Origin of the sequence: Filimonas effusa (assembly GCF_004118675.1) — a bacterium.
GTDB classification, from domain to species: domain Bacteria; phylum Bacteroidota; class Bacteroidia; order Chitinophagales; family Chitinophagaceae; genus Filimonas; species Filimonas effusa.
In genome coordinates, this window is record NZ_SDHZ01000006.1 from 1 (window position 1) to 100,232 (window position 100,232).

The window sequence follows — 100,232 nt, forward strand, 5'->3', positions numbered from 1 at the left end:
CTGGTAGTAATTATGTGGCTAATGGGAGCAAGCCCAAGGCTTACCTGAACTATGTGTTATTCGATGAACAATTCAACATTGTATGGACGGGGGATAGTTATAACAGCGGTTTTAGCCAGGTGGGGGAGGATGGGGTTTTTACGTCTCATGAAGTAGTGGGAAGGGAGATGAGGAAGTCTGGTTATTTGTATATTTATGTATCGAATGAGACGCCTAATATAGATGTGTTCTTTGACAACGTACAGGTGAGTCATGAGCGGGGGGCGTTGCTGGAGGAGACGCATTATTATCCGTTTGGGTTGGAGATGAAGGGGATAAGTTCGAGGGCGGCTGGGAAGTTGGAGAATAGGTTGAAGTATAATGGGAAGGAGTTGCAGGGGGAGGAGTTTAGTGATGGAAGTGGGTTAGAATTGTACGATTACGGAGCCAGGATGCAGGATCCACAGTTGGGAAGATGGGCAGTTATTGATAATAAAGCAGATAAATACACTGAACATTCTCCGTATAGTTATACACTTAATAATCCGGCAAGTTGTATTGATCCCGATGGGCAAATGGTAATATTTGTCAATGGTCATTGGAATAGGTTCGCACATAGACTTGGCTTAAGTCCTGGAGGTCCTAAAGAAGAATACTGGAACTTCTTTAGTACTAAATTTATACAGGCTGCCCGGAACTTCTTTAAAGCAGCCGGCGATGAAGCAAACCATTTTGTTGATGGTTCAAGTTTGTTTGGTGGAGATCAAAGTGGTGCAGATAGATTTGAACTGGGTGTGCAATATGCAAAAGAACACTACGCTGAATTGATTGCCGGCATGAAAGACAATGAAACCGTGAAAATTGTAGGGCATAGTGAAGGTGCCGCTTTTGCAGCCGGTATTGCTTCATATCTCTCAAAGAAGTTTGGAATGAACGGAAGCGCTAATAATCCCGTGCAGGCTATTTTATACTTATCACCTGATGAAGCTGATGAATTTAGTTCTCCCAAGGATATAACTGCTTATCAAATACATGCGTCTAATGATCCGGTCTCGCCTGCTATGCAGGTGAAAGGCGTTGATTATTTTTCAGTTTTGAGAAACCGAAAATTTATGGATGCTCATGGAGCTACTGTATCTAAAGCTGCTATAGATAATTTTTTTAGCGTATTAACTAAATTTGCAGAACAACCTGGAATCTCTTTTATAGAGACCGCAGATTCTTATACTTTTAAAATTACAGAATGAATTCCTTAAAATTGATAGTTTGGATCGTAGCGTATCTTCTGTATGTATTTCTGACAGGTCTATTTCTTTGCTTCCTTTTTTTTATTTGCATAGGAATTAATGCCAGCCCATCTGCTATACAGCAAGATGTTGAAAGGAATCTTACTGTTTTTGTTAGTAAAAAGATTGTTATAGTTCTTGTTTTTGCATTTGTTTTTTCTGTATTGGATGCTCTATTCTTTTTTCTTTTGAAATCGGTCTTAAAACATCGATTCTCTTTTAGGCGGCTGCTATTACGTCACTGTCTATTTTTTGGAGTATTTGCCTTGTTTTACTTGATTTATTTTTTTTACTCGTTATTAACATAGGCCATGGATTTAGTAATTCTAAAGAGCAATATTTTATAATCTACTTTGGAATAACAATAAATTTATTTTTTTGACGCTTTTATATTAGATGCGTCTATTTAAAAAAGGCGGTATTTTAAAACTGGAGAGCTTGTCATACCTTAGGTATGATCGCTTAGGCGTTTTTTTTGTTATTGTGGGAGTAGAAGGTATGATGTAAAAAAGGAACGGGCTAAAAAGACAAATCTTTTCTAATGAACAAACTGCTAAGAATGGTACGGATATTTTTAATCATGGCTTATATTTTCCTGTTTTCTTGTAAAGGGATAAAGCAAAAAGAAGAAGGTACGCCCAATGAGTTCTATGATGCGCAGATTGGTAGGTGGCATAGTGTTGATCTGTTAGCCGAAAAGTGTTATTCATTCAGTCCTTATGTTTATGCTATTAATGATCCTGTTTTGCTTCTTGATTTTGATGGCCGGGATTTTGATCTAAGTAAGTATAAGGGAAAGGAGGAAATGAAAGCTTTGCAAGCGTTTTTGTCAACAAAAGAGGGTTATCAGTTTTTTGCACAATTTGCCAAAAAGGGAACAAGTATTATTGTTAATGGTCAGAAATTTTCATTCACGAAGGATGGCGAACGTTCTAAAGATATCTTAAAGCTGCAGGTTAAGGATATGTATGTCAATGGTTCGACGAATACTTACGAAAAAAATGAAGATGGATCAAAAGGGAAGCATTTGCAAGATGCGGATAAGGCATCAGATGTGTCAAAAGGTGTTATTCATGTGATTGCCTCTTATAAAGAGTTGTCGGAGGATGGCGCTTTATTGAACTTAGCGCATGAAGCGCTCGTTCACGTAAATGAGGATGTTAAACGTCTAAAAGAAATGGATAAGGCTGTTAATGATGGGAAATTAAAGCCAGGGTCTAAGGAATATATTCATAATGTTACAGGAGGCGGGGTTAAGCTCTGTTGTCGATCATAATAGATTAGCTTCAGGTAGAGCTACCGAACTGAAGAATGTCGCGGCTCAGCCAGATAAACTTAAAAATACAAAAATTTATACAAATCTGTATGAGGAAAATGTACGGGACCATCAGCCATCTTCTTCAAAATAGGATATGGGTTTTTTATGTAATTTTTATTGGTTCATGCCAGAATAGGATACAAGAGCCTAGGTTGCAATTAAGTAAAGAAGTTTACCAGAATGGTTATGTTCAATCTAAAGGTGCTTTGATTAATGGAAAAAGAAATGGACTTTGGACCTTTTATAATGAAGATGGTAATGTAAGGTCTGAGTGTCTATATTATAACGATAGTTTATGTGGTCAGAGTATCGCTTATTTTAAAGCAAGCGGGGATACTTTGAGTATAGGGAGTTATATAAATGGTTCAGAGGATGGGGAATGGAGAAGCTTTTATGGAAATAATATATTAGCTAGAAAAGCCTACTACAACAAGGGAGAAAAAATTGGCATTTGGGAATATTATGCTGAAGATGGAAGAGTTGTTAGAAGAGTTCTTCATGAAGGGGGAAGGGAACAGGTTCTTTTTGAGAAGGAGTGATATATATAAATGTGGTGATTAGCTAGTGTTAAATGAGTTGGCTTAGCTTGAAAAGAAATAGGTAATAGGTTAATAAGTAGATTGCATGACGATAATGATTCGGGCATTAGTGTTAATGATGGTTGCATTTTGGATAATGTCCTGCTCTGCAACTGAAAATAAGGAAGGCAAGAATGCGGGAGAGAATGCTTTGATTCTTTTTATATAGCATTTCATACGGATACTTTTTCAGAAAAAGAGAATTCTATTTCCTCTTATTGGTCGCTCCTACGACTTGCCTGTAACTACTAACGATAGCTCTTTTGTTCGGTTATAAAAGGAAAGGAGCGTAAGTTTTATGTTAATACGTTGTGGGATAGCGCTAGTTGGGGTATCCACCATTTGCTGACAGATGCCGATCGATTTAAATGAGAAAATGTTAGTGACTCAAGTTTTGTATTTGAGCGCATTTTTGTGCCTGATTCTGATTTTCAAATTGAACGAGTATTCAAGTGTAATGGGAATAAATGGTATCTGTTTTATTATGCCGATAATGTTTATTGATTAAAGGAAGGTGTTGTAGGAGGGGGACTCTTGCAAGAGATCGTAGTTGTTACTTAGTAGGAAATTTGATGTTAGTGCCGGGCTAGCTGCAGGGATATTTCTTGTTAATACGGTAACTGAGACCAGTATAAAAGGTATCTCATGAAATGTAATGCATTTAGGGCTTGTGGGTGTCAGCAGTGGCAGTCATGCTGCGGCACAGTTGCAGGGCAATGGTAATCTTTCTTCGGGTGTGGGCAGGTTTTTGGCGGAGTCTGGTAGTAATTATGTGGCTAATGGGAGCAAGCCCAAGGCTTACCTGAACTATGTGTTATTTGATGAACAATTCAACATTGTATGGACGGGGGATAGTTATAACAGCGGTTTTAGCCAGGTGGGGGATGACGGGGTTTTTACATCTCATGAAGTAGTGGGAAGGGAGATGAGGAAGTCTGGTTATTTGTATATTTATGTATCGAATGAGACGCCTAATATCGATGTGTTCTTTGACAACGTACAGGTGAGTCATGAGCGGGGGGCGTTGCTGGAGGAGACGCATTATTATCCGTTTGGGTTGGAGATGAAGGGGATAAGTTCGAGGCGGCGGGGAAGTTGGAGAATAGGTTGAAGTATAATGGGAAGGAGTTGCAGGGGGAGGAGTTTAGTGATGGTAGCGGATTAGAGTTGTATGATTTTGGGGCGAGGACACAAGATCCGCAATTGGGCAGATGGTGGGGGATTGATCCTTTAGCGGATCAAATGAGGCGCCATTCTCCCTATAATTTTGCTTTTGATAATCCCTTAAGGTTTATAGATAAAGATGGTATGGCTTTCTTCGACTGGAAGAAGGATAAAGATGGGAATTTTATCTATGATAAATATTTAATTGCGGCAAATGCCTCAACAGAACTAGGTAAAGGAGATAGTTATGTAGGAGCTGCTGCAACAGTAACATCTGGTAGCAGAGGTGCGGATGGTTCTATAAATCCAGAAACTGTTCATAGCTTAAATGCTGATGGTAGTGTCACCGATATGAAATCCGGGACTACCTTCACAGAAGGTGAATCTAAAAAGACCGCAAAGGGTAGCTCCATCACTTCATATAAGTCTGAACAATGGGGCTTTTTATTCCAGAGCTTACAGCCGATATTACGGCATCGGCTGGAGCGGCTTTGGAAGTGAAAGGAGCCTTTAATTTACAAGGTGGGAAAGGTGTAACAGCTATAGGGGTAGAAGATAACAAAATTAAATTACTTGGCCGAGATGTATTTAACTGGAACCAAGGGGCTTCTCAAAAAGTCTGGGGAGAAGTAGGGATGGATTTTGCTCCCAATGCTTCTACTGGGTTTAAAAATACTTCTGGAGCTGAAAATACGCAGTCTTCTAAAACTGTTGTATTCGGATTTATAACAGATGAACACTCAAAAAACTTAAGCAATGGCCGAATTTCCTCGCAAATTAACATTGAATTTGGCGGAGCTATAGGGCTCGGCCTAATTGCGGAATGGGGGATTAAAATACCAATTTGGAAATCTGATAATTAAATCATGACAATAGTATTAGGATATATTTGGTTCTTTTCTTTAATAGTAAAGATTGCTTTACACATACATCTGGATTTAAAGCACAATAGATATCAAGGAATTGGTTCGGCCGGAATGAATCCCTTTGAACTCTTTTTTCCTTACAGCCGTTCGGTAAAACCTTCTTTTGTAAAAGAAAAAAAAATATGCAATGTATTATACAGGGCAGCAATTATAACAATCGTTTTGTTTTTTGTATATGCATACTTTTCTGGTACAAAAATTACCAAATGGTAACTTTCACGATCATTTTAAAATAACTTAGTCTATCTAAAGTATGGATTGTGAAGGATATTTCGTTATTGTTTACGTCATTATGTGTTTTAAATAGTTGAATGAGCCAATGCTAGTAGCTACGATTTCGGGTGTATATCTGAAGGTTCATGATGGTCTGGCGTATGTGATGTCTAATAGAATATTGGCAAAGCTGGTGTTGTTGAACGAGGATATACAGATGCAAACGGCAATGTTCAACCCTATCTATTAAATGCTGATGGGTTTGACCTGTATAAGGATACATTATATCTTATAAATAAGGTGAAGTTGGTTGTTGTTGACACAAAAAGCGGAAGTGTTACAATTGATGTGAAAGTTAATTTGTTTCTTGGGAAACAGTTGAAGTTGAATAAGTATGCGAGAGCAATAGCTGCTTATGATAATGGTTATTATATAAGTTTTCTTAATGAAATTTATACTGTATCGATACTGGTTATTATTTTGTTGATAATATTAAGGTTTTGAATAGTAATAGGTCCCTGATTGCCTCAAGAGGTTCTGTTAAGGTGATTACACTGAAAGGGAAAGTGTTATCTTTTCTGCCATTTGAATTTGCCGGAACAGGTTATGTACAGGCATTCAAGGTGATTAGCTATTCAGCAGTTCCGGAAGATAGTGTTTATGAATTTGGTTTGAGTAAAGGTTCGTTCATTAGCCTTAAGAGATTTGCTCCTGCTGCATTAACCAAAGTAATGAATGAGCCAATCATATCCTGTTCCAATGATGACTATTTTGTTGCCTTTGAATATTCAAAAAGAAATACTATATACGTATTGAAGGGAGTTCTTAAATCGTGCAGTAATGCAAGAAGAAAATTATTCCATGAATAGTCTGTTTCTTATGATATTCAGTTCGCTTTAAATAATTGAATTCGGGAGTGTTACAGTAAGTGTGTAAAGTTTCAATCGGGGTTTAATCTGCTATAGTGTAACCCTGTTCTGAAAAATAGTTAAAAACTGATTCGGGATCATGCCCCAAAAATTATGGATGCTCATGAAGCAACTGTTGTGATACATCGATTGTGGAAAAATGGAGAAATGAAAAGTATTTTGCAAATTAGTGATTTGATTTGCTAAGTAGTTATGTAGCTTTAATAAATAACTAAACCCCATATGCCTAAGTTTTTCATTATCTTAATCATTTTCCTGAACTCCGCTATTCTTGTTAAAGCACAGGATAAAGGAGGTGTTCAATTTGTTCAGGGGCTTAGCTGGGCCCAGATAAAGGAGAAAGCGAGGTTGGAAAATAAATATATTTTCCTGGACGGATTTACGACGTGGTGCGCTCCCTGCCGGATGATGGAGAAGAATGTACTTTCACAACAAATAACCGGCGATTTTTTTAATGCACGTTTTGTGAATGTTAAAGTACAGTTTGATGTTACCCAAGCCGATAATGATGAGGTGAAAAGCTGGTATAAGGATGCCCAGGATATTAGAAAGGAATATTCAATAGACTCGTATCCTACTTATCTTTTTTTTAATCCGAATGGTGAACTCGTGTACAGAATAGCTGGTGCCTCTTCTACGCCTGAAGCGTTTGTTGTGAAGGCTAAGGATGCGTTAAATCCAGGTAGTCAATATTACATGCTGAAAAAGCAATACGAATCTGGGGTAAAACGGGACCCTGAATTTCTTACATCGCTGATTAAAGCTGCTGAAATAGCAAACGAAAATGCTGCTATTCCTGAAATCGTCAATGCGTATTTACTTACACAAACTGATCCATTGACGGAAGGTAACCTCAGGATTATAAGTGCCGGCACATCTAAAAGTTCTGACCGGGGATTTGATATTTTAAGAAATAACCGGGCTACAGCAGATGCTGTGTTGGGACAGGGTAAAAGCGGTGATATCATCAGAGGAATTCTGATAAACGAAATTGTAATTCCATTTCTCAGAAATGGCGGACATGTTGAAAGACATGGCCCTATGCTGATCTATACCGGTGAAATAAATGATAATCCAGACTGGCAGGAACTTAGAGAAAAGCTGGATAAGCAATGCCCGGAATTTTCGGACGAAGTGATAATGGCGGCCAGGCCACTGTATTGTGAATGGAAAAATGACTGGCCCCGGTATGCACAACATGCAGCTTCTTTTATAAACAAGTATGGAAGCCGGTTATCCGGGGACGCTTTAAACGCTTATGCCTGGGCCATCCTCATCAACAGCAATGATGAAAGATGTTTGGAAGCTGCAACTGCGTGGTCGAAATCTTCGTTATCAGGAACGAATGTAAAGCATCCGGGGTTCCTGTTTACCTACGCAAACCTATTATATAAATCCGGGAAAAAAGAGGAGGCTATAGCCGTTCAGAAAGATATAGTGAAGCTTTCAAATGAAGATGAAGTGTATATGCAGGTACTTAACAAAATGGAGAAAGGTGAAAAAGTGTTTTGAAGAAGGGCTGATTCCGGTGGTGTGTTGGTCAATTACCTGTGCGCATCTGGAAAAGCGGGATTTTGAATAAAGGAAAGCAAAATGAATAAGTTGAAAAGCCCTTTCTTATTGTTGGCTATAGATTTTATTTTGCTATGGCTATATTGGTATTATCAGCCATTATGTGAACCCTGTTTAGATAGGCAGGATTGTTCTTCTTGTATGTCTAAAGAACAATACTTTATAATTTATTTTGGAGTAATAATAAATTTGTCTTGGGTGTTATATTGTTTTTACAAGAGTAGAAAGGTAAAACCATAAGATATATTGAACCTGCACGCGTTATGATTCCTCAGCAGGGTAAGTAGGGGGATATTCCGATAACCAGGGTAACCTGATTGTTGTGTTCTCCCGGGGGGAGCCCGGATGTGATTACCCGGTTTGATTTCTATTTGAGCCGATTTAAAAGTGTTAATCGGCTCAAAATTACGAAAAAAATGAGCCGATTAGAGGGCGTAATTGGCTCATCTTTTCTCAAATATGATATAGGTCTGTTGTTATATGTTGAATATCAATAAGTTATTTATTTCCTGGTTTGATAGATGCTAAATGGAGCATTAATGGTTTGAGGACCTGCAGGAAGGGGCAATAAGCTATTGAAGGTGGTGGCATGAAATTTTGAGATAATGGTGTATTGTTCATCTTAAATTATATAGCTATGCCGAACAGAAAAACAGATAGCCAGGGGTTTGCAACGGAAAATCCGGATGTGGAAAGGGATCTTAGTTCTAAGGGAGACCCGGTGACGGGTTTGGGGAATCCTTCTAATAAACATGGCGTTTCTTCCCCGTATAATGCGGATCTGCAGACGCAGATCACTGCCAAAAATTCTGCGAAAAAGGTAAGGGAGGAAAAAGAACGGAAAGAGAATGAAGAGTAGATGTTTGTGTTTTTGTTCCCGTGAATAGTGTTTAATTGCTTCAGCATGGTTTCGTGCTGTTGAATCTGTGCGCGACATTGTGTTGCGCACAGATTTTTTTTGCCTATATCCCTGGTTTTAAACGGTGTTTTTAGCCGTATTGCTATGAGAGGTTGGAAATTCAGCAGTTTTTAGGCGGCTTTAAGACGGCTTATAGACGGCTATATAAAGCGTTCTTTTTCGTGCAGGGAGGGCGAGAACTGCCTGCTTGACCTGGTTGTTTGGTGTTGCAGGGGGAAGAAAGGTGCCGGGCTTCGAAAGTATTCCTTTCCTGCTTGTGTATTGTGCGAACTTGGGTAGCCTTCTTCGGCGTTTATAGCGGGCTGTTTTGGGAGGTGAGAGGCGTTTGGTACGTCTTTGGTAGACGTATTTATTTACACCTATGTGATAACGTTTTAAATGACAACTTATGAGTAACCAAAGAGATATTAAGGATTCTGAGAAGGATCAAAAGAAAATGGAACCTGAGATGAGTTATCTTGATCTGCCGGAGGTGAAAGATATTCCGGGGCAGGAAAACGTGAGGCCGGCGCCTTTGGGTGGCATTGGGGATATGACGGCTTCTTCGGCAGACGAGGAAGGTAAACGGGTGCTGGACAGGGAAGAAGATGAGCTTGATGAAACGGATGTTACGGAAGAGGAAAGGGAGCTGCTGAGAGAGACTGCGGAGAGTGGTGCGGGATCGGAAGACCTGGATGTGCGCCGGGCGCGGTTGGATAATACCGATGATGATGGTGATCCGTTGAATGAGAGTGAAGGGCATCCGTTGTCGGGGCGGGATCTTGATGTGCCGGGGAGCGATGATGACGATGATATGGAGGATATAGGTGAGGAAGATGAGGAGAACAATGCCTACAGCATTAGTGGGAACGATGGTAATGATTAACAAAAAATAGGGAGTTTAACGTTGAAAATGAGTATATTAGAACTCTAAATCGATTTCTCTGATGAAAACACAATTAGTCTTAGGTGCTGCTGTCGTTACTTTATTTGCTTCGAATTTACTGACAGGTTGTAAGAGTGGGGAAGATGAAAAGAAGAAAGGGGCTGATTCTACCCAGGTTGCGGAAAAGAAGGCTGGTCCTGGTGACCCTATCAAGTATGATAGTTCGAAGCGTTATATTTTTTTAACGTGGGACGATGCGCCTCAGCCGCCGGGGACGAATGTGTGTAAGCAGGTGTTCCAGGAACAAGGGGTGAAGGCTACCTTCTTTATGGTGGGGATGCACCAGTTGGATCATCGCCGGAAATTGATTGTTGACTCGCTGCGTAATGCTTATCCGCAATTCCTGATAGCCAACCATAGTTATACGCATGGTTTCCGTAACAATTACCGTAGTTTTTATGCGCATGCGGATAGTGCCGTGAATGATTTCCTGAAAGCGCAGGAGGAATTGAAGATCCCTGTTAAGATCATAAGACTGCCTGGTAATAACAACTGGGTATCGAAGGGGGAGATACGCGGACCTAAAACGCCACGTGAGGTGTGCAAGCGCCTGGATTCACTTGGGTTTAAAGTGGTGGGCTGGGACCTGGAATGGCGTTTCAAAGGAAACTCTACGCCGATACAGAGTGCTGACGAAATGGTAGCCGAGGTGAACAACAAGTTTGATAATTTCACGAGTTATGAGCCCAATGCGGTTGTGATATTAGCGCATGACCGGATGTTTGCGGGCAAGCAATATGCTGATTCTTTAAGGAAATTTATTTCGGTATTAAAGCAGGATCCAAGGAATGTGTTTGAGACGATAGACCATTATCCTATGGTGCAGAAATAGATCGATGACTATATCTTATACAGTTTCTATTATAGTAGTATTAGCGGCGCTGATTGCATATCTCAATCAGCGCTTTTTACGTTTGCCCAATGCGATAGGGGTGATGGTGATTTCCATTTCGATGTCGGTGGTGCTGATGCTTAGCAGTGGTTTGTTCCCGGAGTTTTTTCATGATACCATTGCTTTAATAGACTCTGTGGATTTTGACAAGGTGGTGATTGGTACGATGCTGAACTTCCTGTTGTTTGCGGGCACGATACAGATACGTATTGCGGATCTGCGGACGCAGCAGCTGGCGGTGCTATTGTTTTCAACGGTGAGTGTGGCTTTGTCTACGGCAATTGTTGGTTTCCTGTTGTATGGTGTGGTGTGGTTGTTGAAGATGCCGGTTACGTTGCTGGAGTGTTGTTTGTTCGGGGCGTTGATATCGCCTACTGACCCGGTGTCGGTATTGGGGATCATCAAGGAGGCGAAGGTCTCGAAATCGCTGGAGATGAAGATTGCGGGTGAGTCGCTCTTCAATGACGGGGTGGCGCTGGTGATCTTTTTTAGCATACTGCATGCGATCCGGAATCCGCAGGTGGCGGTTACTTTCAGTGGTGTGGCCAAGGTGTTTGCCTGGGAGGCGCTGGGGGGGCTGGCCCTGGGGTTATTGCTGGGTTTTATAGGATTGAGGGCGTTAAAGGGAATAGACCATTATAAAGTGGAGGTAATGATTTCGCTGGCTATAGTGGTGGGCGGGTATTCACTGGCAAGGAGCATAGGGATCTCGGGGCCGCTGACGATGGTGGCTGCGGGGATATTCATAGGGAATTATGGGAAGTCGTATGCCATGTCGGATGTGTCGCGTGATTACCTGGATAAGTTCTGGGAGCTTGTGGAGGAGATACTGAACATTGTATTGTTTGTATTGATAGGATTTGAATTGTTGCTGATAAAACGTTATGATCATTATGTGCTGGTGGGGTGTGCGGCGGTGGTAATAGTGCTGGCGGCGCGGTTTATATCGCTTGCCATTCCGGCGTTATTTATCCGTTTCTGGGAGAAGATGAGCGGGCGGACTTTGTTATTTCTTACGTGGGGAGGGTTGCGTGGCGGGGTATCGATTGCGCTGGCGCTTACTTTAACGCGGGGATTACATCGGGATCTGTTTGTATTTGTGACCTATTTCGTGGTAGTTTTTTCTGTGATCGTGCAGGGATTGAGCATTGAGCGGCTGACGAGCAGGGAGAAGCGGCGGATGCTGGAGCAGAATAGGTAGGGAGGGGGTAAAAAAATGCACGCCGGGAAACCGGCGCGCGTATCATTTTAAAAACAATAAATAAAACCTTTCTTTCATATGGCTTAGACCGAAGTCAGCAATCTTTTGGCAAGCAATTTAAATGGCAATAAATTCTGTTAGAGGTTTGACACTTTAGCAATTCGCTGGATCAAAATAAAGGAATTCCTTTCAAACTAACAAATATTAGTGACAGTATTTTTAGAAATTTTTGAAACTTCAGGTTGAATAATAATTGGTGTTTGTGGGTTGTAATGTAAAATTTTTTTTGTTTTATTAGTAATTACTACCTTTGCCGCCTTATGGATTTTGGAAAATTGTATTCCGTTCACACATCTTTCTTACATTTCAACAGGTACCTGGCAAGGTAAAATATACCTTAATAAGCTGCTATTCAGTTTATTAGGGCATTGATTTGTGATGAAATGAGATAGGAGAAATGGGGGTATAGTGTTCCGTCATCTGTTTTAAAAATTGCAATTTTTACATATGGCCATTAAAAAAGACAATCGTCCCAAAGCATCATTTTCTAAAATAACCATCGGTTTGGCATCGCCGGACAGTATTTTAGAACGCAGCTTTGGTGAAGTATTGAAGCCTGAAACCATCAATTACCGTACGTACAAGCCCGAGCGGGATGGTCTGTTTTGTGAAAGAATTTTCGGTCCTGTAAAAGATTATGAATGTGCCTGTGGCAAATACAAGCGTATCCGTTATAAGGGTATTGTTTGTGACCGTTGCGGGGTTGAGGTAACAGAGAAGAAGGTGCGTCGTGAGCGCATGGGCCACATTAAGCTGGTGGTGCCTGTGGTGCATATCTGGTATTTCAAAAGCTTACCTAACAAGATTGGTTACCTGTTGGGTATGAGTTCCAAGAAATTGGAGACGATTGTTTATTATGAAAGGTATGCGGTTATACAGCCGGGTATCCGTGAAGATAAAGGTTTACAAAGCGGTGATCTTTTGACTGAAGAAGAGTACCTGGAGATCATGGATAATCTTCCAAAAGATAACCAGTACCTGCCTGATGAAGATCCTAATAAATTCATTGCCAAGATGGGTGCTGAGGCTGTGCATGATCTGCTGGCCCGCATTGAGCTTGACTCTTTAAGTTTCACCCTGCGTAATGCAGCTGCGAACGAGACTTCACAACAGCGTAAGGCGGATGCCCTGAAGCGTTTGAGTGTGGTGGAATCGTTCCGTGAGGCTTCTACCCGTATCACTAACCGTCCTGAGTGGATGGTGATGCAGTATGTGCCTGTTATTCCTCCTGAATTACGTCCGTTGGTTCCATTGGATGGCGGTCGTTTTGCGTCTTCTGACCTGAACGATCTTTATCGTCGTGTGATCATCCGTAATAACCGTTTAAAGCGTTTGCTGGAGATCAAAGCTCCCGAGGTGATCTTGCGTAACGAGAAGCGTATGTTGCAGGAAGCGGTTGATTCGTTGTTTGACAACAGCCGTAAGTCGAATGCTGTAAAGGCAGAAGGCGGACGTGCGCTGAAATCGCTGAGTGATGTGCTGAAAGGTAAACAAGGCCGTTTCCGTCAGAACCTGTTGGGTAAACGTGTTGACTACTCTGGCCGTTCTGTAATTGTGGTAGGCCCTGAGCTGAAAATGCATGAGTGTGGTTTACCTAAAGACATGGCTGCGGAGCTGTTCAAGCCGTTTGTTATCCGTAAATTAATAGAAAGGGGTATTGTGAAAACAGTTAAATCGGCCAAGAAGCTGGTTGACCGCAAGGAAGCTGTGATCTGGGATATCCTTGAAAATATACTGAAAGGCCACCCTGTGATGTTAAACCGTGCCCCTACGCTGCACCGTTTATCTATCCAGGCTTTCCAGCCCCGTTTGGTGGAAGGAAAGGCGATTCAGTTACACCCGCTGGTAACAGCATCATTCAACGCCGACTTCGACGGTGACCAGATGGCGGTTCACGTGCCTTTGAGCAGTGCAGCTGTACTGGAAGCCCAGTTGCTGATGTTATCTTCTCACAACATTCTCAACCCTCAGAACGGTACGCCTATCACCCTGCCTTCACAGGACATGGTTCTTGGTTTGTACTACATCACCAAGGGTAAGAAATCGACCGACACTGAAAAAGTGAAGGGTGAGGGTATGGCCTTCTACAACATGGATGAGGTGCTGATCGCGTATAATGAGAACCGTGTAGAATTACACGCCAACATTAAAGTAAAAACCAATGTACGTGAGAACGGCACACTGGTTAAAAAATTAATAGAAACTACTGTAGGCCGCGTACTGTTCAACCAGCACGTACCTAAAGAAGTAGGTTTCGTTAACGCCTTACTTACCAAGAAGAGCCTGAGGGAGATCATTGGTGATATCATCAAGATCACCAACGTTCCCAAGACTGCGAAATTCCTCGATGATATCAAGCAGTTAGGATTCCGTATGGCCTTCCGTGGTGGTTTGTCGTTCAACGTAAACGATCTTATCATTCCTGAAATGAGGAATGAGCTGCTCGAGCAGGCTAAGAACGAAGTTGAGGAAGTGTGGGAGAACTATAACATGGGTCTTATCACCAACAACGAACGTTACAACCAGGTAATCGATATCTGGAGCCGTGTGGATACCCGTATTACTGAAACGCTGATCCGTGAGATGCAGACAGACAAGCAGGGCTTCAACTCTGTTTACATGATGCTTGATTCCGGTGCGCGTGGTAGTAAGCAACAGGTTAAGCAGTTGGCAGGTATCAGGGGTCTGATGGCGAAACCAAGGAAATCCGGTTCTTCCGGTTCCGAGATCATTGAGAACCCGATCCTTTCGAACTTCAAGGGTGGTTTGAACGTATTGGATTACTTCATCTCTACGCACGGTGCGCGTAAAGGTCTTGCGGATACGGCTCTTAAAACGGCGGATGCGGGTTACCTGACCCGTCGTCTTGTAGACGTTGCGCAGGATGTGGTGATCACTGAAGAGGATTGCGGAACATTAAGGGGTATTGCGACTTCAGCGTTGAAAGACAACGAAGACATCGTAGAACCGTTAACAGACCGTATCATGGGACGTACTTCGTTACATGATGTATTCCATCCTCAGACTGATGAGCTGATAGCGAAGGCAGGTGAGGAAATCACTTCTGAAGTAGCGAAAGCTATCGAGGATGCTGGTATCGAAACTGTTGAGATCCGTTCTGTACTTACCTGCGAAAGCAAGCGCGGTGTGTGCGTGAAGTGTTATGGTAAAAACCTGGCAACCGGTTATATGGCTCAGAATGGTGATGCTGTTGGTATCATCGCTGCACAGTCGATCGGTGAACCTGGTACACAGCTGACACTGCGTACGTTCCACGTGGGTGGTATTGCCGGTTCTTCTTCTATCGAATCATCACTGAACGCCAAGTTTGACGGTACTATCCAGTTCGATGGTTTACGTACTGTACTTACTGAAAATGCGGAAGGCGACAAAGAAACCATCGTTATTGGCCGTACCGGTGAGGTAAGGATCATGGATGTGAAGAATGATCGTCTGATGATCACCAATAACGTTCCTTATGGTGCTACGCTGCTGGTGAAAGATGGTCAGCAGGTGAAGAAAGGGGAGCCTATCTGTAAGTGGGATCCGTTCAACAACGTTATCGTTGCTGAGATTGCGGGTGAGATCCGTTTCGAGAATGTAATTGAAGGTGTTACTTTCCGTGAAGAAGCAGATGAGCAAACCGGTCACCGTGATAAAGTGGTTATTGAAACTAAAGATAAGACCAAGATTCCTGGTATCGTGCTGGAAGGCAAGGAGATCAAGAACTACAACTTACCTGTAGGTTCCCGTCTGGTAACGGAAGAAGGTGACAAGGTAAGGGCTGGTCAGGTTATTGTGAAGATCCCGAGGACCCTGCGTAAGTCAGGTGACATCACGGGTGGTTTGCCTCGTGTAACTGAATTGTTCGAGGCAAGGAACCCTGGTAACCCTGCGGTAGTTTGCGAGATCGATGGTGTAGTAGCTTTCGGTAACGTAAAACGTGGTAACCGTGAGATCATTGTAGAAGCGAAAGATGGTATCACCAAGAAATACCTGGTACCGTTGACACGTCAGATCCTGGTACAGGATGGTGACTTCGTGAAAGCTGGTACGCCTTTATCTGATGGTCAGGTAGCGCCTGCGGATATTCTTTCTATCAAAGGACCTTATGCTGTACAAGAGTATGTGGTGAATGAGATCCAGGAAGTTTACCGTTTACAGGGTGTGAAGATCAATGATAAGCACGTAGAGGTTATCGTTCGTCAGATGATGAAGAAAGTAGAGATCGTTGATGCCGGTGATACCAAGTTCCTTGAAGAAGACCTGGAAGACAGGTTTGAATTCAACGAAGAGAATGACCGCATTTTTGATAAGAAAGTTGTAACTGAAGCTGGTGAGAGCAGCAGGCTGAGAGCTGGTCAGATCATTACTTTACGTGAGTTGAGGGAAGAAAACTCCATTTTACGTCGTAGTGATAAGAAACTGGTGGAGGTGCGTGATGCACAGCCAGCCACAGCAACGCCGGTACTGTTGGGTATCACCAAAGCGTCACTGGGTGTACAAAGCTGGATCTCTGCAGCTTCGTTCCAGGAGACAACTAAAGTACTGAGCTCTGCCGCTATCCAGGGTAAAACAGATGATATGATCGGCTTGAAAGAGAACGTGATCACAGGTCACCTGATACCTGCGGGTACTGGTCAGAAGTTATTTGAAAATATGATCGTAGGTAGTAAAGAAGAGTATGAGCTCTTGTCTACGGCCCGCGAGGCAATGAACTTCGATGATGAAGAATAGGAAAAAGCGCCGCAAGGCGCTTTTTTTTTGATGCTATGTGAGGGCTTGATTTATTCCTCTATAAAACTGTTAAATCGGCATTAACATTCAGGTATGTTAGGCTGGGATGCCTATCTTCAGGCATCGAAATATTATTGCATGAAGAATTTTTCCATTGTATTGAATCTTGTGTTGTTGGTGGCAGTGGGGGTATTGTTTTATTTTCAGTTTAAGTCGCCCAAGACGGCAGGGCAAGTGCAACGTGTAGTTTCGGATACAGCTTCACCCGGGAGTTTTAAGATCGTGTATTTTGAAATGGACTCACTGGATGTTAAATATGAATATCTGAAAGAAGTAAGAGAGGTGCTCAGGCGCAAAGAAGCGCAAATGGGCAATGAAATGAAGCAGATGGAAATTCGTTTAACCAATAAGTATAAGGAGTATCAGCAAAGGGCTGCTTCTATGTCTCAGGCAGAACAAATGGCATTACAGCAGGAGCTGAGTCAAATGCAACAGGATGCTCAGGCGGCGGGGCAGGAGAAGAGCCAGGAATTAAATGGTGAATCGATGCGCCGTTTACAGGAGGTTAAGCTGAAGATCCAGGATTTTCTGAAAGCATACAGTGCCCAGCATGGTTATGTATTTGTATATGCTGCTGACAGGTCGGACAATATTTATTACAAAGATCCCAGTCGTGATATCACTGCCGAGGTGATAAGACTGCTGAATGAGCAGTACCACGCTGAGAAGAAAAAGAAATAAAAGTGTGATTAAATCCGCTTAACTTTAAGAATCCCGTGTAACCAGCGGGATTTTTTTATGTATGGACCGTACCGGATTTAAACCCACGTTAAGCTTGCTTGACGGAACTATGATTGTTGCCGGAAGCATGATAGGCTCCGGGATCTTTATTGTAAGCGCCGAAATGCTGCGTCATGTAGGCTCCAGTGGCTGGCTTATGGTTGTATGGCTTATAACCGGCTTTATGACGGTGGCAGCGGCTGTAAGTTATGGCGAATTGAGCGCTATGTTTCCTAAGGCCGGCGGGCAGTATGTTTATTTGAAGGAGTCGTATAATCCGCTGGTTGGTTTCCTTTATGGCTGGAGTTTTTTTGCTGTGATACAAACGGGTACTATTGCTGCTGTAGGTGTTGCGTTTTCCAAATTCACTGCGTACCTGTTACCGGCGGTGAGTGAAGACAAGGTGCTGCTATCGGCGGGTAATTTTCATATATCACCGGCGCAGGTGTTATCTATTGCCACCATTATTTTACTTACCTACATCAATACCAGGGGCCTTAAAAGCGGGAAGTTGATTCAAACGAGCTTTACGATCATAAAGCTGGTGAGTTTGTTTGGGCTTGTAATACTGGGGCTGCTGGCAGCGAAAGGTGAAGTGTGGGATGCCAACTGGGCGAATGCCTGGGACCTGCATGCCTTAAACAAGGATGGCAGTACCGGTAGCTATACTATGGGGGCTGCATTGGGCGCTATTGCTGCGGCAATGGTGGGCAGTATTTTCAGCAGCGTGGCCTGGGAAGGAGTTACTTTCATTGGTGGCGAGATCAAGAATCCCAAACGTAACCTGGGACTGAGTTTATTCCTGGGGACTTTTGTTGTAACGATCGTATATCTGGCAGCCAATATCATGTATACGGCGGTACTGCCTTTACAGGAGATAGCGTCGGCAGAGAAAGACCGGGTGGCCGTAGCTGCTTCCAATGCCATCTTTGGCAATATAGGTACTTATGTTATTGCTGTGATGATCATGATCTCAACCTTTGGCTGTAACAATGGTCTGGTATTGGCAGGGGCCAGGGTCTATTATACGATGGCCAAAGATGGATTGTTTTTCAAAAAGACGGGTGAGCTTAACAGGTTTGCGGTACCTGAGTTTGCTTTATGGATACAATGCCTGGTGGCCTGCCTGTTGTGTTTGAGCGGCAGGTATGGCGACCTGCTGGACATGGTCTCTTTTGTTGTCGTTATTTTTTATGTATTAACTATATTGGGTGTTTTTATACTCAGGAAGAAGCGGCCTGACGCGGAACGCCCGTATAAAGCTTTTGCTTATCCTGTGCTACCGGCAATATTTATATTAATGGGGCTGGCTTTTTGCGTGTTGCTGATCATGTACAAGCCGGGATTTACGTGGCCGGGACTGATTATTGTATTGATTGGCATACCTATTTATTATCTTGCAGTGGCAAATAAACACAAGACCGGCTCATGAATTTTGATGTATTGTTCGATGACTTCAGGAAGTTGCGTATTGCAGTTGTTGGAGATGTAATGCTTGACACTTACTGGTGGGGCAAGGTGGATCGTATTTCGCCTGAAGCGCCGGTGCCGGTAATTGCACTTGACCACAAAGAATACAGGATTGGCGGGGCGGGGAATGTTGCATTGAACACGGTATCGCTGGGGGCGGAAACCACTTTATTCTCTGTAGTCGGAGACGACGACGATGCGGATATGCTGCTGGGGCTGTTACAGGATCAGCATGTTGATACGAAGTATATTATCAAAAGCAGGAGCAGGATCACCACCAATAAAATAAGGGTGGTGAGTAAGAGCCAGCAGATGTTGCGGGTTGATTCGGAAGTTACACATGATATAGTCAGTGAAGATGAAGAGGTGTTGTTAAGCAGTTTTACTTCTTATGTAAAACGTTATCAGCCGGCGGTAGTGATCTTTGAAGATTATGATAAGGGTATTCTCACTCCTACATTGATCAAGGGTATTATTGCTGTTTGCAAGGAGCATGGTGTTGTAACTACAGTAGATCCGAAGCGGGCGCATTTCTTTGCTTATGAGGGGGTAGATATTTTCAAGCCCAATCTTAAAGAGGTTCGGGAGGCGTTACATATTACGGCGGCTGAGATAAATGAAGCAACCTTAAGGGAAATACATGCTGAATTACACAAAGTATTACAGCATAAGGTTTCGCTGATCACGTTGTCGGAAAAAGGGGTATTTTTTCAGAAGGGAAGCCAGTCGCGGATATTGCCTGCTCACCTGCGTAATATTGCTGATGTGAGCGGTGCCGGTGACACGGTGATAGCTGTGGCTTCGATGGTATATGCGCAAACTAAAGATATCCGTTTGATGGCAGGCATGGCCAATATTGCCGGCGGATTGGTATGTGAAGCGGTGGGAACAGCTGCCATCAGCCGCGAAATGCTGGAAAAAGAATGCCATCGTTTGCTGGGTGGCAATGAATAGTAATTAGAAAAAATCTAACATGGGCAATAAGTTTATGCCTCATTATTGACAAAATTCAATAGTGAGGCATTTTTATTGTGTTTCATCTATGGTTTGTGCTTTAATATTCAAAACTGTGCGTTTCTAAATAAAGTAATTTCGGCATCAAAAAAAGTAAGGAAACAGTTGTTTATGAGCGCGTACACTATTGTTATTCATGGCGGTGCCGGCACCATTCTGAAAGGTGATATGACCCCTGAGCTGGAAGCAGCCTATATGGAAGGTTTGGATGCGGCGATATGGGCTGGTTACAGCGTACTGGAAAAAGGCGGTTCGGCAGTTAATGCTATCAAGGCCGCTATTGTTATGCTGGAAGATAATGTGTTGTTCAATGCCGGCAAGGGTTCTGTTTTTACGAAAAAAGGCGTTCAGGAAATGGACGCTGCCATTATGGATGGCAGCACGCTTGCTGCCGGCGCCGTAGCAGGCGTGAGGAACGTAAGAAATCCGATAGAACTGGCTACTGAGGTGATGCGCAATAGTAATCATGTGTTCCTGAGTGGCAAAGGTGCCAATGACTTCGCCATCAAGCAGGGGGTAAAGCTGGAGCCGGATGAATACTTTTTCTCCCAGTTCCGGTACGATCAGTGGAAGGCTATTCGGGATTCTGATAATTATTCGCTGGATCATACCCATCAGCGTTTGGAAGAACTGATGAAAGACAAGAAGTTTGGTACTGTAGGTGCGGTTGCCCTGGATATGGATGGTAATATTGCCGCAGCAACGTCTACAGGTGGTATGACAAACAAGAAATACGGAAGGATAGGGGATAGCCCGGTTATTGGTGCGGGAACCTATGCCAATAATAATACCTGTGGCATCAGTTGTACAGGACATGGTGAGTTATTCATCCGTTCTGTGGCGGCGTATGATGTGAGCTGCCTGATGGAATACAAAGGAATGAGCTTAAAAGACGCCATGGAGGAAGTGGTGAACGATAAACTCGTGAAAATGGGCGGCGAAGGGGGGATGATTGGGGTTGATAATCAAGGCAATGTTTCTATGGTGTTGAATAGTGCAGGTATGTACCGCGCAGCCCGCAGCAGCAGCGGCTTTTCTGAAACCGCTATCTACAAATAAGTAAAAAATACCTGGTTATAAGTAGTTTTGTGACTGATTATAACCAGGCGAAAAAATATTTTGACAGCTTTTAAACCCCGGGGTCTATAAGCTGTCTATAAGAGCGTAAGAGAGAACCGCAAGGTTTTAGTTTGCACAGGCGTTTCCGACGGGGGTTAGGGAACGCCTTTTTATTTTAGATCTTTTGCAATGCCAGCTCTATTCTGTCGAGCGCTTCGGCCAGAATAGCTTGCGAGGTGGAAAAACAAATCCTGATATGGCCCGCCGCTCCGGGGCCAAACCATTGTTCTGCCCCTGGTACCACTGCTACTTTTGCTTCGTGCAGGAGATAATCGGATAGGGCGGTGCTGCTGAATCCTGTCGCTTTTATATCGGGGAAAGCGAGGTAACAACCCTGTGGCAGATGGCATTGGATTCCTTTCATCTGGTTCAATCGTTCCACCGTATAATTACGCATTGCGGTAAGGTGGCTCACGAAATCTTCGACCCAGTACCAGCATTTTTCATATGCAGCCTGCCCTGCTATCTGTGAAAGGGTAGAAACGCCATAGGCTGTTGTTCTCACCATAGAAGTTTCTACAATGCCTTCATAGGCAAAAGCGGAGGGGGCAACAATGAAACCGATGCGTAATCCGGCGAGGCCAAATGATTTACTTAATCCGTATACGGTAAAAGTTCTTGCTGCCAGTTCAGTTGAGAGGGCGGCGATGCTATGATACAAGGATCCGGGGAAAACGATATCGCTCCATATTTCATCGCTCATAATCCAGAGGTCGTGGTCTATGGCAACCTGGCCCAATGCCAGCAACTCTTCGCGGGTAAACACTTTGCCGGACGGGTTGTGCGGGTTACAAAGACAAAGCATTTTTGTACGGGGAGTGATAAGCGTGCGCAGGTGCGCAATATCGAATGCTCCGGTAGTTACATTTATAGGGAAATAAACTGCGGTGCCTCCGGCGGCTTCTACCGATTTCTTAAACAGGAAATCCACCGGATCAAAGATGATGGCTTCATCGCCGGGCTGCAGGCAGTAGCGTGCCACCACGAACATACCCTGCGCGGCGGTGTCGATAGGCAGAATAAGAGCGGGATCGGTGTTGATGTTCCTTCTGTCTTTCATAGCCGCAGCGATTGCCGATTTAAAGCCCGGCAGTCCTTCGCCGGGTCCATAGGAGAATACCCGTTCACCTGCGTAGGCGGTAATGGCTTCTGCTATTTCCGGTGCACACTGAAAGTCGGGATCTGCGGCAGTAAGCGGAATAACACCTTCGGGCAGGGTAGCCCATCTGAGGTTATAAGCACGTGAACGCAGGGCGTTCATATTTATATTGTCGTTTGAGAAGTTATGCATAGTGATACTTGGATGTAGTGAGCGTCATTATTTTGCCAGCGGCACTTGCGCTTCGTCGTGCAGGTGCAGTTCGGGATGAAGGAACCAGTCTTCCTGTTTCCTGCCGAATTCCAGATATTTCTGTAAATCGTTTTTTCGTTGCTGATAGTATTGTGCGAATACGCCGCCGAAATCATCGGGTGACTGAATCTGCTGCAGTAATTCGCTTAATAACATGGCATCGGTAAGGGCGCTGTTGGTGCCCTGGCTGGTGAAAGGCAGCGCCAGATGCGCAGCGTCGCCAATGAGTACAATGTTCTGGCGATGGAAACTATTCAGTAGATCCATATCCCTGGTAAGCCAGAGGAATACTTTATTAAAATCGGTTTGCCGGATAACCTGTTGTACAGGTGGTGGCCATCCTGCCAGCGTTTGAGTAGCAAAATCCTTTTTAATATCGTTTGATAATCCCTGCATGGCGTAAGCGGTACTGTCAAATTGCATGTACCAGATCACCTGCTGACTATTACAGGGAACCAGGCCCATAGAAAGAGGTTTATCGTGGCATTGTGTTTTAAGCATATGCCCGTCCAGTTCCAGGGCAAGCGCTTCATCATCTATGATGCCTACCAGTTCCTGGATAGGCGACTGCCTTGCTTCATGAAGCGGGAATAGTTTCTTCCTGATAACAGAGTTGGCGCCATCTGCAGCGATAAAGAGATCGCCGGTTTCTTTTTCGCCGGTAGTAGATACGGCGGCTACTGCTTTTCCTTCCTTGTTAAATTCAAAATGGGAGAATTCAAAACCTGTGTGAATAGCAGGCTCACGTACCAGCATGCGCAGTGCATCGATACAGGTTGACCGCTTGATAGCCAGGCAATCGGACAGGGGCGCTGTTTTAAAAACTACACCATCGGGGTGGCGCATAATGGCTCCTTTCAACATTTGTCCATGGCTGCGGGCATATACACCGCAGCCCATTTTATCGAGGGCCGATAATCCATTAGGCATGATAATGAAACCGAGGCCTACTTCACGAAAACGGGCTGTCTTTTCTTTTACTGTTACGTCCCAGCCTATCTTCTGCAAACTGATAGCTGCTCCGAGGCCTGCGATGCCGCCGCCGATGATAACCGCCTTCATGATGTATGTATGTTTGGTCTTTCAATTGATCCGGCAAAATACTTAAAGGAAGTTAATGCGGCTCCGGCTTAAAGGATTTTAAGGATAAATAAAACGATGTAATTACATTGATCCGTAACTTATTTAAGCAGGCCTTTGATCTCGTTTAATTTCATTAATGCTTCAACAGGTGTAAGCCGGTTGATATCGATCGTTTCGAGTAGTTTCCTGATTTCATCGAATGTTTCGCTATGTGCATCGAAAATGGATAATTGCATTTTGGGAGCGCTTATTTTCTGCATATTATGCTGCATAGATGTAACAGCAGGACCATTTTCGGTTGTGATGGTTTCATCTACATGTTTCTCTTCCAGCTGTTTCAATATTTCGTTAGCCCTGTCGATGAGCGATGGAGGCATGCCGGCCATTTTAGCCACATGAATACCAAAGCTGTGTGTGCTGCCGCCCGGAGCGAGTTTACGAAGGAAGATGATCTTATTGCCTACTTCCTTATTGGTGACATGAAAATTCCTGATACGTGCCAGTTTGTTTTCCAGCTCATTTAATTCGTGGTAGTGTGTGGCAAATAATGTTTTGGGAGCGGCTGCAGAGTGATGCAGGAACTCTACTATGCTCCATGCAATGGAGATGCCGTCGTAAGTAGAAGTACCCCGGCCAATTTCATCAAGCAGGATAAGGCTGCGTGCCGAAACGTTGTTGATGATGCTGGCGGTTTCATTCATTTCCACCATGAAGGTACTTTCACCTCCGCTGAGGTTATCGCTGGCACCCACACGCGTAAAGATCTTGTCGGTGACAGGGATCTGGGCCGATGCGGCTGCCACAAAGCTGCCCATATGCGCCATAAGCGTGTTCAGCGCCGTTTGACGAAGGATGGCGCTTTTACCACTCATGTTGGGACCTGTAAGAATGATGATCTGCTGCGATGTTGGATCGAGCGTGATATCATTGGCTACATAGGATTCTCCCGGAGGAAGGTTCCTTTCTATAACAGGATGGCGGCTTTCCTTTAATTCCAGTGAGGCGCCATCATGTAATACAGGCTTTTTATAATTATAATGAAGTGCATTATCGGAGAAACAAATAAGACAATCAAGTACGGCTAATACATGACCATTCACCTGTATAGGCGCTATGTATTGCTGCAGGTCGGTGATCAGCTGATCGTAGAGCTGTGCTTCTATGGCTGCGATCTTATCTTCCGCCCCGGTGATCTTTTCTTCGTATTCTTTCAGTTCAGGTGTAATATATCTTTCGGCATTGGCAAGTGTTTGCTTGCGGAGCCAGTCTGCCGGCACTTTCGACTTATGTGAATTGGTGACTTCAAGATAGTAACCAAACACATTGTTGAAGCTGATCTTCAGGGAAGATATCCCCGTTTTTTCCGACTCACGCTGTTGTATTTCTACCAGGTATTCTTTACCACCGCTGGCTATACGCCTTAGGTCGTCGAGCTCTTTATGGATACCTTCGGCAATGAGGTTGCCTTTATTTACCGCTACCGGAGGATTTTCGTGCAGTGTTGCGGTGATTTTGTCGGCTATTGAAATACAGGGATCGAGTAACCCCGAAAGCTGCTGCAGGTAGGGGTTGGTTGCGGATGCGGTTGTTTGTTTTATTTGGTTGGTTTGGTAAAGCCCTTTCGCCAGCTGCGCTATTTCACGTGGATTTATTTTCCTTACCGGTATTTTACTAACCAGCCGCTCAATATCACCGCATTGCTGGATGAGTTGCTGCACCTGCTTGCGCAGGTCTGTGTTTTTAATAAAGTATTCAACGAGGTCGAGGCGCTCGTTGATTTTGGCAGCATCACAGAGCGGTAACAACAGCCAGCGTTTCAGCAGGCGGGCGCCCATGGGGCTTACTGTGTTGTCAAGCACTTTCAGCAGGCTGTTCACCTGATCGGCCTGGTTACTGATGAGTTCCAGGTTACGGATGGTAAAACGGTCCATCCACAGGTAGTCGTTACGTTCAAGTCTTTGGATGGTGGTAATATGCTGAAGGTTGGGATGCTCCGTATCCTTCAGATAGTGCATAACGGCGCCGGCAGCGATAATACCCAGCGACATTTTTTCTATACCAAAGCCTTTAAGGGAATGTGTCTGGAAGTGTTTAAGCAGGCTTTCTGTGGCAAAGGCCTCTTCAAAGATCCAGCTTTCGAGGGTATAGGTATAGAATTTATTGCCAAAACTTTCTTTAAACTGTTTCTGGTAGCTGCGCTGAAACACCACTTCCGCGGGGCGGAAGCTTTGCAGAAGACGGTCGGCATATTCCTGGTTGCCTTCGGCAACAAAAAATTCACCCGTAGAGATATCGAGGAAGGCAACGCCTGCCTGGTCGCCTTGTATATGCATGCCTGCCAGGAAGTTATTGCTGCCCAGTTCAAGCAGTTTGTCGTTCATGGCAACGCCGGGAGTGACCATTTCGGTAACGCCTCTTTTTACGATGCCTTTGGCTTGTTTGGGATCTTCGAGCTGATCGCATACGGCTACCCTGTGGCCGGCTTTTACCAGCTTATGAAGATAAGTATCGAGTGAGTGATGCGGAAAACCGGCGAGTTCCGATGCGCCGGAAGCCGCGCCATTATTCCTTTTGGTAAGTGTAATGCCAAGCACTTGTGCTGTAACAATAGCATCTTCTCCGAATGTTTCATAGAAGTCGCCAACCCTGAAAAGAAGGATGGCGTCGGGGTATTTTTGCTTGATAGCACGGTGCTGTTGCATTAAAGGAGTATCTGAAGCTGCTTTTGCCATAGGCGGCAAATATAAAATATGCTGGTTAAACCCCTGGCTTACAAGGGGTCGAATGTGGACAAATGGGCCGTGACAGGGGAAAGTTATACCTTTGCGCGATGCGGAAACTAAGTATGGACGAACTGGGCCGCAAAACAGTGGCCGAATTTAAGCAGGCGGTGAAAACGCCTGTTGTTGTTGTATTGGATAATATCCGTAGTATGCACAACGTAGGCAGCGTTTTCCGTACCGCAGATGCTTTTCTTATCGAAGGCGTGTGTTTATGCGGTTATACGCCGCAGCCGCCACACCGCGATATCCATAAAACTGCCCTGGGCGCTACCGAATCTGTCGACTGGGTGTATACGGAAACAACACTGGAAGCCGTGCTGCAACTGAAGCAACAAGGCTATAAGGTGTTTGGTATTGAGCAAACGGAAGGCAGCCTGTCGTTGGAAACGATTGTCATTCCGGAAGGTGAAAAAATGGCGGTCGTGTTTGGCAACGAGGTGGAAGGGGTTGACCAGGAGGTGCTCCGGCATTGCGATGGTTGTATTGAAATCCCGCAGCTGGGCATGAAACACTCCCTGAATATTTCGGTAGCTGCCGGCATTGTATTGTGGAAGCTGGCGGAACAGCGTTTTATAAATGCAAAAGAAAGTGTATAATCAGATATATGAGTAAGTTTAAGAATTACCTGAGCCTTGTAAAATTTTCGCATACTATTTTTGCTTTGCCATTTGCGATGATAGGGTTTATGCTGGGATTGAAGGAGTGGAATGATATCACCGGGTATTTTTCCGGCGGATATCGTACTTTTTCTCCTGAATTTGTGGAGGTATACCAGATGCCCGTTACATTGGGTGAATTGGGTATAAGATTCGTACTGGTGCTGGTTTGTATGGTTACCGCGCGAAGCGCTGCCATGGCTTTTAACCGCTATCTCGACCGCAGCTTCGATGCAAAGAACCCCCGGACAGCGATCAGGGAAATTCCCAGGGGCATTATTTCGGCAGGCAGCGCCTTACGCTTTGTGATCCTTAATTGTATTCTTTTCATTGTGGCTACCTGGTTCATAAACAGGATCTGCTTTTATCTCTCCCCCGTAGCCTTATTTGTAATACTCTTTTACAGCTATACGAAACGTTTTACGCCTTTATGCCATCTGGTATTAGGTGTCGGGCTTTCACTGGCGCCAATAGGGGCTTTCCTGGCGGTAATGGGCATGTTTCAGCTGTTACCCATCCTGTTTTCTTTCGCAGTGGTGTTCTGGGTAAGTGGTTTTGACGTGATCTATGCATTACAGGATGTTGATTTCGACCAGTCGCAACAGCTTTATTCCATTCCTTCCGTATTGGGTAAGGCAAAGGCGTTACGGGTGTCTGAATTGCTGCACGTGCTGAGCGCAGGGTGTGTGATCGCGGCAGGGATATATGGCCACTTTCATTTTGTTTACTGGGTGGGAATAGCGGTATTTGCCGGCATGTTAATTTACCAGCATTCTATAGTAAAACCACATGATCTCAGCAAAGTGAATATCGCCTTTATGACGGCAAACGGCATTGCCAGCGTGGTATTTGGTGTATTGGTGATTGCCGACCTGCTTATTTTATAAATTATAACAATGGGGCGCATTCTTTGTATAGATTATGGCGGAAAAAGAACCGGAATAGCAGTGTCTGATCCGTTGCGTATCATCGCTACCAGTTTAACGACTGTGGAAACCAAACAGTTATTTCCATTCCTGAAGCAGTATTTTCAGCAGGAACAGGTAGACCTGGTGCTGGTTGGCGAACCCAAAAACTGGGATGAGTCCGATACGCATGCCACGCCGCTGGTGAATGCCTTTGTAAATAAGTTTAAAAAAGACTTCCCGGCAATGCCCGTGACCATGGTAGATGAACGGTATACCTCAAAAATGGCTTCGCAGGCAATGGTGGAAATGGGCATGAAAAAGAAAGACAGGCAGGTGAAAGGAAATGTAGATCAGATAGCTGCAACAATTATGTTGCAGGAGTATATGCGTAACTTGTAACAAAATAGATGTACTAAAGTTTTTTTGAAGAACGTTTAGTTAGTAACATTGAGATTCATTTTTTAGTTTATATGATTTTACCAATTGTAGCTTACGGAGCGCCCGTTTTGAGGAAAGCAGCCCGGGACATACCTTCAGACTATCCCGATTTACAGAAGTTGATCGCCGATATGTTTGAAACCATGTATGCCAGTAACGGTGTAGGGTTGGCGGCGCCTCAGATTAATCGTGATATCCGGTTATTTGTGATAGACAGTGCACAGATCTTTGAGCACCAGGAAGAAGATGAAAAAGGAACCTACCCCGATGAACCGGGTGTACGTAAGGCATTCATCAATGCCCGTATCGTATCGCTGGAAGGTGAAGAATGGAGTTATAATGAAGGTTGCCTGAGCATTCCCCGCATCAGGGAAGATGTAATGCGTCCGCAGTCGGTAACGCTGGAATATATGGATGAACAGTTCAATGTTCATGTAGAATCCTTCTCCGGTATCACTTCACGCATTATTCAGCATGAATATGATCATATCGAAGGAAAACTGTTCATCGATTACCTGAAGCCACTGAAACGTAAAATGCTGCAAGGTAAATTGAATGATATCAGTAAAGGAAAAGTTAGGGTAGACTATAAAATGACGTTGGCTAAATGAGACACTGTTGGCTGATAATATTGGTATTTCTGGTATGTGCCGAAAGTAGCGCCCAGGATACTACGGTTATCATAGACAAACAGACTATCACCCTGCCTGGGGTGGTAGTACGCAATAACATGGACTATAAAGGATTACTGGAGCGCATAAAAAAGGACACCACTTTTTACAAGGCATTCCGTAACCTGCGCGTAATTGAATTCACTGCACTTAACGATATCGTGATGCTGGATAAGGAAGACAAACCCAAAGCTTCCTTTTCCAGCAGAACGCGCCAGCACCGCGAGAACGGGTGCCGTACCATGGAGGTGCTGGAACAGAAGACCACCGGCGATTTCCTCGATAGCAAAGGCAACTTTAAATACACCACCGGTGAAATGTATGGCAGCCTGTTTTTCACCAAAGGCAAAGTGTGCGGAGAAGATAATATTGTAAAAGGCCACGAAATAAGTACGGAGGGGAAAAAGGGAATAGATAAACATAAAGAACAGCTCAAAATGTTGTTCTTTAATCCCGGCAAGAAAATCCCCGGTATCCCTTTCATTGGCAACAAGCTGGATCTCTACGACAGCAAAGCGCATAAACTATACGATTACCGCCTCGACTATACAGAATATCATGGCAAATACGCCTATATGTTTTCAGTGAAACCCAAAGAAAATCTGGGTATGTTCAAGGAAGATGATATAGTGGTCGACAACATGACCACCTGGTTTGACGCCACCACTATGGAAGTGATGGCGCGAACCTATTCGCTTAGCTATAAAGCAGGTGTATACGATTTCGATGTATCTATGGAGGTGGAAATGACCAAGGCCGGCGACCTGCTGGTTCCCGCCGTGTTGCGTTACAAAGGCAACTGGGACGTGGTTTTCAAGAAAAGAGAAAAGGCGCGTTTTACCGCCACCTTATTCGATTTCAAATTATAGGTCCAGCGTACCGTTGGGCGACTGCTTCAGCTTGGTTTGCACATATCCCCGCCATTTATCCATTACCTGCGACATATCGTTGGGCAGGGGCGATTCAAAGAACATTTCCTGTTTAGTGACCGGGTGAACAAAACCCAGCGTTTTCGCATGAAGGGCACAACGCGGACATAGATCGAAACAATTATCTACAAACTGTTTGTATTTGGTATATACAGTGCCTTTTAAAATTCTGTCGCCACCATATTCCCAGTCGTTGAAGAGGGTGTGTCCAATATGTTTCATATGAACACGTATCTGGTGCGTGCGTCCTGTTTCCAGTATACATTCTACCGCCGTAACATAATTCATGCGCTCCAGCACCCTGTAATGGGTAATGGCGTGTTTGCCGGTTTCGCCATCGGGGTAGGCGGCAAACATTTTCCTGAAACGCTGGTGGCGCGCAATATGGGCAACAATGGTGCCTTCATCCTGTTCTACATCGCCCCATACAAGCGCTACATATTTACGGGAAACGGTATGATTGAAGAATTGTTTCGCAAGGTGAGCAGCCGCATCAGGCGTTTTAGCCAGCACAATCAGGCCGGTAGTATTCTTATCGATACGATGTACCAGGCCATAACGGGGCAGGTCTTCCTCGGTAAGACCGGGATTTTGCTGCAGCAGGTGGTATAATACCCCATTGAGCAGGGTGCCGGAATAATTACCTACACCAGGATGAACTACCATGTTAGGCGGCTTGTTGATCACCAGTACCGCATCATCTTCATACACGATATGAAGCGGAATGGCTTCCGGTTTAATTTCCGTGTATTCCGGGTTTACAAGGCTCATCAGCACAATGTCGTCACCGGGCTTAACCTTGTAATTGCTCTTTTCCTGCTGGCCATTTACAGTTACAAATCCTGCTTCAATGGCCTTCTGAACCTTATTGCGGCTGGCGCCTTCCAGCCTCAGGTGAATCCATTTGTCTATACGCATGGGCTCCTGGCCTTTATCCACGTGGTAAAGTTTACGCTCGTAAAGGTCTTCCGAATTGTCTTCCTGCAAAATGTCCTGATCTTCCGTCATAGCGCAAAAATAAGCGTAAAAGCTTTATTCGTAAATTTGCTGCATGAACAAGGAGATCAGTTTCGAAGACCTGGGCATTCGTTCTTATAAAGAAGTATGGGATTACCAGGAATCGTTGCTAAAGGAAAATGTGGCCCGGAAAGGCGCCGGCACGCAGGAACCTACTTTAGACCGGTTGATTTTTGTGGAGCATCCTCCCGTATACACACTGGGAAAAAGCGGCAAGCCCGAACATGTGCTGCTGCCCGCTGAAAAGCTGAACGAACAGGGAATAGAATACTTTCACAGCAACAGGGGAGGAGATATTACTTTCCATGGCCCCGCCCAGCTGGTAGGCTACCCGATACTGGACCTCGAGCATTTTAAAACCGATCTTGGCTGGTATTTGCGCAGCCTGGAAGAAGTGATCATTCTTACATTGGCCGGTTATGGCCTGAAAGGCGATCGCAGCGCCGGGGAAACAGGCGTATGGCTCGATCCTTCGGTAAAAGGCCGCGAACGTAAAATATGCGCTATGGGTATCCGCTGCAGCCGCTGGATTACCATGCACGGTTTTGCCTTAAATGTGAATACCGACCTCGACTACTTCAACAACATAATACCCTGTGGCATCAGGGGCAAACAGGTTACTTCTTTACAGCGTGAACTGGGTGAGGCGGTTTCCTTCGATGCCGTTAAAGAACAGGTAAAAAGCAATTTTGAAAAGGTCTTCGGCGCTACCCTGGTAACGGCTTAAAATTCTTTCGGAATATAAAAACGGTTCTTTTCTTTCAGAATTCCATTCTCAAAAAGATCGAAAGAGAACCAGCCGGCATGTATAAAGTCGGCCTTATCCAGCAACAGGTGTGTTTCCTTTACATGCGAAAGATTGAATAATACCTGTCCATCGGTATCGTATATGATAACCTTATAGTGCTTTTGTTTGGCATCGGGCAGGTGCATGGTTACAAAGCCTTCTCTGTTGGTGAACAGGTAAATGCTGGGGCGCCAGGCCGGAGGTTGTGGTATAAAAGGTTTGATGATGATCTCTTCCTCGTTTACAGCAAAAAGGCTGTCTTTGGTATTGTAGATGATAGAATCCCTGAACTGTTTGTACCTGTAAAAAGGCAGCCTGGTAACAATACTGTCTCTTTTTCTGATTGTCACAAGCCTGTCGGAAGTTGAATCTATCAGGTCAATATTCTCATAACCTGCCGGGATCTGTTTGGCGCGGGAAAAAAAGTAAGCGCCTCCCTGGAGCACATAAAAGATCCGGTAATAAACCTTGGGATGAGGCGACTTGGCATCAACAAAACCATTTTGCGGCAGCTCCGGCGATGGTGTAGAAAAAATGGTTCTGAAATTACGAAGGCTGTCGAAAGAGCGTTGTATCACCAGCTGAATACAGTTTTCATAAGGATTTTGCCAGCTGATGGCAACCCGGTTTTTGCCCAGGTCCCTGATAGTAAAGTCGGGTAATGGATTTTGTGCCCTTGCTGTTAAACCTATAGTAATACAGAAAAGTATTACAACCAAAATTTTATGTAACATCCGGTAGCTGCTATTTGCGCAAAGATAGGTTTCCATGCGCGTTAAGAAAAAGGAATCGTACCGGCAGGCAGGGATAAATTACCCTGTAGTCCGCCGCTATGAATAAAAAGAACGTTACTGCCTGCAGGTATAGTATGCTGCCTTATCATTTGTTCGGTAGCAAAAAAGGCTTTGCCCGTATAAACAATATCCAGAGGCAACTGGTATTGATGCCAGCATGTATTGATATAATCGATCAGCTGCGGCGGATGTTTGGCATATCCTCCGAAATGATAATCCTGCTCGATATGAAACGTAGCTTTCTCTTCTCCGCTTAATAATTCACTTACCAGTTGTGGTAATTCGTTATTGCCTTTCATGATACTGATACCTGTTACATGCTGATGCGCACAGGCGCCTCTTATCAGACCCGCCAGCATAGTGCCGGTGCCCGTTGCTGCTACAATATGCGTATAAGAAGAAAGCGCTGTTGCATGTGATAATATAGTAGCAGCACCTTCTGCTCCTGTAATACCATACCCACCTTCGGGTATCCAATAGTATTCCGGGTGCTCAGGCATGAGCTCGTTCTTCCTACGATAATCACTGCGGCTAAGAAACTGTAGTTGCATACCATATGACATGGCATCTTTGAGTGTATGCGATAAATATTGCGGCGCTCCTCTGATATAGCCTACGCATGGCAGGCCCCATTGCTGGCAGGCAAAAGCAGTGGCTACGATATGATTGGAATAAGCGCCGCCGAATGTTGCAATGGTTTTGGCATTATTCTGGACAGCATCGGCCAGATAAAACTGCAGCTTGAACCATTTGTTACCGCTAACTACAGGATGAAGAAGGTCTAACCTCAATAGGGAAAGCCTGCTCTGTGAATCCAGTAACCAGGATGCAGAAATATTTTGAGTAATAATTGCCTCAAAATGTAGTAAGTTGTTAATACTCATTTAAATTTAATATTGGACGCTTAGAACGTTTCTATTAGTTTCGCAAAGATTAAAAAATATCGTATGCAACCAACCTTAGTAATTCTGGCTGCTGGAATGGCGAGCCGTTATGGAAGCCAGAAGCAAACTGAATCGTTTGGCCCTTCTGGGGAAACCATCATGGAATATTCCATTTATGATGCAATTCGCGCAGGCTTTAAGAAAGTAGTATTTATTATCAGGAAGGACTTTGCCGATAACTTCAAAGCTATTGTTGAACCCAAGCTGCAGGGCAAGGTCGAAATTGGCTATGTATATCAGCAATTGGATGCATACCTTGGCAACAGGCAGGTTCCTGCCGACAGAGTAAAACCCTGGGGAACAGGCCATGCTATTCTGTGTTGCCAGGATGTGGTAAAAGAACCCTTCGCTGTAATTAATGCCGATGATTTCTACGGCAGCGACGCCTTTGTTAAGGCTTATCAGTTTTTATTGGACGGCTGTGCCGACTCCAAGTACGCTGTTGTTGCCTACAAACTCAAAAACACACTTAGCGAAAACGGCAGCGTAAGCAGAGGCGTATTGTCGGTAAGTGACAAGGTTGAGATGTTAGGTGTTACAGAGCATACTAAGATCTATCCCGAGGCAGACAAAATTGTATTTGAAAAAGAAAACGGTGAAAAGGGTGAGCTTTCTTCTAATACCCTCGTAAGCATGAACTTCTTCTGCTTCGCCCCAAATTTCATCGATCTTTGCTCAGATCTGTTTGAACCTTTCCTCGAGAAGCACATGAACGAACCTAAGTCTGAATTCCTGATGCCTTACGTGGTCGACAGGTTTATTAAAGACGGTCATGGTGTAATGGAAGTAATTACAACCGATGCCAAATGGTTTGGTGTCACTTACAAGGAAGACGCCCCTTCTGTAAAAGCCAGCATTGAAGCCCAGGTGAACGCAGGAAATTATCCTACATCCCTGTGGAAATAAAGTTGAATGAAGTAAGTTAGTTGCAATAAAAAAGGTCTCATGATTATCATGAGACCTTTTTTATTATTGTATCTGTTTGTTCTTATTTTTTGTAAACATTCACCAGGAATACACAGTCTTCTATCTCTGCCAGCTGCTGCTGCCTGTCCACGCCCTTCAGGCTCGAACTTGCCGGAATCCGTATTTTACGCACAACTGTATCGATACGCCCTGTAGCAGTAGTGTCCGATTTCTTCAGCTCATCGATAAGCTTATAAATGCTTTTCGACTTGATGGCAAAAACTACTCCTTCAGATTGTTTCTCACGGGTGCTGATCACACCAATGATCTCACCATTCTTATTGAACACCGGACCACCCGAGTTCCCGGGATTAGCTGATAAAGACAGTTGGAAAGTTGCCGTATCACCCTCAAAACCTGTTCTGGCGCTCAAATACCCCATGTTATAGACAATGTCATTCCTGGGATAACCCATGGTAAACAATTCTTCGCCAAGGTCCGAGCTGCCTTTTTTAATACCATAAGGCAGTTTACCATACGATTTGAAATCCTTATCGTCTATCTTGAGAATAGCAAGATCCTTATCCTGGTCAGCATAAATAACTTTGGCGCTGTATTCTTTTTTCTGGTTAATTACCACAATCGCCTCTGCGTCTTTTAATACGTGGGCATTGGTCACCAGGAAACCCTTCGTGTCTATCAGGAAAGCAGACCCGCCTCCTTTTAAGACTACATCACCAGGTATTTTAGAGGCAACTTCCGATAATTTTGAACCCTGTACCTGTTGGTTCTGCTTGATTTGTTCTACTGCACGGCTTAACTCCTGCAGGCGGCTGTTGTTGACGCCGGGAGAAAAAGCATTCACCAGCCAGCTGATAAGCAAGGCAGTGATACAGGCTATAGAAGCAGCAATACCCGTTACACGGCGGTATTTATTCCAGAACTGAACCAGCTTGCCCTGAGGCCTTATTTCAAGACCTTCATTAATATCTCCCTTATTAAGCAAACGGGTATGGGCATCATGCAGCGCCAGCTTCAGGCTCCTGTGCGACTCATACTGATCCATTTGGTGAAGGAATAATTTATGTTCTACCACCATTTGATCTACTTCCGGTGTGTTCTTCCGGAGCAGCTCAAACTCCTCTCTTTCTGCGGGAGACATCTGCCCTCCGAGGTACTGTTCAATCGCCTCCAATAACATTACATCTTCCATTTTATTCTCCAATATTATACTGAGCAAAAAATAACTTCTTTAATCGCATCAGGCACTTGTATTTCTGATTCTTCGCATTATCAGAATTGGTATATCCAAATGCCGCTGCTATCTCATTCATGTCCTTTTTTTGCAGGTAGTACGACTCCAGAATGCTTTTGCAGGGTTCGCCAAGGCTGTTCAGCGCCCGGTCCATAATCGCGAATTCCGCATTTCTTTTCTCCTGAATGTCAAGATCTTCTTCTACAGGAACGGTTTCTGCCATCCCCTCTACCTGGGTAACATAGCGGCCGGCTTGCTGTAATCTCTTCAGCCAAAGACGGCGGCAAACGGAATAAACATAGGTCTTGATCTGACAGGTGAGCACAAACGACTCGCTCTTGGCTTTTTCATACAGGGTGATCATGGCTTCCTGGAAAATATCCCTGGCATCGTCATAAGACCCGTTGTTGTTTAATATAAAAGCCTGAACCATACTAAAATTGTCTTTATATATGGTGTCAATGGCTTTTGTATCATTGCTTGCCAATCCTTTCAGTAAAACTTGTTCGTTGCTTTCCGCTTTCACTTTGTCTGATTTTAATACCCGGAGGGGGCTAAAAGTAACCCAAAATAGCAGCAAAAATATTTTTTTCAAAAAACCTGCTTTCAGGGGTTACCTTTTTTAATTACAGGTATAAACTTCAAAATCAACTCATTTTAAAAACACATTACGATGAAGAAGTTATTATTCGTTCTTGCTCTGGGTGCTTTCGCAGCTTGCGGTTCTGGTGAAAACAAAGAAAATGCAGCAGACACAACTCCTAAAGTTGACTCTCCTGCTGTTGTAGCTCCTGACACTACTGCAGTTGTAGCTCCTGTAGATTCTACTGCAAAAGCTGACACAGCTGCTGCCGTTAAACCTTAATTCGATCCCGATAACTACCAAGTGTTAATTTTTGCAATGTCTGGCTTGCCGACTGGTGGTAGTTAGAAGATTTTCATATGGCAAGCAATCGTTAGAGGCCGTCCCTATTCCTGGGGATGGCTTTTTTTTGAAATAGAGAAAAAAAAGTAATTTCTGCGGGTTACCTTTGCGCCTTATTGGTATTAATCAATAATTACTCAAACACAAAAACATTGCAAAAATGAAAAAACTGTTATTCGTTTTAGCGCTTGGCGCTTTCGCAGCTTGCGGTTCTGGTGAAAATGCAGAAAACAAAACTGATTCTAATGCAGCAGTTATTGATTCTTCTGCTAACGCAGCTATCGATTCTACTAAAGCTCACGCTGACAGCACTGTAAAAGTTATCGACTCTACAGCTGCTGCTAAGAAAGATAGCGTTAAACACTAGTTTATAGCGAACTTTTTGACTAGAACCACCTTGCAAGAGGTGGTTTTTTTTATCTCCCTCACTTCCCCCATCTACGAAAAACTACGCTTTATATAGCCGTCTTAAAGCCGCTTAAAAGCCGCCTTGGAGGTCACGACGATTTCTTTTCCCTGACAATATACCGTAACGCCTGGTCCCTCGTAAAAAAAGCCCACGCCCAGTTCATCAGCGTTTTTACCCGGTTGCGGTAACGCGTGAGCGAAAAAAGATGCACCGCCAGCCACATCATATAGGCAATAAAACCCTTGAAATGTAATTTGGGAAGATCCGCAACAGCCTTGAAATTTCCGACGATAGCCATCGACCCCTTATCATTATAACGGAACTCCGCCCAGCTTTCCCCCTTCTTAAGCAGATTTTTGGCCAAAACACGTCCCTGCTGAATCGCTACCTGCGCCAGTTGGGGATGCCCGTTTACAAAAGCAGGATCGCCGCTTTGCAAACAATTGTCCCCTATGGCATATATATTCGCCGTACCCGCCACTTTATTGAAAATATCTACCAGCAGCCGCTTTCCCTTGCCAAAACAACTTTCCGGTAAGCCACGTAGCGGCGTAGCCGATACGCCCGCCGTCCAGATTAATGTCCTGGTATGTATTTTACTGCCATCGGCAAAGAGCACTTCCTCGTTAACGTAGTCTTTCACTTGCTTATTAAGGGTAACCTTCACGTTAAGTTGCTGAAGATAGGAGAGGGTGTCTGTCTGCGATGCCTTGCTCATAGGCGCCAGCACGGTCGGTAGCGCATCAACAAGATGAATGTCCATATCGTTGATATCCAGCTCGGGGTAATCCAGCCGGAAAATACGCTTCCGCATCTCGGCAAGCATGCCCGATATTTCTACCCCTGTAGGCCCCCCGCCCGCTACTACTATGGTCATAAGGCGTTTCCTTTCTTCCGGATCCTGTTCTATAGAAGCCCGCTCCAGCTGTAACAACAGGTAATTGCGCAGCGCCAGCGCATCACTCACGGTTTTCATAGGCACGGCCAGCCGCTTCACATTCTCCATACCAAAATAATTGGTTTCGGTACCCATCGCCAGTACCAGCATATCATAACCTATGATTCCGGTGCTCGTTTCTACCTGGTTCTGTTCCGGATGTAAGGCAATAAGTTCTGCCAAACGGAAATGTACATTCTTATGCTTGCGGAATAACTTGCGGAAGGGGTAACTGATGTTCGACATGGTCAGAAAACCAGTCGCAACCTGGTATAGCAGGGGCGGAAAGAAATTGTAATTATTCCTGTCTACCAATGTAATCTCAAACGCTTCGTTCCCGGCCAGCTGGCGAATGAAATTAACGCCCGCAAAGCCGCCGCCGATAACAACTATCCTGGTGGGTTTCATAGATCAATGTTTTAATACAATAGCCAATAATGACCACTATGCGTATCAAATGGTTTGCCAGAGCGGATTTGCCCGGAATATATAGTAGTAACAATTGTTTGTTTATTTTATCAAAAAGAAATTTGGTCGCAATTAGTTTATACGTACTTTTGAAACTGTAATGAATACAACACGCACATACAACTTTTTCTTTTTCTTTTATTTTTACTTTAGTCAAAGTAAACCGGGTTGTATTGCCTAAACAAGATTAAAAACAAGCAACATACAGTCCCGGTCTACAAGGCCGGGATTTTTTGTTTTATGACACAAAGAATCGCAATACAGGGCTATGAAGGCAGCTTCCATCAGGTAGCCGCAGAACAAATTTTCGGTACCGGCGTTCAAGTCATCCCCTGCGCCACTTTTAGGGAAGTGGTTAAAATAGCCGGCAGCAAAAAAGAAAGTGAAGGGGGTATTATGGCCATAGAAAACTCTATCGCCGGCAGTATTCTCCCCAACTATAACTTGTTGCAGAAGAGTAACTTGAGAATAACCGGGGAAGTCTATCTGCAAATCAAACAAAACCTGCTCGTAAACCCGGGCGTAAAGCTCGAAGATATCCGGGAAGTACATACCCATCCTATGGCCATCCTCCAGTGCCTGGCTTTTCTTGAAAAATATAACTGGAAGCTTGTCGAAACAGAAGATACAGCCCTTAGCGCCAAACTCATTCATCAGCATAAGAACAAATACGCAGCAGGCATAGCCAGTAAACGCGCCGCAGAACTGTTCAACCTCGACGTCCTCGCACCAAACATTCATACCATGAAGAACAACTACACACGCTTCCTGGTATTACAACGCGAAGAAGAAGCCCTGCCCATCGAAGATGCCAATAAAGCATCTGTAATATTCGAAACAGATCATTCCCGTGGCAGCCTCGCCAAAGTGCTAACGGCTATCGCAAACGGAGGGATCAACCTCTCAAAACTGCAAAGTGTGCCCATCCCCGGAAGCGACTGGAAATACAGCTTTCACGCCGATATGGAATTCGATACCTTGAAACAATTTGAAACGGTCATAGAAAAGATCAGGCCTTTGGCCGAAGAAGTTACCGTATACGGTATCTATAAAAAAGGCAAAACAATATAAAAAGCAGCAACCAAACTTCATTATATAAACAGTATATCATGGTGGCAACAGCAAACAGACTGGAAGGTATCGGAGAATATTATTTCTCTACAAAACTGAGAGAAATAGATGAACTGAATAAACAGGGCCGCAATATCATTAACCTGGGTATCGGAAGCCCCGACCTGCCGCCGCATCCTGCTGTAATTCAAACTTTACAGGAAGAGGCCGCCAAACCAAATGTACATGGATACCAGAACTATAAAGGAGCGCCCGCTTTGCGCAATGCCTTTAAAGACTGGTACCAGCAATGGTATGGCGTAACGCTGAATGCCGATACCGAAATACTGCCGCTCATGGGTAGCAAAGAAGGCATCATGCACATCTGCATGACCTATCTGGATGCGGGCGACCAGGTACTGGTCCCTAATCCCGGCTATCCTACCTATCGCAGCGCTGTAAAACTTGCCGGAGGTGTTTGTATCGACTATGGCTTAAAAGCTGAAAACAACTACGCGCCCGATTTCGAAGCGCTGGAAAATCTCGACCTGTCTAAAGTAAAGCTCATGTGGGTGAACTATCCGCATATGCCAACAGGACAACTGGCCACCGCTAACGTGTTTTCAAAGCTGGTTGCTTTTGCCCGTAAACATAATATTCTCATCTGTCACGATAACCCTTATAGTTTTATTTTAAACGATCATCCCGCCAGTATCTTCAGCGTCGAAGGCGCCAGGGACGTAGCAATAGAACTTAACTCTTTAAGTAAATCACATAATATGGCCGGCTGGCGTGTAGGCGTATTATGCGCCGCTAAAGAGCGGGTCGATGAAGTCTTACGCTTTAAAACCAATATGGATAGCGGCATGTTCCTGCCCCTGCAGCTCGCAGCAGCCAAAGCCCTGACCCTGGGCAGAGAATGGTACAACGAAGTAAATGCTATCTATGCCGAAAGAAGACAAAAGGTCTATGAAATGCTCGATATGCTGCAATGCACCTATTCCCGCGAACAGGTAGGTCTTTTCGTTTGGGCAAAGATCCCTGCCACCTATAAGAACGGTTACGAATTAAGCGATGCCGTATTATACGAAAGCAATGTATTCATCACCCCGGGAGGCATCTTTGGCGATGGAGGTGATGGCTTTATAAGAATAAGCCTTTGCGGATCATTGACAAGGTTTGAAGAAGCAATTGAAAGAATAAAAAAAACAATAATAGAAACCAGGGATGCTCAAACTGCATCCCGGTAACCGTTATCGATTTTCAACTTAAATACCATGGTAGTTACAGTAGCAGGTATAGGATTAATAGGTGGCTCAATGGCCCTGGCCTTGAAAGACAAGGGCTTTGCCACTGAATTGATAGGAGTGGACCTGAACGAAGAACATACGAAAAAAGCTTTGGAACTGGGGCTGGTAGATAAAATCGCCACACTCGAAGAAGCGGTAGCACAATCAGATCTTATCATCCTGGCGGTTCCGGTAAGCGCGGTGTTGCAGTTATTACCCAAAGTATTGAACCTGGTAAACGATAAACAGGTAATAATGGACGTAGGTTCTACAAAACTGGGCGTTGTTGAGCTGGCCGCGGCACACCCGCGCAAAGGTCGGGTGGTGGCAACACATCCCATGTGGGGTACAGAGTTTAGCGGCCCCGAAGCCGCTGTCCGGAACGCATTCGCAGGAAAAGCAACTGTTATCTGCAATAAAGAACAATGTGATGCCGATGCGTTTGAACTGGTGGAACAGCTCTACCATTTATTAGGTATGCGCCTGTTGTATATGAACGCAGAGGATCACGACGTACACGTAGCATATATAAGCCATATCTCTCATATAACATCCTTCGCCCTGGCCAATACCGTACTGGAGAAGGAAAAGGAAGAGGATGCTATTTTCGAATTGGCGAGCGGCGGCTTTGAAAGTACCGTCCGTTTGGCAAAAAGTAATGCCCAGATGTGGGTCCCCATCTTTAAACAGAACCGGGATAACGTGCTCGACGTGCTCAATGAGCACATCGCACAACTGCGGAAATTCAAAGCCTGCCTCGAAAAAGAGAACTACGAATACCTGCAGGAATTGATAGAAAATGCCAATAAGATAAGGAAAGTGCTGAATAGACCTTGAATGGGTTACCTTTGCGGCAAATATTAGAAATTCATGACAACATTTGAAGAACTGGGATTGGACGACAGACTGGTAAAGGCTACCGGTGAATTGGGGTTCGTCAATCCCACGGCGATACAGGAAAAGGCTATTCCTGTATTATTAGGGGGCACAAAAGATTTTATAGGGCTTGCACAAACAGGAACAGGAAAAACAGCGGCATTTGGCTTGCCGTTGCTGAATTTAATTGACGTTCAGGCTAGACACCCGCAGGCGTTGGTGGTTTGTCCAACCCGCGAACTGTGTCTGCAGATTGTAAAGGAAATAGAGCTCTTTAAAAAATATATGTCAGGGGTATTTGTAACAGCAGTGTACGGTGGTACGTCCATTGGCCTGCAAATACGCGACCTGAAAAGAGGGGTGCAAATCGTGGTGGCTACGCCCGGAAGGCTTATCGACCTGATTGAACGTAAAGCCATCAACCTGGAACAAATTCAGTACGTAGTACTCGACGAAGCCGATGAAATGCTGAATATGGGCTTCCAGGACGATATTGAATTCATCCTCAAAAACACGCCTCAGCGCGACAGCACATGGTTGTTCAGCGCTACCATGCCACCCGAAATCAAAAAGGTGAGCAAGCGTTATATGACCGAACCGGTCGAAGTGCAGGTGGGTAAAGTAAACACCGGCAACAAAAACATCGACCACCAGTTCTTTGTAGCACCGGCTCAATACCGTTACGAGGCCCTGAAAAGGCTGATCGACTTTAACCCGGGTATCTATGGTATCATCTTTACCCGCACAAAAGCCGACGCCCAGGAGATCTCCGAAAAACTGACGAGGGAAGGGTACGATATCGATGCCCTGCACGGCGATTTAACACAGGCCCAGCGCGATAAGGTAATGTCCCAGTTCCGCGATAAAACCCTGCAGCTACTAATTGCGACTGACGTAGCAGCAAGGGGGATCGACGTTCAGGGTATCACGCACGTCATCAATTTCGAATTACCCGATGATGTGGAAGTGTACACACACCGCAGCGGCCGTACCGGACGGGCAGGCAACACAGGTATCTGTATGAGTATCGTTCATAGCCGTGAACTGTTCAAACTCAAACAGATCGAACGTATCGTCCAGGCACCTTTTCATCGCCTGGAAATACCAACCGGTAAAGATGTATGCCGCAAACAGTTCTTCCATTTCATGGAAAAACTCCTGCAGGCCGATATCAGCCATGGCGACTATGAAACATACGTCCCCATGCTCGAAGAAAAGTTTGCAGACGTTAGCAAGGAAGAAGTGCTCAAACGCGTTGCCGCTATGGAGTTCGACCGCTTCCTCAAATACTACGAAAATGCTGCTGACCTCAATATGAGAACCGAGGACAGAAGAAATCGCAGAGACGGAAGAGAGAACATGCAGCATGGCGCACAAGGCCAGGATAGAAGAAGAAACGAAAGGGGAGAACAGGGCCGCAATTACAACAACAACGGCGACTTTGCCCGTTTGTTTGTAAACCTGGGCACGAAAGACGGCTTTTATAAAGCCTCCTTCCTGCAGTTCATCTTGGATATGAGCGACTTACGCAAAGATGTACTCGGAAGGATCGATATGAAGGAAATGAATACCTGGCTCGAAGTCGACAAACGCGCAGCAGGTCAGATGATCAAAGCTATCGATGGTAAAAACTATAAAGGAAGAAGAATAAGAATGAACGACGCCAACAGTCGTTAAATATAAAAGTGGTTGAATGGTTAGCTGTGTACACGGCAGGCCGGTTTCAAGAACTTTTATATGATAACTGTGCAGGCTGAGTATTTTAATTAACCATTCAACTTAAACTATATGCAAGCAACAAACGCGGCCACAGCAAAAGAAGTGGTACAGCAAAAATGGGGTAAACGCCCTCTGATAATAGCGGGGCCGTGCAGCGCCGAAACCGAAGAACAGGTAATGCAAACCGCTGTAGAATTACAAAAGACCGGTAAAGTAGATATCATGCGCGCAGGTATCTGGAAACCCCGCACCCGTCCCGGCAGCTTCGAAGGTATCGGTACCAAAGGTTTACCCTGGTTACAACAAGCGAAAAAGTTGACAGGTATCCCTGTTGCTATCGAAGTAGCTACCGCCAAACAGGTAGAAGATGCATTGCATTTTGATGTGGATGTGTTATGGATCGGAGCCCGCACTACCGTAAACCCCTTCAGTGTACAGGAAGTGGCCGATGCGCTTCGCGGCGTAGACGTACCGGTTTTAATCAAAAACCCCATCAACCCCGACCTGGAATTGTGGACAGGCGCAGTAGAACGTGTCGCTAAAGCAGGTATTAAGCAAATAGGCCTGATTCACCGCGGCTTCAGCTCCTACGGCAACACAGAGTACCGCAACGCGCCCATGTGGCACCTCGCCATCGAAATGAAGCGCCGGAACCCTGAATTGATGATCATCAACGACCCTTCTCATATCTGTGGTCGTCGCGATATCCTCCAGGACGTAGCCCAGAAAGCTATTGACCTCGACTTCGACGGACTGATCGTTGAAAGTCATGTCGATCCAGATAATGCCTGGAGCGATGCGAAACAACAGGTGACTCCGGCACGCCTGGGCGAAATGCTCGACGCCATCATCTGGAGAAGAGAAGATGTGGCATCCGAAGAATTCCACGCAGCCCTGGAAAAACTGCGCCAGCAGATCAACCAGCTCGACGACGAACTGATGCAGATCCTCGGTCAGCGTATGAAAGTGGCAGAAAAAATAGGCCAGTACAAAAAAGACAACAATATCACCATCCTGCAAACCAACCGCTGGAACGAGATCCTGGAAAGAGCTTTCGCAAGAGGCGATAAACAAGGCCTGAGCAAAGAATTCATCACCAAGTATTTCGATGCCGTGCATATGGAAAGTATCAACCACCAGAACCGCATTATGAACCAGTAATGAATGGTACCAGGGACTTCATATACATTCATGCCTTATGGGCAATAAAAGATGACCAGTCATTGCTTCCTTTGTCTATACGTAAAGTGCTTTTTACGTTTATTCAAAAGGAGGCAGTGGCCAATGGCATCCAGCTGCTGGCCATCAACGGCCCGGCCGATCATGTGCATTGCCTGTTTAAGCTCATGCCCTTCCAGCACGTGTCGGGCATTGTAAAACAGCTGAAAGAAACAACTGCGGAATGGCTCAACAACAATAAACTGCTGCAACATCCCTTCGAATGGGATGAAGCCTTTGCCGTTTACTCCGTAAGCCCAACCACGATCGATAAAGCCACTGATTATATTGTGAAACAGGAACAGTACCATGCCACCAAAACATTGGCGCAGGAACTGGAGGCGTTTGACAAAATGAATGCGCATTTATGACAACAAAGAAACTCAGCTTCTCTGCTCAAACTGTCAGTTACTATTTTGACGCTTCTTTTGATTACCTCGAAAAACTGGTGAAAACAGATAACGCCGTTATCATCACCGATGAGAATATCTTTTCCGCTAATAAAAAGAAGTTTGCGAACTGGCGTACCATCGTACTGCAGCCCGGCGAAGCTTTTAAGATCCAGGCTACCGTCGACAGCATCATTCAACAACTCATAGAACTGGGAGCCGATAGAAAAACAACACTCATCGGTGTTGGTGGCGGCGTGGTTACAGATATCACCGGTTACGTAGCCGGTATCTATATGCGCGGTCTCCAATTCGGTTTTGTTCCCACTACTATATTGGCCATGGTCGACGCTTCCATCGGGGGAAAGAACGGTATCGATGTAGGTATTTATAAGAATATGGTAGGAATGATAAAACAACCCTCATTCCTACTCTACGATTACAGCCTGCTCAAATCTCTCCCTAAAGCAGAATGGATCAACGGTTTCGCCGAGATCATTAAACACGCCAGCATCAAAGATGCAGCCATGTTTAAACTCCTGGAAGAACATAAACTAACTGCTTTCCGGAAAGATAAGCAACTGCTCGATCAGCTTATCCGCAGAAACGCACTATTGAAATCAAAAGTGGTGCAGGAAGATGAGTTCGAACAAGGCGACCGCAAACTGCTCAACTTCGGCCATACGCTCGGGCATGCTATTGAAAACAGCTACGATCTGTCCCATGGTCACGCCGTTGCCCTTGGAATGGTAGTGGCAGCAGGCATCTCCGCCGTTTACACAGGTTATGCCGAAACCAACCGCCTGGTAAAACTCATCAAACAGTATGGCTTACCCGCTTTCGCCGTTTTTGATGCAGAGAAGGCCATGCAGGTCATGCAGTCCGATAAAAAACGCGTGAAGGATCTTATCCATTATGTTTTATTGCAGAAAACAGGTAAGGCTGTGATCATGCCGCTTACAGCGGAACAGATTGCGCCTATTGTTAAAAAATTATCCGTCTAATTGTTATGCAAGTTACTGTACAACCTTCCGATATAGCTGGTGTTATCATTGCTCCCGCGTCAAAAAGCTCGATGCAGCGCGCCTGTGCCGCTGCACTGGTAAGAAAAGGGAAATCCATAATTGGCAATCCCGGTCATTCAAATGATGATAAAGCCGCGCTGGGCGTAATGCAGGCGCTGGGTGCAGTAATAACATCCCATACCGATACAGAGTTGACCATCGAAAGCAACGGCGTTAATGCCGTGAATCCCGAAGTGAATTGCGGTGAAAGCGGGCTCGGCATCAGGATGTTTGCTCCGCTGGTGGCATTGAACAAACAAGCGATGCGTATCGATGGGGAAGGCAGCTTACGTAACAGGCCCATGGATTTCTTCGATGATACTTTGCCAAAGCTGGGCGTGAACATCACATCCAACAACGGTAAATTACCCTTGGGCATCCAGGGACCACTGAAGCCTAAGAACATCGAAATCGATGGCTCTCTCAGCTCTCAGTTCCTCACAGGATTACTGATGGCCTATGCAGCAGCAGAAGCCAGTAATGTAACCATCGTTGTAAACGACCTGAAAAGTAAACCCTATATCGATCTTACCCTGAAAGTAATGGACGATTTCGGGTTACCGCTTCCAATAAATAACAACTACGAGTCTTTCTATTTCCCTGCGGAAGATGCAACCCAAACCAACGAACCGGTGATCTCTTATACCGTAGAAAGCGACTGGAGCGGCGGCGCATTCCTGCTGGTTGCAGGCGCGTTGGCAGGCAAAATAGTAGTAAAAGGTCTCGACCCGTTTTCAACCCAGGCCGATAAAGCGATCCTGCAGGCGCTCATGGATTCCGGCTGCAGCATGTCGGTAGAAGCAAACCAGATAGAAATAGGCCCAACAGCCAAAGGCATAGAAGGACTAAAAGCCTTCCAATTCGATGCCAATGACTGTCCCGACCTGTTTCCGCCACTGGTAGCACTGGCCGCCTATTGCCAGGGAACAACCGTGATCGAAGGCGTACATCGTCTTACACACAAAGAAAGCAACCGCGCACTTACCTTACAGGACGAGTTCGGTAAAATGGGACTGGAAATCGTATTGCAGGATAATCTCATGCTCGTAAAAGGCGGATTGGGTCTACAGGGTGCCAATGTTCACAGCCGTCATGATCACCGCATAGCAATGGCTTGCGCAGTAGCTGCCCTGCGCGCTTCTTCCGAAACCGTGATTGAAGAAGCAGACGCAATCAACAAATCGTATCCCGACTTTTACAGGCACTTGCAGCAACTCGGAGCTTCAGTGAATGTTTCGGAAGCTATGCCTTCTTAGAAACCGGCGGAAGAAACTTGCAATAAATCAGCCTGCAGAAAGTAAAAAGGAAAAAGACCAGTAATAAAACAATCGGTAATTGCTGCTGGTAAATAGGTCGCTGACCAACAAAACATCGATAAATCAGAAGATCATCAAATCTTAAATAAACTGCTATGAACGCATTTGGCCGCCTTTTCAGGGTAAATATTTTCGGAGAATCTCATGGTGAGTCCGTAGGCATCAATATCGATGGTATACCGGCAGGCCTGCCACTTAAGATAGAAGATTTTCTGGCCGATATTGAAAGAAGAAAAGGCGGAACCCAAAAAGGCACTACGCCACGCCAGGAATCAGACCTTCCGATCTTTAAAAGCGGCGTGTTCAACGATACCACTACAGGCGCCCCGCTAACCATCCTGTTCGAAAACAACAACACCCGCTCCGGCGATTACCAGAAACAACGCGCTGTCCCACGCCCCGGCCACGCCGATTTCGTCGCCGGCATAAAATTCGGCGGATTCGAAGATTTCCGTGGTGGCGGGCATTTCAGCGGCCGCCTTACCGTTTGCCTGGTCGCCGCCGGCGTCATAGCAAAAAAGATCCTCGGCAATAACATTTCCGTTAAAGCCTCCATCCTCGAAATAGGTGGCGAACAAGACCTCGATAAAGGCCTCCAAAAAGCAATAGACCAGAAAGATTCTATCGGCGGCATCGTAGAATGCCGCGTAACAGGCCTGCCAGCCGGCATCGGAGAGCCTTTCTTCGATAGCGTGGAATCACAGATAGCCCACGCCGCTTTTGCCATCCCTGCCGTACGCGGTATCGAATTTGGAACAGGTTTCCCGGCAGCACGCATGTTCGGTGCCGAACACAACGATGCTATTGAAGACGCCAGCGGCAAAACCCGTACAAACCATGCCGGCGGCGTAGTAGGAGGTATTACCAATGGAAATGAACTTGTTTTCCGCATCGCCATCAAACCCACAGCCTCTACTCCCAAAGAACAACAAACCTGGAACTGCGAAACCAACGCCATAGAATCTTTCTCCGTAAAAGGAAGACATGATCTCTGCATCGCACTGCGCGTTCCCGTTGTATTGGAAGCAATTACCGCTATGGTACTTACCGATCTGTTGTTATTGGAACAACGGGTTCCCAGGATTTATGTGAAAAACTAACACTCCCTGGCAAACAGGGTTAAAGTAACTTGGCAAAAGGAGCCCGGTATGGGCGGAAGTTCGTGGTGGGCCTGGCAAACAGGCCAAAACTGGCAAACAGACCAAAACTGGCAAACAGACCAAAACTGGCAAACAGACCAAAACTGGCAAACAGACCAAAATTAACTTCGCTAAAAGGCTATTTCAATGATTGATCAGCACGCCGCAGGAAAGCCTCAAACGGCAGGTTTAAAATACCAAAACGGGTAGCCGTATCCGTAGCAGCATTGCCGGTATAAGAATAATGCCACCATTCCGTCGACAAGGCCGTAAACCCATACGCCTGCATCACGGTTCGTAACAGCAATCGGTTGGCGATAACGGCGCTGTCCAGTTGCATATAATCATGATGCGCTTTTTCCGAAAAATCATCGAACCCCGTAGGCATGGCTAATTCCCGTCCGGTAGCCAGGTCGGCCAAGGTCACATCTACGGCAATGCCCCTGTTATGGCCACTTCCTTTGGCCGGGTTGGCTGCATAGCGCTCATCCGGAACAATCTTCCACATCTTCTCCGTTACGGAATAAGGCCGGTAGGCATCGTAAAAAAGCAGCGAAAAACCGCGCTGCCGCAAAGCTGCCTGCACCCTGGCAAGCGCCTTTGCAACCGGCAGTCTTACCAGTACCTCTGGGTTTTGATACAGCACCTGGCCCGTAAAATTCCCGGGCCTGGCATAATACCAGTTGGTAAGAACAGGACTGAAATAATCCTTTACCGCAACCATACGCTGGTTGCTATCCAGGGCTATGGTCGCGGCATAAGAGGCCTGGTTCGAAATAACCTTTAGCCCGTATTTATTTTCCGGCACAGCATTTGGGCGTTGTGCGAAAATGCTTGCCCCCGTAAATAAGAGGCTTGCACCTAGTATGTTTAAAATATGCCTATATTTCATGTCGAACCCGGAGCGGAAATAGCTGTCCGGCCCCTTAAAAATAAATATTTACGGATGAAAATATATACGACATTAATTCTATGCCTGTTGTTTTCTATCCCTGTATGGGCCCAGCTGCAAACAAAGGATACCAGTTCCGAAAAGGTGGCTTATGGCATCGCCAGCTTCTACAGTAAGAACCTCGACAGCACACGTACCGCCACAGGTGAAATCTTCCTCAACAGTAAAATGACAGCTGCCAGTAACCACTTTAAGCTAAATAGCTGGGTGCGCGTTACCAATCTGCGCAATGGCAAATCAGTGATCGTACGCATTAATGACCGCATGCATAAAAGAATGGTCCTGAGAGGCCGTGTGGTCGACCTCAGCAGGTCCGCAGCCGAAAAACTTAATTTTATCAGCTCCGGCCTCGTAAGGGTAAAAGTAGTCTTGGTCCCGCCCGGAACAACGGAATGACGAAACAACGGGTAATGCAATAAAGCGCAAAATCCAGATAACTTAACTTATTAAAAACCAAAGAGGGGCATCTGGTACATAAATGGCATTCAGATCGCCATTTCTAAGGCCACGGGCTATTTTTCGACAGTCTACACGATCTGTCTTCCGCTTACTCTCCTTATCACTACTTGGTACATCTGCGGCATGAATAATCTGGCAATCTATTCCCTTCTGCGTGAAAGAACGCTGTAGCCAATATCCAGAAAAGCCGGATTTATAGGCTACATGATAATTACCACCAGGGTAGTTATGCTGCAAATGTTTAACTAACTGATCTACATTGGGTTCCTGAGTGAAGGTTTTTAATTCAAATTCATCACTGTAGATACTTACTGCCCAGCTTTTGTGGTGAGTATCTATTCCTACGTACAGATTGTGCCCTGCAAAATCCGTAACTTTAATTGCGTTTGAAGTCATGGATTTGAGATTTGTACTTTAAAGCTACTTATTCCCGAAGCCATGATTTTTTATGCAAACATAGGAACTCATAAGTCCGGTACACCCTCTTTTTATTCATATCCCTGATGTACTCGGGTACCCATTTAAGCGATTGTCAGAGGCTATTTTTATTTAGGAGCCAACCTCTTTGTTTTTTGGAACCCTATACCAAAACGGTATGCCTGCATAAGCTATTGCAGGACTGCAACAAGTATTACCTGTTCTTCTTAGGCATCACCGCCTTAGGCCGCTCAGGCACAGTAGCAGGCGGCGCAGCCGGCTTGGGTTTGGCCGGAGCTGGCTTGCTGCTCGTTCCCGAAGGTGAAGTATTATCGTTGTTTTTGAAAGGCTGACTTTCCGGTCCAAGATCCTGTGGCTGCGCATCGGCAGGCGCTACATCGCCATAATCTGCCGAAGAACCGTTACCTACATCCTCTCCCTCTGCGCCCAGCTGCGTAGGCACACTGTTCATCCAGTCGCCGATCACGTCATTGCTCATCATATCAGGCTTCACAAAGCTGGAGCGGGTATCCAGTCCCAGTGATTTATCATTCGATGCCTTATCATAAAAATAGGCCCAGATAGGTAACGCAACAGAAGAACCCTGCCCTATACTGGTACTGTTGAAACGGATAAACCGGTCGTCGCAACCAGTCCATACACCGGCGATCAACTGGGGTGTGTAACCCATGAACCAGGCATCACTATTGTCATTCGTTGTCCCGGTTTTACCGGCAATATCTCCCTGAACATCATAACTCCACATCCTGCGGCCTGTACCATATTTCATGACCCCTTGCATCATGCTGATAACAGAATAAGCAGTGATATCGCTGATCACTTCTTTACGTTGTGGAATGAAAGTCTGAAGCACATTACCGTTGCGGTCTTCAATACGTGTAATATACATCGGTTTCACGTTAAAGCCACGTCCGGGAAACATACTATATGCCTGCATCATCTCAAACAAAGAGATCTCCGCACTACCCAGGGCAATAGAAGGATAAGGCTCTATATTGGTTTGTATGTTACATTCTTTGAGAAAATTCACAAATCGTTTGGCGCCTTCATTGCCCTGCGGTCCCAATTGCTTCATGATATAGGCGGTAGCGCAGTTGCGCGAAAGCGCCAGGGCTTTGGCCATAGGCATCGTTTCGCCGGAACAGGTGGTAGTGGTCGCCGGCACCACGCCAAAGCTGCCAAAATTCTGCTGCTCGTCAACCACCATGGTATTAGGAGTAAAGCCATTGTCTTCAATAGCCAGGCTATACAGCAAAGGCTTCATAGTACTACCTACCTGGCGCTTGGTATTAATGTTAACGTGATCGTATTTGAATGTTTTGAAATCAATACCGCCTACCCATGCTTTTATCTCGCCGCTTAAAGGATCCATAGCCATAAAGCCCGCCTGTAACATCTGCCGGTGGTATTTCAGAGAATCCATCGGCGTCATCACTGTATCGATGCTGCGTGCCGTATTCCAGGCAAACACCTGCATAGGTACCTTGGTGCTGAATGCCTTCTTCAGGTCTTCATCAGATAAACCATCACGCTTGCCGTTTTTCCAGCGGTCGCTTTGCTTCATGGCGGCATCCAGGATATTTTCATGCCCCTTCCATACACTGCCGTTCTTAATATTGCTCTGCGCCGCCAGCAGCTTTTGCATATAGCTGTAATGCTTGGCTACCGCCTCCTCAGCATACTGCTGCATAATAGGGTTGAGGGTGGTATATATCTTAAGACCATCACGGTAAAGATTATAACTCTCTCCGTCAGACTTCTTATGTTCCTTACACCACTTCTTCATGTCTTCGCCCAGTATCATACGGAAATAAGGAGCAATACCAGCGGTCTCATCCATCTTCTTATAGTTCAGCGGTATGGGCTTTTTCTTGTAAGCTTCCGCTTCTCCGGCAGTAAGGAATTTATTACGTACCATCTGGTTGATCACCGTATTACGCCTGTTAAGCGCCCTCGCCGGATTAACCCGTGGATTATAAGTATAAGCCGCTTTTAACATGCCAATGAGTACCGCAGCCTCATCAAGTGTCAAACGGTCTGGCTCTTTCTGAAAGAAAGTTTTCGCAGCATTACGGATCCCATAAACGTTGTCGCCGAAGGCTACCGTATTTAGATAAAGCGTAATGATCTCATCTTTCGTAAAGTTGCGCTCCAGCTTAACGGCAATGATACTTTCCTTGATCTTTTGCAGCGACCTCAGGAATATATTCTTCGTGCTCCAGTTTTGCGTGAACAGGTTTTTGGCCGTTTGCATGGTAATGGTACTGGCGCCACCTTCACTGCCTAACGAAAAAAACGCACGTGCCAGCGAACGCGGATCTATCCCCTTATGATCATAGAAACGCTCATCTTCCGTCGCCACCAGCGCATTGATAACATGTTTGCTGATATCCTTATAAGCAATATTTACACGGTCTTCCAGGTAATATTTACCCATCAAAGTCCCGTCTTCGGCATAAACCTGGCTCGCCTGTGAGGCAGTCGGATTTTCAAGGTCTGAAATCGAAGGCATCTTGCCAAATACACCCCAGTTGGCAAGTAAAAGAACAAGCACTATCAGTCCCAGCCCGATAAAGAATACTCGCCATAATATTTTGACTGATTTTTTCATTTATAGCTACAGTTTTATGCCGGTTTTATAAGGAATATGAATGTTAAGCCACGAATTTAGAACTTTCCCGGTAACGCCTGTTTTAAAAGTTCTTTATAGGCCTCCAGCTCGTTGTCCTGTTTTAACAGCGTAAGGTTCGAAGGACTGATAATACCATATTCATACTTCTCTGGTTTTAACCACGGCAGAATACGGCTGCGGCTGGCAGGACGCGCTTTATCGATATACCCCATTGCCAGAACCGCTTTAGGGAAAGGCCCCATAAGCAGCATTTGAGTGCTGTCGTTAAGCTTATGTACGCCTATATCTATCTTTTCGCTATAGAAATTTTCCCTGTTGAAACGCGAGAACGCATTACGCGCCTCATTCACATATACACCATCTACCTTGTTCAGGAACAGTACAACAAAATGTTCCTCCTCGGGATTGTAGGCAAACTTTTTAACAGTTACAACAGGAATGGTATCCCGCTTCACTTCTATGATGCGGGCAGGAGCAGCCGCAGTTGCCAGCGTATCTCTGATAACCAGCACAGGCTTATTCGGAATCACACTTAAAGCCGCAGCATCCGTTAACAGCGGAATATCCTCATCCGCCCTCGTCACCTGCAGGTTGGTAAGATATTCTTCTATCTCTTTCCGCCGCTTCAGCACATCTATCATAGTAGTCGCCTTTTCTGCAAGCGGCGTGCCGGCATGCGCTTGTTTAAGATCCGTCAAACGCTGAATGGCAGTACTGTCGTCACGCTGCTTGATGTAATAAACAGCTTCTATGTAAAGCAGTTGGGGCGACCAGTTATTCTTACCGCCATACAAACTGTCCGCAAGCTGCTTTTCCTGCTTCGCTTTTTCAAAATTGCCTTCCACGAAAAGATCATACACCCGCTCATAATGTTTGGTGGCGGCATCGGCTTCCTTGGGCGTTTGCTGGTCGCTTTTATTGACCAGTTGTGTCCACTTGCTGTTGGGGAAAGCCCGCTGCATGGCCGTTTTCACCGAATCCTGGCGACGGGTATCTCCCAGCCGGCGATAGCAGTAGTTAAGATTGAACAGCACTTCTTCCTGCATTTTTGTCTCCGGGTAACGGCGAAGCAGTTCGTTATAGGTTTCTATCGCCGTAGGATAATCCTGCAGCTCGCTCTGGAATACCTTGGCATTGGAAAATAGCGCTTGTATGATCTTTTCATCCGAAGCAGCCATCTTCTCCGGGCTTAACGGCAGCTTACCCATTAACGCGTCGAACGATAACGTATCAGTACCCGCAGCAGCAGCGCTGTCTTTTTGCGCTTTCGCGATCTCTTCTGCTACCTGCGCCTGGTTACGTGTCATAGGATCAATAGCCGAACTCCTGCGCCAGTTGTCAACATTCGGACGTTTACCCCAGCGTGTATTGAACTCGGCAACACCGCTCGACTTTAGCGAAGTATTGTTGAAATACCATTCGCTCGCCGAGGCGTTTGTTTCGCTGAACAACGTTGCAGGCGCTACATTACGTACCGCTGTATTTACAAAGTTTTTGTCTTCATCTTTCAAACCCTGCGAACGACGCAGCTTACGCGCTATCTTGCGAACTTCCTCCTCACGCGTTGCGGCCGGCAACGCAGCAAGATGCTGAAGGCTGTCCTGCCGTTGTACGGTCGTTACATTATTGGCAATAGTGGTGAGAGAAGGCTTGCGTTGCTCCACCCGGCTCTGATCTTCGGTCTTCTTAAGCTGACCGTTATCTATACTGTCATACGCGTTGTGTGCCGCTACATAATCTTTCGTGTCGTAGTTAATATCACCAAGCAGCAGGAACGATAAACTGCGCTGCGTTGGATTATTGGTAGCGCTGGCCACACTTTTCCATAAATAGCTTTGAGCATCTTTAGGCCGGTTCAGGTCCATTGCCACCTGGGCCGCAGCATAATAAACCACATCACGATATAGGATATATTTCTCACGCTTCGCAAGTTGTAACAGCTTCGCAAGCTTCTGCTGAAGAAAAACTACATCGCCTTTGTTGGTACTGAGCCGTATGCTGGCTAAGGTAGCATAGGCCTCAAGTACCGGATCGATGGTATGACTGGCGCTCTTAAGAAAATACGAAGATGCCAGGTCTTCATTACGACTGCCCAGCAGGTATAACTGCCCGATAAGATATTCACGCCTTGCACGCTCCTGGCGGCTTCCCGTATGGTCAAGCGTAAAGTTCAACTGTACCGCAGCGCTGTCATAAACCTGCTGCGTATAAAACCAGTAACCCATCACCTCGTGAAGCTCCGGCTGAAGACGTTCGGGAAAATGCGGGTCAGCTTTTAATATCTCTAACAATCCCGCGGCTTCATTAATGGCGCCGGATTCTATATAAGTCCGCGCCAGCCATAACAAACCGCTGTTCCGGCTCGGATGATGAGTTGTAACCTTTTGCCAGGCATTCCTCCGCTCATCGGTGGCGATCGTAAATTCTCCGTTGGTATTACTCACATTGCTGCCTATCGGGATATCATACCCATCGTCTTTGGGAGCAAAAGCATAGTTGATATAACGAAACACATGCGTGGCCGAATCAAAGTTTTTACGTAACAGGTAAGCCTTGCCCAGCAGCAGGTACATATCATCGATCCAGTCGTTATTCAGGTTATGAAGTAATATGCCCGCTGTGCATTTATAAATAATACTGTCCAGTTCATTGGTCTCCCGCGAGGTAACGTTGAGATCGTAATTGTAATAGGGGAGAAGCTGGGTATAATCATTCACCGCCGATTGACGGGCCTTGTCAAGAACTCCGTTGAATTTGGTATTGGCATTGAAAAAGTAGTTATAGTGCGTTACCATATTCTGATAAATATGGCGCGAAGTATTGAACTTCTTGTCCTCTGTCTTTTCAGCACCCAGCCTCCGGTTCTCGTACTTTTCAGGTTTGTCCAGCGCAATGCTCGAACCACGCTGCGCTTTGGCTGGCGCATAACACAGGTTCAGCAGAAATAACACAGGTATAAAATGTAAAAACGGCCTTTTTAATAACATGTGAATGATACACTTGAACATATAACCGCAAAATCGGTGAAATTATTATAAAAATACACTTATTTTCCCGCCGCGTTAAGCAAATAACCCCGTTATTAGTATCTTTAAATTCTACGCGCAACAGAACGAATGGCCAAGATCGAAACACAAACCACTTTACGGCGGCTAAGAAATCGCTATCGCTTAGTGGTCATGAATGATGACACATATGAAGAGGTAGTAACATTTAAACTGTCACGCATGAGCGTATATATAGGATTAAGTGTTATATTTGTTTTGTTAGTCGGCCTTACTACAGCATTATTGGTATTAACTCCTTTAAAGTATTACATACCAGGCTATGGTAGCAGGCAAGGACGCACCGAACTACAGGTTTTGAAAATAAGGACGGACTCACTGGAAAGGTCTATAAGGTTAAAAGATCAGTACCTCGATAATATTAAAAAGGTACTTTCAGGTAATACATCTGTACCCCGAGACACGAATGCGATAAACGTACCCAAGACAGAAATTTCAAACGATTAAAAAACTGAAATCTTATGTTTTCCCCCAAAAGCAAGACCGAAGAAGTAACAGTAGCTTCCGGAAAAACCAGCATGATCGGTTCAGGAATGACCATTCAGGGCGAAATTAACAGTCAAAGCGACATTCGTATCGATGGTAAAATGGTAGGAAACGTGCATTGCAGCGCCAGGGTACTGGTAGGTGTAGATGGCGAAGTAGAAGGAAATATCTATGCACAGCAGGTAGATATTACCGGTAAAGTAACAGGTAACATCCACGTGAAAGAACAGGCTAACCTGCGTAATAACGCAGTAATAGCAGGTGATATCGTCGCGGGTAAATTATCTATCGAACCCACCGTTAATTTCAACGGCAAATGCAGTATGCCGGGTAAAAACACCACCAACGGCTCTCAGGTGGTAGAACTTATAGCAGAAAAACATGAAAGAAAAGTCGCCCTTGCCGAATAACAGCGGCAACAGGCTTTTATGGTTATATCTTGGTTTCGCTTTCCAGGCGCTGATAAGCCTGGGACTGGCCGTGTATGCAGGTATCTGGCTCGATAAACACATAAAACCGGGTTTCCCCCTATTGGTTTGGGTATTACCTTTGGCGATCATTATCAGTTTGATCGTTAAAGCAATTAAAGACACAAACCGCAGAGGCAAAAACTGATAAGTTGTTAGGATTAACGGCTTCTGCGTCAGATTTTATATGAACAGATTACAATTACGCAACACGTTCCTGCCTTTACTGGCTATCTTCTTATTGGTGAATATCGTTTGCATCAGCTCGGCCGCTAAACTCGCAGCTAATAAAATTGATGCCGCCGTGGTACAGGTAGCCAACGTGCTGCTCTTTGCAGTAGCTTTTATAAGCAGCCTCATGCATTATCGCGCATTGAAAAGTGCAAACCCCCACGCTTTTGTCAGAAGTGTAATGGGTGCTACCGTGCTCAAATTATTTACCCTGGCAGGTGCAGTCCTCATCTACGTTTACATAAAAGGACCCGCTAAAAATGTTCCCGGTATCATAGTTGGTATGGTCCTCTATATTCTTTATAGCATTGTCGAAGTTGCCGGAGCGCTCCGGGCGAACAAGGAAAAACATGGCAGCCACTGAGCATCCAATGCACGCATTGGCAGATTTTCTGCCGGAAGGAAGTTTCGATCAGGTCCTCCATTATATCCATCGGTATAAGGTGCACTTAACCGTTACCCGGGCCCGCAAAACAGTGCTGGGCGATTACCGCCATGCCACCCATGGCAAAAATCACCGCATCAGCATCAATGGTAACCTCAACAAATATGAGTTCCTTATCACCTTGTTGCATGAACTCGCTCATCTCCTGACCTTCGAGCAGTTCAGCAACAGGGTCGACCCGCATGGAAAAGAATGGAAACATATCTATGGTACCCTGCTGGCCGATTTCGTTCGCCTGAAATTATTCCCTCCCGACATCGAAGCCGCCCTGCGTACTTCTATCATGAACCCCGCCGCTACAGCTAACGGCGAAATAGACCTGTTACTCGTACTTCGCCGCTATAATCCCAATCAGAAGAACGGTTTCCAGCCACTCGAAAGCCTCCCCACCGGCACCATTTTCCAGACCGAGAACGGACGTATCTTTCAGAAAGGAGAAAAGCGCCGCAAAAGATACATGTGCCTCGAGATAAAAACAGGCCACCTCTACACATTCAGCCCCATCAGCGAAGTAAAAGCCCTCGAATCAGGCAAATAAGCCCTCTTGCAGAAAACCGCTGCATAATCCGCGAAGTTGCATAAAAGCCCGCCCGCCCTCCGGAAAACTGCATGAAAGTCTCGCCAAACTTCAATCAACTTCAAGCCGGTGATATATCGGCTTGAGGTTGCGTAACAATGTTGCTTTGCTACTGCTAAAGCCTGTATAGCCAGTCTTACAAGGAAGAAGCGGTAGAATAGGAATTTCTGGTAAGAAATATGGAACATTGGCTGGCATCAATGCATGCCAAATAAAAAGGGCTGGTTTACACCAGCCCCATATGGTAAGGGAACGATCAGCTCCCTATGGTTCACTTTTTTAAAGCGCAAAGCTTCATGCTGCCATTGTTCTTAAGCAATTGCTTTCTTAACTAATTCAGCAGCTTCGCTCAGCTGAATAGCAGAGAGCACTTTCAGACCACTTTCGTCGATCAGCTTTTTAGCTTCAGCGGCGTTGGTACCCTGTAAACGAACGATGATAGGAATGTTGATGTTGCCCAGTTTGTTGTAAGCTTCGATAACACCTGCAGCAACGCGGTCGCAACGTACAATACCACCAAAGATGTTGATCAGAATAGCTTTTACATTCGGATCTTTCATGATAATACGGAAACCTGCTTCCACAGTTTGCGCATTAGCGGTACCACCTACGTCCAGGAAGTTGGCAGGATCACCACCGCTTAATTTGATCATATCCATAGTAGCCATAGCCAAACCAGCACCGTTCACCATGCAACCTACGTTACCGTCAAGTTTAACATAGTTCAGGTTGTACTGACCAGCTTCTACTTCAGTAGGATCTTCTTCAGTAACGTCGCGTAAGGCAGCTACGTCGTTATGACGCATCAGCGCGTTTTCATCAACACTCATTTTACAGTCTACTGCAATGATTTTTTCATCGGCAGTCTTGAATAATGGGTTGATTTCCAGCATAGCACAATCAATACCGATGTAAGCATTGTAAAGGTTGGTTACAAATTTTACACAGTTCTTCATTGCTTCGCCGCTAAGACCTAAGTTGAAGGCAATTTTACGGGCCTGGAATCCTTGAAGCGGGCCGGAAGGATGAACCCATTCTTTAAAGATTTTTTCAGGAGTTTTGTGTGCCACTTCTTCAATGTCCATACCACCTTCAGTGCTATACATGATAACATTCTGGCCTTTGGAGCGATCTAAAAGAATGGACAGATAGAATTCTTTTACTGGGTTGGGACCCGGGTAGTAAACATCTTGTGCTACAAGCACTTTGCTTACTTTCTTGCCTGCGGGTCCTGTCTGAACCGTGACAAGCGTACCACCAAGGATTGTCTTGGCAATAGTAGTAACATCTTCTAAACTCTTGGCTACTTTCACTCCGTTCTGTTCTGTACCGGCTATTTTGCCCTTACCCCTACCACCTGCGTGGATCTGAGCCTTGATAACGGCAAAATTGTTGTTGGTTTGCGTCTTGATCTGGCGATACGCTTCTTCAGCGGCCATAACGGTATCGACTGCAATGCCTTCCTGTACGGGAACATTGTATTTCCTTAATAATTCCTTTGCCTGGTATTCATGCAAGTTCATACAGTAAAAAATTTGCTTGCGAAGATAGGGTAATTTTATATTTGCTTTCCTAACAGAAGTCATGTACTGACATAGAAGATATCATATTCACTATCAGAAATATTACACAATGGCAACACAACTTATGCAGCAATTATCCGAAACAGTAAACTACATCCAAACCCAATATGCTGCGAAGCCTGTTGTTGGTATTGTCCTCGGTAGTGGCCTCGGCAACCTTACAGCCGAAATGACTGTTGAAAAGGAAATTCCTTACGACAAGATACCGCATTTTCCGGTAAGTACCGTAAAAGGTCATAGCGGTAAACTCATCTTCGGCGAAATAAGCGGTAAAAAGGTCTTGGTGATGGCAGGCCGTTTTCACTTTTACGAAGGATATACTCCTTTACAGGTAACTTTCCCTGTAAGGGTAATGAAAGCGCTTGGCGTAGAAACGCTGCTGCTCTCTAACGCCGCAGGCTCCGTGAATCCGGGTTTCAAAGTGGGCGATCTCATGCTCATCAACGACCATATCAGCTTTTTCGTTCCCAACCCGCTCCTCGGCAAAAACGAAGACGAACTCGGAACACGCTTCCCCGATATGAGCGAACCCTATAGTAAAACGCTGATAGCGAAGGCTAAAGAAATAGGACAACAACTTAATTACGACCTTAAGGAAGGCGTTTATACAGGCGTTACCGGCCCTACCTTCGAAACAAGAGCCGAATACAAACTCATCCTCGCCATCGGCGGCGATGCCGTAGGTATGAGCACCGTACAGGAAAATATCGTCGCAATACACGCCGGAATGCAGGTCTTCGCAGTCAGCGTCATCACCGACCTGGGCATCAGGGACGACGAAAACGTCATCACCCACGAAGAAGTGCTGGCTGCCGCCAAAGAAGCAGAACCCAAATTAACCCGCCTCTTTAAAGAACTTATTGCAGCCATCTAAACTGCAATAAGCCGCCCCCGGAGGTAAGTATTTTATCAGGTAGTACGATAATAACATTATTATCATTTCCTTTGCAGCATTCCTATTTACTTTGCACAACTATGTCATATCGCAGTCTGTTCAGTTTTCTCTGTTGTTTGATTATCACAGTGGTAATGGGACAGACTGTGAATGCGCAGGTGTTGAATCCCACCAACATGGGAACAGTAGGCAGGGATACCGCTAATTTCACGTACGACAGCCAGGGACGGCCAATGCGGAAAAACAAAGGCGCCGACTCCCTCCAGCACCGCGACCCCCTGGAAGATTCTATTACCATCTCTTTCCGCTTTTTCGATTCCACCAGGGTCCGCAAACTCGACTCGTCGCTGAACGACTTTACTACACGCCTTCCATTACCTTATTATTACCAGGACATCGGCAACTTCGGCGCAGCTTCACGCTCGCTTATCTTTAAGCCGCTGATGAAACCAGGCTTCGACGCAGGCTTTCATGCCTTCGATATCTATCAGCTTAAAGTAGAAGATACCCGCTTTTACCAGACAACCCGGCCCTATACCGAGCTCGGTTATCTGCTCGGAAGCAAAAGCGAACAGTTCATTAACGTTACCCATACGCAGAACAGGGGACCTAATCTCAACTTCGCTTTCGATATCCGCCTCATCACCAGTCAGGGAAACTTTAAAAACCAGGGAACCAACCACAGCAGTTCACGGTTTAATTTATGGCGCCAGAGTAAAAACAAACGCTACACTTCCTACCTGATATACATATCCAATAGCATTGAAGCTGCTGAGAACGGAGGTTTACAACACGATAGCTCTATCGACACACTGGCAAAACAAACGATTTCCGACCCTATCCTTCTCGACGTACGCCTCGGTAACTCGGGTACCACACGGCGTTCCAGCGGCATGTTCGGTGGCGGCGGTGAAAGGTTTATCGCTTATTCAGCCTATTCCAATAAAACCATCTTGTACCGCCATATGTACGACCTGGGCCAGAAAGACTCACTCGTCACAGACTCTTCCATCGTAAGACTGTTTTACCCGCGCATAAGGTTGCAGCATACGCTTACCTATAATACCTCCGCTTATACCTACCGCGATAGCCGCCCCGAACCAGCCAACTACCTCAATTACTTCAATATGCTGGTGACTTCCGACGTTATCCAGTATAAGGATACCTGGAAAGATCTTACCAACGAGTTCGCAGTGATATCGTTCCCCGAAAAAAACAACCTTAACCAGTTCCTGAAACTGGGCGCCGGCTACCAGATGCTCAAAGGCGAATTCCTGTATTATAACGGCGATACTACTTTCGGCGATAACTTCAATAACGTATACCTTACAGGCGAATACCGCAACCGTACCCGTAACCAGCGCTGGGACCTGGAAGCCAATGGTAAGTTATATGCAACCGGCCCCTATAGCGGCGACTATTCCGCCCTCATCAGCCTGAAAGGTGTATTGAAACAAAATAAAGGTGCATTACAAATAGGCTTCCAGAACGTGAACCGGAGCCCTTCTTTTGTTTATGAAAACCGTTCTGCCTTCCCATCTCTTGCCGCCAGCGGGTTCGGAAAAGAGAACATCACACGCCTGTTTGCAAATATCGATATCGCCGCCCTGCAGTTGAAATTATATGGTAACTACTACCTCGTTACAAACTATACTTATTTCGACAGCTTCCTTACCGCGAAACAACAATCGGCGCTGTTCAACGTGCTGCATATAGGCGCCGAAAAAAGGTTTAAACTATCCCGTTTCTGGAACTGGTATTCCGAAGTGCATTTGCAGCAGAAAACGGGTAGCGCTCCCGTAAATATGCCCCTCATCCTTACACGGAACAGGCTGGTATTTGAAGGCAACTTCTACAAAAATCTCTTCGTAGCTACAGGGCTTGAATTAAGATACTACTTAAAATACAAAGCCGATAATTACTCGCCTTTTACAGGACAGTTCTTTTATCAGGACCAGCAAACGATTTCCAATAGGCCTGATATGAACCTGTTTCTGCATTTCCGCATAAAAAGCTTTAAAGGCTTTGTTCGCCTCGAAAACGTGAATACGTTGAATACAGACGGTTTTTCATTCTCCAAATACAACTTTGCTGCGCCTAATTATGCAACCCGCCCTCTATGGACGCATATCGGCATTTGGTGGAGTTTCGTTAATTAGCATTTCCTAAACGGCTTCGCTTTCGCTGAATGTCTTATTTTCAATAAAAAAACAGCTTACATGAAGTGGAAATTATTCGTCAGCGTTTTACTGGCAGTAAATATTACCGTTAGTGCATGGGCCCAGCCACCCGTAGGCAGCAAAGCGCCGGAAATTGAGTTGCCCGGTGCCAACGGTACCACGGTGAAATTATCCTCTTTAAAGGGAAAAGTGGTCCTCATCGATTTCTGGGCCAGTTGGTGCGGCCCTTGCAGGCAAAGTATGCCCGCCCTGAAAAACGTTTATAAAAAATATAAAGCAAAAGGACTCGAGATCTACGGCATATCGCTCGACCAGAATAAAGCAGCCTGGAGTAAAGCTTTACGCGAAGACGGCACTCCCTGGCTGCACGTGATAGATACCGAAGGCGGCACAGCCCGTAAATGGGGTATCCAGTATATTCCCACATCCTTCCTGCTCGATAAAGACGGAAAGCTCATCGCCATCAATGCCGAAGCAGCACAACTAAAAGCTTATCTCGATAAGCTCCTTGGTTAACGCCGGTTCGTCACAACAAACACGCCTTCCATCATTTACACAAACCTCTCAGATTCATCATTCTGCCATTCCACCATCTGCGGCACTGGGCGCTATTCTTGGCATAACAATTGAAATTCCAACGTCAAAACCAATGTATGAAGAAGACAATCTTTTCTATGCTTGCCCTCCTGCTTTTTACAGCCGGGAGTTATGCGCAGGGTTTCCATTTAGGCGCCAAAGCCGGCGCCAACCTCGGTAAAATAGATGGTACCAGCTTTAAAGATGGCTATGAACTGGGCTTCCAGCTGGGAGGCTTTGCTGAAATCGATCTTAGCAAAACTTTTGGTATCCAGCCCGAGCTGCTGTTTAACCAAACCAATACCAAAGTCACCAACCAGATCAGCTCCCCCTTCCAGGATGGCGAAAAAATTAACCTGAATTACCTGAGCATCCCTATCTTGCTGAGGATCAATGCAGGCCAGCTTTTAACCTTCCACGCAGGCCCACAGTACAGCATCTTGCTCAACAATCACAAAACCACCCTGCAAAATGCCGGCGATGCCTTTAAATCAGGCGATTTTGCACTGGCGCTCGGCGCACAGGTGAACCTCAACGCACTTCGTATCTACGGCCGTTATAACATCGGTCTTACCGATATCGGTGACGTTACCAGCCAAAGCAAATGGAAAAGCCAGCAACTTCAGTTTGGCTTAGGCTTCCGTATATTATAAATCAATAAGTTGAATGCCGCCCCGGCGGCATTCAACTTATCTTCCCCTTACCCCTGCCAATTTGGTACAACACCTCTATTTTCCTTCCTTTGGCACTTTAATTGAATTTGTTAGCTTTCCCCCAGTAACTGCTGTAGTTATGTAGAAGGGTGACAATTTGACTTTAGAACCGGAAGTATATGAGTAATAACCAATTCTTTCTTAGGGCCGAGGACGATACAGACTTTCTTCCCATTATACCAATTAATGAAAATGAGAACGAGCAGGATAAAAACCTGCAGATTCCTGACACACTGGCGCTCCTGCCGCTTCGCAATACTGTTTTGTTCCCGGGTGTAGTGCTCCCTATCACGGTGGGCCGTGACAAAAGCATAAAGGCCGTGAACGATGCCTATAAAACCGATAAACTTATTGGCGTACTCGCGCAAAAAGACGCCAGCATCGAAGACCCCGTACTGGCCGACCTCTGCGATATAGGAACCGTAGCCCGCATCGTTAAGCTTATTAAAATGCCCGATGGCGGAACTACCATCATCATCCAGGGTAAAAAACGCTTCAAGGTTACCAGCTTCATCGAAGAAGACCCCTACTTCAGAGCCAATATCGTAACCCTGCAGGACGATGTATTGCCTGGCGACGAAAACTTTGAAGCATACACAAGTACCATCAAAGACCTTGCTTCCCAGATCATCCAGCTTTCTCCCAATATGCCCACGGAGGCTTCTATCATACTCCGTAACATCGAAAGCCCCTCCTTCCTCATCAATTTTGTAAGCAGCAACCTCAATAGCGATCTGTCCGAAAAACAACTGCTGCTCGAAATAGATGATGTGAAACTGAGGGCAGAGCGTCTCGTCGAGCTGCTCCAGCGCGAACTGCAGTTTGCCGAGCTCAAAAACAAGGTGACGACTAAAACTCGTACCGAAATAGACAAACAGCAGCGCGAATACTTCCTGCAACAGCAGTTGAAAAGCATTAAAGACGAGCTCGGAGGCGACTCCAACGAACGGGAACTCAACGAGATGCGCAAAAAGGCAGAAGCAAAAAAATGGCCCGAAGCAGCTAAAAGCCTCTTTAAATCAGGTATCGAGAAGCTGGAACGTATGCACCCCAGCACACCCGATTACTCCGTGGTTTACAACCACCTCGACCTCATGCTCGAACTGCCCTGGGAAGAATATACCGAAGACAGCTACGACCTTAAACGCGCCCGCCAGGTGCTCGATACCGATCACTACGGAATGGGAAAAATAAAAGAAAGGATCATCGAATACCTCGCCGTTCTTAAACTGAAAGGCGATATGAAAAGCCCCATCCTTTGCTTTGTAGGCCCTCCCGGTATCGGCAAAACCTCGTTGGGTAAAAGTATTGCACATGCCATAGGTAGAAAATATGTACGGGTTAGCCTGGGCGGACTTCATGACGAAAGTGAGATCCGCGGCCACCGTAAAACCTATATAGGCGCTATGCCCGGCAGGATCCTTCAGAACATTCGTAAGGTAAAATCCTCCAACCCGGTAATGATCCTCGACGAGATCGATAAAATTGGTAACGACTTCCGCGGCGATCCCTCTTCAGCCCTGCTCGAAGTGCTCGATCCCGAACAAAACAATACCTTCTACGATAACTACCTCGAACTAGAATACGACCTCAGCAAGGTCCTGTTCATTGCAACAGCCAACAACCTGCAGTCCATCCAGCCCGCTTTGCGCGACAGGCTCGAGATCATCGATCTCAGCGGTTATGCAGTGGAAGAAAAGGTAGAAATAGCCAAACGGCACCTGCTGCCTAAACAAAAAGAAGCGCACGGACTGGCCAAAGTAAACTTTAAGATCGCCGATAAGGTGCTCGAAAAGGTCATTGAAAGTTACACCCGCGAAAGTGGTGTCCGTGATCTCGACAGACAACTGGCAAGCATCATGCGCAGCCAGGCCAAAGAATATGCTACCAGGCAAAAAGTAAAAACAAACCTCACACCCAAAGACATTGAAAAGATCCTGGGATCTGCACGCTACAGCAACGAGATCTATAAAACTGCAAACATGCCCGGCGTGGCCGTTGGACTTGCATGGACCTATGTTGGTGGTGACATCCTCTTCATCGAATCTATTTTAAGTGAAGGAAAAGGAGAGCTGAAACTCACAGGTAACCTGGGTAATGTAATGAAGGAAAGTGCCTCTACAGCGTTAAGTTATTTGCAGGCCAATGCGAAAAAATATCAGATCGATGCAGACCTCTTCAGTAAACGGGGCATTCATATTCACGTTCCCGAAGGTGCTGTGCCTAAGGATGGTCCCAGCGCCGGTATTACAATGCTCACTGCACTAACATCTGCTTTTACAGGCAGGAAAGTTAAACCCTACCTGGCAATGACTGGTGAAATCACGTTGAGAGGTCAGGTGTTACCGGTAGGTGGCATCAAGGAAAAAGTACTTGCTGCAAAAAGAGCAGGACTCAAAGAAATTATTATGTGCTGGCAGAACCAGAAGGATGTACAGGAAATTGACAGCGACTTTATAAAAGGGATTGATTTCCACTACGTTAAAAATATGCAGCAGGTGTTGGATATAGCCCTGGTATAACAAATACAAAAAAATTATATCCCCGGTTCAACCAAATGATCCCTTTAGTTGTAATAACAACGTAAGATTTTTTTCATGTTGGTTGTTTTAAGGGTTAAAAAACTCCTCTATGTTCATAGAGGAGTTTTTTTATAGTCGGTCCAGTAAATTGTTAAGTTCATTCAATGAAGTCTCTTCCGGTTTCAGCTTCACGATAGCTCCGTTCTTTTCAACAATAGTCGCGTCAAGCCCCACATACAATTTGTTGTTGCTGATCCTTGAAATAGACAGCAGTTGCAAAGGTGTGCCTGCCGGTATACCCGTGGCATAAAAGGTCCTGCTGCCGGCGTCGGGAGTTAAACGCACCACCGTCGAATGATTGAGGAAAATTGCAAACACGGCAGTGTTCGCGTTTGTGAAAATAACAGGCGCTACTGCTGTTAGCTTGGTAGTATTACTGCTGCCTATCTCGCGGCCAAGCCCTATCCAGCCTGTCTTACGGCATAAAAAGCTATAGCTTTTGCGTACCTGCTGATTCAATAGTTCTTCAAAAGGAGAGGCGTAATCCGCAGTAACGTCCCATAAAAAGTTGGCCCTGTTATAACGCGTAGTGTCGCCGCTAAAGATCGATTGCTGCTCATCAGGAGCCACACCCTCAAACCGGATATTGAACTCCGAACGCTGGCTGATATTAAGAATATTACCTTCTTTGGTAATAATTACCCGTAGCGCCGCTATCTGGTTCAGCAGCTTGCTGCCGCTCATGGCAGGTTTGCCATAGCGGATAAAATCCCCCCGCTTTTTTAATTGCAGGAAACTCACTTTTACTTCACCTTCTGCATTACTGCCGTTGGAATACTGGCAGAACCCCGGGTTGGTATAAATTCGCGTACCTCCCGAAAAATAGGCAGAATCAGATTTACTTGCATTAATGGTAACTACCTCCGGATTGGCCACGCCAAATAAACTATCAGCTGCATTGGCAATACGCCCCGATACAGAGCGTATCCACGCCGTATCCGAATCCGGGTAAGGCACAAACGAGTCCGAAACACTGGACTTCATGCAGGAAGAAAAACATAATGCCGTTAATATATACGCTGCGATACGTTTCATGCTACATCATCATTTCAAATAACGGAATCTATCCGCGTAATAAACTTTCTAATATCTCAGATACTTTTTGCACTAAAAGCGCTGCCCCCCGTTTAAACGATAACGGATGCCCAACGATAACCCCGCATTATGTAAACGCTGGTTAAACGATTGCCCCGGTTTGGTCATATCGCTTAAATTATACCGGAAATAAGGCTCAGCAAACAGGTCCATACGCTCTGCCACAGGTTTTATGATGCTGAAACCCGCATACAGTCCAAGCCCTATATTGCTTTTATAAACCTCATTGTTATCCTTCTTTATCGATACCGCCTGGAACGATGTATCCAGCAACTCTCCCGCATACCAGCTATGAAGGTTTACGATAGCACCAACGTTTGCTGCAAAGCGCCATTGATCATTACCCCACTCGTAGCTGAATAATACAGGAATATCGATGCTTTTGTACTTGTTATGGGTACGTTTCTGCAAATAACCAATTTGTTCATAACTGCTGGTATCCCTCAATACGGTGTCGCCCTGCGGACGCGTAATGGTATGAGTGGTGATAACGGTTACCTGCTTCCTTTCATTTTCCTGGCGGTAGTTGAAATGCTCGTTTATTTGCGTGTACTGCAATCCCGTTTTCAGGAAAATATTTTCAGTGAGCCCCTTGCTTATCCGCACCCCTGCGGTAAAGGAGGTTTGTAAACGCTGGCTGCTGTCTTTACGTTCCAGGTAAGTGCTGCCGCCATAATTAGCCGATGTTTGTTTCAGCGGCATATCGGGCGAAACATACGCTTCAAGATATAGATCGGTAGGAATACTATTGCGTACCGAGGGACAACGGATAACAGGCATCATTGCCGATCTGCTGTCAAGCAACTGGCGAAGGCTGTTGCTGCTGCCCAACGAAAGTCGTTTCAAAGAGATCATTTCCGCCGGCAGAAAATTAAAGGCCGTAGGTACAGCCTGCGTCTCCTCAATTGCACTACCGCTGTTAAGCACGTTATAACTGCCGCCTGTATGCATATTTGCTGCATTCCCACGCTGCAAACCAGTTGCCGCATTCCCATGCTGCAAATCAGCTGCTGCATTCCCGCGCTGCAAACCGGTTGCCGCATTCCCGCGCCGCAAATCAGCTGCTGCATTACCGCGCCGCAAACCGGTTGCCGCATTATCGCGTCGCAAGTCAGCTGCTGCATTCCCGCGTTGCAAACCAGTTGCCGCATTATCGCGCCGCGAACCAGCTGCTGCTATAGTACTGTTTTGTTTGTTTATTCCTTCATTGCCATTCGCTATTTGCCCGGCAGAACCAGGTCGCCCTGCATAGGGAGCAGCATTGGTGGCAACCCTGGCGCGTTTGCCTGCACTTGAGCCAGCCGCCGGTTTATTGCTAGATGGCACGGACACCGTATTGGCGCTGCCGGCTTTGTTTTCAGTAGCAATGCCAGGTGCTATAGCGTTGTTGTCAGATCCAGCAACTACAGCGCCGTCGGGAGCAGGAGCGGTATTGTTTCCTTCAGGTGTGCTCAAATGAAGGTTATCCGCAGCAGAAGAGTGGTGCGGCCCCACCTTTACACCGGCAGTTTCATTTTGTGTCATTCCCGGCTTAACGGAACCGGATTCAGGACGTGGCCAGAATACCAGCGCGCTGGCTCCGGCACACAAAATAAGTAGCGCTGCTGCACGGTAGGCCGCAGGAATACGGGCCCAGCCTGTTTTACGCTTTTTCTCGGCAGCCGTCGCAGCCTCTATTTTGTCCCATAGCCCACCCGGAACCGGTGCCTTGTGGTCGGCCAGTTTCGCTCTAACAAAATCGTCAAACAAGTGGTGGTCTGTCATAACTATACAGCAATTTTCTGCAGTTGTTCTATTTGGTTTTGTAACATCTTACGCGCCTTCACCAGCTGGCTCCGGCTGGTGCTTGCCTGGATGTTCAGAAGCTCGGCTATCTCATCATGACTATACCCTTCTATCACATTCAGGTTGAAAACAAGCCGGTAGCCCTCAGGTAACGCATTGATAAGCTTAAGCAGGTCTTCCTGCCCCAGGTTCGAATACACATAAGGTTCCATCCGGGGCGCAGTATCGGCATGCTCCTTTATCTCCTGGAAACTGATCTTCTTTTTCTGTATCGCCTTCAATGCCGAATTCACCACAATACGGCGCATCCAGCCTTCAAAAGAACCCTCGAACTTGAACTGGTGAATGTATTTGAACACACGGATAAACGCCTCCTGCAGCATGTCTTCGGCCTCTGCACTGTCAATAGCATAACGTATACATACGGAAAGCATTTTACCAGCGTACATCTCAAAAAGTTGTCGCTGGCAACCTGCATTCTGCTGAATACAGCCCTTGATCAGTTCGTGTTCTGTCAAAAAAGAGTACAGTTTGACCGTTTAGAAATATGGATGACCAAAGATACGGGAATGCTGCCTGAAGGGGTAAAATAGATGCCGGACGACAGTTTATGAACGATAGAACCTATCGCTCGTCTACTAAGAATAAATGGGAGCGCCCTGGGTATAGCAGGAACGATGTATTTTATTGAAGAAATTGCCGGTGAATAAAGTCTGTAACCTGTACGAGATCCTTATGTTGCTGATAAACAGCAAGTTGCTTGTCTGCACCGGTGCCTTCCTCGAGTATTTTATTAATGGTATTCAGATAAGGGCGGCTGCCCAGCTGGTCTGCCACGTCATCGGTGAAGTTGAGAAGCTCGTGAATAAGAGAACGTGTGTTCACTTCCTGCTCCTTGCCAAAATCTATCAGATCGCCATCTATGCCGTACCGGCTTGCACGCCATTTATTCTCATTGATGAGCGAACGATGGTACATATTGAAATTCAGGTTCTGGCTCCTGAGTTTATAAAGCTTGGCGCAAATGGCCTGGAAGAGAGCGGCAATGGCAATAGTCTCGTTAACGGTAAGGGGCACATCACAAATACGGAACTCTACCGTATTGAAATAGGGGTGAACCCTCAGATCCCACCAGATCTTTTTGGCGTTATCGATACAGTTCGTCTTTATAAGCAGGTTCACATAGTTTTCATAGGCTTCAATGCTTTCGAAATAATCCGGAATACCGGTGCGGGGAAATTTATCGAATACCCTGGAACGGTACGATTTATAACCCGTTAACCTGCCCTCCCAAAAAGGGGAATTCACACTCAGCGCATACACATGCGGCAGAAAATAGCGCGCCGAATTGGCAATATGGATCGCCATACGGCGGTCCTCCATTCCTACATGCACATGTAAACCAAAGATGAGATTGCTTCTTGCAGCCTCCTGTAACTCATTTACCAGTTGGCTGTAACGAACATGATCGGTGATAAGCTGGCTTTGCCAGTGACTGAACGGATGTGTACCCGCGGCGCCTACCAGGAACCCTAGCTCCCCTGCAACATCAGCTACTGTTTCACGCAAATGTGTTACATCACGATGCGCTTCCGAAATATCGCTGCATATATCGGTACCCACCTCCACAACGGCCTGGTGCATTTCGGCCTTTATCTTGTCTTTGATGAGCTTATGACCCTCAGATACGATCTGCTGTTCGTGACTGATAAGTTCATAGGTCTTCGGGTCAAGTACCATGTACTCTTCCTCTACACCAAGCGTGAAATGTTTATAGTTCAGGTTAGCCATTGATCGTATTGTTGCAGCTATTCATACCCTAAAGTAATGCTTTGAGCAGAACAAAAAAAGCCACCCCCGGAACAGGGATGGCTCTTTTTATAAGTATGTATTGAATTATTCACCTACTACTTCAAATTCAACTTCAGTAACGTTGCCATTACCAAAATCAATAGATGCTTTGTAAGCGCCTAATTCTTTTACTTCGTCAACGATAGAGATACGCTTACGGTCAATTTCGTAACCTTTCTGGTCACGGATAGCACGTGCGATCTGTAAAGAGGTAACACTACCGAAGATCTTGCCGCTCGTACCGGTTTTAGCACCGATTTTCACAGAGCTTTCTTTCAGTACAGCTACTACTTTGTTGATCTCAGCCAGCATCGCAGCTTCTTTCTTAGCCTTTACTTTCAGTTTTTCCTGTAATTGCTTCAGGTTAGAAGGATTAGCTTCCACTGCAAACTTCTGAGGGATCAGGTAGTTACGCGCATAACCGTTTTTCACAGTTACCAGTTCGTTGGCACCACCCAGGTTGTCTACGTCTTGAATTAAAATGATTTGCATTTTGCTATTTTTTTAGCGGCCCGTTGCCCAGTTTTTTACAACTGTCTTCCCTTTCTCAGGGAGTTAGGGGCGGTTACTAAATGAATCAGCATTCAAAATGAATTTGAATGCTGAACCTTGTTCTATTTCAAAAGATCGGTTACGTATGGTAACAGCGCCATCTGGCGTGCTTTCTTAATAGCTTCGCCAACTTTACGCTGGTACTTCAGAGAGTTACCAGTTAAACGACGAGGTAAAATTTTACCTTGCTCGTTAACAAACTTCTTCAGGAATTCAACGTCTTTATAGTCGATGTACTTAATACCGTATTTCTTAAAGCGGCAGAATTTCTTCTTAGGCTTCTCCTGCTTGATCGCAGTCAGGTATTTAATTTCATTTGCTTTTGCCATGATAATTAAGCCTCCACTTTTTCGTTTGCAGTATTAACACCACTTCTTTTCCTTCCATTATACTCGACGGCGTATTTATCGAGTACAGTGATCATGTGACGCATAACTTGCTCGTCGCGTAACATCTGGATCTTAAACTTCTCATTGAAGCTGGTTGGCGCACTATATTCCAGAACCCAGTAAATACCTGTGGTTTTCTTCTGGATGGGGTACGCCAGTGATTTCAGACCCCAGGGGTTGCTGTGCGCAATAGTTCCACCAGCTTCAGTGATGAAGTCAGTGTACTTTTTCTGAGCCGCTTTAAACTCGTCTTCAGAAAGCACAGGGGTAAAAATCACCATCAATTCGTAATTGCTCATTACCCTGATTTTTGTTTTTAAATTAAATTTGTTACTCCCCAGCGAAAATCCAGGATTCTCATTGGGGCTGCAAAGGTAGTTAATTCCAATGCATTTTCAGCACAAATTTACCAAAATAGCCGCGTCACCCCTCCAAAATCGCTACTTACCTCTCATAAAACCGCTTACCTCCAAAATGGCCATAAAGCTGCCCCTGATGCTAAAAAGCAGGCATAATCTTTTTTTCTTTCTGCAATGCATTGAAAAACAGTTGTTTAATTGGGTATGCTTTTTTATAGTTCCCATCATAAAACATAAAACCATGAAAAAAACAGACACAGCCGGAGAAAACAACTTCAAATCAAAAGGGCAGAAAGTGCTCGATCAGCACCAAAACAACCAGGCCAATAGCGACAATTCTATCCTGGAAGACAAAAAAACACGCAAAAAAGAGGGTTACCCTGGTATGGCAGAGCAGGAGTCTCAATTTAAAATCCAGGACGAGTTTATTGACCGGGATAATAATAACAGCCGCAATACAGCTAACCCAGCCTCTGAAAAAGAGAATGCTTCTGGAGGAGACTGAAAAGGATATAAGGCAGGAAGTAAACAGGATATAAATACCTGCTGCCCGCAAAAGCAGCCGCTGTTGAGTAACTGGCTAAAGTCACGGTAAAGAAACTGGCTGGAGTTACTGTTGAGTAACCAGGTAACGTCACTGTAGCGTAACTGGAATAATACAGCTGGTAGGTTCGCGGCAGTTTCGCTTTCCGTTACCCGGCAGGCTGCCCCTCTGGTACATTGTTTGAGGCAAAACAGATATGAAGATATTTATTACGCGTATCATCCCCGCAAAAGGATTGCAACTTTTGAAGGATGCTGGTCATACTATCACACAATACGAAGAAAAAAGACCCCTGACACAGGAAGAACTGATAGAGGCCTGCAGCAGGCACGATGCCTTGCTGAGCGTTGGCCCCAACAAACTCGATGAAACTTTCTTCTCCCGGTGCAAACATCTTAAGGCCATTTCTTTATTATCTGTTGGATACGATAATGTTGACGTCGCCGCCGCCAATAAATACCGGATGGCGATAGGCAATACGCCGGGTGTACTTAGCGGCGCTACTGCCGACACTGCCTTCCTGCTCATGCTGGCTGTATCCCGCAAAGCTTTTTTCCTCAGCAACAAAATCGGCAGGGGAGAATGGGGATTCTTTGAGCCTACGGCAGGACTTGGAATAGAGCTGAATAACAAAACACTCGGCATCTTTGGCCTGGGCAGAATAGGAATGGAACTGGCTAAAAAAAGCATTGGCGCCTATAATATGAATATCATCTATCATAACAGGCACCATAACGAAGTAGCTGAAAAAGAACTCGGTGCCCGTTATGTATCCTTTGAAGAATTGCTGCGGGAGTCGGATGTGCTGTCGGTTCATGCCAACCTGTCACCGGAAACAAAGGGAGTTTTCAATGCCAATACATTTAGTCAGATGAAGTCATCTGCTATTTTCATTAATACGGCGCGGGGAGGTCTGCACAACGAAGAAGATCTTACAGCCGCCGTAAAGAACGGTACTATCTGGGGCGCTGGTCTCGATGTCACCAATCCGGAACCCATGAAGCCCGATAGTCCACTGCTGACGATGCCCACCGTTTGCATATTACCTCATATAGGATCGGCTACGATGGAAACACGCGACGCTATGTCCGAAATAGCGGCACGGAATATATTGGCAGCGCTGGCGGGCGAAAAAATGCCCCATGCCATCAACCCGGAAGTATATAAACAACAGGTGGTATAATAACCCAGGCAAACGGAGCCGGCTAAAGGGCCGGCCCGGGTTATCATAAACACATCAGTTTTTTACGAGGCCGGCAGCAAAGTATTCACAAACGCAATCGACAATGGAAAAGCGGCATCCCTTTCAGCAGCCAGCTTCCAACTGTTTATTTGTTTGTCATACACCTCTTCCGCCGCCTTTAAAAGCAGCCCAACCCTGCCATATAAAACATCCGCTGCTTCCATCGATACAATAAATTCATCATCATATCCACGCTTCCCAGGCCCCCAAAAAAGCACTAACACCCTAAAACACACCACAAAATGCCCCCGGCAATCATAAATCTGCCGCTTCGCTTGCTGTTTAGCCACTACGCATCATAAACAATTCCATCTACGAAGAAATACGCTTTAAACCTATACGATAGAGCTACGCAAGAGATACAAAGGGGCTATACATGAGCACTGAAAGTAACCCTCACGTATAGCCTTTGTGCCATTCTCAACAACCTCACTCGATCATGAATGACGCTCGCTGTGAACAACAATGAACCCATCCATTATAACTTAAGCTTTTGAGACACATCCTGCTCCTGTTCAGGCTGTGCCATATGCCGCTGTTAAAATTTAAACGCTACACCAGCCGCAAAGTTGCGTGGCGCCTGCGCATTACCCCAGGGACCCCAGTACTTTTCATTGCTGATATTATCTAAACGGAAATATAAACGCCATTGAGGAAAGTCATAAGAAACAACGCTGTTAAATACCAGGAACTCAGGAATGGTGAATGTATTAACATCATCATACCAACTGTTGCTTTGATAGTTGACACCCGCACCCAATCTGAGACCCTTTAAAACACCTTGCTGCAACTGGTAACTGATCCAGCCATTAGCAATGCTGCCGGGAGCACGTGCAGGTGTTTTGCCTTGTATGTTGGCGTTCGATTTGGTGTATTCGCTTTTGTTATAAGCATAGCCCGCAATAATGTTGAGGCCGGGAATAGGACTGCTATTAACTTCTACTTCAAGTCCTTTGCTTAACTGGGTGCCATCCTGGATCTGGAAATTAACATCATCGGGATTGGTACGCAGTTTATCGCTTACCTTGATATTATAATAGCTGATAGTTGCTGCCAGCTTTCCATCGAGAAGCTCTGTTTTTACACCGCCTTCCCATTGGTTCGCCCTCTCGGGGTTAAATAATTTACCGTTTTTATCAGTGCTGGTTGAATAGTTGAATCCATTAAGATAGTTGCCAAACACCGATACTTTGTCCTTCACTACCTGGTAAATTAAACCTGCCTTGGGTGAAAACGTCGATTTGGTATAAGCTCCCGTTGTTGCGTTGGTGATAAACGAGGTTGTTCCTTTTGCATCCACCTTGTCATAACGAACAGCGAGCATGACCATTAGGTTTTCGGTGAGGTTCACGAGATCCGATGCATAGATGCCAAAATTATAAGTGTTGCTTTTGAAGGCGCTGGTAGGAGAAAGCTGTGCAAGACGCTGATCTATCTTGTCACGGGTGATATAAGGCGCCACACCATTGATGGCTACGGTATCGTAAACAAACCTTTTAATATAGGTAGGGTTGGTTACAGATTGCACCATGTCGCCGCCTATGAGTATACGGTGCCGCATATGTGCAATATTCAGGTCGCCGTTAAAGTTCAGCTGGGCATTGTTGTTATAGTAGCTGTGCGCGTAACGCTGTACGGTTCTGCTTACAGAATCACCCCTCAGCAAAGTAGGAGTGAACTGCAACTGGTCTTTGGCGTTTACACCTGCATAAGTGTATACCAGGCTTGCAGACCACTGACTGCTGATCTTATAATCTGCTTTTGCAAAAAAGGTATATCCTTTTAAAGTAGAAGTAAGATCGTCTGAAGAAAAAGTACGCTTATAGATATTGTTCAAACCTTCGTAACTCTTCATGCCGGGGTAAGCAGCAGCGCTGGGAGTAAAACCAATACCCGTGTTGGTGCCATAGTTATTATACAATTCCATGTCTGCCGATAAAGTAAGCTTGTCGTTTACCTTATACTGGAAAGAGGGCGCTATGAAATAATTGGTCTGGAAGCCGTTCTCCTGGAAACTGCCTGCAGAATGACGGGCAGCGTTCAAACGGAATAAAGTTGTTTTTTGCTTGTTAAGCGGCGTGTTCATATCAACGGTGATCCTGTTCAAACCAAAGCTGCCGCCTGTGAAAGCTATTTCGGTAGAGGCCGTTTCAAAAGGTTTTTTGGTAACCCTGTTTACAACGCCGCCATAGGAAATAGAAGAAGATCCAAACAATGTTCCTGAAGGGCCTTTTATAATTTCAATTTTTTCAAGGTTGGCAACTTCAGTAGCTGTAAGCTGCGAAGCTACCAGCCCGTTGCGCATATAATTACCGGTACGGAACCCCCTGATGAAAGCAGAAGTTCTGCCGTTCGAAACCTGCTCGAGGGAGTTGACGCCCGCAACGTTTCTGAATGCATCACGATAGTCGACGATCACCTGGTCTTTGATAAGTTCGGCAGAGATGGTGGTATACACCTGCGGATTCTCCAGGTTTTTAAGCGGCATACGCGCAACATAGTCGCTCGATTTAATAGCATATTTATTCCTGCGGCCGGCATTAACCAGTACGTTTTCGAGCTCGGTAGCTGTTTCCTGGATAATAAATTTAGCAGTAGCGGTGCCGCCTGCTGTTACCTGTACGCTTTGTTGCTGGTTGCCGATGCCTACCGCAGAAAGCAGCAGCTGATAAGTACCGGGCTTTAATTTTTTGAAGAGGAATTCTCCCTTATCATCGCTGATGGTGCCAAAGCTGCTGCCTTCAATGCGAATAGAGATACCGGGTACGGGCTGATTGTCACTTGTAACAACATTTCCCCTGATAGCAGGTGCAGTGTTTTGCGCCACAGCCATCCGGAAAAATGAAAAAATGCAAAGTGCGAGTAATTGCAGTTGTTTCATAAAATGTAAATGAGCCGCAAATTTCAAGCTGCCTGCCACTTGTTCATTTATGTAAAGAGGAATTATTGTTGTCGAGATAAGGAATGAATTTCATTGTGTCACCATGAGATAATGGCTGTTTATCTCTATCCGGATTAATGTTATTCGATGCCGGACATGGTATAGATTATGGTTGCTCTTTGCTTAAGGATCATAAGAGAACGTAGGAACGAATGAACAGGTATTTGAACAGCCTCCTTAAAAAGAGAGAGCGTCTCATGAGCCGAGACGCTCTCCTGTACCAAAACAAACTGCTATGAGGGAACATTCGATTGTACTGCAAAGGTCTTTGTTACACCGGTCATTGGGTTACGTTATCGGTAAAATGATTTACGCAATGCGAAATGCCGGCACGTCTTCCTCTCTGCTATTGTATTGCCCTGATCTGCCCTGCAGCTTTCAGCAGTACAATATATACAGGGAAATGATCACTGAATCCGCCCCGGTACGAATACCTGTCCCAGCTGCGCATAGGGTAACCCTTATAGCGGCCCGCTGGCTCCTGCATCCACGGCTCCCGCAATACGACAGCTTTATAAAAGAAATACCCCGTTTGCGGTTTTAACAGAAAGGGATAACTTATCAATATCTGGTCAAATAAACTCCAGGTGTCCTGGTAGGCAAGTGTGCCTGTTCCTTTGCGATACAATTGCTGCCATGGATTGTAAAGCTGCCCGGGCGCTACTTTGCTGCGGTCTCCTGCTGCTCCCAATACACGGGTGATACTCCGGCTGACAGGGTCGTCATTGAAGTCTCCCATAACTATAAGTTTTGAGCCGGGACGTGCTGTCATAACAGAGTCGCTGTGCCTGCGGCATACGTTTGCAGCAGCGGCGCGTGATGGAAAACTATAACGCTCGCCACCAAGACGGCTGGGCCAGTGATTCACATAGCAGTCGACTCGTTCCCCGTTCAGCAACCCGCTTACCCATAAAATATCCCGGGTACGATGCACTTCCCCTTTCGGGGAAAGGTAATTGTCAATAGGTAAACTCACCGGCAGGGCTTTGCTGCTGTCGGGTGTAAAGTATTGCGGCTGGTATAACAACCCCACATCAACACCACGCGCATCTTTCGAATCGTAGTGTACAATCTGGTAGTGCCGCGATGATAAAAGCGGATGCCGTACCAGGTCCCGCAATACATTGTAATTTTCAATTTCAGCCACGCCCAGTAAAGCCGCTCCGTCTTTGTTTACAGTAGTGCCCATAACTGCAATGACACGGGCAAGCTGACTTATCTTGTGATCATATCTGCTGCTGTTATAGCGGCGTACACCTCCGGGAAGAAATTCCTCGTCATAAATGTTGGGGTCATCCAATGTGTCGTATAAATTCTCACAATTATAAAAACCGATAACAACAGGCTGGTAAACCTGTTGCTGCGTATCTGCAGTCTTCAGTAGGAATAAGAAAGGAAGTAAAAGCAATAATTCAAAGGTGTAATACATGTTAGCGCATTTGAATTATAAACTTACGCAATATTGAACCTGCCTGATATGTGATTTACAAGTTGGGTTATATGTGAGAAAGAAGCTTGGGAAGCGGAATGCGTTGATGAGTTCTTCGAGGTCGAGGCCTACTGTGAGGCTTCCGGGTGTATAAGTTGACGGAGGGCTTGTGCTTAAGCGCAGGCCTGGTTTTCTGAAGTTGAAGATCTTTGCGTAGTCTTTTCTGTTTTGTATAGAATCCTGTTTATAGTCGCTGCTTTGGAATATGCTGAACAGAATGAATAAAAAGAACATGGGCTGTTTATCTATTATTTTATAAAATTTGCATCTCTTTATTCTTTTACTATGAAAAACACCAATCCTAAACCCGGCAGGTTTATCCTGTTGCTGTTGCTGTCTTGCAATAGCTTTTGCCAGCAGGATACCAGCCAGCATATCTCAATCGATACATTGCTTCCTTTGATCATGCTGGACGCAGACCAGGAACAGGCAGGTATAAATAACAATACAGCAGTTCCTTCTCTGTTATCTTCTTCCCTCAATCCATTTACGGCTGTCGTTGCATTTCATCTCACACCGCTGCGATTCAGGCGCAGGGGGTATGCTGCGGCGCTTTCCGATTATACACTAAATGGTTTTATATTAAATAGCCTGGACAGAGCCCTGCCTCCCTGGAATATAACCACACTATTGTTAACCCTCTATAGGAACCGGGAAGAGGCGCAGGGATTGGACTATAGCAGCGCTTCATTTGGTGGCGTTGCGGGTGCACAGTGCTTAACAGCCCGCCCTTCAGGTTTGTCTAAACAAGCAGCGTTGGGGTACAGCCTTGCCAATAATAATGGATGGCACCGTTTGCAGCTGGCGCAGTCTTCAGGAATAAATCGTTCCGGCTGGTCCTTTGCAACGGCTGTGAACCTAAAACCATTTTCTTCTGGTTATTATCCCGGCTCCTATCATAGCAGCGCCGGTTTTTATGCCGGTGCAGAAAAGCGGATAGCAGAACGGCACTCGCTGAACCTGTTATATGTTATAACCAGCTCGCAACAGGCAGGTCAAGCGGCTACAACCCGCGAGGCTAAAGAAATAACAGGTGATCCTTATTATAATCCCTGCTGGGGGCTGCAGGAGGGCAAGCCAAGAAATGCAAATGTTTATATTATGCACCAGCAATTAAAAATGCTTTCCTATAACGGATGTCTTTCTCCCAAACTATCTGCAACTGTCACAGCTGCCAGTATGAATGATGATAACAAATACGGTGCTTTGGACTGGTATCGCGCTGCCGACCCGCGTCCTGATTACTATCGGTACCTGCCCTCGTACCAGTTGACAGTAGCGTTACAGGAACAGGTTAAAAGAGACTGGGCTGTTAACCCGGAAACACGGCAGATAAACTGGGCTGGCATGTACCGCATCAACAGAACCAACCCTGACGGACGCGCTTCTTATATCCTGGAAGACAGGTGCACCGATACAAAGCGATATGGCGGAGCAGCTTACTTTACATTCAGAAGCAATAGTGAAATGTCTTTTGAACTGGGAGTGAGCGCCCGCTGGCAGCGAAGTCGCTATTACAAACAGGTGAGCGATTTACTGGGGGCTGCTTACTATGTTAACATCAACCAGTTTGCAGAACGCGATTTTCCCGGCAACAACAACGCACGGCAGTATAACCTGGAAATGCCTGACCAGCACCTCCGGCAAGGCGATATATGGGGATATGATTATGAGCTGAACTTGTATAAGCACCATGCTGTATTCCAATGGAAAAGCCAGTTCAAAAAATGTGATGCTTTTTTCTCCGCCTTCTATGGCGTAGCCGGGTTTGCGAGAACCGGCCATATGCGTAATGGCTTGTTTCCGCTGAATTCCTATGGCCCCGGCCCCGGATATGGTTTCAGCGAGTATGCCTTCAAAACGGGGGTTACCTGGAAGATCAGCGGCAGGCAGTATCTGTTGCTTCACACGGCATTGATGAAAAATGCGCCTTCGGCGGGCCAGGTGTATCTGTCGCCCCGTACCCGCCATGATGTGCGTGATTCAACTGTGGCGGCTGTTACAAAGGCACTGGAAATAGAATATGTGCTGAATACTGCCCGGTTCAAATGCAGGATAGCAGCCTATTATACCGCGTTCTTCAATGGCATGCAACAATATTCTTTTTACCACGACGAATACAATAGCCTGGTGAATTACTCACTGGATCGTATCCATACAATTCATAACGGCATCGAAGCCTTTGTGGAGTATAAACTGTTGCCGGAACTATCATTACAACTGGCCTCCTTTGCAGGACAATATTTCTATAAAGGCCGGCAGCGTGCCGTTATTACCATGGATAATAATGCTACCCTGCTGAACCGTACCACTGTGTTCACCAACGGTTTCAGAATAGGGGGGACGCCGCAACAGGCTGGCAATATAACGGTCAGTTATCGCGCACCCGAAGGCTGGTGGCTTAATGTGGCGGCTAACTTCTTCCGTGATCAATGGATGCCCTTAAACCCTTTGCGGCGCTCTCCCGAGGCATTAGACCAGCTTGATGCCGGCTCGGAAGATTATAAACAAATTACCAGCCAGTATTTGTGGGCTGCACAATACACACTAGATGCTTTCATAGGTTATCAGCGAAAAATAGTTAAAAGAAAACCTGCCAACAGTTCGCTGTTGATCTATCTGAATATGATCAACCTGTCAAACAATAAAACATTGGTGGCGGATAGCTTTGAACAGCTGCGCTTTGAGAATGCACAACAGCTTCAAACCAGCTTCGCTGCTAAAAGCCGCTATGCACCCGGGGTACAGTGCAGGCTAAGTGTGATGCTGCGTTTTTAAAAAGCTGCCATAGTATATCAACCCCTGGTACATCCAGCGGGGTAATTGCCGGATCTTACCCTGGTTTTGCTGGCAGATGACGCATCATATTGGAATCTGCTTTATTATATGAATTTTTAATTGGTTCAGCAGTATATCTGGTTATGCATTAGTTGAAATGTATAGCTGGTTATATGCTTAACATAAATCAGATAAAATGAAAAAGAAGAGCATTGCTTTACAATTGACTGCATGCCTGCAATTGATTTATTGCCTTATTACAGCGGGGTGCAGGCCGTCATTTGAGCTGCCCGGCGATTATCCCGAACCGGATATTACGGCTACTCATTCTATCCGCGCATTAAAGGAAATGCATACCTACCCGGGGAAATTCAGCGAGGTTACTGTGGATGCGATAATATCGGGCATTGTGGTGGCCGACGACAGAACCGGGAATTTCTATAAAACAATAGTGATCCAGGATACAAGCGGTGGTATCGCGCTTTGCATTAATGCGCTCGATCTGTATAACAACTATCCTGTAGGCAGGCGCGTGTTCGTAAAAGCAAAAGGCTTGTTGCTGTTCGATTACAGAGGACTCATGCAACTGGGTGCGGGTATCGGCCAATCTAATCCCAACGATTTATCATTGGCAGGTATTCCTGCCTCATTATGTAGCCGCTATCTTATAAAAGGAAGCCTGAATAATATGCCGGAGCCGTTGGTTGTTACACCTGCGTTGCTAACAAAGAACAGGCTGAACCGTTACCAGAATACGCTTATCAGGCTCGAGAACATGCAGCTGGATGCCGGAGATACTGCCTCCACCTATGCCATCAGCACTGCTTTGCAGGCCCGAAGTGTGCCGCTCCGTAATTGCAACGGCGATAGTGTACTGCTGCGAAACAGCGCTTACGCAAGCTTTGCAGCGGATCGCATGCCATCGGGTAATGGCAGCGCTACCGGTATCTTTACAGTATTTGGCGCTGTATTGCAATTGATGATACGCGATACGAACGATCTGCAGCTGTATGCAACAAGATGCACAGCTCCGGGTGGGGGAGAGGTAGAACCGCCTGATACTTTGGACACCCCATATGAAAGCGGCCTTGCATTAACAGCAACACCACCTTTGTCAATTAATTTCGATGATCTGGCGGAAGGCCTCCCGGCTGGCGTATCGGTACGCACCGGCGCTTCAGGCACCGATTCCGGTAATATCGGGATCATGCCCACAACCAGGGTGAGCTGGAACAGCAGCGGCGGCGGTTTTAAAAACCTGGCCTCCGCATCGGCTTTACCTGCTACGGCAAGTGCATCTGTTCAATTGGCTACTATGAACAGGGCATTGGGGGTACGGCAGGTTGCTGCAACAGATAAAGGTGTGGCCTTCGTGTTCCTCATCAACAATACGCTTGGTAAAAAGAATATCGGCATACAAGGTGTATTGCAGTCGCTGGATGCTTCTATAAGCAGAATCGCCAACTGGAACATCGATTACGCTATAGGTGCAAAACCTGTAGCTTTCACTGTACTGCCAGCTGGTAACCTCGGAACTGGCGGCGGTAATTTCGGTAAAACAACATTTTCTGCGGTGCTTCCTCCTGCTGTTGATAATCGTGCTTCAAGGGTATGGATAAGAATTGTTGTGCTAACGGCAACTTCAGGTAGTGGCAGCAGACCGCTTTCTGCCATCGATGATATTCAATTGTATTGGGAATGAACGTCTCATTAATCCATAGCCAGTGTAGACATATTATTTTTTATCCTGTACTGTGCTACCAGTAAGATGGCTACGCTTATACAGCTGCAGGTGGCTATAACAGCGGTCATTGGCACTGCGTTATGACTTTTGAATAAAGTAATAGAAGCGGAAGAAAGCGCGCCGAAGCCCATTTGAAAAGCGCCCAGCAATGCAGAGGCGCTGCCGGCATTATTATGAAAAGGTGCTATGCTTAATGCCGAAGCATTGGGAAATAAAATGCCTTGCAGACTTAAAAACGCAAACATAAGCATACAAAGCAGCGGTAAGTTCAGCCAGCCGAAATAAGCGCCTGCAAGCGCAGTAACAGCTATCAGCGCCTGCACAGGCTGAAGAGAAAAGATCAGTTGCTGGCTGGAGTAACGTTTTAGCAAAATCCCATTAAGTTGGCTGAAACCGATCAGTCCGGCGATATTGAAAGCGAAGATCCATCCGTAGTACTGCTCGCTTACACCAAAATATTCCATCACCACATAAGGTGATCCTGCAATAAACGCATATTGCCCTGCCGCACCTATACAACCTGCTATGGCATAAGTGTAAAACTGCGGCTCTTTTATAACGGAATAAAAGTTGGTGAGAATAGGTTTGGGTTTCAGTGAAAACGCGGGATCGGGCTTCCGGCTTTCAGGCAGGAAGAAATGCATAGCCAGGCATATCAGCAGGGCTACCACCGCCAGGATCACAAATACCGAATGCCATCCAAGTGTAGTGGTAACTATGCCGCCCACTGTTGGCGCTATCATCGGAGAAACAGCTATCACCAGCAGTAACAGCGAAAACATTTTGGCGCTTTCCTTTACAGGAAACAGATCACGGATCATGGCCCTTGAGCCCACAATACCTACACAGGCACCCAGCGCCTGTACAAAACGTAATACGATCAACAGGTCTGCATTGCCCGCTACCGCACAACCTACGCTTGCCAGCAGGTAAATGATAATACCGAAATACATAGGCACCTTGCGGCCGTAACGGTCAAGTAATGGCCCGTATGCAAGCTGGCCAACCGAAATTCCTATGAAGAAACTGGAAAGGGAAAGCTGTACTTTTTCTATAGAAGTATTCAAACTTTTTGCAATAGCAGGGAAAGCGGGGAGGTACATGTCTATCGAAAAAGGACCAATTGCAGCGAGTAAACCTAAGATCAGAATGAGTATAAAACGATTGCCTACCTTATGTGCGTCCATGACGCAAAGGTAAGTTATATGAGGTATTTGTATACATTCGCCTTGTACGATTCAAAGTCTGCGGCATTGGAGTACTCGTCGAACTTTTCGACAGAACCTCCTAACTGTTTGCGTACCAGCACAACTTTGCCTCCGCCAATAATCGTTATTTTCGCTTTGTTAAAAATGCGGTCCAGACCCGGAATGTCCTTGATCATTTGCATTTCTTCTATCTGGCCAACATTGATAATATAGTCTTCCATTGTATCCTTTAAAGTTTAAAATTAAGCGGAAGGGCACAATTTTGGCCCTGATAACCGATAATAGTTAAGCATGACGCGAAAAAGTTTTTTTTCTGACCATTGGAATGTCCTCAAACAGGCTGCCCAACTGCTCATCTCCAACGACCCGTTGCGGCTGGCTGGCGCCACTGCTTTCTTTACCAGCTTTGCACTTCCTCCTATTCTTATCATCCTTACCCAGATCTTTGGCCTGCTCTTCAACAGAAAGGAACTTAGCGTAAACCTCTATCATAAAATAGAAGAACTCGTAGGCAAGAACAGCGCCATGCAGGTGGTAACAACCCTCCGTGGCTTCCGGGGGCTTGCCTATAACTGGCCTATAGCCATAGGAGGCTTCCTGTTTATGATCTTCGTAGCCACCACCTTATTTAAAGTCATAAAAGCCTCCTTTAACCAGCTGTGGATGATCCGCGTGCCGAAACGCAGTTTTAAAGCCACGCTGGAAGACAGGTTCCGTTCGCTTATAGTCATCCTGCTTGCAGGTGTGCTGTTCCTGGCGGGAGCGCTGGCCGAAAGTATCCAGGCCATCATGGGTAATTACCTGCACGAACTATCGCCACTCCTGGCCGATATAATGAATAATATCCTCGCCCAGGTTGTATCTGTATTGATCGTTACCGCATGGTTCGCCGTTTTATTCCGCTATTTGCCCGATGGACGCCCTTCCTGGAAAATAGCGATAGCAGGCGCCCTGGTCACCAGTCTCCTGTTTACCGTTGGTAAGGTGGTGCTTAAACGGGCCCTTCCCGATACCGGCCTCGGCGTTATCTTCGGTGCATCGGCGGCGCTGGTGCTGCTGCTGCTGTTTGTATTCTATTCTTCCATGATCCTTTATTTCGGCGCAGCATTCACCAAGGTATGGAGCGAGTACAAACAGAAACCCATCCAGCCTTTACGGAAAGCACAGTTCTTCGAATATGCCGAAATAGGGGCTGTGGCCGAACCACCAGCCCCTTAAATCCGGGTGTTCTCTTTATAGTTTTAAATTTTTTACCCCTTCTATTTTTTACTATCCTTATCTCTGCCGATCTTCGCGCCAGAACAGTCGTTAGTATGAGTATTACTTTTGATAACACAAGCGTGGCCTTCGATTATAAATCGGATAAAGAGTTAAAAGCAGCAAAATGGTTGTTTCAAACCATGCATTACCCTTTTGTGGCAACACTGGGGGCTAAGTTTACACCGTTCCTCATGAAAACGGGGCTGCCTATCGATGGTATTATCAGGAAAACCATCTTCAAACAATTCGTTGGTGGCGAAACCCTCCAGGATACGGCCGAAACAGCACGTATGCTTGATAAGTATAACGTTCAGGTAATACTCGATTATGGCGTTGAAGGAAAAGAGTCTGAAGAAGACTTTGAAAGAGCAACGCTCGAGTTTATCAGGGTTATCAAGTACGCTGCATCACAAAAGAATATTCCCTTTATAAGCGTAAAGGTCACTGCACTCGGCAGGTTTGCCCTGTTGCAGATCCTCAATGATGCACCCAGGCTCAGAAGCGGTATTCATGATCATGAAGCCGAAAATGACGAATGGGATAAAGTAAGGGTACGTATGGCCCGTATCTGCGAAGTGGCTTCCGAATGCGGTATCGGCGTGCTGGTTGACGCCGAAGAAAGCTGGATCCAGGACCCTATCGATCGGCTCGCAATGGAGATGATGGAAATATTTAATACTGAAAAAACAGTAGTATATAATACCATTCAGCTCTACAGGCACGACAGGCTTAACTTCCTGAAAATGTCGTTCAAAATTGCACAACAGCAAGGTTTCTCCCTTGGCGTAAAACTCGTAAGAGGCGCTTATATGGAGAAAGAAAGAGCGCGTGCCAGCCAGAAAAGTTATCCTTCTCCTATCCAGCCCGATAAGGAAAGCTCCGACAGGGACTACGACCAGGCAGTAGGTTTCTGCATCGATAATATCGACAAGATCGCTACCGTTATAGCTACACATAACGAGGCCAGCACGCAAATGGCGGTAACGCTGCTTGAACAGAAAGGCTTGCCCATCAGCCACCCGCATGTGCACTTCTCACAATTATACGGAATGAGCGATAACATCACCTTCAACCTGGCTAAAGCAGGTTGCAAAGTGAGCAAATACCTGCCTTTCGGACCTATCCGTGAAGTCATTCCCTATCTCATGCGGAGAGCGCAGGAAAATACCAGCGTAAGCGGACAAACAGGACGTGAACTGAACCTGCTTACAACAGAACTGAAGCGCAGGAAAGGCAAAGCCTAAATAAAAACGGGGTGCCTGCCGAGCCTTCAAACTAAATTCATAATAAAAAGAGTCCGTATCGCACTTATGATACGGACTCTTTTTATTCGGATCCCTGACGAAGAAGGATACCCGTTTAATCAACTCCCGGCGGCTAATTTATTTATGTGCCATCGTCTTTTTATTGCCTTATGCTGGTAAGCTTTTTAGTATTTGTGACAAACCGACTTGCCATTCTACCATCTGTGATCCACTCTTTATTACAAGGTAACCAGGTTATTCTTGATGGCATAGATAGCAAGGCCTACCCGGCTCTTCAACTGAAGCTTTTCAAACAGGGTGTCGCGGTAACTGTCTACCGTACGCGGACTAATACACATGCGTGTCGCAATTTCTTTATAGGTAAGGTCGGTGATCGACCACTGCAGGAATTCCTTTTCCTTATCGGTTAACGATATTGCGGGCTCCCTGCTGCTTACTGGCTGAGGCTGTTGCATCACCGACAGGCGTTTGCCTATTTGCATCGTCATCAACTCATTGATAAAATACTCCCCCTTGGCAACATGGTTGATGGCATCGTTGAGCTCGTCGGGATGACATTCTTTTAAAACATAACCCTTCACACCTGCCTGAAGCATTTTCAATACATTGGCTTCATCATTCAACATCGATAGCGATAAGGTATGAATGGCAGGGTAGGTGCGGGCAAGGTGCGTGGCGGTAACATGCCCGTCCATAACAGGCATATTAATATCCAGTATAGCCACCTTGGGAAGTGTTTTTGCCTGCTGCAGTTGTTCAATGAGCTCCTGCCCGTTCGAGGCTTCAATAATTACCTGGCAGGAATCGAACTCATTTATAAGCGTTACCAGGGCTTTTCTTAACAGGATATGGTCGTCAGCTATCGCTATGGTTGTCATGTTATCTTTGATAATTTAATAGTTACATGCGACCCATACTCAGGTGTATAGGCGGCTTTTAAAACAGCGTTAGCCGACCGGGCCCTTTCTTCAAGTAAATGCAGGAATTGCCTGTTCTCCAACGGTGGCGGTTCATTTGTAAAGCGGCCGTCATCTTTCAGACTGAATATAACAAAATCAGGCGTATATAAAACACTTAACAGCAAATGAACGGGTTGTGTATGCTCCGCGGCCAGGTGCATACATTCCTGCAGCATCCGGAACACCAGGAAAGTTGCTTCCCTGTTTAACTCAAATGGTTTCCCGGTCTGCTGCAGGCCGGTATGAATGCATGTGTATTTCTTTATTTTATCCAGCTCCGCCGCCAGCGCTGCCGTAATACCCTTCTTTAGTATGTCTTCGGGATCAAGGCTGTTGTTTAGCGTACGCAGGTCTCTAATGATCTCAGCCAGCTGCAGCGAGCTTTGTGCCAGTTCGGTATCGGAATATTGCTGTGCAGCGCGCAGCAGCCCCAGTCTTATACATACTAACGACTGGCCGATGCTGTTGAAGAGCATGCTGCTGGCATCCCTTAGTTTTTCATGCTGTATCTCTAATTGCGTTTGCAATAATTGATACTTGAGTTTCCCCGGCAGATGGTTGTGGTTAACACGCATAACAGTGGTTGTGGTGGATCATTAAGTTGCGATAAAGATAATATTGCGCCGCTAAAATGTTACCCGTGAAAAAACGGATTATTTAGGGTGATTTCACCGTAAATATTGTTGTTATTGTAGTGCAATTTTGCAACAGTTCAAGGGGGGTAAACCTTGATTATTCTCGTTAGTTTTCTCATGTATATTTAAAACGGCTCCTTGTCTAGGGAGCTGTTTCTGGGAAAACGCCGCTCGGGATTTCCCGATTTCAAGCTAACTTGCAGTATGCAGCAGTATCTACAGTTATTGAATCATATCCTCGATACAGGGGTATCTAAAACCGATCGCACAGGCACAGGCACCACAAGTTGTTTTGGCTACCAGATGCGGTTTAATCTTCAGGATGGTTTTCCGCTTGTGACAACAAAGAAATTACATCTTAAAAGTATTATTCATGAACTCCTCTGGTTCCTGAAAGGCGATACCAATATTCAATATCTCTCCGATAACGGCGTCCGCATATGGGATGAATGGGCCGATGAAAACGGTAACCTCGGACCCGTTTATGGTAAACAATGGCGTAGCTGGACCGGTGCCAATGGTGAAACCATAGACCAGATCTCCGATGTCATCGCCCAGATCAAAAAGAACCCGGATAGCCGCCGCCTGGTGGTAAGTGCATGGAACGTAGCCGAATTACCGCAAATGGCGTTGAGCCCCTGTCACGCACTTTTCCAGTTTTATGTGGCGGAAGGCAAATTAAGCTGCCAGCTTTACCAGCGCAGCGCCGATGTATTCCTGGGGGTGCCGTTTAACATCGCCTCGTATGCCTTACTTACTTTAATGATAGCACAGGTTTGCGATCTGCAGCCCGGTGATTTCGTTCATACTTTCGGCGACGTGCACTTATACAGCAACCACCTGGAACAGGCACGCCTTCAGCTTACACGTGAACCATATCCATTACCGGTGATGAAGCTGAACCCTGCAGTGAAAAATATTTTCGACTTTACATATGACGATTTTACCCTGGAGAACTACCAGAGCCACCCGCATATTAAAGCACCAGTAGCCGTTTAGAAAAGCCAGGAAATTATGCAGATAACCTTAATTGTTGCCGCAGCAACCAATAACGCGATAGGTAAGAACAACGAGTTGTTATGGCGCCTGCCCGATGATCTGCGCTATTTCAAAAATATGACCTGGGGAATGCCCGTTGTCATGGGGCGTAAAACTTTTGAATCGCTTTCCGGCGAACCACTCCCCGGCAGAGTGAATATTGTGGTAACCCGGCAGAAGAACTGGCAGAAAGAAAAAGTGATCACTACTACCAGCCTCAGCGATGCTATTTTCTTCTCTCAACAACACGACTATAAAGAAGTGCTGATAGCCGGTGGCGGAGAAATCTACCGTGAAGCATTGCCTATGGCAAATAAAGTTTATCTTACCCGCGTTCATGCAGTATTCAATGATGCCGATACTTATTTCCCGGAACTTGATCCCCAAAAATGGGAGAGAACATCCTTCCAGGATTTTACGGCAAACGAAAAGCATGCATGGCCCTATACTTTCGAAGTATGGGAGCGGAAGTAATATGACAGATAATTATGTATTCAAAATATAAACTGGCCGGTAAATGGCTTCATTACTGGCGCAATTCCTCCAATAGCAAAGGGCATGGCGTTCATTCCCCCTTTGTATTTGAGTTTATAGAAAAGGTCCTGAACGATAAAGGAGAATATTATTGTTACCAGCCGATAGAAGGCATGCGCTCCTGGCTTAAACACACCGATAAAGTGCTCGAGATCCAGGATTTTGGCGCCGGATCACGCGTTAATTCCAACTTGCAGCGCAAAGTATCGTCTATCGCCCGCTCAGCGTTAAAGCAGCCCAAATTCGGGAAACTGCTTTTCCGGATGGTCAATTTCTATCAGCCTAAAACAATCATTGAACTTGGCACCTCGTTGGGGGTAACCACGTCGTATCTCGCCAGCGGGAACGAAAAAGCCAGGGTCATTACCATGGAAGGCGCTCCTGCCGTGGCAGCCGTTGCCCGCGATAACTTCAGGCAGCTTGGCCTTAGAAACATAGAACTGGTAGAAGGCAACTTCGACCTCACGTTACCTAAAGTATTGGAGTCTTGTAAAGAATCGGGTGTAGACTTCGCCTTTATAGATGGTAATCATCGCTATGAACCTACTATTCAATACTTTAAGCAGCTGTTGGCCCATACCGGTGAAAACAGTATCGTTATTCTCGACGATATTCACTGGAGTGAAGAAATGGAAAAGGCATGGGCCGAAGTACAGCACCACGAGGCTGTGACCATGACAATAGACCTGTTTTTTATTGGAATCGTGCTGTTTAAGCCTGATTTCAAGATAAAACAGCACTTTTCGGTGCGTTTTTAACAAGGTTTTCCGTTTTAAATAAAACAATTCCCGAAATCGGCATCGCAGTCTCGTTGCACAGATTTACTTTTGCATCCTGAAATTTCACAAAGTAATGGAAATGATCTCAACCGATATCTGTATTATAGGAGCCGGACCGGTAGGCTTATTTGCTGTTTTTGAAGCAGGGCTGTTGAAAATGCGCTGCCATTTAATGGACGCCTTACCCCAGGTAGGCGGTCAGTTGTCTGAAATCTACCCCCATAAACCTATTTATGATATCCCGGGTTATCCAACGGTGAAAGCGCAGGAACTCGTTGACAACCTGCTGGATCAGATCGATCCGTTCAAGCCCACTTTTACCCTGGGCGAGCGCGTGGAGCAAATCACCCGCCAGGAAGACCAGTCTTTCATTGTTACTACCAATGAACACACTAAAGTGCATTGTAAAGTGATCGTGATCGCCGGCGGTCTGGGCTGCTTCGAACCACGTAAACCTACGATTGAGCGTCTCGAAGACTTCGAAGGCAGGGGAGTAGCCTATATGGTGAAAAACCCTGAACTGTTCAGGAACAAACAGGTAGTACTCGCCGGTGGCGGTGACTCTGCGCTCGACTGGACCATCTTCCTTTCCGAGGTGGCTGAAAAAGTGACCCTGGTACACAGGGGCGATACTTTCAGAGGGGCGCCGGATTCTGCAGAAAAGGTCTTTAACCTTGCTAAAGAAGGCAAGATCAACCTGTTACTGAAATCCAACGTAGTGAGGATCGGTGGTAACGGTCATCTGAAAGAGGTGTTCATTGCCGACCAGGCCAATGAAGTAACAGCTCTGGAAGCCGATCATCTGATCCCTTTATTCGGCCTTAGCCCTAAATTAGGACCTATTGCAGAATGGGGACTCAATATCGATAAATCGGCTATCGTGGTAAATACCGAAGACTATTCCACAAACGTCCCCGGCATTTACGCCATTGGTGATATCAATACTTATCCCGGCAAACTGAAACTTATCCTGTGCGGTTTCCACGAGGCGGCCTTAATGTGTCACAGCGCCTTCAAGTTTGTATATCCCGATCAGCGTTTGAGCTTCAAATACACGACTGTAAACGGCGTTAACGCGTTCTAACTGGTGTTAATGTATTCTTGGGACGTATAGTTGCAAGGATTGTAATACTTTTGCGCCCATGATGATTAATATTACAGTAGAAGACCGCAACGGCGAAAGACAACAACTGGAAATCCCCGACGATATAAGCCTCAGTCTCATGGAAGTGCTGAAGGCTTCCGAATACCATATCCTGGCCACCTGTGGCGGCATGGCCTTATGTGCCACCTGTCACGTACAGGTATTAGAAGGCGGTGAACGTCTTGGCAACGCCAACGACCAGGAATTAGATATGCTCGATACCTTGCCCGACGCAGGTAGCGACAGCCGCCTGGCCTGCCAGCTTCGTATCGATCAATCCATGGATGGTGCTGTTTTCCGTATTTTAGGTGCAACTGAAGAATAATAATATTATACCCGAATCATTGCTCAAAGCCCTGGAAGGTATCCGGGGCTTTGAACGTGAAGGCTTTGTGCAGGTTCATGAAGCAGGGGCGCAGCTTACATCGGTACGGCTGAATCCCGCCAAACAGCCATCCGTAGCCGCTCCGGGCGACTGGTTGCCCATAGAAAGCCAGGTTCCCTGGTGCCCTACAGGATATTACCTGAAAGAACGTCCTTCGTTTACGCTCGATCCCTTGTTCCATGCAGGAACCTATTATGTGCAGGAAGCAAGCAGTATGTTCCTGTGGCAGGCATTACAGCAGCTGACGGGCCAGACAGGTCGGCATATTGGTCAGTCTGCAGAAGCTGCGCAGCATTTGCCAGATCAATCTTTACAGTACAAGGTACTGGATCTCTGCGCCGCTCCGGGTGGCAAAAGCAGCCTGCTGGCATCTTTTTTCCCCGAAGGGTTTATCGTAGCCAATGAAGTGATCAGAACCCGGGCTGCCATCCTCGTAGAAAATCTTGCGAAGTGGGGAACCCACCATGTGGTAGTTACCAATAATGATCCGGCACATTTCAAACCACTCGGGAATTATTTCGACCTTATTGTAGCTGATGCACCTTGCAGTGGCAGCGGCATGTTTCGCAAAGATCCCGCCGCAATAGGAGAGTGGAGCGAAGAGAACGTGATGCTTTGCAGCCAGCGCCAGCAGCGTATCATCGCCGATATTTATCCCGTATTGAAGGAAAACGGCCTGCTCATTTATTCCACCTGTTCTTATTCGAAAGAAGAAAACGAAGATATGCTCGATTGGATGATCAATGAGTTTGATCTCGAATCCTGCGCTGTTGCCGTAGACCCGCAATGGGGTATAGAAACAGTTGAATCAGATAAACATCATGCAGCCGGTTATCGTTTTTATCCCAATAAGGCGAAGGGTGAAGGATTCTTTATGGCAGTGCTGCGCAAAACCTCCGGCAATCCAGTACGGTATGTTAAAAAAAACAACCTTACGGCTGCAACGAAACAGGAAATTGCTACGGTAGCCAACTGGCTGAATGAAGATGCGGAACGTTTCTTCTTTAAGCAAAATGAATTGATCCTTGCTGCTCCGGCAGTGCAAAAGGAACATATAGCACTATTGCAACAACATCTTTACCTGCGTAAAGCAGGGGCGGCAGTAGGTACCTTGAAAGGAAAGGACCTTGTCCCCGATCATGAACTGGCATTAAGCTTGCTGATGAAGGCCGGTTTACCTTCGGTAGCAGTAGATAAAGAAACAGCATTACAATATCTCAGGAAAAAAGAAGTTAATATAACGTCAGTTGTAAAAGGCTGGACAATAGTACAGTACGAGGGCGTAAACCTGGGTTGGGTGAAGGTCCTTCCCGGCAGGGTAAATAATTATTATCCTGTTGAATGGAGAATTTTAAAAGAGTAAAATTACCCGTATTTTTATTGCATGATGATGAAGAAACATACCCTTATACTTTTCTTAGGTATGCTTACTGGAACAATGGCTATGCGTGTACAGGCGCAAACCGGTGTAATTACGCATACGATTCGTCAGGGCGAAACCTTATCGGCTTTGAGTGCAAAATACAAAACGACGGTAGGGGATATCATGCGCCTCAACAACATGAATTCCGGAAGTAAACTGGCTATAGGGCAGAAAGTAAAGATTCCTGCATCGGGGAAAACCGTAGCGGCATCAAAGCCAGCGGCTTCAGCTCCCGCAGCAACAACGTCGACGCCTCTGGCAGCCGGATCTACGACCACACACACTGTAAAGCAAGGCGAAACATTATACCGGATCTCACAAACCTATCACGTTAAAGTAGACCAGATCAAATCCTGGAACCACCTGAAAGGTGATAATGTTTCCATTGGACAGGTACTGACTATCGGAGCCTATGCGCCTGAATCAGCGCCCGTGCAAAATACAACGCCGGCAGAAATACCCGTAGCGACGACACCGGTTGACAATACGCCGGTGAATACAGCTCCCCCGGTAGCTACTACACCGCCGCCAACCAGCAGCGCCCCGGTAAATACTACGCCAGCGGCTGGCAATGCCACTTCGTCTACTCCGCCGGCAACGACGGGTACGACAATGGCGAATAAACCGGAGCCATATGTCAACCCATCAAAAGTGACCGATAAGGGTTATTTCGAATCGTTATTCGGAGTAGATGTGGCAGGACGTTCACTGGAAAAGGCTTCCGGAACAGCTATGACTTTTAAAACTGCCAGTGGCTGGACTGATAAAAAATATTATATCCTGGTAAACGATATCGCTCCCGGCTCCATTGTAAAAATTACCAATGCTGACGGCAATAAAACCATCTATGCAAAAGTGTTATGGAACATGGGCGACCTCAAAGAAAACGAGGGGCTCTCTTACCGTATCAGCAATGCTGCTGCAGATGCACTTGGGATCTCAGATCTGAAGTTCCAGATAACCATCGCTTATTACGACTAGGATAAAAACTTATAATCCAAAAAAGGGCTGGCCAATTGGTCGGCCTTTTTTTATTTGGCAAAGGGAGCAAGCAGCCGGCAAATAATGATATGAACTGATAGTGGTCATAGAACGAATGCAGCTATTTAATATACCTTGAAATCCAGAATATGGAAACCTGTTTAATGAAGATCCACGGTGGAATGGAAGTTGAGTTTTCTAAAGGGAAGGCTTATCTGGTTCTGTTGAAGAACGAGATTGAACAAAAGATGCTGAAGAAATATCTTGATCTCGGGTATCATCTCGCGTTAGGGATGGCAATGGGAGGCGGGTATGTTTGTTATTTAGATGACATCTTTATTGGATTGTTAAAGTGAGTTGAGGCTGACTTGTTTTTAATAAATTTAGAACAGAAGTTCTCTAAAATATTGAAGCACTAATTACTATGTTATGAAAGCGATATACGTTGCATGTTTAGTCTTGTTGAATTTTGCAGCTATGGCACAAACTGGTAAGGTGGGCACTGCTTTGTGGAAGGTTAGTGGTAAAGGACAGCATACCTCCTATTTGTTTGGAACCGCTCATGTTTTTTCCGGAAGATACCTTGATTCCTTTCCCGGGGTCTCCTCACTAATACATAAAGCGAATGTGTTGGTGGTTGAGCGGGAGCGGGGAAGCGCGGGTAAAACAGATACCAGCAGGAAAAATGCTAAACTAACTCAGACCACTCATGCGCTTGCAGAAAAGAGAGACTTTAGAACGGTATTTTCAAAAACAGACTACGAACTGGTAGATCAATACCTGGCAAAAAACGGGGGGAGTCAGAATATAACGGGACTGGAGGAGTTGAATGGTAATACGTCGATTAATTACCTGTTGGGGATTGTTTGGTATCCCACTATCGAGCAGTATATGATAAAGGGCGAAGAGCATTATTTTATAGATGATACTATTTACAATATAGCGCTCAGTGATCATAAAAAGATACAAGGATTGGAAACTGACGTGACGCTGGAATCTATTATGGACAAGGTAATTAAGTCGCCGGAAGAGCAATTGAAGGCGATGGCAGAAACAATTGTAGATTTTGTTCAGAAAGGGGACAAATTGATGCAGCGCAGACTGTCGGAATACGAAGAGAGGAATATTGAATACAATTTTGAAAAAATAAATGAAAGTCCATTCGAGCGAGAGTTGATGGATGAAAGGAATAAGTTATGGATGGAGCAAATTCCTGCATTGTTGGATAAAGATGCTTGTTTTATAGCGGTAGGTTTGGATCATCTGAAATACAAAAACGGGTTGATCATGAAATTGAGGAAAATGGGATATCGTGTTGAGCCGGTTATACACTCGCCCCAAAAAAAGAAGTAGTATCTGGACCTGGTGAATACTAGCCCTGGATTTGTCTTTAAAAATGAAACGATAGCATCATTTAACAATGAATGAAAAGCGGGTTAGTTCTGTCGTCTTTTTTAATAGCAGCGTTGGTTGGTATACGAAATGACCGGGAGCCATGGATTAAACCTGGCAACAGTTTTTACTCTCTCCGCCAGCCTTTCAGGAATTCTGAAACCGGCATCCGCTTTTTTCCTTCCAGTTGCAGTTCCAGTACCTGGATATGACCATCTGCCGTGGCGAAACGTAAAAATGTTTTTCCATCTGTTTCTACTGTGCCGGGGGGTACAGCGGGTGTTGTCGTTTCTTTCCTGCTTTGGAAGATCTTCAGGATCTTGCCATCCAGGTGAGTGAATGCGCCGGGGTAAGGGGATAAACCCCTGATGAGATTATGAATCGCATCGGTTGACTTGTTCCAATCGATAGTGCAGGTTTCTGTAAATATCTTGGGGGCGTGTTTAATGGATGCGGCATCTTCAGCTGCGAGGCCGGACTGGTCGATTTCGGTTAAGGTACCTGCTGCCAGTTCTTTGATGGTCTGCACCAGCACATTGGCGCCGAGCACTTTCATCCGGTCGTGTATTTCGCCCGCAGTGTCGTTTTCACCTATTGGCAAGGTAGCCCGTAATAGAATATTACCTGTATCGATGGCATGTTGCAGCTTGAATGTAGTAACGCCTGTTTCTTTTTCGCCGTTGATCACCGCCCAGTTAATAGGCGCCGCGCCACGATATTGGGGCAGGAGAGAGCCGTGAACATTGATGGTACCCATAGGAGGCATGTTCCATACGACTTCAGGAAGCATGCGGAAAGCAACGACTACTTGTATGTCGGCCTGCAGGGAGCGAAGTTGTTCGAGGAACTCGGGCGCCCGTAGTTTTTCGGGCTGGAGAACCGTCAATCCTTTTGAAACGGCATATTGTTTAACAGCGCTGGCTGTAAGCTTCATGCCGCGGCCGGCTGGTTTATCGGGGGCTGTAACAACACCTACGATATGGCATCCTGCTTCGACCAACGCGTCTAATGAAGACACCGCAAATTCCGGTGTACCCATAAACACGATCCGTAATTCATTAAAAGGCTTCCTGCTGTTGCTATCGTACTGTTCCATAATTCTCGATCTAAATGTGCTGTTTCAAGCGCAAATGTACTCTCAAAAACAGCATACTCCTTTCTGTCTTGTGCAAATGAAGCCCCAATCGGGCATTTTTGGCTGAATACACCTGTTTTCTCCTCTAAAAACCAGGACAAAATGGTGTTGTTATAGGAGTGGGCGTTCGCTCCTGGTCTTCCGGCCTGTGATTTGTAACAAGAAAACACTACCTTCCCTGCGGATATTCTATCCGGCCGAGGGATAAGGATATCCTTTGTTTTATAAACTAAAGAAAAACTATGCAACAAGTTAAAAAGGGAGATACCGTCAAGGTACATTACCATGGAAAGTTAAATGATGGTTCTACCTTCGATAGCAGTGAGGGACGCGAACCGCTTGAGTTTGAAGTGGGCGCTGGTATGGTGATCAGTGGTTTTGATAATGGTGTGCTTGGTATGACCAAAGGAGAGAAGAAAACAGTGAATATCCCGGTAGATGAGGCTTATGGTCCTAAGCGGGAAGACCTGATCATGGAATTCCCCATCGATCGTTTTCCTCCGGATCTGAAACCCGAAGCAGGTATGGTGTTAAGCATGAGCAACGGTGAAGGTCAGCAACTGCCAGTAGTGGTTACTGAAGTAAGAGAAGACGCTGTTGTACTCGATGCCAACCCTCCGTTAGCAGGAAAAGATCTGATCTTCGATATTGAACTGGTAGAAATTGCCGGCGGAAGCTCTTTGATCATTACCCCATAAATGAACGCCCGACCGCCTCTTAAACGGCTTTAGGACGGCTTTAGGGCAGCAACTCATAAGATATGCTATGGACTTTGTCCTGGGCATTCAGAAAAGGTCATTGGTTTTCAATGGCCTTTTCTTATTTATATAGCCATGGCCCGGTGTAACCTGCTTGCTGCAAAAATTGGTGTGGTAATGGCTGTACCCCCGGTATCCGTCCTTTGACATCGGTTACCCGACTTCTACCAGGTGGCTTTTCCATATTATTTAGTTGGTTTGTTTCTGTAATACCGGTAATAACTTATATCTTGAAGTCTTATCGCCCATTTGATACAGTATCTATTTATGAAAAATAACTTATTACTAATCAGTCTGTTATGTTTTTGTTTCTTGGCATCTGCGCAAAAAGTCGTTGAACCTACAGATGTTGATCCCGAATGGAGTAAGCCTTACCAGCCTTTCCGGGTTGCGGGTAATCTTTATTATGTAGGAACTTATGACCTGGCATGTTATCTCATTGTTACGCCGAAGGGTAATATACTCATCAACACGGGGCTGGCAGCTTCTGCCTCTTTGATCAAGGCCAATATTGAAGCATTGGGTTTTAAACTCACCGATACCAAAATACTCTTAAATACGCAGGCGCATTTCGATCATATGGGAGCAATGGCCGTCATGAAGCAATGGACCGGGGCCAAATTGATGATCGATGAAGGCGATACGGCCGTAGTTGCCGATGGGGGGCGGTCTGATTATGCGTTTGGGAGTAGTAACAGCCAGTTTGCTCCTGTAAAAGTAGACCGTGTATTACATAATGGAGATAGTATACAGCTAGGAGGGATGCAGTTGGTACTGTTACATCACCCGGGGCATACGAAGGGATCCTGCAGTTTCCTGTTCGATGTAAAAGATGAGCAGCGTACTTATCGTGTACTGATTGCCAATATTCCCACTATCGTTACCGGCAAGTCCTTTTCAGCTATACCTGCTTATCCTGCGATCTCGAAAGATTATGCTTATACGCTGGAGGCCATGCAAAAATTATCCTTCGATATCTGGCTGGCGTCGCATGCCAGTCAGTTTGGGCTTCATAGCAAGCATAAACCTGGTGATACTTACAATCCTTCTGTCTTTATAGATAGGGAAGGGTATGATGCGAAATTGAAAGCCTGCCGGGAGCAATACCTGAAGAAGATAAAGGGGAATTGATCATGTTGTATCGTTGGTGCGGTGAGACAACTATATCTATTATATAGCTGGTATCTGTAGGGGTGATGAGCTGTATATGGTAACAAGCTTTTGCTACTACGGAAAGAACTTTGGTAAATCAGTAAGTTTTATTTGGAGGGAAGCAGTTAATTCCTATCTTCGCGTCCCCAATAACAAGGGTAGTTCTTTACAGAGGTGGATGGCAAAAAAAGCTGAGAAAAAAACAACAGAATTGATTGTTGATAATGAACTCTCTCCTATATTTGCACCCCGCTTCTAAAGGAAGTAAGTTCATTGAAAGATAACAGTACGGATCGAATAAAAAAGGAGATAAAACTTCAAAATAAATTTGGTCAGAAAATAAAAACTGTTACCTTTGCAACCCGATCGAAAAACGATCACAGCTCATTGAAAATCAGGTGTTTAGTAAGAAGGAAACGAAAAAATAATTCTAAAAAACATTTGGTTGATAAAGTAAAAAGTCTTTACCTTTGCAACCCGAATCGAACGAAACGGCACGCTGATAAAGCAAAAAGCTCTTAAAAAAATAGAAAGTGTTAAGGCAGTAAGGCCTGAAGAGATCGGATCTCTGACATGATCAAATAGTTTTGAACGAGGCAGTGATGCTGAGTTTGAGATTAAAGTTCTTTGAAAGAATGGAAACAACAGTACTTAAATAGCAATATTTAAGGTAAGTAACAAACGTAACACAATTTAATCCGACAGTTAATTTCGAGAGATATTAATAGTT

The 100,232-nt window shown here is 45.6% G+C and carries 94 protein-coding genes; 64 read left to right on the forward strand and 30 right to left on the reverse strand.

Annotated features, from left to right (window positions below; all coding sequences use genetic code 11):
• The 19 genes from ESB13_RS23115 to ESB13_RS23200 all read left to right on the forward strand — a co-directional run.
• Positions 1 to 1,226 (forward strand): RHS repeat domain-containing protein (locus tag ESB13_RS23115; RefSeq protein ID WP_281275067.1); only part of this gene is annotated, 1,226 nt, incomplete at its 5' end.
• 580 nt (positions 1,227 to 1,806) lie between these two features.
• Positions 1,807 to 2,541 carry a hypothetical protein gene (locus tag ESB13_RS23120; RefSeq protein WP_129006379.1) on the forward strand — a complete coding sequence of 245 codons (735 nt, stop codon included), beginning with the start codon at positions 1,807 to 1,809 and terminating at the stop codon, positions 2,539 to 2,541.
• 89 nt (positions 2,542 to 2,630) lie between these two features.
• A complete protein-coding gene (locus ESB13_RS23125; protein WP_164974328.1) occupies positions 2,631 to 3,122 on the forward strand; it encodes a toxin-antitoxin system YwqK family antitoxin in 492 nt (163 codons plus the stop codon).
• Positions 3,123 to 3,816: 694 nt separating this feature from the next.
• On the forward strand, positions 3,817 to 4,272 hold the full coding sequence (locus ESB13_RS23130) for a hypothetical protein (protein WP_129006383.1): 456 nt from the start codon (positions 3,817 to 3,819) through the stop codon (positions 4,270 to 4,272).
• Positions 4,269 to 4,826, forward strand: coding sequence for an RHS repeat domain-containing protein (locus tag ESB13_RS23135; RefSeq protein WP_220399754.1), 558 nt, complete (start codon positions 4,269 to 4,271; stop codon positions 4,824 to 4,826). Before ESB13_RS23130 ends, ESB13_RS23135 begins: the two co-directional genes overlap by 4 nt.
• Positions 4,760 to 5,188 carry a hypothetical protein gene (locus ESB13_RS23140; RefSeq protein WP_164974329.1) on the forward strand — a complete coding sequence of 143 codons (429 nt, stop codon included), beginning with the start codon at positions 4,760 to 4,762 and terminating at the stop codon, positions 5,186 to 5,188. The genes ESB13_RS23135 and ESB13_RS23140 overlap by 67 nt, the downstream gene beginning before the upstream one ends.
• A gap of 3 nt (positions 5,189 to 5,191) precedes the next feature.
• Positions 5,192 to 5,464, forward strand: a complete 273-nt coding sequence (locus tag ESB13_RS23145) for a hypothetical protein (protein WP_129006389.1) — start codon at positions 5,192 to 5,194, stop codon at positions 5,462 to 5,464.
• 106 nt (positions 5,465 to 5,570) lie between these two features.
• Complete coding sequence (locus ESB13_RS23855) at positions 5,571 to 5,714, forward strand: hypothetical protein (protein WP_164974330.1); 144 nt, start codon at positions 5,571 to 5,573, stop codon at positions 5,712 to 5,714.
• A gap of 250 nt (positions 5,715 to 5,964) precedes the next feature.
• Positions 5,965 to 6,333: a hypothetical protein gene (locus ESB13_RS23150; protein WP_129006391.1), complete on the forward strand. Its 369-nt coding sequence runs from the start codon at positions 5,965 to 5,967 to the stop codon at positions 6,331 to 6,333.
• Between the two features lie 282 nt (positions 6,334 to 6,615).
• Positions 6,616 to 7,905 carry a thioredoxin family protein gene (locus ESB13_RS23155; protein WP_129006393.1) on the forward strand — a complete coding sequence of 430 codons (1,290 nt, stop codon included), beginning with the start codon at positions 6,616 to 6,618 and terminating at the stop codon, positions 7,903 to 7,905.
• Between the two features lie 697 nt (positions 7,906 to 8,602).
• Complete coding sequence (locus ESB13_RS23160; RefSeq protein ID WP_129006394.1) at positions 8,603 to 8,824, forward strand: hypothetical protein; 222 nt, start codon at positions 8,603 to 8,605, stop codon at positions 8,822 to 8,824.
• Between the two features lie 448 nt (positions 8,825 to 9,272).
• Positions 9,273 to 9,749 carry a hypothetical protein gene (locus tag ESB13_RS23165; RefSeq protein ID WP_129006396.1) on the forward strand — a complete coding sequence of 159 codons (477 nt, stop codon included), beginning with the start codon at positions 9,273 to 9,275 and terminating at the stop codon, positions 9,747 to 9,749.
• Between the two features lie 61 nt (positions 9,750 to 9,810).
• Entirely contained in the window at positions 9,811 to 10,641 is an 831-nt protein-coding gene (locus ESB13_RS23170) for a polysaccharide deacetylase family protein (protein WP_129006398.1), read from the forward strand.
• Between the two features lie 4 nt (positions 10,642 to 10,645).
• Positions 10,646 to 11,902, forward strand: a complete 1,257-nt coding sequence (locus tag ESB13_RS23175) for a cation:proton antiporter (RefSeq protein ID WP_129006400.1) — start codon at positions 10,646 to 10,648, stop codon at positions 11,900 to 11,902.
• A gap of 507 nt (positions 11,903 to 12,409) precedes the next feature.
• A complete protein-coding gene (gene rpoC, locus ESB13_RS23180) occupies positions 12,410 to 16,699 on the forward strand; it encodes a DNA-directed RNA polymerase subunit beta' (RefSeq protein ID WP_129006402.1) in 4,290 nt (1,429 codons plus the stop codon).
• A 138-nt stretch (positions 16,700 to 16,837) separates the two neighbouring features.
• Positions 16,838 to 17,440, forward strand: a complete 603-nt coding sequence (locus tag ESB13_RS23185; RefSeq protein ID WP_164974331.1) for an OmpH family outer membrane protein — start codon at positions 16,838 to 16,840, stop codon at positions 17,438 to 17,440.
• A 94-nt stretch (positions 17,441 to 17,534) separates the two neighbouring features.
• Positions 17,535 to 18,911 carry an APC family permease gene (locus tag ESB13_RS23190; RefSeq protein ID WP_342772682.1) on the forward strand — a complete coding sequence of 459 codons (1,377 nt, stop codon included), beginning with the start codon at positions 17,535 to 17,537 and terminating at the stop codon, positions 18,909 to 18,911.
• On the forward strand, positions 18,908 to 19,903 hold the full coding sequence (locus ESB13_RS23195) for a bifunctional heptose 7-phosphate kinase/heptose 1-phosphate adenyltransferase (RefSeq protein WP_129006407.1): 996 nt from the start codon (positions 18,908 to 18,910) through the stop codon (positions 19,901 to 19,903). Before ESB13_RS23190 ends, ESB13_RS23195 begins: the two co-directional genes overlap by 4 nt.
• 171 nt (positions 19,904 to 20,074) lie before the next feature.
• Complete coding sequence (locus ESB13_RS23200) at positions 20,075 to 21,022, forward strand: isoaspartyl peptidase/L-asparaginase family protein (RefSeq protein ID WP_129006409.1); 948 nt, start codon at positions 20,075 to 20,077, stop codon at positions 21,020 to 21,022.
• A 175-nt stretch (positions 21,023 to 21,197) separates the two neighbouring features.
• Here ESB13_RS23200 and ESB13_RS23205 read toward each other — a convergent pair whose 3' ends face one another.
• The 3 genes from ESB13_RS23205 to mutS all read right to left on the reverse strand — a co-directional run bounded on the left by ESB13_RS23205 (position 21,198) and on the right by mutS (position 26,248).
• Positions 21,198 to 22,373 (reverse strand): pyridoxal phosphate-dependent aminotransferase, encoded by a 1,176-nt coding sequence (locus ESB13_RS23205; RefSeq protein ID WP_129006411.1) that lies wholly within the window; start codon positions 22,371 to 22,373, stop codon positions 21,198 to 21,200.
• Between the two features lie 27 nt (positions 22,374 to 22,400).
• Positions 22,401 to 23,495: an FAD-dependent monooxygenase gene (locus tag ESB13_RS23210; protein ID WP_129006413.1), complete on the reverse strand. Its 1,095-nt coding sequence runs from the start codon at positions 23,493 to 23,495 to the stop codon at positions 22,401 to 22,403.
• A gap of 119 nt (positions 23,496 to 23,614) precedes the next feature.
• Positions 23,615 to 26,248 carry a DNA mismatch repair protein MutS gene (mutS, locus tag ESB13_RS23215; RefSeq protein ID WP_129006415.1) on the reverse strand — a complete coding sequence of 878 codons (2,634 nt, stop codon included), beginning with the start codon at positions 26,246 to 26,248 and terminating at the stop codon, positions 23,615 to 23,617.
• Between the two features lie 98 nt (positions 26,249 to 26,346).
• Between mutS and ESB13_RS23220 the strand changes: the two genes are divergently transcribed.
• The 5 genes from ESB13_RS23220 to ESB13_RS23240 all read left to right on the forward strand — a co-directional run bounded on the left by ESB13_RS23220 (position 26,347) and on the right by ESB13_RS23240 (position 29,841).
• Positions 26,347 to 26,895: an RNA methyltransferase gene (locus ESB13_RS23220; RefSeq protein WP_246022667.1), complete on the forward strand. Its 549-nt coding sequence runs from the start codon at positions 26,347 to 26,349 to the stop codon at positions 26,893 to 26,895.
• A gap of 8 nt (positions 26,896 to 26,903) precedes the next feature.
• Positions 26,904 to 27,842 (forward strand): UbiA-like polyprenyltransferase, encoded by a 939-nt coding sequence (locus tag ESB13_RS23225; protein ID WP_129006417.1) that lies wholly within the window; start codon positions 26,904 to 26,906, stop codon positions 27,840 to 27,842.
• A gap of 9 nt (positions 27,843 to 27,851) precedes the next feature.
• A complete protein-coding gene (gene ruvX, locus ESB13_RS23230; protein ID WP_129006419.1) occupies positions 27,852 to 28,262 on the forward strand; it encodes a Holliday junction resolvase RuvX in 411 nt (136 codons plus the stop codon).
• Positions 28,263 to 28,333: 71 nt separating this feature from the next.
• Positions 28,334 to 28,912 carry a peptide deformylase gene (gene def / locus ESB13_RS23235; RefSeq protein WP_129006421.1) on the forward strand — a complete coding sequence of 193 codons (579 nt, stop codon included), beginning with the start codon at positions 28,334 to 28,336 and terminating at the stop codon, positions 28,910 to 28,912.
• Positions 28,909 to 29,841 (forward strand): hypothetical protein, encoded by a 933-nt coding sequence (locus ESB13_RS23240; protein ID WP_129006423.1) that lies wholly within the window; start codon positions 28,909 to 28,911, stop codon positions 29,839 to 29,841. The genes def and ESB13_RS23240 overlap by 4 nt, the downstream gene beginning before the upstream one ends.
• On the opposite strand, the gene ESB13_RS23245 is transcribed toward ESB13_RS23240, so the two are convergent.
• Complete coding sequence (locus ESB13_RS23245; RefSeq protein WP_129006424.1) at positions 29,836 to 30,909, reverse strand: RluA family pseudouridine synthase; 1,074 nt, start codon at positions 30,907 to 30,909, stop codon at positions 29,836 to 29,838. The genes ESB13_RS23240 and ESB13_RS23245 overlap by 6 nt on opposite strands.
• Positions 30,910 to 30,952: 43 nt before the next feature.
• On the opposite strand from ESB13_RS23245, the gene lipB reads away from it, so the two are divergent.
• On the forward strand, positions 30,953 to 31,645 hold the full coding sequence (lipB, locus tag ESB13_RS23250) for a lipoyl(octanoyl) transferase LipB (protein ID WP_129006426.1): 693 nt from the start codon (positions 30,953 to 30,955) through the stop codon (positions 31,643 to 31,645).
• Here the strand turns inward: lipB and ESB13_RS23255 are convergent.
• The gene (locus ESB13_RS23255) at positions 31,642 to 32,439 is read right to left on the reverse strand and encodes a hypothetical protein (protein ID WP_129006428.1); all 798 of its coding nucleotides are present in this window, start codon (positions 32,437 to 32,439) and stop codon (positions 31,642 to 31,644) included. The two genes, lipB and ESB13_RS23255, sit on opposite strands and share 4 nt — an antisense overlap.
• Positions 32,440 to 32,480: 41 nt before the next feature.
• Entirely contained in the window at positions 32,481 to 33,383 is a 903-nt protein-coding gene (locus ESB13_RS23260; RefSeq protein WP_129006430.1) for a 1-aminocyclopropane-1-carboxylate deaminase/D-cysteine desulfhydrase, read from the reverse strand.
• A 63-nt stretch (positions 33,384 to 33,446) separates the two neighbouring features.
• Here ESB13_RS23260 and ESB13_RS23265 point away from each other — a divergent pair, with 63 nt between their 5' ends.
• Entirely contained in the window at positions 33,447 to 34,349 is a 903-nt protein-coding gene (locus ESB13_RS23265) for a nucleotidyltransferase family protein (protein WP_129006432.1), read from the forward strand.
• A gap of 82 nt (positions 34,350 to 34,431) precedes the next feature.
• Here the strand turns inward: ESB13_RS23265 and ESB13_RS23270 are convergent, their stop codons facing one another.
• Complete coding sequence (locus tag ESB13_RS23270) at positions 34,432 to 35,562, reverse strand: S1C family serine protease (RefSeq protein WP_129006434.1); 1,131 nt, start codon at positions 35,560 to 35,562, stop codon at positions 34,432 to 34,434.
• 1 nt (position 35,563) lies between these two features.
• Positions 35,564 to 36,130 carry an RNA polymerase sigma factor gene (locus ESB13_RS23275; protein ID WP_129006436.1) on the reverse strand — a complete coding sequence of 189 codons (567 nt, stop codon included), beginning with the start codon at positions 36,128 to 36,130 and terminating at the stop codon, positions 35,564 to 35,566.
• A 147-nt stretch (positions 36,131 to 36,277) separates the two neighbouring features.
• Between ESB13_RS23275 and ESB13_RS23280 the strand changes: the two genes are divergently transcribed.
• Together ESB13_RS23280 and ESB13_RS23285 are read left to right on the forward strand one after the other, a co-directional pair.
• Positions 36,278 to 36,469: a hypothetical protein gene (locus tag ESB13_RS23280; protein ID WP_129006438.1), complete on the forward strand. Its 192-nt coding sequence runs from the start codon at positions 36,278 to 36,280 to the stop codon at positions 36,467 to 36,469.
• A 220-nt stretch (positions 36,470 to 36,689) separates the two neighbouring features.
• Positions 36,690 to 36,896 carry a hypothetical protein gene (locus ESB13_RS23285; RefSeq protein WP_129006440.1) on the forward strand — a complete coding sequence of 69 codons (207 nt, stop codon included), beginning with the start codon at positions 36,690 to 36,692 and terminating at the stop codon, positions 36,894 to 36,896.
• Positions 36,897 to 37,026: 130 nt separating this feature from the next.
• Here ESB13_RS23285 and ESB13_RS23290 read toward each other — a convergent pair whose 3' ends face one another.
• Positions 37,027 to 38,283 carry an NAD(P)/FAD-dependent oxidoreductase gene (locus ESB13_RS23290; protein WP_129006442.1) on the reverse strand — a complete coding sequence of 419 codons (1,257 nt, stop codon included), beginning with the start codon at positions 38,281 to 38,283 and terminating at the stop codon, positions 37,027 to 37,029.
• Between the two features lie 300 nt (positions 38,284 to 38,583).
• Between ESB13_RS23290 and ESB13_RS23295 the strand changes: the two genes are divergently transcribed.
• The 9 genes from ESB13_RS23295 (at position 38,584) to ESB13_RS23335 (ending at position 48,364) form a co-directional block, all read left to right on the forward strand.
• A complete protein-coding gene (locus ESB13_RS23295) occupies positions 38,584 to 39,414 on the forward strand; it encodes a prephenate dehydratase (RefSeq protein WP_129006444.1) in 831 nt (276 codons plus the stop codon).
• Positions 39,415 to 39,452: 38 nt separating this feature from the next.
• A complete protein-coding gene (locus ESB13_RS23300; protein WP_164974332.1) occupies positions 39,453 to 40,643 on the forward strand; it encodes a pyridoxal phosphate-dependent aminotransferase in 1,191 nt (396 codons plus the stop codon).
• A 27-nt stretch (positions 40,644 to 40,670) separates the two neighbouring features.
• Complete coding sequence (locus ESB13_RS23305; protein ID WP_129006446.1) at positions 40,671 to 41,519, forward strand: prephenate dehydrogenase; 849 nt, start codon at positions 40,671 to 40,673, stop codon at positions 41,517 to 41,519.
• Positions 41,520 to 41,552: 33 nt separating this feature from the next.
• The gene (locus tag ESB13_RS23310) at positions 41,553 to 43,235 is read left to right on the forward strand and encodes a DEAD/DEAH box helicase (protein WP_129006448.1); all 1,683 of its coding nucleotides are present in this window, start codon (positions 41,553 to 41,555) and stop codon (positions 43,233 to 43,235) included.
• A 219-nt stretch (positions 43,236 to 43,454) separates the two neighbouring features.
• Positions 43,455 to 44,438 (forward strand): chorismate mutase, encoded by a 984-nt coding sequence (locus tag ESB13_RS23315; protein ID WP_407920918.1) that lies wholly within the window; start codon positions 43,455 to 43,457, stop codon positions 44,436 to 44,438.
• A complete protein-coding gene (locus ESB13_RS23320) occupies positions 44,438 to 44,866 on the forward strand; it encodes a transposase (RefSeq protein ID WP_129006451.1) in 429 nt (142 codons plus the stop codon). Before ESB13_RS23315 ends, ESB13_RS23320 begins: the two co-directional genes overlap by 1 nt.
• A complete protein-coding gene (gene aroB / locus ESB13_RS23325; protein WP_129006453.1) occupies positions 44,863 to 45,888 on the forward strand; it encodes a 3-dehydroquinate synthase in 1,026 nt (341 codons plus the stop codon). Before ESB13_RS23320 ends, aroB begins: the two co-directional genes overlap by 4 nt.
• Positions 45,889 to 45,893: 5 nt before the next feature.
• A complete protein-coding gene (gene aroA / locus ESB13_RS23330) occupies positions 45,894 to 47,204 on the forward strand; it encodes a 3-phosphoshikimate 1-carboxyvinyltransferase (protein ID WP_129006455.1) in 1,311 nt (436 codons plus the stop codon).
• Positions 47,205 to 47,359: 155 nt separating this feature from the next.
• Positions 47,360 to 48,364 (forward strand): chorismate synthase, encoded by a 1,005-nt coding sequence (locus ESB13_RS23335; protein ID WP_129006457.1) that lies wholly within the window; start codon positions 47,360 to 47,362, stop codon positions 48,362 to 48,364.
• A gap of 178 nt (positions 48,365 to 48,542) precedes the next feature.
• Here the strand turns inward: ESB13_RS23335 and ESB13_RS23340 are convergent, their stop codons facing one another.
• Positions 48,543 to 49,211: a M15 family metallopeptidase gene (locus ESB13_RS23340; RefSeq protein WP_164974333.1), complete on the reverse strand. Its 669-nt coding sequence runs from the start codon at positions 49,209 to 49,211 to the stop codon at positions 48,543 to 48,545.
• Between the two features lie 138 nt (positions 49,212 to 49,349).
• Here ESB13_RS23340 and ESB13_RS23345 point away from each other — a divergent pair, with 138 nt between their 5' ends.
• Positions 49,350 to 49,751, forward strand: a complete 402-nt coding sequence (locus ESB13_RS23345) for a septal ring lytic transglycosylase RlpA family protein (RefSeq protein ID WP_164974334.1) — start codon at positions 49,350 to 49,352, stop codon at positions 49,749 to 49,751.
• A 42-nt stretch (positions 49,752 to 49,793) separates the two neighbouring features.
• Here ESB13_RS23345 and ESB13_RS23350 read toward each other — a convergent pair whose 3' ends face one another.
• The 3 genes from ESB13_RS23350 to porW form a co-directional block, all read right to left on the reverse strand.
• Positions 49,794 to 50,210, reverse strand: coding sequence for an IS110 family transposase (locus tag ESB13_RS23350; protein WP_129006463.1), 417 nt, complete (start codon positions 50,208 to 50,210; stop codon positions 49,794 to 49,796).
• A gap of 235 nt (positions 50,211 to 50,445) precedes the next feature.
• Entirely contained in the window at positions 50,446 to 52,863 is a 2,418-nt protein-coding gene (locus ESB13_RS23355) for a penicillin-binding protein 1A (RefSeq protein ID WP_129006465.1), read from the reverse strand.
• 56 nt (positions 52,864 to 52,919) lie between these two features.
• Positions 52,920 to 55,835 (reverse strand): type IX secretion system periplasmic lipoprotein PorW/SprE, encoded by a 2,916-nt coding sequence (gene porW, locus ESB13_RS23360; RefSeq protein ID WP_129006467.1) that lies wholly within the window; start codon positions 55,833 to 55,835, stop codon positions 52,920 to 52,922.
• Positions 55,836 to 56,063: 228 nt separating this feature from the next.
• On the opposite strand from porW, the gene ESB13_RS23365 reads away from it, so the two are divergent.
• From ESB13_RS23365 to ESB13_RS23385, 5 genes are read left to right on the forward strand one after another with little or no spacing between them, the layout of a single operon-like run.
• Positions 56,064 to 56,396: a hypothetical protein gene (locus ESB13_RS23365; RefSeq protein ID WP_246022668.1), complete on the forward strand. Its 333-nt coding sequence runs from the start codon at positions 56,064 to 56,066 to the stop codon at positions 56,394 to 56,396.
• A 14-nt stretch (positions 56,397 to 56,410) separates the two neighbouring features.
• Entirely contained in the window at positions 56,411 to 56,845 is a 435-nt protein-coding gene (locus ESB13_RS23370) for a bactofilin family protein (RefSeq protein WP_129006471.1), read from the forward strand.
• Complete coding sequence (locus ESB13_RS23375; RefSeq protein WP_129006473.1) at positions 56,817 to 57,050, forward strand: hypothetical protein; 234 nt, start codon at positions 56,817 to 56,819, stop codon at positions 57,048 to 57,050. The genes ESB13_RS23370 and ESB13_RS23375 overlap by 29 nt, the downstream gene beginning before the upstream one ends.
• A gap of 39 nt (positions 57,051 to 57,089) precedes the next feature.
• Positions 57,090 to 57,497, forward strand: coding sequence for a hypothetical protein (locus tag ESB13_RS23380; RefSeq protein WP_129006475.1), 408 nt, complete (start codon positions 57,090 to 57,092; stop codon positions 57,495 to 57,497).
• A complete protein-coding gene (locus ESB13_RS23385; protein ID WP_129006477.1) occupies positions 57,484 to 58,116 on the forward strand; it encodes a SprT-like domain-containing protein in 633 nt (210 codons plus the stop codon). Before ESB13_RS23380 ends, ESB13_RS23385 begins: the two co-directional genes overlap by 14 nt.
• A gap of 350 nt (positions 58,117 to 58,466) precedes the next feature.
• Here ESB13_RS23385 and sucC read toward each other — a convergent pair whose 3' ends face one another.
• Positions 58,467 to 59,678, reverse strand: a complete 1,212-nt coding sequence (sucC, locus tag ESB13_RS23390; protein WP_129006479.1) for an ADP-forming succinate--CoA ligase subunit beta — start codon at positions 59,676 to 59,678, stop codon at positions 58,467 to 58,469.
• 109 nt (positions 59,679 to 59,787) lie between these two features.
• Here sucC and ESB13_RS23395 point away from each other — a divergent pair, with 109 nt between their 5' ends.
• The 5 genes from ESB13_RS23395 to lon all read left to right on the forward strand — a co-directional run bounded on the left by ESB13_RS23395 (position 59,788) and on the right by lon (position 66,624).
• Positions 59,788 to 60,612 carry a purine-nucleoside phosphorylase gene (locus ESB13_RS23395; protein ID WP_129006481.1) on the forward strand — a complete coding sequence of 275 codons (825 nt, stop codon included), beginning with the start codon at positions 59,788 to 59,790 and terminating at the stop codon, positions 60,610 to 60,612.
• A gap of 101 nt (positions 60,613 to 60,713) precedes the next feature.
• The gene (locus ESB13_RS23400; RefSeq protein WP_129006483.1) at positions 60,714 to 62,792 is read left to right on the forward strand and encodes a putative porin; all 2,079 of its coding nucleotides are present in this window, start codon (positions 60,714 to 60,716) and stop codon (positions 62,790 to 62,792) included.
• A 60-nt stretch (positions 62,793 to 62,852) separates the two neighbouring features.
• The gene (locus ESB13_RS23405; protein WP_129006485.1) at positions 62,853 to 63,329 is read left to right on the forward strand and encodes a TlpA family protein disulfide reductase; all 477 of its coding nucleotides are present in this window, start codon (positions 62,853 to 62,855) and stop codon (positions 63,327 to 63,329) included.
• A gap of 137 nt (positions 63,330 to 63,466) precedes the next feature.
• Positions 63,467 to 64,042 (forward strand): porin family protein, encoded by a 576-nt coding sequence (locus ESB13_RS23410; protein WP_129006487.1) that lies wholly within the window; start codon positions 63,467 to 63,469, stop codon positions 64,040 to 64,042.
• A gap of 179 nt (positions 64,043 to 64,221) precedes the next feature.
• Positions 64,222 to 66,624 carry an endopeptidase La gene (gene lon / locus ESB13_RS23415; protein WP_129006489.1) on the forward strand — a complete coding sequence of 801 codons (2,403 nt, stop codon included), beginning with the start codon at positions 64,222 to 64,224 and terminating at the stop codon, positions 66,622 to 66,624.
• A gap of 129 nt (positions 66,625 to 66,753) precedes the next feature.
• Here lon and ESB13_RS23420 read toward each other — a convergent pair whose 3' ends face one another.
• From ESB13_RS23420 to rpsF, 7 genes are all read right to left on the reverse strand, one after another.
• On the reverse strand, positions 66,754 to 67,668 hold the full coding sequence (locus ESB13_RS23420) for a hypothetical protein (protein WP_129006491.1): 915 nt from the start codon (positions 67,666 to 67,668) through the stop codon (positions 66,754 to 66,756).
• Between the two features lie 123 nt (positions 67,669 to 67,791).
• Complete coding sequence (locus ESB13_RS23425) at positions 67,792 to 69,543, reverse strand: outer membrane beta-barrel protein (RefSeq protein WP_129006493.1); 1,752 nt, start codon at positions 69,541 to 69,543, stop codon at positions 67,792 to 67,794.
• A 2-nt stretch (positions 69,544 to 69,545) separates the two neighbouring features.
• The gene (locus ESB13_RS23430; protein ID WP_129006495.1) at positions 69,546 to 70,082 is read right to left on the reverse strand and encodes an RNA polymerase sigma factor; all 537 of its coding nucleotides are present in this window, start codon (positions 70,080 to 70,082) and stop codon (positions 69,546 to 69,548) included.
• Between the two features lie 166 nt (positions 70,083 to 70,248).
• Positions 70,249 to 71,355: a carboxylate-amine ligase gene (locus tag ESB13_RS23435; RefSeq protein ID WP_129006497.1), complete on the reverse strand. Its 1,107-nt coding sequence runs from the start codon at positions 71,353 to 71,355 to the stop codon at positions 70,249 to 70,251.
• Between the two features lie 105 nt (positions 71,356 to 71,460).
• The gene (rplI, locus tag ESB13_RS23440) at positions 71,461 to 71,907 is read right to left on the reverse strand and encodes a 50S ribosomal protein L9 (protein WP_129006499.1); all 447 of its coding nucleotides are present in this window, start codon (positions 71,905 to 71,907) and stop codon (positions 71,461 to 71,463) included.
• 122 nt (positions 71,908 to 72,029) lie between these two features.
• Positions 72,030 to 72,296 carry a 30S ribosomal protein S18 gene (gene rpsR, locus ESB13_RS23445; RefSeq protein WP_076382480.1) on the reverse strand — a complete coding sequence of 89 codons (267 nt, stop codon included), beginning with the start codon at positions 72,294 to 72,296 and terminating at the stop codon, positions 72,030 to 72,032.
• A gap of 5 nt (positions 72,297 to 72,301) precedes the next feature.
• Positions 72,302 to 72,655 carry a 30S ribosomal protein S6 gene (gene rpsF / locus ESB13_RS23450; protein WP_129006501.1) on the reverse strand — a complete coding sequence of 118 codons (354 nt, stop codon included), beginning with the start codon at positions 72,653 to 72,655 and terminating at the stop codon, positions 72,302 to 72,304.
• A gap of 301 nt (positions 72,656 to 72,956) precedes the next feature.
• Between rpsF and ESB13_RS23455 the strand changes: the two genes are divergently transcribed.
• Together ESB13_RS23455 and ESB13_RS23460 are read left to right on the forward strand one after the other, a co-directional pair.
• Complete coding sequence (locus ESB13_RS23455) at positions 72,957 to 73,220, forward strand: hypothetical protein (RefSeq protein ID WP_129006503.1); 264 nt, start codon at positions 72,957 to 72,959, stop codon at positions 73,218 to 73,220.
• A gap of 235 nt (positions 73,221 to 73,455) precedes the next feature.
• Positions 73,456 to 74,442, forward strand: coding sequence for a 2-hydroxyacid dehydrogenase (locus tag ESB13_RS23460; RefSeq protein WP_129006505.1), 987 nt, complete (start codon positions 73,456 to 73,458; stop codon positions 74,440 to 74,442).
• 62 nt (positions 74,443 to 74,504) lie between these two features.
• On the opposite strand, the gene ESB13_RS23465 is transcribed toward ESB13_RS23460, so the two are convergent.
• From ESB13_RS23465 to ESB13_RS23480, 4 genes are all read right to left on the reverse strand, one after another.
• Positions 74,505 to 74,792: a hypothetical protein gene (locus tag ESB13_RS23465; RefSeq protein ID WP_129006507.1), complete on the reverse strand. Its 288-nt coding sequence runs from the start codon at positions 74,790 to 74,792 to the stop codon at positions 74,505 to 74,507.
• Between the two features lie 248 nt (positions 74,793 to 75,040).
• Entirely contained in the window at positions 75,041 to 77,383 is a 2,343-nt protein-coding gene (locus ESB13_RS23470; RefSeq protein ID WP_129006509.1) for a TonB-dependent receptor, read from the reverse strand.
• A gap of 406 nt (positions 77,384 to 77,789) precedes the next feature.
• Positions 77,790 to 78,872 carry an endonuclease/exonuclease/phosphatase family protein gene (locus ESB13_RS23475; protein ID WP_129006511.1) on the reverse strand — a complete coding sequence of 361 codons (1,083 nt, stop codon included), beginning with the start codon at positions 78,870 to 78,872 and terminating at the stop codon, positions 77,790 to 77,792.
• 15 nt (positions 78,873 to 78,887) lie between these two features.
• On the reverse strand, positions 78,888 to 79,166 hold the full coding sequence (locus ESB13_RS23480; protein WP_129006513.1) for a hypothetical protein: 279 nt from the start codon (positions 79,164 to 79,166) through the stop codon (positions 78,888 to 78,890).
• Between the two features lie 51 nt (positions 79,167 to 79,217).
• Here ESB13_RS23480 and ESB13_RS23485 point away from each other — a divergent pair, with 51 nt between their 5' ends.
• Together ESB13_RS23485 and ESB13_RS23490 are read left to right on the forward strand one after the other, a co-directional pair.
• Positions 79,218 to 81,710: a TonB-dependent receptor gene (locus ESB13_RS23485; RefSeq protein WP_129006515.1), complete on the forward strand. Its 2,493-nt coding sequence runs from the start codon at positions 79,218 to 79,220 to the stop codon at positions 81,708 to 81,710.
• 196 nt (positions 81,711 to 81,906) lie between these two features.
• Positions 81,907 to 83,412: a DUF5689 domain-containing protein gene (locus ESB13_RS23490; protein ID WP_129006517.1), complete on the forward strand. Its 1,506-nt coding sequence runs from the start codon at positions 81,907 to 81,909 to the stop codon at positions 83,410 to 83,412.
• A gap of 8 nt (positions 83,413 to 83,420) precedes the next feature.
• Here ESB13_RS23490 and ESB13_RS23495 read toward each other — a convergent pair whose 3' ends face one another.
• Positions 83,421 to 84,641: a multidrug effflux MFS transporter gene (locus ESB13_RS23495; protein WP_129006519.1), complete on the reverse strand. Its 1,221-nt coding sequence runs from the start codon at positions 84,639 to 84,641 to the stop codon at positions 83,421 to 83,423.
• A 14-nt stretch (positions 84,642 to 84,655) separates the two neighbouring features.
• The gene (locus ESB13_RS23500) at positions 84,656 to 84,883 is read right to left on the reverse strand and encodes a hypothetical protein (RefSeq protein WP_129006521.1); all 228 of its coding nucleotides are present in this window, start codon (positions 84,881 to 84,883) and stop codon (positions 84,656 to 84,658) included.
• 70 nt (positions 84,884 to 84,953) lie between these two features.
• On the opposite strand from ESB13_RS23500, the gene ESB13_RS23505 reads away from it, so the two are divergent.
• Together ESB13_RS23505 and ESB13_RS23510 are read left to right on the forward strand one after the other, a co-directional pair.
• The gene (locus ESB13_RS23505; protein ID WP_129006523.1) at positions 84,954 to 85,880 is read left to right on the forward strand and encodes a YihY/virulence factor BrkB family protein; all 927 of its coding nucleotides are present in this window, start codon (positions 84,954 to 84,956) and stop codon (positions 85,878 to 85,880) included.
• Positions 85,881 to 85,975: 95 nt separating this feature from the next.
• A complete protein-coding gene (locus tag ESB13_RS23510; protein WP_129006525.1) occupies positions 85,976 to 87,166 on the forward strand; it encodes a proline dehydrogenase family protein in 1,191 nt (396 codons plus the stop codon).
• A 239-nt stretch (positions 87,167 to 87,405) separates the two neighbouring features.
• Here ESB13_RS23510 and ESB13_RS23515 read toward each other — a convergent pair whose 3' ends face one another.
• Both ESB13_RS23515 and ESB13_RS23520 read right to left on the reverse strand, forming a co-directional pair.
• The gene (locus ESB13_RS23515; protein WP_129006527.1) at positions 87,406 to 88,065 is read right to left on the reverse strand and encodes a response regulator transcription factor; all 660 of its coding nucleotides are present in this window, start codon (positions 88,063 to 88,065) and stop codon (positions 87,406 to 87,408) included.
• A complete protein-coding gene (locus tag ESB13_RS23520; RefSeq protein ID WP_129006529.1) occupies positions 88,062 to 88,721 on the reverse strand; it encodes a sensor histidine kinase in 660 nt (219 codons plus the stop codon). The genes ESB13_RS23515 and ESB13_RS23520 overlap by 4 nt, the downstream gene beginning before the upstream one ends.
• 264 nt (positions 88,722 to 88,985) lie before the next feature.
• Here ESB13_RS23520 and ESB13_RS23525 point away from each other — a divergent pair, with 264 nt between their 5' ends.
• The 8 genes from ESB13_RS23525 to ESB13_RS23560 all read left to right on the forward strand — a co-directional run bounded on the left by ESB13_RS23525 (position 88,986) and on the right by ESB13_RS23560 (position 96,418).
• Entirely contained in the window at positions 88,986 to 89,780 is a 795-nt protein-coding gene (locus ESB13_RS23525) for a thymidylate synthase (RefSeq protein WP_129006531.1), read from the forward strand.
• A 15-nt stretch (positions 89,781 to 89,795) separates the two neighbouring features.
• Positions 89,796 to 90,293 carry a dihydrofolate reductase gene (locus tag ESB13_RS23530; protein ID WP_129006533.1) on the forward strand — a complete coding sequence of 166 codons (498 nt, stop codon included), beginning with the start codon at positions 89,796 to 89,798 and terminating at the stop codon, positions 90,291 to 90,293.
• A gap of 14 nt (positions 90,294 to 90,307) precedes the next feature.
• On the forward strand, positions 90,308 to 91,111 hold the full coding sequence (locus ESB13_RS23535; RefSeq protein WP_129006535.1) for an O-methyltransferase: 804 nt from the start codon (positions 90,308 to 90,310) through the stop codon (positions 91,109 to 91,111).
• 94 nt (positions 91,112 to 91,205) lie between these two features.
• Positions 91,206 to 92,216 carry an NAD(P)/FAD-dependent oxidoreductase gene (locus ESB13_RS23540; RefSeq protein ID WP_220399755.1) on the forward strand — a complete coding sequence of 337 codons (1,011 nt, stop codon included), beginning with the start codon at positions 91,206 to 91,208 and terminating at the stop codon, positions 92,214 to 92,216.
• 58 nt (positions 92,217 to 92,274) lie between these two features.
• Complete coding sequence (locus tag ESB13_RS23545; protein ID WP_220399756.1) at positions 92,275 to 92,601, forward strand: 2Fe-2S iron-sulfur cluster-binding protein; 327 nt, start codon at positions 92,275 to 92,277, stop codon at positions 92,599 to 92,601.
• A complete protein-coding gene (locus ESB13_RS23550) occupies positions 92,585 to 94,024 on the forward strand; it encodes a methyltransferase RsmF C-terminal domain-like protein (RefSeq protein WP_246022669.1) in 1,440 nt (479 codons plus the stop codon). Before ESB13_RS23545 ends, ESB13_RS23550 begins: the two co-directional genes overlap by 17 nt.
• Positions 94,025 to 94,084: 60 nt before the next feature.
• Positions 94,085 to 95,065 carry a LysM peptidoglycan-binding domain-containing protein gene (locus tag ESB13_RS23555; RefSeq protein WP_164974335.1) on the forward strand — a complete coding sequence of 327 codons (981 nt, stop codon included), beginning with the start codon at positions 94,085 to 94,087 and terminating at the stop codon, positions 95,063 to 95,065.
• A 429-nt stretch (positions 95,066 to 95,494) separates the two neighbouring features.
• On the forward strand, positions 95,495 to 96,418 hold the full coding sequence (locus ESB13_RS23560; RefSeq protein WP_129006539.1) for a TraB/GumN family protein: 924 nt from the start codon (positions 95,495 to 95,497) through the stop codon (positions 96,416 to 96,418).
• Between the two features lie 166 nt (positions 96,419 to 96,584).
• Here the strand turns inward: ESB13_RS23560 and fmt are convergent, their stop codons facing one another.
• Positions 96,585 to 97,553: a methionyl-tRNA formyltransferase gene (fmt, locus tag ESB13_RS23565; protein WP_246022670.1), complete on the reverse strand. Its 969-nt coding sequence runs from the start codon at positions 97,551 to 97,553 to the stop codon at positions 96,585 to 96,587.
• Positions 97,554 to 97,834: 281 nt separating this feature from the next.
• On the opposite strand from fmt, the gene ESB13_RS23570 reads away from it, so the two are divergent.
• Together ESB13_RS23570 and bla are read left to right on the forward strand one after the other, a co-directional pair.
• A complete protein-coding gene (locus ESB13_RS23570) occupies positions 97,835 to 98,290 on the forward strand; it encodes an FKBP-type peptidyl-prolyl cis-trans isomerase (RefSeq protein ID WP_129006541.1) in 456 nt (151 codons plus the stop codon).
• A gap of 327 nt (positions 98,291 to 98,617) precedes the next feature.
• Positions 98,618 to 99,481, forward strand: coding sequence for a subclass B3 metallo-beta-lactamase (gene bla / locus ESB13_RS23575; RefSeq protein ID WP_129006543.1), 864 nt, complete (start codon positions 98,618 to 98,620; stop codon positions 99,479 to 99,481).
• The last annotated feature ends 751 nt before the right edge of the window (positions 99,482 to 100,232 follow it).

Coding starts and splice junctions, on each gene's coding strand:
- ESB13_RS23120 (WP_129006379.1), top strand. CDS start 1,807: ATGAACAAACTGCTAAGAATGGTACGGATATTTTTAATCATGGCTTAT.
- ESB13_RS23125 (WP_164974328.1), top strand. CDS start 2,631: ATGAGGAAAATGTACGGGACCATCAGCCATCTTCTTCAAAATAGGATA.
- ESB13_RS23130 (WP_129006383.1), top strand. CDS start 3,817: ATGCATTTAGGGCTTGTGGGTGTCAGCAGTGGCAGTCATGCTGCGGCA.
- ESB13_RS23140 (WP_164974329.1), top strand. CDS start 4,760: ATGGGGCTTTTTATTCCAGAGCTTACAGCCGATATTACGGCATCGGCT.
- ESB13_RS23145 (WP_129006389.1), top strand. CDS start 5,192: ATGACAATAGTATTAGGATATATTTGGTTCTTTTCTTTAATAGTAAAG.
- ESB13_RS23855 (WP_164974330.1), top strand. CDS start 5,571: ATGCTAGTAGCTACGATTTCGGGTGTATATCTGAAGGTTCATGATGGT.
- ESB13_RS23155 (WP_129006393.1), top strand. CDS start 6,616: ATGCCTAAGTTTTTCATTATCTTAATCATTTTCCTGAACTCCGCTATT.
- ESB13_RS23160 (WP_129006394.1), top strand. CDS start 8,603: ATGCCGAACAGAAAAACAGATAGCCAGGGGTTTGCAACGGAAAATCCG.
- ESB13_RS23165 (WP_129006396.1), top strand. CDS start 9,273: ATGAGTAACCAAAGAGATATTAAGGATTCTGAGAAGGATCAAAAGAAA.
- ESB13_RS23170 (WP_129006398.1), top strand. CDS start 9,811: ATGAAAACACAATTAGTCTTAGGTGCTGCTGTCGTTACTTTATTTGCT.
- ESB13_RS23175 (WP_129006400.1), top strand. CDS start 10,646: ATGACTATATCTTATACAGTTTCTATTATAGTAGTATTAGCGGCGCTG.
- rpoC (WP_129006402.1), top strand. CDS start 12,410: ATGGCCATTAAAAAAGACAATCGTCCCAAAGCATCATTTTCTAAAATA.
- ESB13_RS23185 (WP_164974331.1), top strand. CDS start 16,838: ATGAAGAATTTTTCCATTGTATTGAATCTTGTGTTGTTGGTGGCAGTG.
- ESB13_RS23195 (WP_129006407.1), top strand. CDS start 18,908: ATGAATTTTGATGTATTGTTCGATGACTTCAGGAAGTTGCGTATTGCA.
- ESB13_RS23200 (WP_129006409.1), top strand. CDS start 20,075: ATGAGCGCGTACACTATTGTTATTCATGGCGGTGCCGGCACCATTCTG.
- ESB13_RS23205 (WP_129006411.1), bottom strand. CDS start 22,373: ATGCATAACTTCTCAAACGACAATATAAATATGAACGCCCTGCGTTCA.
- ESB13_RS23210 (WP_129006413.1), bottom strand. CDS start 23,495: ATGAAGGCGGTTATCATCGGCGGCGGCATCGCAGGCCTCGGAGCAGCT.
- mutS (WP_129006415.1), bottom strand. CDS start 26,248: ATGGCAAAAGCAGCTTCAGATACTCCTTTAATGCAACAGCACCGTGCT.
- ESB13_RS23220 (WP_246022667.1), top strand. CDS start 26,347: ATGCGGAAACTAAGTATGGACGAACTGGGCCGCAAAACAGTGGCCGAA.
- ESB13_RS23225 (WP_129006417.1), top strand. CDS start 26,904: ATGAGTAAGTTTAAGAATTACCTGAGCCTTGTAAAATTTTCGCATACT.
- ruvX (WP_129006419.1), top strand. CDS start 27,852: ATGGGGCGCATTCTTTGTATAGATTATGGCGGAAAAAGAACCGGAATA.
- def (WP_129006421.1), top strand. CDS start 28,334: ATGATTTTACCAATTGTAGCTTACGGAGCGCCCGTTTTGAGGAAAGCA.
- ESB13_RS23240 (WP_129006423.1), top strand. CDS start 28,909: ATGAGACACTGTTGGCTGATAATATTGGTATTTCTGGTATGTGCCGAA.
- ESB13_RS23245 (WP_129006424.1), bottom strand. CDS start 30,909: ATGACGGAAGATCAGGACATTTTGCAGGAAGACAATTCGGAAGACCTT.
- lipB (WP_129006426.1), top strand. CDS start 30,953: ATGAACAAGGAGATCAGTTTCGAAGACCTGGGCATTCGTTCTTATAAA.
- ESB13_RS23255 (WP_129006428.1), bottom strand. CDS start 32,439: ATGTTACATAAAATTTTGGTTGTAATACTTTTCTGTATTACTATAGGT.
- ESB13_RS23260 (WP_129006430.1), bottom strand. CDS start 33,383: ATGAGTATTAACAACTTACTACATTTTGAGGCAATTATTACTCAAAAT.
- ESB13_RS23265 (WP_129006432.1), top strand. CDS start 33,447: ATGCAACCAACCTTAGTAATTCTGGCTGCTGGAATGGCGAGCCGTTAT.
- ESB13_RS23270 (WP_129006434.1), bottom strand. CDS start 35,562: ATGGAAGATGTAATGTTATTGGAGGCGATTGAACAGTACCTCGGAGGG.
- ESB13_RS23280 (WP_129006438.1), top strand. CDS start 36,278: ATGAAGAAGTTATTATTCGTTCTTGCTCTGGGTGCTTTCGCAGCTTGC.
- ESB13_RS23285 (WP_129006440.1), top strand. CDS start 36,690: ATGAAAAAACTGTTATTCGTTTTAGCGCTTGGCGCTTTCGCAGCTTGC.
- ESB13_RS23290 (WP_129006442.1), bottom strand. CDS start 38,283: ATGAAACCCACCAGGATAGTTGTTATCGGCGGCGGCTTTGCGGGCGTT.
- ESB13_RS23295 (WP_129006444.1), top strand. CDS start 38,584: ATGACACAAAGAATCGCAATACAGGGCTATGAAGGCAGCTTCCATCAG.
- ESB13_RS23300 (WP_164974332.1), top strand. CDS start 39,453: ATGGTGGCAACAGCAAACAGACTGGAAGGTATCGGAGAATATTATTTC.
- ESB13_RS23305 (WP_129006446.1), top strand. CDS start 40,671: ATGGTAGTTACAGTAGCAGGTATAGGATTAATAGGTGGCTCAATGGCC.
- ESB13_RS23310 (WP_129006448.1), top strand. CDS start 41,553: ATGACAACATTTGAAGAACTGGGATTGGACGACAGACTGGTAAAGGCT.
- ESB13_RS23315 (WP_407920918.1), top strand. CDS start 43,455: ATGCAAACCGCTGTAGAATTACAAAAGACCGGTAAAGTAGATATCATG.
- ESB13_RS23320 (WP_129006451.1), top strand. CDS start 44,438: ATGAATGGTACCAGGGACTTCATATACATTCATGCCTTATGGGCAATA.
- aroB (WP_129006453.1), top strand. CDS start 44,863: ATGACAACAAAGAAACTCAGCTTCTCTGCTCAAACTGTCAGTTACTAT.
- aroA (WP_129006455.1), top strand. CDS start 45,894: ATGCAAGTTACTGTACAACCTTCCGATATAGCTGGTGTTATCATTGCT.
- ESB13_RS23335 (WP_129006457.1), top strand. CDS start 47,360: ATGAACGCATTTGGCCGCCTTTTCAGGGTAAATATTTTCGGAGAATCT.
- ESB13_RS23345 (WP_164974334.1), top strand. CDS start 49,350: ATGAAAATATATACGACATTAATTCTATGCCTGTTGTTTTCTATCCCT.
- ESB13_RS23350 (WP_129006463.1), bottom strand. CDS start 50,210: ATGACTTCAAACGCAATTAAAGTTACGGATTTTGCAGGGCACAATCTG.
- ESB13_RS23355 (WP_129006465.1), bottom strand. CDS start 52,863: ATGAAAAAATCAGTCAAAATATTATGGCGAGTATTCTTTATCGGGCTG.
- ESB13_RS23365 (WP_246022668.1), top strand. CDS start 56,064: ATGAATGATGACACATATGAAGAGGTAGTAACATTTAAACTGTCACGC.
- ESB13_RS23370 (WP_129006471.1), top strand. CDS start 56,411: ATGTTTTCCCCCAAAAGCAAGACCGAAGAAGTAACAGTAGCTTCCGGA.
- ESB13_RS23375 (WP_129006473.1), top strand. CDS start 56,817: ATGAAAGAAAAGTCGCCCTTGCCGAATAACAGCGGCAACAGGCTTTTA.
- ESB13_RS23380 (WP_129006475.1), top strand. CDS start 57,090: ATGAACAGATTACAATTACGCAACACGTTCCTGCCTTTACTGGCTATC.
- ESB13_RS23385 (WP_129006477.1), top strand. CDS start 57,484: ATGGCAGCCACTGAGCATCCAATGCACGCATTGGCAGATTTTCTGCCG.
- sucC (WP_129006479.1), bottom strand. CDS start 59,678: ATGAACTTGCATGAATACCAGGCAAAGGAATTATTAAGGAAATACAAT.
- ESB13_RS23395 (WP_129006481.1), top strand. CDS start 59,788: ATGGCAACACAACTTATGCAGCAATTATCCGAAACAGTAAACTACATC.
- ESB13_RS23400 (WP_129006483.1), top strand. CDS start 60,714: ATGTCATATCGCAGTCTGTTCAGTTTTCTCTGTTGTTTGATTATCACA.
- ESB13_RS23405 (WP_129006485.1), top strand. CDS start 62,853: ATGAAGTGGAAATTATTCGTCAGCGTTTTACTGGCAGTAAATATTACC.
- ESB13_RS23410 (WP_129006487.1), top strand. CDS start 63,467: ATGAAGAAGACAATCTTTTCTATGCTTGCCCTCCTGCTTTTTACAGCC.
- lon (WP_129006489.1), top strand. CDS start 64,222: ATGAGTAATAACCAATTCTTTCTTAGGGCCGAGGACGATACAGACTTT.
- ESB13_RS23420 (WP_129006491.1), bottom strand. CDS start 67,668: ATGAAGTCCAGTGTTTCGGACTCGTTTGTGCCTTACCCGGATTCGGAT.
- ESB13_RS23425 (WP_129006493.1), bottom strand. CDS start 69,543: ATGACAGACCACCACTTGTTTGACGATTTTGTTAGAGCGAAACTGGCC.
- ESB13_RS23435 (WP_129006497.1), bottom strand. CDS start 71,355: ATGGCTAACCTGAACTATAAACATTTCACGCTTGGTGTAGAGGAAGAG.
- rplI (WP_129006499.1), bottom strand. CDS start 71,907: ATGCAAATCATTTTAATTCAAGACGTAGACAACCTGGGTGGTGCCAAC.
- rpsR (WP_076382480.1), bottom strand. CDS start 72,296: ATGGCAAAAGCAAATGAAATTAAATACCTGACTGCGATCAAGCAGGAG.
- rpsF (WP_129006501.1), bottom strand. CDS start 72,655: ATGAGCAATTACGAATTGATGGTGATTTTTACCCCTGTGCTTTCTGAA.
- ESB13_RS23455 (WP_129006503.1), top strand. CDS start 72,957: ATGAAAAAAACAGACACAGCCGGAGAAAACAACTTCAAATCAAAAGGG.
- ESB13_RS23460 (WP_129006505.1), top strand. CDS start 73,456: ATGAAGATATTTATTACGCGTATCATCCCCGCAAAAGGATTGCAACTT.
- ESB13_RS23470 (WP_129006509.1), bottom strand. CDS start 77,383: ATGAAACAACTGCAATTACTCGCACTTTGCATTTTTTCATTTTTCCGG.
- ESB13_RS23475 (WP_129006511.1), bottom strand. CDS start 78,872: ATGTATTACACCTTTGAATTATTGCTTTTACTTCCTTTCTTATTCCTA.
- ESB13_RS23480 (WP_129006513.1), bottom strand. CDS start 79,166: ATGTTCTTTTTATTCATTCTGTTCAGCATATTCCAAAGCAGCGACTAT.
- ESB13_RS23485 (WP_129006515.1), top strand. CDS start 79,218: ATGAAAAACACCAATCCTAAACCCGGCAGGTTTATCCTGTTGCTGTTG.
- ESB13_RS23490 (WP_129006517.1), top strand. CDS start 81,907: ATGAAAAAGAAGAGCATTGCTTTACAATTGACTGCATGCCTGCAATTG.
- ESB13_RS23495 (WP_129006519.1), bottom strand. CDS start 84,641: ATGGACGCACATAAGGTAGGCAATCGTTTTATACTCATTCTGATCTTA.
- ESB13_RS23500 (WP_129006521.1), bottom strand. CDS start 84,883: ATGGAAGACTATATTATCAATGTTGGCCAGATAGAAGAAATGCAAATG.
- ESB13_RS23505 (WP_129006523.1), top strand. CDS start 84,954: ATGACGCGAAAAAGTTTTTTTTCTGACCATTGGAATGTCCTCAAACAG.
- ESB13_RS23510 (WP_129006525.1), top strand. CDS start 85,976: ATGAGTATTACTTTTGATAACACAAGCGTGGCCTTCGATTATAAATCG.
- ESB13_RS23515 (WP_129006527.1), bottom strand. CDS start 88,065: ATGACAACCATAGCGATAGCTGACGACCATATCCTGTTAAGAAAAGCC.
- ESB13_RS23520 (WP_129006529.1), bottom strand. CDS start 88,721: ATGCGTGTTAACCACAACCATCTGCCGGGGAAACTCAAGTATCAATTA.
- ESB13_RS23525 (WP_129006531.1), top strand. CDS start 88,986: ATGCAGCAGTATCTACAGTTATTGAATCATATCCTCGATACAGGGGTA.
- ESB13_RS23530 (WP_129006533.1), top strand. CDS start 89,796: ATGCAGATAACCTTAATTGTTGCCGCAGCAACCAATAACGCGATAGGT.
- ESB13_RS23535 (WP_129006535.1), top strand. CDS start 90,308: ATGTATTCAAAATATAAACTGGCCGGTAAATGGCTTCATTACTGGCGC.
- ESB13_RS23540 (WP_220399755.1), top strand. CDS start 91,206: ATGGAAATGATCTCAACCGATATCTGTATTATAGGAGCCGGACCGGTA.
- ESB13_RS23545 (WP_220399756.1), top strand. CDS start 92,275: ATGATGATTAATATTACAGTAGAAGACCGCAACGGCGAAAGACAACAA.
- ESB13_RS23555 (WP_164974335.1), top strand. CDS start 94,085: ATGCTTACTGGAACAATGGCTATGCGTGTACAGGCGCAAACCGGTGTA.
- ESB13_RS23560 (WP_129006539.1), top strand. CDS start 95,495: ATGAAAGCGATATACGTTGCATGTTTAGTCTTGTTGAATTTTGCAGCT.
- fmt (WP_246022670.1), bottom strand. CDS start 97,553: ATGGAACAGTACGATAGCAACAGCAGGAAGCCTTTTAATGAATTACGG.
- ESB13_RS23570 (WP_129006541.1), top strand. CDS start 97,835: ATGCAACAAGTTAAAAAGGGAGATACCGTCAAGGTACATTACCATGGA.
- bla (WP_129006543.1), top strand. CDS start 98,618: ATGAAAAATAACTTATTACTAATCAGTCTGTTATGTTTTTGTTTCTTG.